Origin of the sequence: Candidatus Marinarcus aquaticus, assembly GCF_004116335.1 — a bacterium.
Classification (GTDB): domain Bacteria; phylum Campylobacterota; class Campylobacteria; order Campylobacterales; family Arcobacteraceae; genus Marinarcus; species Marinarcus aquaticus.
The window spans coordinates 57,672-173,014 of the sequence record NZ_PDKN01000003.1 but is presented as its reverse complement, the minus strand read 5'-3'; the positions used below and the strand labels follow the sequence as shown (position 1 = coordinate 173,014).

The 115,343-nt window shown below is 35.7% G+C and carries 115 protein-coding genes, 2 tRNA genes and 1 pseudogene (2 of these 118 cut by a window edge); 46 read left to right on the top strand and 72 right to left on the bottom strand.

The window, feature by feature from the left end; genetic code table 11:
- Positions 1-382: the final stretch of an asparagine synthase (glutamine-hydrolyzing) gene (gene asnB, locus CRV04_RS05745; RefSeq protein WP_128995870.1), read on the top strand. It extends 1,400 nt beyond the left edge of the window; the window shows 382 of its 1,782 coding nt (coding positions 1,401-1,782); its start codon lies off the left edge, out of view; it ends in the stop codon at positions 380-382.
- A gap of 2 nt (positions 383-384) precedes the next feature.
- Here the strand turns inward: asnB and CRV04_RS12865 are convergent, their stop codons facing one another.
- Positions 385-561: a hypothetical protein gene (locus tag CRV04_RS12865; protein ID WP_164969129.1), complete on the bottom strand. Its 177-nt coding sequence runs from the start codon at positions 559-561 to the stop codon at positions 385-387.
- Between the two features lie 163 nt (positions 562-724).
- Here CRV04_RS12865 and CRV04_RS05740 point away from each other — a divergent pair, with 163 nt between their 5' ends.
- The 9 genes from CRV04_RS05740 to CRV04_RS05700 all read left to right on the top strand — a co-directional run bounded on the left by CRV04_RS05740 (position 725) and on the right by CRV04_RS05700 (position 5,896).
- Positions 725-1,012, top strand: a complete 288-nt coding sequence (locus tag CRV04_RS05740; RefSeq protein WP_128995869.1) for an HvfA family oxazolone/thioamide-modified RiPP metallophore — start codon at positions 725-727, stop codon at positions 1,010-1,012.
- 22 nt (positions 1,013-1,034) lie between these two features.
- A complete protein-coding gene (locus CRV04_RS05735; RefSeq protein WP_128995868.1) occupies positions 1,035-1,850 on the top strand; it encodes an MbnB/TglH/ChrH family RiPP precursor modification enzyme in 816 nt (271 codons plus the stop codon).
- Positions 1,847-2,536: an HvfC/BufC family peptide modification chaperone gene (locus CRV04_RS05730; protein WP_128995867.1), complete on the top strand. Its 690-nt coding sequence runs from the start codon at positions 1,847-1,849 to the stop codon at positions 2,534-2,536. Before CRV04_RS05735 ends, CRV04_RS05730 begins: the two co-directional genes overlap by 4 nt.
- A complete protein-coding gene (locus CRV04_RS05725) occupies positions 2,536-2,964 on the top strand; it encodes an HvfX family Cu-binding RiPP maturation protein (protein ID WP_128995866.1) in 429 nt (142 codons plus the stop codon). The genes CRV04_RS05730 and CRV04_RS05725 overlap by 1 nt, the downstream gene beginning before the upstream one ends.
- A gap of 5 nt (positions 2,965-2,969) precedes the next feature.
- Positions 2,970-3,626, top strand: a complete 657-nt coding sequence (locus tag CRV04_RS05720; protein WP_128995865.1) for a response regulator transcription factor — start codon at positions 2,970-2,972, stop codon at positions 3,624-3,626.
- Positions 3,619-4,809, top strand: a complete 1,191-nt coding sequence (locus CRV04_RS05715; protein ID WP_128995864.1) for a sensor histidine kinase — start codon at positions 3,619-3,621, stop codon at positions 4,807-4,809. The genes CRV04_RS05720 and CRV04_RS05715 overlap by 8 nt, the downstream gene beginning before the upstream one ends.
- A 47-nt stretch (positions 4,810-4,856) precedes the next feature.
- Positions 4,857-5,159 carry a hypothetical protein gene (locus CRV04_RS05710; RefSeq protein ID WP_128995863.1) on the top strand — a complete coding sequence of 101 codons (303 nt, stop codon included), beginning with the start codon at positions 4,857-4,859 and terminating at the stop codon, positions 5,157-5,159.
- Positions 5,160-5,777, top strand: coding sequence for a 5,6-dimethylbenzimidazole synthase (bluB, locus tag CRV04_RS05705; RefSeq protein WP_128995862.1), 618 nt, complete (start codon positions 5,160-5,162; stop codon positions 5,775-5,777).
- Between the two features lie 44 nt (positions 5,778-5,821).
- Positions 5,822-5,896: transfer RNA gene (locus CRV04_RS05700), tRNA-Val, on the top strand.
- Positions 5,897-5,898: 2 nt separating this feature from the next.
- Here the strand turns inward: CRV04_RS05700 and cptA are convergent.
- Together cptA and CRV04_RS05690 are read right to left on the bottom strand one after the other, a co-directional pair.
- Positions 5,899-7,566, bottom strand: coding sequence for a phosphoethanolamine transferase CptA (cptA, locus tag CRV04_RS05695; protein WP_128995861.1), 1,668 nt, complete (start codon positions 7,564-7,566; stop codon positions 5,899-5,901).
- A gap of 100 nt (positions 7,567-7,666) precedes the next feature.
- Entirely contained in the window at positions 7,667-10,228 is a 2,562-nt protein-coding gene (locus tag CRV04_RS05690; RefSeq protein WP_128995860.1) for a methyl-accepting chemotaxis protein, read from the bottom strand.
- Positions 10,229-10,496: 268 nt separating this feature from the next.
- Between CRV04_RS05690 and CRV04_RS05685 the strand changes: the two genes are divergently transcribed.
- Complete coding sequence (locus CRV04_RS05685) at positions 10,497-12,887, top strand: GGDEF and EAL domain-containing protein (RefSeq protein ID WP_164969128.1); 2,391 nt, start codon at positions 10,497-10,499, stop codon at positions 12,885-12,887.
- Between the two features lie 69 nt (positions 12,888-12,956).
- A complete protein-coding gene (locus tag CRV04_RS05680; RefSeq protein ID WP_128995858.1) occupies positions 12,957-14,015 on the top strand; it encodes a TRAP transporter substrate-binding protein in 1,059 nt (352 codons plus the stop codon).
- 16 nt (positions 14,016-14,031) lie between these two features.
- Here the strand turns inward: CRV04_RS05680 and CRV04_RS05675 are convergent, their stop codons facing one another.
- The 11 genes from CRV04_RS05675 to rsmA form a co-directional block, all read right to left on the bottom strand.
- Positions 14,032-14,223, bottom strand: a complete 192-nt coding sequence (locus CRV04_RS05675) for a hypothetical protein (RefSeq protein ID WP_128995857.1) — start codon at positions 14,221-14,223, stop codon at positions 14,032-14,034.
- A gap of 65 nt (positions 14,224-14,288) precedes the next feature.
- A complete protein-coding gene (locus tag CRV04_RS05670; RefSeq protein ID WP_128995856.1) occupies positions 14,289-15,020 on the bottom strand; it encodes a succinate dehydrogenase/fumarate reductase iron-sulfur subunit in 732 nt (243 codons plus the stop codon).
- Positions 15,021-15,023: 3 nt separating this feature from the next.
- Positions 15,024-16,619, bottom strand: coding sequence for an FAD-dependent oxidoreductase (locus CRV04_RS05665; RefSeq protein WP_128995855.1), 1,596 nt, complete (start codon positions 16,617-16,619; stop codon positions 15,024-15,026).
- Positions 16,616-17,551 (bottom strand): D-2-hydroxyacid dehydrogenase, encoded by a 936-nt coding sequence (locus CRV04_RS05660; protein ID WP_128995854.1) that lies wholly within the window; start codon positions 17,549-17,551, stop codon positions 16,616-16,618. The genes CRV04_RS05665 and CRV04_RS05660 overlap by 4 nt, the downstream gene beginning before the upstream one ends.
- A 100-nt stretch (positions 17,552-17,651) precedes the next feature.
- On the bottom strand, positions 17,652-19,061 hold the full coding sequence (locus tag CRV04_RS05655; RefSeq protein ID WP_128995853.1) for a PhoH family protein: 1,410 nt from the start codon (positions 19,059-19,061) through the stop codon (positions 17,652-17,654).
- Entirely contained in the window at positions 19,058-19,570 is a 513-nt protein-coding gene (gene hemJ, locus CRV04_RS05650; protein ID WP_128995852.1) for a protoporphyrinogen oxidase HemJ, read from the bottom strand. The genes CRV04_RS05655 and hemJ overlap by 4 nt, the downstream gene beginning before the upstream one ends.
- A complete protein-coding gene (locus tag CRV04_RS05645; protein ID WP_128995851.1) occupies positions 19,570-20,757 on the bottom strand; it encodes a replication-associated recombination protein A in 1,188 nt (395 codons plus the stop codon). The genes hemJ and CRV04_RS05645 overlap by 1 nt, the downstream gene beginning before the upstream one ends.
- Positions 20,757-21,548 (bottom strand): pseudouridine synthase, encoded by a 792-nt coding sequence (locus CRV04_RS05640; RefSeq protein WP_128995850.1) that lies wholly within the window; start codon positions 21,546-21,548, stop codon positions 20,757-20,759. The genes CRV04_RS05645 and CRV04_RS05640 overlap by 1 nt, the downstream gene beginning before the upstream one ends.
- Positions 21,545-22,507: a KpsF/GutQ family sugar-phosphate isomerase gene (locus CRV04_RS05635; protein WP_128995849.1), complete on the bottom strand. Its 963-nt coding sequence runs from the start codon at positions 22,505-22,507 to the stop codon at positions 21,545-21,547. The genes CRV04_RS05640 and CRV04_RS05635 overlap by 4 nt, the downstream gene beginning before the upstream one ends.
- 11 nt (positions 22,508-22,518) lie before the next feature.
- Entirely contained in the window at positions 22,519-24,522 is a 2,004-nt protein-coding gene (locus CRV04_RS05630; protein ID WP_128995848.1) for a ribonuclease J, read from the bottom strand.
- Positions 24,500-25,306 carry a 16S rRNA (adenine(1518)-N(6)/adenine(1519)-N(6))-dimethyltransferase RsmA gene (rsmA, locus tag CRV04_RS05625; RefSeq protein ID WP_128995847.1) on the bottom strand — a complete coding sequence of 269 codons (807 nt, stop codon included), beginning with the start codon at positions 25,304-25,306 and terminating at the stop codon, positions 24,500-24,502. Before rsmA ends, CRV04_RS05630 begins: the two co-directional genes overlap by 23 nt.
- Positions 25,307-25,382: 76 nt before the next feature.
- Here rsmA and hisF point away from each other — a divergent pair, with 76 nt between their 5' ends.
- The 6 genes from hisF (at position 25,383) to CRV04_RS05595 (ending at position 30,933) form a co-directional block, all read left to right on the top strand.
- Positions 25,383-26,144 carry an imidazole glycerol phosphate synthase subunit HisF gene (gene hisF, locus CRV04_RS05620; protein WP_128995846.1) on the top strand — a complete coding sequence of 254 codons (762 nt, stop codon included), beginning with the start codon at positions 25,383-25,385 and terminating at the stop codon, positions 26,142-26,144.
- Position 26,145: 1 nt separating this feature from the next.
- Entirely contained in the window at positions 26,146-26,814 is a 669-nt protein-coding gene (locus CRV04_RS05615) for an SIMPL domain-containing protein (protein ID WP_128995845.1), read from the top strand.
- A complete protein-coding gene (locus tag CRV04_RS05610) occupies positions 26,814-27,350 on the top strand; it encodes a phosphorylase family protein (protein ID WP_128995844.1) in 537 nt (178 codons plus the stop codon). Before CRV04_RS05615 ends, CRV04_RS05610 begins: the two co-directional genes overlap by 1 nt.
- A 476-nt stretch (positions 27,351-27,826) precedes the next feature.
- Complete coding sequence (gene rlmN, locus CRV04_RS05605; protein ID WP_128995843.1) at positions 27,827-28,894, top strand: dual-specificity RNA methyltransferase RlmN; 1,068 nt, start codon at positions 27,827-27,829, stop codon at positions 28,892-28,894.
- Between the two features lie 83 nt (positions 28,895-28,977).
- Positions 28,978-30,372 carry a glutamate--tRNA ligase gene (gene gltX, locus CRV04_RS05600; protein WP_128995842.1) on the top strand — a complete coding sequence of 465 codons (1,395 nt, stop codon included), beginning with the start codon at positions 28,978-28,980 and terminating at the stop codon, positions 30,370-30,372.
- A 294-nt stretch (positions 30,373-30,666) separates the two neighbouring features.
- Complete coding sequence (locus CRV04_RS05595) at positions 30,667-30,933, top strand: RNA recognition motif domain-containing protein (protein WP_128995841.1); 267 nt, start codon at positions 30,667-30,669, stop codon at positions 30,931-30,933.
- A 33-nt stretch (positions 30,934-30,966) separates the two neighbouring features.
- On the opposite strand, the gene CRV04_RS05590 is transcribed toward CRV04_RS05595, so the two are convergent.
- The 15 genes from CRV04_RS05590 to miaA form a co-directional block, all read right to left on the bottom strand.
- Entirely contained in the window at positions 30,967-32,154 is a 1,188-nt protein-coding gene (locus CRV04_RS05590) for a sensor histidine kinase (RefSeq protein WP_128995840.1), read from the bottom strand.
- Entirely contained in the window at positions 32,099-32,761 is a 663-nt protein-coding gene (locus CRV04_RS05585) for a response regulator transcription factor (RefSeq protein ID WP_128995839.1), read from the bottom strand. Before CRV04_RS05585 ends, CRV04_RS05590 begins: the two co-directional genes overlap by 56 nt.
- A 59-nt stretch (positions 32,762-32,820) precedes the next feature.
- On the bottom strand, positions 32,821-33,318 hold the full coding sequence (locus tag CRV04_RS05580; protein ID WP_128995838.1) for a hypothetical protein: 498 nt from the start codon (positions 33,316-33,318) through the stop codon (positions 32,821-32,823).
- Positions 33,315-34,898, bottom strand: coding sequence for a PepSY-associated TM helix domain-containing protein (locus tag CRV04_RS05575; protein ID WP_128995837.1), 1,584 nt, complete (start codon positions 34,896-34,898; stop codon positions 33,315-33,317). Before CRV04_RS05575 ends, CRV04_RS05580 begins: the two co-directional genes overlap by 4 nt.
- An 11-nt stretch (positions 34,899-34,909) precedes the next feature.
- Complete coding sequence (locus tag CRV04_RS05570; protein WP_128995836.1) at positions 34,910-35,212, bottom strand: hypothetical protein; 303 nt, start codon at positions 35,210-35,212, stop codon at positions 34,910-34,912.
- Between the two features lie 11 nt (positions 35,213-35,223).
- Positions 35,224-37,311, bottom strand: coding sequence for a TonB-dependent siderophore receptor (locus CRV04_RS05565; RefSeq protein ID WP_128995835.1), 2,088 nt, complete (start codon positions 37,309-37,311; stop codon positions 35,224-35,226).
- A 100-nt stretch (positions 37,312-37,411) separates the two neighbouring features.
- Positions 37,412-38,389 (bottom strand): helix-turn-helix transcriptional regulator, encoded by a 978-nt coding sequence (locus tag CRV04_RS05560; RefSeq protein WP_228126486.1) that lies wholly within the window; start codon positions 38,387-38,389, stop codon positions 37,412-37,414.
- Positions 38,390-38,462: 73 nt separating this feature from the next.
- Positions 38,463-39,806, bottom strand: coding sequence for an MATE family efflux transporter (locus tag CRV04_RS05555; protein ID WP_228126485.1), 1,344 nt, complete (start codon positions 39,804-39,806; stop codon positions 38,463-38,465).
- 83 nt (positions 39,807-39,889) lie between these two features.
- Positions 39,890-41,152 carry a homoserine dehydrogenase gene (locus tag CRV04_RS05550; RefSeq protein WP_128995833.1) on the bottom strand — a complete coding sequence of 421 codons (1,263 nt, stop codon included), beginning with the start codon at positions 41,150-41,152 and terminating at the stop codon, positions 39,890-39,892.
- Positions 41,153-41,160: 8 nt separating this feature from the next.
- Positions 41,161-42,369, bottom strand: coding sequence for an LL-diaminopimelate aminotransferase (locus CRV04_RS05545; RefSeq protein ID WP_128995832.1), 1,209 nt, complete (start codon positions 42,367-42,369; stop codon positions 41,161-41,163).
- A gap of 3 nt (positions 42,370-42,372) precedes the next feature.
- Positions 42,373-43,197, bottom strand: coding sequence for a hypothetical protein (locus CRV04_RS05540; protein ID WP_128995831.1), 825 nt, complete (start codon positions 43,195-43,197; stop codon positions 42,373-42,375).
- Between the two features lie 2 nt (positions 43,198-43,199).
- Positions 43,200-43,889: a 23S rRNA (guanosine(2251)-2'-O)-methyltransferase RlmB gene (gene rlmB / locus CRV04_RS05535; protein WP_128995830.1), complete on the bottom strand. Its 690-nt coding sequence runs from the start codon at positions 43,887-43,889 to the stop codon at positions 43,200-43,202.
- On the bottom strand, positions 43,886-44,713 hold the full coding sequence (gene rsmI / locus CRV04_RS05530) for a 16S rRNA (cytidine(1402)-2'-O)-methyltransferase (protein WP_128995829.1): 828 nt from the start codon (positions 44,711-44,713) through the stop codon (positions 43,886-43,888). Before rsmI ends, rlmB begins: the two co-directional genes overlap by 4 nt.
- Before the next feature lie 8 nt (positions 44,714-44,721).
- Positions 44,722-44,925, bottom strand: coding sequence for a 50S ribosomal protein L31 (gene rpmE / locus CRV04_RS05525; protein WP_128995828.1), 204 nt, complete (start codon positions 44,923-44,925; stop codon positions 44,722-44,724).
- A 96-nt stretch (positions 44,926-45,021) separates the two neighbouring features.
- A complete protein-coding gene (gene miaA / locus CRV04_RS05520) occupies positions 45,022-45,900 on the bottom strand; it encodes a tRNA (adenosine(37)-N6)-dimethylallyltransferase MiaA (protein ID WP_128995827.1) in 879 nt (292 codons plus the stop codon).
- A 74-nt stretch (positions 45,901-45,974) separates the two neighbouring features.
- Here miaA and mqnP point away from each other — a divergent pair, with 74 nt between their 5' ends.
- The gene (gene mqnP / locus CRV04_RS05515) at positions 45,975-46,835 is read left to right on the top strand and encodes a menaquinone biosynthesis prenyltransferase MqnP (RefSeq protein WP_128995826.1); all 861 of its coding nucleotides are present in this window, start codon (positions 45,975-45,977) and stop codon (positions 46,833-46,835) included.
- Between the two features lie 83 nt (positions 46,836-46,918).
- A tRNA-Arg gene (locus CRV04_RS05510) sits at positions 46,919-46,995 on the top strand.
- A gap of 55 nt (positions 46,996-47,050) precedes the next feature.
- Here the strand turns inward: CRV04_RS05510 and CRV04_RS05505 are convergent.
- Complete coding sequence (locus CRV04_RS05505; RefSeq protein WP_128995825.1) at positions 47,051-47,551, bottom strand: PAS domain-containing protein; 501 nt, start codon at positions 47,549-47,551, stop codon at positions 47,051-47,053.
- Between the two features lie 131 nt (positions 47,552-47,682).
- On the opposite strand from CRV04_RS05505, the gene CRV04_RS05500 reads away from it, so the two are divergent.
- Positions 47,683-48,243 (top strand): LOG family protein, encoded by a 561-nt coding sequence (locus tag CRV04_RS05500; protein WP_128995824.1) that lies wholly within the window; start codon positions 47,683-47,685, stop codon positions 48,241-48,243.
- Between the two features lie 50 nt (positions 48,244-48,293).
- Here CRV04_RS05500 and CRV04_RS05495 read toward each other — a convergent pair whose 3' ends face one another.
- From CRV04_RS05495 to CRV04_RS05465, 7 genes are all read right to left on the bottom strand, one after another.
- Positions 48,294-48,866 (bottom strand): leucyl/phenylalanyl-tRNA--protein transferase family protein, encoded by a 573-nt coding sequence (locus CRV04_RS05495; RefSeq protein ID WP_228126484.1) that lies wholly within the window; start codon positions 48,864-48,866, stop codon positions 48,294-48,296.
- A 129-nt stretch (positions 48,867-48,995) separates the two neighbouring features.
- Complete coding sequence (locus CRV04_RS05490; RefSeq protein WP_128995823.1) at positions 48,996-50,144, bottom strand: transglycosylase SLT domain-containing protein; 1,149 nt, start codon at positions 50,142-50,144, stop codon at positions 48,996-48,998.
- 42 nt (positions 50,145-50,186) lie between these two features.
- Positions 50,187-50,774, bottom strand: a complete 588-nt coding sequence (locus CRV04_RS05485) for an LPP20 family lipoprotein (protein ID WP_128995822.1) — start codon at positions 50,772-50,774, stop codon at positions 50,187-50,189.
- 68 nt (positions 50,775-50,842) lie between these two features.
- A complete protein-coding gene (purT, locus tag CRV04_RS05480) occupies positions 50,843-52,012 on the bottom strand; it encodes a formate-dependent phosphoribosylglycinamide formyltransferase (protein ID WP_128995821.1) in 1,170 nt (389 codons plus the stop codon).
- A gap of 20 nt (positions 52,013-52,032) precedes the next feature.
- Positions 52,033-52,770 (bottom strand): diaminopimelate epimerase, encoded by a 738-nt coding sequence (dapF, locus tag CRV04_RS05475; RefSeq protein ID WP_128995820.1) that lies wholly within the window; start codon positions 52,768-52,770, stop codon positions 52,033-52,035.
- Positions 52,767-53,357, bottom strand: a complete 591-nt coding sequence (gene coaE, locus CRV04_RS05470; protein ID WP_128995819.1) for a dephospho-CoA kinase — start codon at positions 53,355-53,357, stop codon at positions 52,767-52,769. The genes dapF and coaE overlap by 4 nt, the downstream gene beginning before the upstream one ends.
- A 29-nt stretch (positions 53,358-53,386) precedes the next feature.
- On the bottom strand, positions 53,387-53,941 hold the full coding sequence (locus tag CRV04_RS05465) for a spermine/spermidine synthase domain-containing protein (RefSeq protein WP_128995818.1): 555 nt from the start codon (positions 53,939-53,941) through the stop codon (positions 53,387-53,389).
- Between the two features lie 142 nt (positions 53,942-54,083).
- Between CRV04_RS05465 and purM the strand changes: the two genes are divergently transcribed.
- The 7 genes from purM (at position 54,084) to CRV04_RS05430 (ending at position 62,402) form a co-directional block, all read left to right on the top strand.
- Entirely contained in the window at positions 54,084-55,079 is a 996-nt protein-coding gene (purM, locus tag CRV04_RS05460; RefSeq protein ID WP_128995817.1) for a phosphoribosylformylglycinamidine cyclo-ligase, read from the top strand.
- A gap of 134 nt (positions 55,080-55,213) precedes the next feature.
- Positions 55,214-56,320, top strand: coding sequence for a pyridoxal-phosphate-dependent aminotransferase family protein (locus CRV04_RS05455; protein ID WP_128995816.1), 1,107 nt, complete (start codon positions 55,214-55,216; stop codon positions 56,318-56,320).
- Between the two features lie 2 nt (positions 56,321-56,322).
- Complete coding sequence (locus CRV04_RS05450; protein ID WP_128995815.1) at positions 56,323-57,168, top strand: ATP phosphoribosyltransferase regulatory subunit; 846 nt, start codon at positions 56,323-56,325, stop codon at positions 57,166-57,168.
- A 1-nt stretch (position 57,169) separates the two neighbouring features.
- The gene (locus CRV04_RS05445) at positions 57,170-58,420 is read left to right on the top strand and encodes an adenylosuccinate synthase (protein ID WP_128995814.1); all 1,251 of its coding nucleotides are present in this window, start codon (positions 57,170-57,172) and stop codon (positions 58,418-58,420) included.
- A 4-nt stretch (positions 58,421-58,424) separates the two neighbouring features.
- The gene (locus tag CRV04_RS05440) at positions 58,425-58,976 is read left to right on the top strand and encodes a DUF507 family protein (protein ID WP_128995813.1); all 552 of its coding nucleotides are present in this window, start codon (positions 58,425-58,427) and stop codon (positions 58,974-58,976) included.
- Between the two features lies 1 nt (position 58,977).
- A complete protein-coding gene (gene carA / locus CRV04_RS05435) occupies positions 58,978-60,102 on the top strand; it encodes a glutamine-hydrolyzing carbamoyl-phosphate synthase small subunit (RefSeq protein ID WP_128995812.1) in 1,125 nt (374 codons plus the stop codon).
- Positions 60,103-60,338: 236 nt separating this feature from the next.
- Entirely contained in the window at positions 60,339-62,402 is a 2,064-nt protein-coding gene (locus tag CRV04_RS05430; protein ID WP_128995811.1) for a DUF262 domain-containing protein, read from the top strand.
- 115 nt (positions 62,403-62,517) lie between these two features.
- Here the strand turns inward: CRV04_RS05430 and CRV04_RS05425 are convergent, their stop codons facing one another.
- Genes CRV04_RS05425 through CRV04_RS05415 form a run of 3 tightly spaced genes read right to left on the bottom strand, consistent with a single transcriptional unit; the run spans position 62,518 to position 65,006 of the window.
- Complete coding sequence (locus tag CRV04_RS05425) at positions 62,518-62,988, bottom strand: phosphatidylglycerophosphatase A family protein (protein WP_128995810.1); 471 nt, start codon at positions 62,986-62,988, stop codon at positions 62,518-62,520.
- 9 nt (positions 62,989-62,997) lie between these two features.
- On the bottom strand, positions 62,998-63,885 hold the full coding sequence (locus tag CRV04_RS05420) for a response regulator (RefSeq protein ID WP_128995809.1): 888 nt from the start codon (positions 63,883-63,885) through the stop codon (positions 62,998-63,000).
- Positions 63,882-65,006, bottom strand: a complete 1,125-nt coding sequence (locus CRV04_RS05415; RefSeq protein ID WP_128995808.1) for a bifunctional 2-C-methyl-D-erythritol 4-phosphate cytidylyltransferase/2-C-methyl-D-erythritol 2,4-cyclodiphosphate synthase — start codon at positions 65,004-65,006, stop codon at positions 63,882-63,884. Before CRV04_RS05415 ends, CRV04_RS05420 begins: the two co-directional genes overlap by 4 nt.
- 216 nt (positions 65,007-65,222) lie before the next feature.
- Between CRV04_RS05415 and thiC the strand changes: the two genes are divergently transcribed.
- The 7 genes from thiC to CRV04_RS05380 all read left to right on the top strand — a co-directional run bounded on the left by thiC (position 65,223) and on the right by CRV04_RS05380 (position 73,323).
- On the top strand, positions 65,223-66,569 hold the full coding sequence (gene thiC / locus CRV04_RS05410; protein WP_128995807.1) for a phosphomethylpyrimidine synthase ThiC: 1,347 nt from the start codon (positions 65,223-65,225) through the stop codon (positions 66,567-66,569).
- A 190-nt stretch (positions 66,570-66,759) separates the two neighbouring features.
- Positions 66,760-67,926: an Mrp/NBP35 family ATP-binding protein gene (locus tag CRV04_RS05405; RefSeq protein WP_128995806.1), complete on the top strand. Its 1,167-nt coding sequence runs from the start codon at positions 66,760-66,762 to the stop codon at positions 67,924-67,926.
- Between the two features lie 123 nt (positions 67,927-68,049).
- Positions 68,050-69,201: a trans-sulfuration enzyme family protein gene (locus CRV04_RS05400; RefSeq protein ID WP_128995805.1), complete on the top strand. Its 1,152-nt coding sequence runs from the start codon at positions 68,050-68,052 to the stop codon at positions 69,199-69,201.
- On the top strand, positions 69,202-70,695 hold the full coding sequence (locus tag CRV04_RS05395) for a PLP-dependent transferase (protein WP_128995804.1): 1,494 nt from the start codon (positions 69,202-69,204) through the stop codon (positions 70,693-70,695). It abuts the gene before it with no gap.
- 19 nt (positions 70,696-70,714) lie between these two features.
- Positions 70,715-71,059 carry a nucleotide pyrophosphohydrolase gene (locus CRV04_RS05390; protein ID WP_128995803.1) on the top strand — a complete coding sequence of 115 codons (345 nt, stop codon included), beginning with the start codon at positions 70,715-70,717 and terminating at the stop codon, positions 71,057-71,059.
- Positions 71,060-71,209: 150 nt separating this feature from the next.
- Positions 71,210-72,472 carry a serine hydroxymethyltransferase gene (locus CRV04_RS05385; protein WP_128995802.1) on the top strand — a complete coding sequence of 421 codons (1,263 nt, stop codon included), beginning with the start codon at positions 71,210-71,212 and terminating at the stop codon, positions 72,470-72,472.
- A gap of 17 nt (positions 72,473-72,489) precedes the next feature.
- Complete coding sequence (locus CRV04_RS05380) at positions 72,490-73,323, top strand: bifunctional helix-turn-helix domain-containing protein/methylated-DNA--[protein]-cysteine S-methyltransferase (RefSeq protein WP_128995801.1); 834 nt, start codon at positions 72,490-72,492, stop codon at positions 73,321-73,323.
- A 45-nt stretch (positions 73,324-73,368) separates the two neighbouring features.
- On the opposite strand, the gene CRV04_RS05375 is transcribed toward CRV04_RS05380, so the two are convergent.
- From CRV04_RS05375 to CRV04_RS05330, 10 genes are all read right to left on the bottom strand, one after another.
- Positions 73,369-73,842, bottom strand: coding sequence for a pyridoxamine 5'-phosphate oxidase family protein (locus CRV04_RS05375; protein WP_128995800.1), 474 nt, complete (start codon positions 73,840-73,842; stop codon positions 73,369-73,371).
- A 32-nt stretch (positions 73,843-73,874) separates the two neighbouring features.
- Positions 73,875-74,573 (bottom strand): MOSC domain-containing protein, encoded by a 699-nt coding sequence (locus CRV04_RS05370; RefSeq protein WP_128995799.1) that lies wholly within the window; start codon positions 74,571-74,573, stop codon positions 73,875-73,877.
- A 390-nt stretch (positions 74,574-74,963) separates the two neighbouring features.
- Positions 74,964-75,215, bottom strand: a complete 252-nt coding sequence (locus CRV04_RS05365; protein WP_128995798.1) for a DUF2116 family Zn-ribbon domain-containing protein — start codon at positions 75,213-75,215, stop codon at positions 74,964-74,966.
- Between the two features lie 93 nt (positions 75,216-75,308).
- On the bottom strand, positions 75,309-75,992 hold the full coding sequence (gene hisIE / locus CRV04_RS05360) for a bifunctional phosphoribosyl-AMP cyclohydrolase/phosphoribosyl-ATP diphosphatase HisIE (RefSeq protein ID WP_128995797.1): 684 nt from the start codon (positions 75,990-75,992) through the stop codon (positions 75,309-75,311).
- An 8-nt stretch (positions 75,993-76,000) separates the two neighbouring features.
- On the bottom strand, positions 76,001-76,390 hold the full coding sequence (locus tag CRV04_RS05355) for a hypothetical protein (RefSeq protein ID WP_128995796.1): 390 nt from the start codon (positions 76,388-76,390) through the stop codon (positions 76,001-76,003).
- 39 nt (positions 76,391-76,429) lie between these two features.
- On the bottom strand, positions 76,430-77,512 hold the full coding sequence (locus CRV04_RS05350; RefSeq protein WP_128995795.1) for an SPFH domain-containing protein: 1,083 nt from the start codon (positions 77,510-77,512) through the stop codon (positions 76,430-76,432).
- A gap of 9 nt (positions 77,513-77,521) precedes the next feature.
- Positions 77,522-78,442 (bottom strand): branched-chain amino acid transaminase, encoded by a 921-nt coding sequence (locus tag CRV04_RS05345; protein ID WP_128995794.1) that lies wholly within the window; start codon positions 78,440-78,442, stop codon positions 77,522-77,524.
- Between the two features lie 62 nt (positions 78,443-78,504).
- Positions 78,505-79,497: an LPP20 family lipoprotein gene (locus CRV04_RS05340; protein ID WP_164969127.1), complete on the bottom strand. Its 993-nt coding sequence runs from the start codon at positions 79,495-79,497 to the stop codon at positions 78,505-78,507.
- On the bottom strand, positions 79,478-80,665 hold the full coding sequence (locus tag CRV04_RS05335) for a CsgG/HfaB family protein (RefSeq protein ID WP_128995792.1): 1,188 nt from the start codon (positions 80,663-80,665) through the stop codon (positions 79,478-79,480). The genes CRV04_RS05340 and CRV04_RS05335 overlap by 20 nt, the downstream gene beginning before the upstream one ends.
- Positions 80,666-80,708: 43 nt before the next feature.
- The gene (locus CRV04_RS05330; protein WP_128995791.1) at positions 80,709-81,665 is read right to left on the bottom strand and encodes an alpha/beta hydrolase; all 957 of its coding nucleotides are present in this window, start codon (positions 81,663-81,665) and stop codon (positions 80,709-80,711) included.
- Positions 81,666-81,788: 123 nt separating this feature from the next.
- On the opposite strand from CRV04_RS05330, the gene metH reads away from it, so the two are divergent.
- From metH to CRV04_RS05315, 3 genes are all read left to right on the top strand, one after another.
- On the top strand, positions 81,789-85,265 hold the full coding sequence (gene metH / locus CRV04_RS05325; RefSeq protein WP_128995790.1) for a methionine synthase: 3,477 nt from the start codon (positions 81,789-81,791) through the stop codon (positions 85,263-85,265).
- Positions 85,266-85,385: 120 nt separating this feature from the next.
- Positions 85,386-86,345 carry an NAD(P)-binding domain-containing protein gene (locus CRV04_RS05320; protein ID WP_128995789.1) on the top strand — a complete coding sequence of 320 codons (960 nt, stop codon included), beginning with the start codon at positions 85,386-85,388 and terminating at the stop codon, positions 86,343-86,345.
- 81 nt (positions 86,346-86,426) lie between these two features.
- Complete coding sequence (locus CRV04_RS05315) at positions 86,427-86,906, top strand: hypothetical protein (RefSeq protein WP_128995788.1); 480 nt, start codon at positions 86,427-86,429, stop codon at positions 86,904-86,906.
- Here CRV04_RS05315 and CRV04_RS05310 read toward each other — a convergent pair whose 3' ends face one another.
- Genes CRV04_RS05310 through CRV04_RS05290 form a run of 5 tightly spaced genes read right to left on the bottom strand, consistent with a single transcriptional unit; the run spans position 86,907 to position 89,482 of the window.
- Complete coding sequence (locus CRV04_RS05310; RefSeq protein ID WP_128995787.1) at positions 86,907-87,347, bottom strand: methyltransferase family protein; 441 nt, start codon at positions 87,345-87,347, stop codon at positions 86,907-86,909. It lies immediately after the preceding gene.
- A 24-nt stretch (positions 87,348-87,371) separates the two neighbouring features.
- The gene (locus CRV04_RS05305) at positions 87,372-88,094 is read right to left on the bottom strand and encodes a tRNA (5-methylaminomethyl-2-thiouridine)(34)-methyltransferase MnmD (RefSeq protein ID WP_128995786.1); all 723 of its coding nucleotides are present in this window, start codon (positions 88,092-88,094) and stop codon (positions 87,372-87,374) included.
- Positions 88,094-88,540 carry a hypothetical protein gene (locus CRV04_RS05300; RefSeq protein WP_128995785.1) on the bottom strand — a complete coding sequence of 149 codons (447 nt, stop codon included), beginning with the start codon at positions 88,538-88,540 and terminating at the stop codon, positions 88,094-88,096. The genes CRV04_RS05305 and CRV04_RS05300 overlap by 1 nt, the downstream gene beginning before the upstream one ends.
- Positions 88,540-89,055: an S-ribosylhomocysteine lyase gene (luxS, locus tag CRV04_RS05295; protein WP_128995784.1), complete on the bottom strand. Its 516-nt coding sequence runs from the start codon at positions 89,053-89,055 to the stop codon at positions 88,540-88,542. The genes CRV04_RS05300 and luxS overlap by 1 nt, the downstream gene beginning before the upstream one ends.
- 43 nt (positions 89,056-89,098) lie before the next feature.
- A complete protein-coding gene (locus tag CRV04_RS05290; RefSeq protein ID WP_128995783.1) occupies positions 89,099-89,482 on the bottom strand; it encodes a hypothetical protein in 384 nt (127 codons plus the stop codon).
- Between the two features lie 166 nt (positions 89,483-89,648).
- On the opposite strand from CRV04_RS05290, the gene CRV04_RS05285 reads away from it, so the two are divergent.
- From CRV04_RS05285 to CRV04_RS05255, 7 genes are all read left to right on the top strand, one after another.
- Complete coding sequence (locus CRV04_RS05285; protein WP_128995782.1) at positions 89,649-90,338, top strand: type 2 periplasmic-binding domain-containing protein; 690 nt, start codon at positions 89,649-89,651, stop codon at positions 90,336-90,338.
- Between the two features lie 3 nt (positions 90,339-90,341).
- The gene (locus tag CRV04_RS05280; protein WP_128995781.1) at positions 90,342-93,509 is read left to right on the top strand and encodes a transporter substrate-binding domain-containing protein; all 3,168 of its coding nucleotides are present in this window, start codon (positions 90,342-90,344) and stop codon (positions 93,507-93,509) included.
- Positions 93,506-94,453: a sensor histidine kinase gene (locus CRV04_RS05275; RefSeq protein ID WP_128995780.1), complete on the top strand. Its 948-nt coding sequence runs from the start codon at positions 93,506-93,508 to the stop codon at positions 94,451-94,453. Before CRV04_RS05280 ends, CRV04_RS05275 begins: the two co-directional genes overlap by 4 nt.
- Positions 94,454-94,456: 3 nt before the next feature.
- On the top strand, positions 94,457-94,810 hold the full coding sequence (locus CRV04_RS05270; RefSeq protein WP_128995779.1) for a response regulator: 354 nt from the start codon (positions 94,457-94,459) through the stop codon (positions 94,808-94,810).
- 9 nt (positions 94,811-94,819) lie between these two features.
- Entirely contained in the window at positions 94,820-95,368 is a 549-nt protein-coding gene (locus tag CRV04_RS05265) for a SiaB family protein kinase (protein WP_228126483.1), read from the top strand.
- An 11-nt stretch (positions 95,369-95,379) separates the two neighbouring features.
- Positions 95,380-95,754, top strand: coding sequence for a DUF1987 domain-containing protein (locus CRV04_RS05260; protein ID WP_128995778.1), 375 nt, complete (start codon positions 95,380-95,382; stop codon positions 95,752-95,754).
- A 91-nt stretch (positions 95,755-95,845) separates the two neighbouring features.
- Positions 95,846-96,646: an HD-GYP domain-containing protein gene (locus CRV04_RS05255; RefSeq protein WP_228126500.1), complete on the top strand. Its 801-nt coding sequence runs from the start codon at positions 95,846-95,848 to the stop codon at positions 96,644-96,646.
- Positions 96,647-96,929: 283 nt separating this feature from the next.
- Here CRV04_RS05255 and nifJ read toward each other — a convergent pair whose 3' ends face one another.
- The 17 genes and pseudogenes from nifJ to rpsT form a co-directional block, all read right to left on the bottom strand.
- The gene (gene nifJ / locus CRV04_RS05250) at positions 96,930-100,508 is read right to left on the bottom strand and encodes a pyruvate:ferredoxin (flavodoxin) oxidoreductase (RefSeq protein WP_128995777.1); all 3,579 of its coding nucleotides are present in this window, start codon (positions 100,506-100,508) and stop codon (positions 96,930-96,932) included.
- A gap of 304 nt (positions 100,509-100,812) precedes the next feature.
- Positions 100,813-101,466 carry an HAD family hydrolase gene (locus CRV04_RS05245; protein ID WP_128995776.1) on the bottom strand — a complete coding sequence of 218 codons (654 nt, stop codon included), beginning with the start codon at positions 101,464-101,466 and terminating at the stop codon, positions 100,813-100,815.
- Positions 101,463-102,968 carry a peptide-binding protein gene (locus tag CRV04_RS05240; protein WP_128995775.1) on the bottom strand — a complete coding sequence of 502 codons (1,506 nt, stop codon included), beginning with the start codon at positions 102,966-102,968 and terminating at the stop codon, positions 101,463-101,465. Before CRV04_RS05240 ends, CRV04_RS05245 begins: the two co-directional genes overlap by 4 nt.
- 209 nt (positions 102,969-103,177) lie before the next feature.
- Positions 103,178-103,567 (bottom strand): 30S ribosomal protein S9, encoded by a 390-nt coding sequence (rpsI, locus tag CRV04_RS05235; protein WP_128995774.1) that lies wholly within the window; start codon positions 103,565-103,567, stop codon positions 103,178-103,180.
- Between the two features lie 5 nt (positions 103,568-103,572).
- Positions 103,573-103,992 carry a 50S ribosomal protein L13 gene (gene rplM, locus CRV04_RS05230; protein WP_128995773.1) on the bottom strand — a complete coding sequence of 140 codons (420 nt, stop codon included), beginning with the start codon at positions 103,990-103,992 and terminating at the stop codon, positions 103,573-103,575.
- A 76-nt stretch (positions 103,993-104,068) separates the two neighbouring features.
- Positions 104,069-105,463, bottom strand: coding sequence for a sensor histidine kinase (locus CRV04_RS05225; RefSeq protein WP_128995772.1), 1,395 nt, complete (start codon positions 105,461-105,463; stop codon positions 104,069-104,071).
- Positions 105,457-106,149 carry a response regulator transcription factor gene (locus CRV04_RS05220; protein WP_128995771.1) on the bottom strand — a complete coding sequence of 231 codons (693 nt, stop codon included), beginning with the start codon at positions 106,147-106,149 and terminating at the stop codon, positions 105,457-105,459. The genes CRV04_RS05225 and CRV04_RS05220 overlap by 7 nt, the downstream gene beginning before the upstream one ends.
- A complete protein-coding gene (locus CRV04_RS05215; RefSeq protein ID WP_128995770.1) occupies positions 106,103-106,573 on the bottom strand; it encodes a phosphate-starvation-inducible PsiE family protein in 471 nt (156 codons plus the stop codon). The genes CRV04_RS05220 and CRV04_RS05215 overlap by 47 nt, the downstream gene beginning before the upstream one ends.
- Before the next feature lie 24 nt (positions 106,574-106,597).
- Positions 106,598-107,266 carry a phosphate signaling complex PhoU family protein gene (locus tag CRV04_RS05210; RefSeq protein WP_128995769.1) on the bottom strand — a complete coding sequence of 223 codons (669 nt, stop codon included), beginning with the start codon at positions 107,264-107,266 and terminating at the stop codon, positions 106,598-106,600.
- Positions 107,266-108,033, bottom strand: a complete 768-nt coding sequence (gene pstB / locus CRV04_RS05205) for a phosphate ABC transporter ATP-binding protein PstB (protein ID WP_128995768.1) — start codon at positions 108,031-108,033, stop codon at positions 107,266-107,268. The genes CRV04_RS05210 and pstB overlap by 1 nt, the downstream gene beginning before the upstream one ends.
- 177 nt (positions 108,034-108,210) lie before the next feature.
- Positions 108,211-109,377 (bottom strand): phosphate ABC transporter permease PstA, encoded by a 1,167-nt coding sequence (pstA, locus tag CRV04_RS05200; protein WP_128995767.1) that lies wholly within the window; start codon positions 109,375-109,377, stop codon positions 108,211-108,213.
- 9 nt (positions 109,378-109,386) lie between these two features.
- Positions 109,387-110,316, bottom strand: coding sequence for a phosphate ABC transporter permease subunit PstC (gene pstC / locus CRV04_RS05195; RefSeq protein ID WP_228126499.1), 930 nt, complete (start codon positions 110,314-110,316; stop codon positions 109,387-109,389).
- Positions 110,317-110,511: 195 nt separating this feature from the next.
- Positions 110,512-110,577 (bottom strand): annotated as a pseudogene (locus CRV04_RS13035) (hypothetical protein); the annotation flags it as partial.
- A 150-nt stretch (positions 110,578-110,727) separates the two neighbouring features.
- Positions 110,728-111,765 carry a PstS family phosphate ABC transporter substrate-binding protein gene (locus CRV04_RS05190; protein WP_128995765.1) on the bottom strand — a complete coding sequence of 346 codons (1,038 nt, stop codon included), beginning with the start codon at positions 111,763-111,765 and terminating at the stop codon, positions 110,728-110,730.
- Between the two features lie 60 nt (positions 111,766-111,825).
- Positions 111,826-113,562 carry a GGDEF domain-containing protein gene (locus CRV04_RS05185; RefSeq protein ID WP_128995764.1) on the bottom strand — a complete coding sequence of 579 codons (1,737 nt, stop codon included), beginning with the start codon at positions 113,560-113,562 and terminating at the stop codon, positions 111,826-111,828.
- 186 nt (positions 113,563-113,748) lie between these two features.
- The gene (gene prfA, locus CRV04_RS05180) at positions 113,749-114,816 is read right to left on the bottom strand and encodes a peptide chain release factor 1 (RefSeq protein ID WP_128995763.1); all 1,068 of its coding nucleotides are present in this window, start codon (positions 114,814-114,816) and stop codon (positions 113,749-113,751) included.
- Positions 114,817-114,837: 21 nt separating this feature from the next.
- Positions 114,838-115,098, bottom strand: a complete 261-nt coding sequence (gene rpsT, locus CRV04_RS05175) for a 30S ribosomal protein S20 (RefSeq protein ID WP_128995762.1) — start codon at positions 115,096-115,098, stop codon at positions 114,838-114,840.
- Positions 115,099-115,184: 86 nt separating this feature from the next.
- Between rpsT and glmM the strand changes: the two genes are divergently transcribed.
- Positions 115,185-115,343 carry the 5' portion of a phosphoglucosamine mutase gene (glmM, locus tag CRV04_RS05170; RefSeq protein WP_128995761.1) on the top strand. 1,176 nt of this gene lie beyond the right edge of the window, so 159 of the gene's 1,335 nt are visible here — the first part of the coding sequence; its start codon is at positions 115,185-115,187; the stop codon falls past the right edge of the window.

The window sequence follows — 115,343 nt, the reverse complement described above, 5'->3', positions numbered from 1 at the left end:
TAAAATGAGTATGGCAAACTCTTTAGAGGTTCGAACGCCATTTTTAGACTATCGGTTAGTGGATTATATGTTTGGGGTGGATTCTTGCCTTAAAATAGGCAATACCAACAAATATCTGCTCAAACAAATTGCACAAAAGTATATTCCACAAGAGATAATTCAAAGAACCAAAAAAGGGTTTAACTCCCCTTTTAATGAGTGGATTTTTGGTCATTTTGGCAATAAAATCTTGGAGTTGATTTTAGAAGTGAATGAGCAAACAGGCTTTTTTAATGCACAGTACGTCACACATCTGTTTGAGTTAGCTAAAAATCGTAAGTTCAAACAGCATTTGTGGAGCTTGTTTGTCTTTAGTTGGTGGTTTAAGAAAAACTATATGTAGTTTTACTCTTTTCCTTCCTCTTCCTCTTTGAGTGCTAAAATCGCTTCAATAAACAATGCACGCTCTTCATCACTCATACCAGGAATGTTGTTGATATTTTCCATGATTTCCTCTTTTGGAAGTGCTGCAAGCATTGGTTTAACCATCTCTAAAAATTCATTGATCTCTTTTTCATTCATTAGCTGTCCTTTTTTTAACAGATAAATTGTAACATAGTGCTTTTAATGAGTGATTAAATGGTTGATATTTATAGAAAAAAAAGTAAAATGTTTCTCAATCCAACAATTATCCAACAAAAAGTTATTACCATAACATATTGATAAATCAACAAAAGGATTCAAGATGAGTAAAAAAGCAGTTAAATTAGCAGGTGTTTTATTAGGAACAACCTTGATGAGTTCAACAGGAGCATTGGCTTCAGATGCACGTTGTGGTGCAGGGAAGTGTGGTTCTTCTATGGACAAAGGAAAAAAAGTAGAAGATAAAATGGGAGATGGGAAATGTGGATCTTCTAAAGCACAAGAGAAACTCGATAAAAAAATGTCTGATGCAAAATGTGGTGGAAACAAAGCAGTAGAAAAACAAGCAGACAGCAAATGTGGTGCAGGTAAATGTGGAGGAAGTAAGTAATTACTTCATAAAAGGAGAATCTATGAGCAAGTTACAAGGGTGTGGGTTAGGACTTCGACGAGAGTTTATTCAAGAGGTGATACCTCAAGGCTTTAAGCCTGATTTTTGGGAGATTACACCTGAAAATTGGATTCATATGCCGTATCATCATAAAGAGGCTTTTGAAGAGATTGTATCCTCATCTAAAACGATTGCTCATGGGGTTTCTCTGTCCATTGGGTCCGATAAGAAACCATCCAAAAAGTTTTTAAAACAGATGAAAGACTTTTTAGATTGTTACCATATCAAAGAGTACTCTGAACACATCAGTTTTTCAAATATGCAAAATGCACACAGTTATGAGCTTTTACCGCTTCCTCTAACAAAAAGCATGATAGAGAGGCTGTGTGATAGAATCAAATATGTTCAAGATGCCTTACAGCGTGAATTGATTTTAGAGAATGCAACCTACTATTATGTGCCTCATGCAACCATGAGTGAGATTGATTTTTTAAATGAATTGATACACAAAAGCGGGGTAAAATTTTTGCTGGACGTGAACAATGTTTATGTGAACAGTGTCAATCACAACTATGATGCCAAAGCTTTTATTGATGAATTTGATATGTCCACCGTGAGTTATATTCACATTGCAGGGCATTATGATGATAAAGAGTCAGGGTTTTTAGTCGATACGCATGGAAAAGCAGTCAAAGATGAGGTGTGGGATCTGCTTGAACACACACTCAAAAAAAGAAAAGTGCCTACGATGATTGAACGAGACAACCATATTCCTTCCTTGAAAGCAATGAAACGAGAGTATGAGAAGTTATCATCTTTGTATGGGAGCATTTCATGAAAGATAAAAAGGTACAACAAGGTTTTTTTGATACGGTTGTTCAAAAAAAAGCCTCTTCACAAAATGCTTTAAAACTCTATCAGGCATTGGTTTTTCACCGTTTTAATGAAGTATTGAGCAACGCCAATCCCATCTTAACTTCGCTTGTTAAGAAAAAGCGTTTTGAAAAAATGGTCAAGGCTTTTATGAAAAGTGGTGCTCATACTGATTTAATTTGGCAGTTGCCAAAAGAGTTCAGAAAGTTTGTGAAAAAGAACCCCAAAGCATTTTCAGATGTACCGTATATCAGAGATTTACTCTGGTTTGAATATATTGAAGTAGAACTTATCATGCAAGATTATTCACAGCATGAAGCCTCCCCGTTTGACTGGAACCATTCGTATGAACTCTCTACCTTGGCACGGATTAAAAAACTCAAATACAAAGTCTATGCCAAAGAGTTCACACAAAAAGGGAAGTATCCTGTGTTGGTCTATTATGATGTGGTTTTAAAACAGGTGATTTACAGAGAGATATCGGCATTTATGTATGAGTATCTTAAGCTGTTAAAAGAGTATAATATAAAAACAGCACTCAAAACCATCTCGAACAAATATAAGCTAAAAAATAAAGAGGTCAAAGAACTTCTTGAAAAACCTCTCAAAGAGTTATGTGCTTTAGGGGTATTGACAATAAAGGATAAGTAATGTTCCGATTAAAAGAGTCCACTCAATGTGTATTTGAAAATTTTCAAAGTGTATCGTTGTTAATTGCACGTTTATTGATTGCGTATGGGTTTTATGAGCCTGCAATGAATAAATGGAAAGATATCCAAAGTGTGGGATACTGGTTTGAAAGCTTGAATATCCCTTTTCCTTTACTCAATGCGTACTTAGCAGCAACAACTGAAATGGCAGGGGTCGTACTTTTAAGTTTGGGATTATTGACACGGTACATATCCATTCCTTTAATTGTGGTGATGATTGTAGCAATTCTTACTGTACACTTGCCAAATGGTTTTTCTGCAGGTGATAATGGTTTTGAGATTCCATTGTACTATATGGTCTTTTTAATGATATTTGTCAGCTTTGGTGCAGGAAAAATCAGTGTGGACCAGATGTTTAAAAAACGGTAAGTTGTATGAAGATATTGCTTTTAGAAGATGATGCCATTTTAAGTGATTTAACCTTTGCTCATTTGAATGAACAAGGGTTTATTACGACTTTAGCTGAAGATGGTGAAGAGGCTTTAGCATATATTGAGAATGAGAAGTTTGACCTTTTTATTTTTGATATCAATGTGCCTAAACTCTCTGGATTAAAACTTTTAAAACAAGTCAGAGAGTATGCCATTACCACGCCTATTATTATGATAACGGCGTATCAAGATACCGAACATCTGAAAAAAGGGTTTGATTTTGGCTGTGATGATTACATCAAAAAGCCATTTGATTTAGAGGAGTTGACGCAACGCATTAAAAACTTAGCCAAACGGTTTAATATTGAAGACAGAAATGTATTACAGTTAAAGGGTGGTTTTTACTTAGATATGAATAAGCATCTCATTGGTTCAAGCAGGGTTACATATGAGATTTCTTATAAAGAGAGTCAAATTTTAAAGTATCTTTTTTTGCAAAAAGGGCGCGTGGTTGGCTTTGATGAACTGGTGCAAAATATTTGGTATTTTGATGATATCCCCAGTGAGACTACCATACGAGTCTATATTAAAAACATACGAAAAATATTGGGGAAAGACTCCATTCGAACCATACGAGGAGTAGGGTACTGTTATGAATAAAAAAGAGAAGAATGCACTGATCAGCTTTCTGTCTATTTATATTATCTCTTCAACGATTTTCATGGCCATTATTGCCGTGATGTATTTTGAACGTGAAAAATCGATGCTTGAAGCTCATTGCAGTATGCGAACCAGTCAAGCCGCATGGAGAGTCAAATCTGAAATTTTAGAGATGCACATGGATAAAAAACCGTATGTGTTTAAAGAACGAAAAGATGACTTACACTATGCGGTGTTAAATAAAGATGGTTCCATTTTCTTCTCAACACTGTTATATCCATTGGATGTCGATTTGCGAAAGCAAGCACATCATCAAGAGAATCGAAGTTTGCATGTGCTTAAACTGGCGGATAACACTCTTCCTTTTGGTTATATTGTCATTGAAGATACCAGTGGCGTGAATGATATTTTGCATCTGAAATATTTTGTACTCTTTTTATTTGTGATGGGGTTTGTTATCATGTCCGTCATTGGTTATATCCTCAGTCGAATTTTACTTAAACCCGTTAAAGAAAAAGCAGAACAACTCAACCGTTTTGTTAAAGACAGTTCACATGAGCTTAATACCCCAATAACTGCCATGATGATGATAATTCCTCGACTTAAAAAACTCTATTTTGTTGATGAAAAGACCATCAATCAACTCACTGCCAGTGCAAAAAATGTCAAACACACTTATGATAAACTCCTGTTTAATATTAACTCAGATGTTCTAAAAAAGTACGATGAGGTGTTTGATTTAAAACTTTTAATTGAGGAGAACATACTCTTTTTTGATGAGATTGCCAAAAGTAAGTCCATTACACTGCATGCCAACTTAAGCAGTTGCGAAGTCTTTATGGACCGACAAAGTGCCAATATGATTGTCAATAACCTGCTTTCCAATGCCATAAAATATACACGAAAACGAAAAAACATCTTTATTGAACTCCAAGGATGCACTTTGAGTGTTAAAGATGAGGGTATTGGTATTGAGCCATCAAAAAAAGAGACTATATTTAAACGCTATAACAGAGCCACAAACGAAGAAGGAGGCTTTGGCTTAGGCTTGGATATCGTAGCCTCTGTTTGCCGTGAATATGGCATTAAAATTGATTTAGAGACGCAACTCAATCAAGGCAGTGAGTTTAAATTGGATTTTAGCGAGGCAAAAAATGTACTTTACAAGCAAAGTGAAGAGTAATTTTTGATACAATACTCTTTTACATCTGTGTAATATAAAGGACAGTAATGCTTATTTTAATACCTATGAATTCTAACAAACGCCATGAAGCGTTAATCACCACACTGGATCAAACCAAAGATTGGGCATTGATTGAGTTAGATGAAGGGGAAATCAAAGATATTCGTTTTTTTAAACGACGTGATGAGATTGATGAATGGATTGATTGCGTGGTTGTAGAGAATGAACAAGAGTATGTTTGGCCATTTATGGAAGAGAACATTACAGTGTTAGTGGCACCCACACAAAAAAGCATAGATGAGATTGTAGAAGCATTTCTTTTTAAAGAGTTGCACGACTTAAACGTTTAGATGAAATTTAGAAAAAAAGAGGCGAAGACACTTCGTAAAATCATATTTTCACGACGAGATGTTCGTGGAAATCACTTTACTGACAAAACCATTTCTCAAAAAAAACTTTTTAAGATATTAGATGCAGCCAACCATGCCCCCTCTGTAGGCTACTCACAGCCTTGGCGTTTTATAATTATAAAAGACAATAAACGAAAAGAGAAAATCTTTGATTGCTTTTCAAAAAGTTATGAGAAGAGTAAAGAAAAATTCAAAGATCGACCTACTTATAACCGCTTGAAACTTGAAGGGATTAAAGAGGCTCCATTAAATATCGCCGTGCTTTACAAAAAGCCTAAAAAAGAAGTCTTAGGACAAACTTTTATGAAACGAAGCGGAGAGTACTCTGTGGTGTGTGCGATAACCAATATGTGGTTGATGGCTCGAAGTATGAACATTGGCTTGGGATGGGTCAGTATTTTAAAGCCTAAAAAAGTGAAAAAAGTACTCAACATATCCAAGGAGTATAAACTCGTTGGATATTTGTGTTTGGGATATACGGATATGTTTTTAGAAAACCCAGAGTTAGAAACATTGGGATGGGATAAACGAAAAAAACTCAAAAAATGCATCTTATAAAGGCTATTTTTAAGCATTGATATACTATTATTCTATATCAATTTGACCGCGTAACTCAGTGGTAGAGTGCCACCTTGACATGGTGGTGGTCACTGGTTCAAATCCAGTCGTGGTCACCATACTACCCTAACGGTTTCTCCCTTAAATCCCTTAACGTTGCTTTTTTCATTGGATCCCCAATAAATACAGGTTGCGTTTCATACGCCGTATTAAAAATACTCTTTTTTTGTTCAAAACCATCAAAACGAATACCCGCTAAATCACAATAACTGTAAAGCAGATTGGATGATGAGTACAGACGGTGCGTGTAGATATTCATATGTTCATATGAGTGCATGGCTTTCCAAGATGCATTGCCATAAACAATAAAAGGTACTGTATACATGGCAAGTGTAGGGTCTGCTTCATTTCGTCCCATCTTAATTTTGCTCATATCATCATACACCTCTTCTCCATGATCTGAAAAATAAAGAAGAGAAGAGGCTCTTTTTTGTTTTTTCACCTCATTAATCAGCGTGGAAACCACATAATCGTTATATAAAATCGCATTATCATAGTAGTTATAATAAGCCTGTTGTTTTGCATCTAAAACTCTTTGTACAGGCTCATTATTAAATTGTGAAAATGTTTCAGGGTATCGGTAGTCGTATCGGGAATGTGCACCTAAAAGATGCACGACAATAAACTTTTTCTTAATTTCATTGTGTGAAAGCACCTCCTTAAAAGGCTCAAACACTACTTCATCATAAGAAGAGCTGTTTTGTCGACGATTGTTATTTAAATAGACTTGATGGTCTGCCATTTGCGAAAAAGTGGTGAGCATTGTGTTTCGTTTGGTTTGTGTTTGTTGGTTGGTTATCCAATAGGTCTCATATCCTGCTTGTTTCATGATGTTCATCAGATTGGGTTTGTCTAAGTACCAATCAGGATTTTTTTCATCTGCAAATGTCAATGCTTGTTGTAATACTTCAATCGTATACGGACGAGGAGAAAAGACATTATCAAACACCAGTAATTCATCTTTCATCTTTTTAAGATGAGGACTCGTTTCTCTTTTATAACCATAAAGGCTCATTCGATTTCTGTTAGTGGATTCTCCAATGACCAATACCATGGTATTAGGTTGGTTGTATTGAGTTGTAAAATGTGTAAGTTTTGGCAAGTTTTGATTGTTTTTTAAGAGACTTTGCATCTGTTGAAGTTGTAATGTATACTTTTGATACCCTACAATTAAATTCCACGGAGCAGCCGCTTGCATTCGAGAGAGTTGTTTGTCGTAAGCTTTTTCAAATCCTTTATTGTCAATAAAATAAAGACTTGTGAACGTTTTTGTTACCAGTAACAGAGCAAAAACAATGGCAAACGGTTTATAGGCCATTTTCAGTTTAATGGGTTCTAATTTTTTCCATAAAAAAAGACTCATTGATGTATAGAATAAGAGTGCTGGTACCATCCACCATGCAAAATAAGTGTGAAGAAACTCACTGCTCTCTTTCATATTGGATTCAAAAATGATAAACAAAACGCTTTGAGAAAACTCTTGTCCGTACATCATAAAATAACCTAAGCTTGCTAATGAAGTACTCCAAAGAAGAAGACCAATCACACCTGTAATGATTTTATGGTAAGAAGGTAACAGTAAAAGTGGTATAAACCATAAAAAACTTAAAAAAAAGGACTCTCTTAATCCTACAAAGCCAGAGACATTAAAAGTAAAGCACAGAGCTTGATAGACAGCTGAAAAATAGAAAAAAAACAAGAAATGGTATAAAAGATTGCGTATGTGCATGATAAATCCTCAAACAAATGGTTTGAGGGATTATAAAAAGTACAGATGAATTGAAAATGAATATCAGATGAAAGAGGTGTTCATATAATGAGCAGAAAGCTTAGAAGCTTTCCCACTCATCATCAGCAGCACTTTTTTTGCTTTGGAATTTTTCTACAGGTTTGGTGAGTGTTTTTTTCTCTGGTTGTTTTTTTTCAACCTCTTTTTTAGGTTCAGTTTTTTTCTCTTTTTTCTCAGAAGAAGACTCTTTTTTCACTGGTTTTTTAGGGGTGCTATCTGTCACAATGCTTTTGGCTTTTACAGAATCTTTTCCTATAAACTCTTTTTCATTGGCTGAAGAGACAACCAGTTTTGCAATTTCATCAGTTTGAACGGCAACAGAGTGAGTTGTATTAGAAATAGCAACGTTTTGTTGTGTTTGTTGATCGAGTTGATTCACTGCATCATTGATTTGTTCGATACCAATTCGTTGCTCTTTAGAAGCCTCTGCAATGGAGTTGATGGTTGCTGTTGTTTTTTGAATATTTGAATTGAGGGTTTCATATCCTTGAATCATTTTATCAGCACCATCTTTACCGGCATTGGTTTTAAGTGTGGCATTTTCAACCAGTGCTTTGATTTCTTTTGCGGCTTCTGCACTTCTGGCTGCAAGGTTACGTACCTCTTGAGCAACCACAGCAAACCCTTTACCCGCTTCACCTGCTGTTGCTGCTTCAACTGCAGCATTCAGTGAAAGAATATTGGTTTGGAATGCAATTTGGTCAATGACCGTAATGGCGTCTGCAATTGCTTCAGTTTGGTCGTTAATTTCATCCATTGCTTTCACTGTTGAAGCAGCTAAACCTTGTCCTACTTTAATAGATTCAGAGAGTTCATTTGAGTACTCTGCCATGGTTGCAATGTTGTTGGTGTTATTGACAATGGTACTTGTGATCTCTTCGAGTGCCGCAGCTGTCTCTTCAAGTGCCGCTGCTGTTTCTGTAGAGTTACGGTTGAGTGTATCTACGTTGGTTAATAAGATGTTTGAGCTCGCATCCAGTGTCAGACCATTTTCTTTATTCTCAGCCAACATTTGGTTGATGATTTTTGCTAAGTTATTGATGGCAATCTCTACTTTACCTTGTGCCTCTTTAATGTTATCTCTGAAGTCCAGTTGACCATACTGTGCCAGTACATTAAGAATGATATTGGTATCTCGTCCAATATTAGTTTCAAGGTTATCTAACATCTCATTGAGTTTATTTTGAAGTTGTTGTAACGATTCATTTTCAGTCTCTTTTTCAACTCTGTTGTGTAAATACCCTTTTCGAATCTCATCAACTACTCGTGTTACATCTGCAATCAAAGCTGCATCTTGTTCAATAAGAGATTTCGTTTTACCTAAATTTTGGTTGATGATTTTAGCCATAGTTCCAATCTCATCATGGGCACTGTCATCTAAGAAATCCACGTCAGGTTGCTCTTTATTTAAATATTTAAAGAATCCAAGTAGACCATTTTCAAACTTATTCAATGGTTTAAAAATAGCATTATTTGAAATCATGGCCATTAAAAAGGCAAGCACAATCATAATGAAAAAGATAATGATACAGTTTCTAATAATAACACGCTCAATTTGAGATTGTGTTTCAGCTCTCATCTCTGCAATTTTTGCTTCAATGTTATCTACATATGCCCCCGTACCAATAATCCAATCCCACGGTTCAAACTTCTGGACGTATGAGAATTTTTCAATGGATTCACCTTTTTTACCTGGTTTTTCCCACCAATATCGCACCAAACCACCTTCGGCATTCGCATTGGCAACTTTGACCATTTCAACAAAGTGTTGTTTCCCTTTGGCATCAGTGTTTTGTGTTAAATCACTTCCATTTAAAGAGGGTTTGATTGGGTGCATGACCATTTTAGGATGAGAGTCATTAATCCAATAATACCCATCTTTCCCATACTTCATATTACTGATAGCTTCTAAAGCCTCTTTTTTAAGGTGTTCACTGACATTATCAACATATTCACCTGTTCCAATAACCCAGTTATAGGGTTTAAAGAGTTTTACGTATGATACTTTAAGTTGGGGTTTATCAAAGCCAGGTTTTGGCCATACGTAATCTACAAAACCTTCACCTTTCTCTTTGGCAATTTTTGCGAACTCAAAAAAGATTCGTTTCCCTGCTTGGTCTTTGTATTCAGACATATTTTTCCCATTAAGGGCAGGTTTGATGGGGTGCATGATGATGTTTGCATCTAAGTCATTGATCCAAAAATATCCTGTTTCCCCATATCGTGAGTGTTCAACAGAAGATTTGATCATATCTTTGAGTTGATTATCTGGAATTTTCCCTTTGTATTTTTTATATTTACCTTCGATGATGGACAAGATAAAGTTTGTTTGGTTCTCTAAAGTGGTTTCCACCTCTTTTTTAACCTTATCGGGTGCCGTTCTCGCATAATACGATTGGATGGTTTTCATTGCCAAAGAGACGTAGTTTTGAAGTTCAGTCTCTTTGGTCTCATAGGCATCTTTTTGGAATTTTTCAATGACCATGTCCGATGTCTCTTCTAATGAAAGTACTGATTGAATCAGCATTGCTACAGAGACTATGACAATGGAACTGATAACAATAAGCAATAATTTTGCTTTAATTGAAAGTGATTTTAACACGTGTTTCTCCTACTTTAGGGTTATATGTGACATTCTACCCTAAGTTTTTTAATAAATTCTTAAGTTTTACACTTTAATATGAATTATAAATAAATTAAATAACAAAAAATAGATAATTTTAGTTATTATTTTTTGTTGTTTTAAAGCATGCTTTTTTTACACACTTTCATAAATAATTGACTTTATAAGAATTATTTTTTTTGTTATTTTTTTAATCTTCTGATTTTTTTGATACAATAATTAAAAATTGAAGAAAAGGAATATTTACGTGCAAAGATATATCACCCCTTATAGTTTCAGTATCGATGATTTATCTTTAAACGTCGTCATATATGAACACATCAATGATGATTTTAAACTTATTGATATTAATAAAAACGCACTGCGCGATGAAGGTTTGGAAAAAGAGAGCATCATTGGTCATTATATTACAGAAATTTTCCCTAACATTAAAGAGTTTGGTCTGTTTGATGCTCTTTTTGAAGTCTATCAATCAGGAGAAAAAAAGTATTTCAGTTTTGGTTATTACAACAATCATTTTATCTCAAGTTGGCGAGAGATTGAAATTATAAAACTCAATGATGATTTTATCATGGTGATGTATAAAAACATCTCTGCACGTAAATCTATGGAGCATAAACTGACCTCACTGGGGATTATTGTAGATAACAGTTTCAATGAGATTTATATCATCAATGCAAAAAACTATACCATCACATATTGCAATAAACAAGCCCAACAAAATATTCAATACAGTTATGAAGAGATACTCAATCTTCATCCTTGGCAAATAGCCACACAAGTGAGGCAAGAAGATTTCAAAAAAAGATTGAAAATTAATAAAAAGTTTATCATTTTTGAAACCCAACACCAACGAAAAGATGGCTCTTATTATGACGTAGAAATACGTATTCAAAAAATTAAAATTGACAAAGAAGCCCAATATATAGCGATTGTTTTAGACACTTCTCATAAAAAAGCGATGGAAGAACAACTCTCTTTATCCAAAGAGATCATTGAAAACGTTTCTGAAGCCATTGTCGTGACGACCATAGATGCCAGAATTATTGACATTAACCCTGCGTATACCCGTATCACGGGTTTTAAAAAAGAGCAGATGGTAGGGAAAAATCCCAGTGTATTAAAATCAGGACGGCACAGCAAAGAGTTTTATAAAGAGATGTGGGAGAGTCTTCATACTAAAGGGTCTTGGAGCGGTGAAATTTGGGATCGAAAAAAGACGGGTGAAATTTTCCCAAAAATGTTGTATATCAATACGATTTATGATCGTTATAAACAACCAAAGTATTATGTGGGGATTTTTCAGGACATCACACATATTAAAGAGAATGAAGAGACTCTTAGGCGTCTGGCATTTTATGATCCATTAACGGGTTTAGCTAATCGTACCAACTTTGAATCACGATTGGAACATGCGATTAATCTCAATATTCGAAATAATACTTCGGGTGCACTGCTTTTATTAGACTTGGATAACTTTAAAATGATTAATGACAGCTTGGGTCACCTAGTAGGCGATGAACTGTTAGTGCAAGTAGCAAAAAGACTGGAACAAATTGCCAGAAAGAGTGATTCTTTATGTAGAATAGGGGGCGATGAATTTACGATTATTCTCTCTGGTCCCATTGAACTTGAACGCATTCATCTTATTGCCAAACGAATACTCAAAAATGTAAAAGAGCCTTACCATATTATGGGGCAAGAAATTTTTATTACAACGAGCATGGGAATCACACTCTTTCCCGATGAAGGCACACATAAACTTGATGTGATTAAAAATGCAGACTTGGCAATGTACCAAGCAAAAAATGATAAAAAAGACAGTTATAAATTTTTTAAATATGAGATGAATGACCGAACTTTGAACTTTTTAAGAGTAGAGAGTGATTTAAGAAAAGCACTTAATAATGATGAAATTCTTCTGCACTATCAGCCAAAAATTGACCCTTACAGAAAAAAAGTGGTCAGTGTTGAAGCACTTGTACGATGGAATCATCCTAAAAAAGGATTGGTTTATCCTGATGAGTTTCTCAGCATTGCTGAAAGCAGTGGTTTAATCAATCCTATGGGCGAAATTATTTTACATAAAGCCATGAGTGAAATCAAGCAACTCAATGAGGAGCTTAAGAGTCAAATCACTGTGGCGATTAACCTCTCAACAAAACAATTTACAGACAGAAACCTTAAAAAATATATTTTTGGATTAATTAAATCCCTTCCTTTTGATGTGAATCTTTTAGAGTTAGAGATTACAGAGAGTTTGATTATGGACAATGTCGAACATGCCATTGAACTCATGCATCAATTTGTTAAAAAAGGGATTTCTATTTCAATTGATGATTTTGGTACGGGGTATTCATCTTTGAATTACCTTAAAAAGTTTCCAATTAAGTACTTAAAAATTGACCGTTCATTTGTAAAAGACATCACAAATGATGAAGATGATAAGGCCATTGTAAGTGCAGTGATTTCAATGGCAAAAAATTTAGGTATTGAAGTGATTGCTGAAGGAGTTGAAACCAAAGAGCATGAAGCGTTTCTTATGCAACATGAGTGTAATTTGTGCCAAGGGTACTACTACAGTAAACCCGTTGATTTGAAAAGATTAAAGGCTTTTATTTTAGAATATAATCAGTAATTCCTTTTTATATAAAAAAAGTAACATCAAAAATCCGTTATAATGCGCCAACTTATAAAAAGGAATGAGATGAAACGTACTTGGATGATACTTTTTATGGTTTGTATTACTGTCAGCTCTTTGTTTGCTGCACCACGTGTATACAAACTCAAAATGGCAACAACATGGGGACCAACACTCTCTCCACTGATTGATGCTGCACAGAACATGGCACAACTAGCTGAAGAGCTCTCGCAAGGCCAACTTAAAATACAAATAGATACGGCCAATAAACATAAAGCCCCTTTGGGTATTTTAGATATGGTTAAAGGTGGACAGTATGACTTAGGTCACACTGCTTCATATTATTGGAAAGGTAAAGATATTAATACCTTGCCATTTACCTCTATGCCCTTTGGATTAACAGCACCGGAGCAGTATGCATGGTTTTATCACGGGGGTGGTTTAGAGTTGATGCAAAAAGTTTATGCACGGCATAATGTTCTTTCGTTTCCTGGGGGAAGTACGGGCGTGCAAATGGGCGGATGGTTTCGAAAAGAGATTAACAGCTTAGATGATTTACAAGGTCTTAAAATGCGAATCCCTGGGTTTGCAGGTGAAATTATGGCACGCCTGGGTGTTCAAGTAACGAACATTGCTCCGGGTGAATTGTATATGGCTTTAGAGACCAATGCCATTGATGCATTGGAGTGGGTGGGCCCAAGTATGGATATCAAAATGGGATTTCATAAAATTGCCCCATTTTATTATACAGGATGGCATGAACCAGCCAGTGAAATGCAGTTTTTGATTAATCAACGAGTCTATAAGAAATTACCAGAACATTTGCAAAAAGTCTTAATCGCCGCTATTCGATTGGCTGCTTATGATATGTATATTCAAAATTATGATATGAATGCTGAGGCGTGGCAAGAGATGAAAAAAGAGTATCCAAATATCAAAGTGGAAACCTTTTCAAAACCTATTATGGATGCCATGAAAAAAGCCAATCAAGATTTGGTTCGTGAGATGACCTCTAAAAACCCATTGTTAAAAGAGGTATTGGATTCTCAAAAAGCCTATATAAAAAAGGTACGTGAGTGGTCAATGATGTCGGACTATCTCTATTTAAAAGATAATTTGCAGTAAATAGACTTATGTCTATTTACGCAGAGTATTCATCACTTTTTAATTCTGCTTGACTTTGGTTGATGAAGTCGTGTAAATCTTTCATTTTCTGTGAAGTTGTACCATAAAACTGAGAATTCAATGTTTCAATGGCTTTTTCTTTTTGCTCAACAGATGCATCAGAGAGCTTATATGCGGTCAGTTTTCTCTCATATGTTGATTTGTCCATGTGCTTGCCTTTAAAAAAATTTAGAGCATTATAAAAGGCGAGAGACACATTTTGGTTACAATGCTTTAAAATCCATTGGGGTTAAATCCAAAATCGGTATTAAAACCGCTGTCAAAATCCATGTTGTTCATATTGGGGTCACTGTAACCTGCTTGGACACTCTTTGAGCGCAGATTCATGATATCGGTTTTAGGGTCAATGAATTGAGGACACACCATCGTGCAATTCCCACACAAAGTACAGTCCCATACCCCATTGCTTTGAATGGCATCAATTTTAGACCTGCTTTGATGCTCTTTTTTATCATTGACATATCTTAATACTCGAGTTAAGGCATAAGGCCCCAGAAAGTCAGGGTTGACTTCATACACGGGACATGAGCTGTAGCAACTTTGACACAAAATACAGTTGCTTTGTACATCAATAAGCTTTTCATCTTGTGGGGTAATGGTTTCTTCTTGATACGCTTCCAAATAAGCATGAGAGGTTTTAAGTACTTTCTCTTGATGTTCAAGGTTAACTACTAAGTCTCGTATCACTTCACTTCGTTTGATGGCAGAGACGACATCGCCTTCATTGATGTAGGTTTTACATGAAAGCCTCTCTACACCATTGACTTGTACGGCACAACTTCCACACACGCCACTTCCACAGCCGCAACGATAGGTTAGGGTGTTGTCTTGAGTGGTTTTGATTTCATTCAAAGCATCTAAAAGTCGTTGCGATGAGACTTCATACTCTTGTTTAAATTGCTGAGGGTTTTTTTGTGTATTCAATCGTTCAATTTTTATTTTCATTGTTTATCCTTTAAACTCTACAGCTAGCGTGTTGTCGTATCGATAAGCAATCGAATTCTTAGCATACGATTCCACTTCCATGGGGTGGTCTTCTCTGTAGTGTGCCCCTCTGCTTTCACAACGACTGATGGCACTGATAACAACCACTTCAGAGAGTTCGAGCATGTTTCCAAACTCAATAAACTCGACTAAATTACGGTTATAGATAGTGCACTTATCCGTAATTCCCATAAACATAAACTCTTTTTGCCATTGACGTACCTGTGAAAGTACTGCTTTCATGTTGATGTCATTTCGGTACAGACCAACATTTCTGAAAAATATTTTTCCCATAAATGCTTTTTTATCATAAAAATCAATTTGATTGGGCAGATGAAACACTTGTGCAATAAAGTTTTTATCGCTTTGATACTGTTGAGTATCCTCTTTTGTAAGATATTGCGTATTACGAGCTTTTAATGCAGCTTCAGTTCCTGCTTTTTTACCAAAAGAGAGAATCTCTAAAAGAGAGTTTCCTCCTAAACGGTTTGCTCCATGTACATTGCTTTGTGCACACTCTCCACAAGCATAGAGGTTTTCACGTGTGGTTTCACTTCTGTCATTGATAAATACCCCACCCATACAGTAGTGAGCTGCTGGGTTAATAGGAAGCAACTCCTCTTCAATTTTTACATGCGCAAACTGCATGGCCAAACGTCTCTCTTGTGGCATGACCTCATTGATTTTATCCAATCCTAAATGTCGTAAGTCCAAATAAACAGTTTTGTCTTGATGCATTTTGTCATAAATAGCGCGTGCGACCACATCTCGTGGCTTTAATTCATCCACAAAACGCTCACCCTTGTCATCAACCAAATAACCGCCTTCTCCTCGTGCACTCTCACTGATAAGCACATTCGCCCCTTTTATAGCGGTTGGGTGAAATTGTATAAACTCCATATTTGAAAGTTTTGCACCCGCTCGTAACGCTGCAGCAACGCCATCACCCGTTGTGGCATTGGAGTTGGTATTAAACCCATTATAAATAGATATATAGCCTCCTGTTGCCAAGATAACCGTTTTAGCAAGGATCTCTTTAACTTGTGAGGTTTTTAAATCCATGGCTGTGATTCCCACGGCTTGTTCATTTTCTACAATGATGTTTAGAATCATGTGTTCATTCAGGAACTCAATGTTCTCTTTAAGTGCTGTATCATAAAGCGTATGTAGAATTTTAAGCCCTGTATAGTCCGCACTGTAACATGAACGACTGTGACTGGCTCCGCCCATTTTTCTTTGTGCAATTTTCCCCTCACTGGTTCGTGTAAAAGGCACACCCAGTTCATCTAACCATTCAATAATGGGTTTGGCATCTTCACACATGCTTTGAATGGTGGCTTCTTCCCCTAAGCCATGAGAAGACTTCAACGTATCGTGTACATGGTTTTCAACTCTGTCTTGCTCAGTGATAACAGCATTCATACCGCCTTGTGCCTGACATGTTTGTGAGTGAGTAGGGTAGGTTTTAGATACAACAAGGACATTGGCTCCCTCTTTTTTTGCATGTAACGCTGCAGAAAGTCCCGCACCTCCTGAACCTACAACCAGAACATCGATCATACATGCGCCTTTTTAAACTCTGCAATATTGTTATAAACCATTTTTACTAATGCCTCTCTTGCTTCAATCGATGACCATGCAACATGTGGTGTGATGGTCAATCTCTCTTTATGTTGAATGGTTAATAATGGATTGTTTGCTTCAATTGGTTCACGTGAAACAACGTCCAATCCAAAGTAGACCTCTTTTGTATCGATAAACTGTGCCAAATCCTCTTCATTGATGATGCCACCACGTCCTACATTGATTACTATGCTTTTCTCTTTTAAAAAAGGCAGATTTTCTTTATTGAGTAAGTTCAGTGTTGCATCATTTAAAGGCGCATGTATGGTGATAATATCGCAACTGCTTAAGAGCTCTTCTAAACTGCAAGAGGGAATCTCTTTGTTATGATTGGTTCCAGATGTGGAGTAGTAACACACTTTTGCACCCATTGCTTGAGCTATCGTTGCAACTTGTGTACCAATGGTACCCAAACCAATGATTCCCCACTTCTTATTGTTGATTTCATGAAAGGGTTGACCAATGTGCGTAAATATAGGTGAGATTTGCCATTGTTGGTTGTTGACATACTTTTTATAATAATTCAAGTGTTGAACAAAATCTAAAACCAATGAGAGGGTGACTTGAGCCACTGAGTGTGTGGAATACCCTGCCACATTTTTAACCATAATTCCTTTATCTTGGGCATATTGCATGTCAATGTTGTTTGTACCCGTTGCACTGACACAGATGAGTTTAAGAGAGGTTTTATCCATTACTTCTTTGTTGATTACTACTTTATTTGTTACAACAACATCGGCATCTTGTAGACGATTAATGGTTTGTTCAGGCTGAGTGATGTCATAACTTACCACTTCTCCCAAATCATTAAAAAATGATAAAGGGATATCCTCTCCTAGTGTAGAACGGTCTAAGAATACAATCTTCATTTGATACCTTTGGATTTTTTTATAAAGGTATCAAAATCTGATTTAAAGTTGGGTTTATATTAGAAGGAAGCTCAAAAAATTAATTTTCAAAGATTCTCTACTATTTATTTTCTGTAGAAAAGATTGACTCTGCCCACTCTGTAATTGGGCCTCGAAGTACTTTTTTAAGTTTAACGGCAAAGAGTTTAACCAAATCACTTTCTTGTTGAGTCGATTTAAGCAGAGTGGTTAAAGCATTGGTGTATTTATTGACGTAAAAGTTGTCAATTTGCATGTTACTTCCAAGCACAATCACTTTACAACTGGAATCAATTCTTGAAAGTACCATTTGCATGGTTTTATTTGACATGTTTTGCGCTTCATCAATGATGACAAAAGCATTTGAAAGCGTACGTCCTCTCATTTCACCCACCCACATGGTTTCAATGTTATAGTTGGCAATGAGTTGTTCAATACGCGTGGTCACTTCAGCATCTTCTAAAGGTTCATAGGTACTCTCTTTTTTATTACTGTGTCTTTTTTTATGGTCACTTCGAATGATATAATCCAAACTGTCCATCAAAGGGTGGTTATAAATCTTGAATTTTTCCTCATAACCAGGAAGATATCCAATGTCCTCTCCTTTATCCAAAGACTCAATGGAGTTACGGATATAGATGATACGTTGAAACTCTTTACGTCTGATGAGTTTTAAAGCACCACTAAGGGCCAAAAGGGTTTTTCCTGACCCAGCCTTGGCTTCAACGATTAAAACGTTGTAGTAGTGCTGTAAGATGGCATTACAGAAGAAAAGTTGTTCCATGTTGAGTGGTGTGATGATTTGATCTCGTATTTCACCCTCATCAAGCAGACGAACTTTTCCATTTTGAACCCCAGCTAAAATGATTTGATCTGAGCTTTTAACTTTAAAACTGTAGGTGAAGTTATAGCATTGGTAATCGGGGTCATACTGTGTGATATCACTGTTTTCTAAAAACTCAATCTCTTCAAAAGGCACCACCACCTCTTTATGAAACTCAAAATTAAAATCACTTTTTGTTCCAAAGAGAGCATCGGTTTGAATGTCCATTGAAAGTGCTCGTGTACGAGCCATAATGTCAAGTGATAAAAAAACGACTGGTTTTTCATAGTAGACATTTGCAAAAGAGGCGATTTCTAATATTTTTCGGTCATTAAAAATATTAATGGCCACATTTTTAGAGTTGGCAACATATTCATCTTTTGAGATGATATCAATCATAGCACCTGTTTTATCTAATACCTTAAGGCGTACAATTTTATGCTCTTCAATACTGATAGAACTCTCTATGGTTGCATTCTCTAACGTTCGAGCAAACTCTCTTGCTTGAAAGTTGATTTCATCAAATCCACTTTTTTTGCTGTCAATCTCATCTAAAACGGTTTCAGGAAGTATAAGAAGATTGTTATTGTTATCAGAGAGCTTGAAGATATTGGTTGCATCTTCAAGCAGAATATTGGTATCTAAAACATAATACTTTTCAAACGTCATGCTTTCTCTTTTTTAGTTAAAATTTTGTATCCAATAAATGCAAAAATGGCAACGGCAATAAGTGTGAATAGAAATGAAAAAGTTTTAGTAATTACATAACCTACAATGAGCAATGCAAAGAGTGTTGGTACTTCATTATACGCTCTAAAGAATTTTCCATCTTTGGTACAACGATTTGCTTTAAGCTCTTTTCTAAAATAGTTTAATGAGAGTGAATACATGATTAAAAAAGTCACGACAAATATTTTGGCATGCATCCATCCGCCACCTTGTAAAACAGAGGGATTCAGATAAAGCATCCATGCCCCACTTAAAAACGTAGCCCACATCGCTGGGTGTCCAATGTAGTTATAGATTTTTTCTTCTTGAATCTCTACAACTTCTACAAACTCTTTTTTGTCTTTATATTCAACATGGTAAACAAAAAGACGCGGCAGATAAAACAGCATGGCCATCCATGACATAAACGACATAACGTGAAATGTTAATATCCAAGTGTAATACTCCATTACTTTTCCTTTTTCTTTATTTTGTCTAACCAATCATTTAGAGTCTTTTCAAAACCAATGTTTTGACTCTCGTAATAGGTAATATCCTCTTTGAGATATTGTTGTTCGACCCATCCACCATACGCATGAGGATATTTATAGTTATGCGCGCTGTCTTTGATATGATTTGGTATTTCTAATATTCTACCATTTTTTATGTCTTGTAATGCTTTATTGATTCCCTCATACGCGCTATTTGATTTAGGTGAAGAGGCCAAATAGACTACACATTGAGCTAAAATGATACGACACTCTGGGTATCCAATGGTTGAACATGCTTGCATGGTGCTTACTGCTAGGTTAAGTGCATTGGGATTGGCATTGCCAATATCTTCGCTGGCAAATATGACCAATCTACGCGTGATAAACTCCACACGTTCTCCTCCAGCAACCAAACGTGCCACATAATACAAAGCGGCATCTACGTCGCTTCCTCTTAAAGATTTTATCATTGCACTGGCAAGGTCATAGTGAGAGTCGCTGGAACTCACCCCATCTGCAATAGCATTCTCTCTTAATTGTTGCAGTGTCTCTAAAGTAATATTTGAAGTCACTTTAGAGGAAAAATCAAGCAGATTAAGCATTGCTCTGGCGTCACCACTGCTTGAATCGATTAAAAAGTCTTCGGCACTCTTTTCAAGTGTAATAGCAAGTTGGCTCAATGCTTTATCAAGAAGATGTGCCAGTTCACTTCGATTGAGTGCTTTAAACTCATAAGCAAATGCTCGTGAACGTATGGCATTGGTCAAAGTAAAAAATGGATTTTCTGTACTGGCACCTATGATAATCGCATCATAGTTTTCCATGATGGGCAGAAGGACCTCTTGTTGATTTTTTGAGAGACGATGTACTTCATCAATAAATACAGTAGGTTTAATCAGTGAGTTTTCATACTGCTTAAAAACTTTTCGTAAATCTTCAACTTTTATGGTCGTGGCATTAAAGTAATAGTAATCACTGTCAATGCTTTTTGCTATGATTTTAGCAAGTGTTGTTTTCCCTGTTCCTGGTTTTCCATAAAAAAAGAGATGTGGTATCTCTTTCTTTTCTATGAGTTTGTACAGAGCTTTATTGGAACCAATAATGTGTGTTTGACCAACAAAATCTTTTAACGTTTGTGGACGAAGTATATTGGCTAAGTTATTCATTATCTTGTTTGATCTTCAATAAAATGGCGTAAGTTTTTATACTCCTCTTTTGAAAGGAAACGTTTTTTCCCAGTTGGGAGGTTGTTTAATGTAACTCCTCCAAAGTCTAATCGTTTTAGGTCTAAAACTTCCAAATCAAAGTGTGCAAAAAAACGTCGAAGTTCTCTGTTTTTTCCTTCTGAAATAGAAACTTTCAGTTTAGAGAAGTTGTTATTATTGGTTTGAATTTGATAGGCGTTAAAGGGTGCAAAAGTCATGGAGTCAATTTCACTCTTATCATGGGCCCCTTTACTTGCATCTTCTAACTCTAAACCGTGTTGCATTGCATCTTCAATGGCTTTGGTTATGGGTCCGTTTACTTTTATTTTATAAACTCTTTCTAAATTGGAGTGTACCAATGAATTATAGACATCCACTGAATCCGTTAAAAGAAGAACCCCTTCACTTGAGTAGTCAAGTCGACCAATCGGCAGAAAATGTTTGTATTTTTTTCCAATGGTATCAAAGATAACTTTTCGTCCTTGGGGGTCATTTTTTGTTACGAGTTCCCCTTTAGGTTTATTATAAACAATAACCGTATACATTTTGTTTTTATCAATCTTGATTGGTTTGCCTTTGATGGTAACTGTATCATTTTCATCCACTTTCATACCCATATCAAGGACGGGTTTTTTGTTTACGGTAACTTCTCCCTCTTCAATCAATTTATCTGCTTCTCGTCGAGAGTAGTTTGTATTGTGAGAGATGTATTTGTTCAATCTTTGTTGAGTATTCTCTTCTTCTTTTTTCATTTGATTCCTGCTTCAATTAAATCATGTATATGTAAAGTTCCGATGAGTTTGTCTTCTTCATCCAGAACCAACAGAAGTTGAATCTTATAGTTTTCTATAATCTCTAGCGCTTCACTTGCAAGCATCTTTCTATCTTTTAATACTTTAGGGTTTAAAGTGGCAATGCTTTGTACTGAACACTCCAATGTGAAGTTCTCTTCCATGAGTGCTCGTCTTAAATCTCCATCACTTAAAAGTCCAATAACTTTTTCATTTTCATCAATAATGACAACATTTCCAAGTCGTCCTTCACTCATGACTACAATAGCATCTTTGAGTTTTGTTTCACGTGAAACAATTGGTAAATTATCTTTTCTTAAAAGATCATCGACTTTCACAAAAAGCTTTTTTCCTAAACTTCCACCTGGGTGGAAAGAGGCAAAGTCTTCTTTTTTAAAGTTGCGCTTATTCATTAATGCCACAGCCAATGCATCTCCCATGGCCATGGTTAATGTAGTAGAAGAAGTAGGGGCTGTATCTAAAGGACAAGCCTCTTTATTGACATTGATATTAAAGAAAATATCTGCATAGTTTCCTAAAGTTGAATTCTCTTTTCTTGCCATGGCAATCAAAGGAATATCAAAACGTTTTAAGTGCGGTAGGATTTGAATAAGTTCTTCACTCTCTCCACTGTATGAAATAGCAAGTACGGCATCTTTCTTTCCAATCATACCTAAGTCACCATGCATGGCTTCAGTAGGGTGAAGAAAAAAAGAGCTCGTTCCTGTACTGGCCAAAGTAGCTGCAATTTTACTTCCAACTAAACCTGATTTTCCCACACCAGTGATGATAAGTTTACCCTCAATTTGAGTTATGAGTTCTACTGCTTTTTCAAACTCATCACCAATGTTTTGTGCAGCAAACTCTAACTCTTTTGCTTCTGTTAATAAAACCTCTCGTGCGATGCTTTTGTAATCCACAGTATGACTCCTTATTGTACAAATAGTGTTGGTATGATCATTGGGTACTTTTTGTATTTTCTAAAGCAGTGTTTTCGTACCACTTTTCTTAACTCATCTTCTAGTACTTTGTTGTTTTTCATAATACCTGGTTTACTGTTTTGTAAGAAAGTTGCCAATAACTCTTCAATCTCTGTTGAGAAGTTTTTATCTTGTCTGTCTGGAACCAAACCAAATGATTTTACTCGTGGAAGTTGAGATACTTTTCTTTCGTCTTCACTGATTTGAGCCACAATCATAACCACCCCTTCATTGGCCATAGTTTGTCTGTCAATGACAACATCATCTGCAATTTTGTGGTTAAGTTGGTTATCAATATAGACTTTACCTGTTTTAACCGATTTTACTTTTTTCAAGTATTTTGGTGTTACTTCGATTTGTTCACCATCCGTCATTACATAGATGTTTCTCTCTAAGACACCACAGTCAATCCCCGTTTTAGAGTGTCGTAATGCGTGGTTATACTCACCATGAACAGGTAAGAAGAATTTTGGTTTTACCAATCTTAACATCAATTTTTGCTCTTCTTGCGCGGCATGTCCAGATACATGAATTTCACTGAAGTCTTGATATGCTACTTGAGCACCTGCTTTTAATAAGTGGTTGATAATCGCAGATACACTTCCTTCATTTCCAGGGATAGCTCGAGCAGAAAGGATGATTTGATCTTCCTCTTTAATCTTGATATGTCTGTGCTCATGAATTGCCATTCTGTATAGGGCACTCATTGCTTCACCTTGGCTTCCGGTGGTTACAATAAGGACCTCTTTGTCATTGTATTTGTTCACTTCATGTGCATCAATAAATTGATCTTTTGGAAATTTGAGGTAACCCAATTTCAATGCTAAATCTAAGTTTTTCTCCATTGATCGACCAATCACACACACTTTTCTTCCATACTTTAATCCATGTTCAATGGCTTGCGCAACTCGGTGGATGTTTGATGAGAAAGTTGACATGATTACCCGTCCTTTTGAACGTGCAAAAAGGCTATCAAATGTAGGGCCAACTGTTTTTTCTGATTTTGTAAATCCAGGAGAGTGAGAGTTTGTTGAATCACTTAATAGAAGTAAAACACCCTCTTCACCATAGTGTGCTAATCGATGTAAATCGGTTGGATATCCATCAATAGGGGTGTGGTCAATTTTGAAGTCACCTGTGTGAATAATCGTACCCGCATCGGTTTTAATTGCTAATGCTGATGAGTCCACAATTGAGTGTGTAATATGAATCCACTCCACTTCAAAATCACCAATCTTAATTGGAACTCTCTTTTCAATTGCACGGAAGTGTTTTCGGTGCTCTCTCATTTTATGTTCATCAAATTTTGCACCAATCATCTCTAGAGGTAATGATGTTCCATAAACAGGAAATTGTAACTCTTTAAACAGGTATGGCATTGCACCAATATGGTCTTCGTGGCCGTGTGTGATTACAATACCTTTGATTTTACTCTTGATTTCTCGAATATATGAGAAATCCGGAATTAATATATCCACACCATGCATATCTTCATCAGGGAAACTCATACCAACATCTACAATGATTGCGGAAGTATCGGTTTCAATTACCATCATGTTTCCACCAATTTCACCTAATCCACCCAGTGGAGTAATTCGAATTTTACTGTTGGTATTTAAATTGAGTTTATAGTGTGGGTTCAGTCTATCTTTATGAGATTTCTCATTGATAGCATGTGCCTTTTTAAGATCTGTAACCCAACCTTTTTGTGAAGTTTTGCCATTTTCTCTAGGTGCATTACCATTTGGTTTTGGTTTTCTTCTATTTTGTGGTCGTCGTTTATTTGGTTGACCCTCTGTGTTACTCTCTTCGGAGTTTGTATTCTCTTTAGGAGCGTTGTTTCGAGGACGTCTGGTACTTCTGTTTTGAGGTTTTGTCTCTTTAGATTCTACAGGGGTTGCAGACGTTTCGGTTGGTTTTACAGTTTCTTGATTAGTTTCGTTTTCGTTTGTCATTTAATATCACCTTTTCGTACATTTGGTGATACAAAGACGCACTGAGTTCATGAGGTCTAATATTCTCATCTATATTAAGTGCAAGATAAATCTCTTTTAACAGAGTTTTATCTATTTTTGATGACAAATTTTTAGAGAGTTTTTTTCGTGGTTGCGTAAATGCAGCCTTCAAAAAACTTTTAAATTCATCATCTAAAGAATTATTCAAATCCTTTTTAATATATAAAATAGAAGAGGTTACTTTAGGAGGTGGTTCAAATGCAGTTGGAGGAACATCAAAGAGTATTTTTGCTTCTTTTGAAGTCAATTTAGTCATGACTCCCAAAGAAGAGAACTCTTTTTCTCCTTCATTGGCTGCAAATTTTTGTGCCACTTCCTTCTGAATCATCACAATTATGTGTTCACAATTGCTGTCTTCTATCGCACTTAATATAATGTTGGTTGCAATATAGTATGGTAAGTTTGCAATTAAATCATACTTACCATCATACAAAGTATTTTTACTTTTCCAAATCTGTAGAACATCAGTGTGGATGAGCTCTAACTTTCTACTTTGTATTTCATTTGCAAATTTAGACTGTAAGACAGTTAATAAATCACTGTCTATCTCATACGCAGTCACGTCTTTGTATTTGAGCATATGTTGCGTCAAATCACCTAAGCCAGGTCCAATCTCCACTGTGTGGTTCTCATTGTTGGGCATCGCTTCGATGATCTTGTGTAGGATAGAATCGTCTTTTAAGAAATTCTGTCCATACTTCTTTTTTGCTTTGATATTTTCCATAAGAAAAAGAGTATATCTGATATTAACTTACAATTAGATAATATTCAACATATTTAAATGTAAAAGGATTATTATTTTGAGTACTTTTGCCAAAAGAATCATTCCCTGTTTAGACGTGGATCAAGGACGTGTTGTAAAAGGGGTAAACTTTGTTGGGTTAAGAGATGCAGGTGACCCCGTTGAAGTTGCTAAAAGATACAACGCAGAAGGGGCAGATGAAATCACTTTTTTAGACATTGGTGCAAGCCATGAAGGTCGTGATACGATTGTTGATATCGTTAAAGATGTTGCAAAAGAAGTTTTTATTCCATTGACCGTTGGTGGTGGGATTAGAAAGCTTGATGATATTTATAAACTACTTAATGTAGGGTGTGATAAAGTCTCTATAAATTCAAGTGCTGTTGTGAATCCTGACTTCATCAATGAAGGTGCAAAACGTTTTGGTAGTCAATGCATTGTTGTGGCAATTGATGTTAAAAAAATTGCCGATGGATCATACCATGTTTTTGTAAAAGGTGGTCGAGAAGATACAGGACTAGATGCAGTTCAATGGGCCAAAGAAGTGTACAACAGAGGTGCAGGTGAAATACTTTTAACTTCAATGGATACAGATGGTGCTAAAACAGGTTTTGAACTGAATATTACTGAACAGATTTCAAATGCCGTTGATATTCCTGTGATTGCTTCAGGTGGAGCAGGAACCATGGAGCATATGAAAGAGGCATTTGAACATGGCGCAAGTGCAGCATTGGCTGCATCAATTTTCCATTTTAAAGAGATTGATATCATGGAACTCAAACACTATCTTTCTAAGAATGGAATCCCAGTAAGGATATAAGATGAAAAAGCTTTTACTTTTAGGTCTGCCGTTTTTGGTGTATGGATTTGAAGTTCAATTCAACAAAACATTTTCACATGAAATGCTTCCAGATGAACTCTCAACCTCATTAAATATTTCATCTGAAAAGAAAAATGAAAAGGATGTCTTATCAAGTCTTGATGTATATACAAGATTCATTCAAAAGAGCAAGATAATCGAGAAGAGCTCAAACTCTATAACACTCTTTCCTCAATACAAATATAAAGATGGTGAGTCAACTTTTTTAGGTTATAAAGGGAGTGTGAATTATAAAATCACTACACCAAAAAGTAAAAACATGAAAGAGTTTCTAGAGGAGTTTTATGAAATTAAACACGACAGCAATTTAACCATTTCTCTGTCAGCTTTAAAATGGAACTTTTCAAAAGAGAGCATGGAAAAGAGTGAAGAGCTTTTACGATTAGAAGCTATTAAGTGGAGTCAAAATTATGCAAAAACACTTTCCAAAGATTTAAAAACAGAATGTACCACTAAGCAAATTATGATTAATCAAAACAATGTTCGCCCAAGAGTTTATGCGAATGAAATGAGCATGTCTAAAGCAAGCAGTGATTTCTCTATGCCATTGCCAGAATTATTAAACGAAGAGCAAACACTGAATGCACATATTATCTTGGAGTGTAAATAATGATTATTTGTGCAGGAAGAAATGAGACGTTTAAATTTGCAACTCCAATGGGAGTAGGTCTGATTGAATCAGCCATTAATTTAACACGTCAATGCCTTTTTGATAAACCCGAATTTTTACTTTTTATTGGCACAGCTGGAAGTTATGGAAAATATAAACCATTTGATATTGTTGAGTCAACAAGTGCAGCCAATATAGAGTTGAGCTTTTTAAACAGTGATTGTTATACCCCGCTTGATAATGTATTGAACTCTGAGAATCGTTTGGTTCAAAATCAAACCATCGTCAATTCTTCAAACTATATCAGTACCAATTTTGAGTTGAGTAAAAAATTTAATGACTATAATATTGGGATAGAAAACATGGAGTTCTACTCTTTGCTCAGTGTGGCAAAAGAGTTTGATATTAACATTGCAGGTATATTTATTATTACCAATTATACCAATGAAAATGCTCATGAAGAGTTCTTAAAAAACCACAGTGATGCAATGGAAAAATTGACTCAATATTTATTGGATAAAAAGATAATTCAATAATGTTTCACGTGAAACACGTTTAGAAAATGTGAACTGCTTCACATTTTTAGTGTTGAACCCGAGAGTGATGTACGTAGTACCACACGAGGGAGTTCAGTCCGACTTAGAATGATTTTAGAGTGATATGCGAAAGCATCACTCTAAAGAATTCGGTTTGGTTTTTTACAGAACTTCGAGTGATGTACGCAGTACCACACGAGGGAATTTAGTCCGACTTTAAATGGTTTTAGAGTTATATGTATAATCATTGTTCGGTTGAGAACGAAGTGATATGCGAAAGCATTACTCTAAGGAGTTCAAAAGTACTTCTATAAGATTAGAGTCAAGGAGATTAAAACTTAAATAATATTGTTCATACTGATTTTAGTATTTGAAGTTTGAAATACTTAAAATAAAAACAGAAAAGCAAAGTGGTGTATAGAAAATTGTAAGCAGTTTTTTATAGACTATTTTTTTAAAAAAGAGAAAGGATTCATTTGCAATCAATTTATGATTATCAACTGGATGAATTAAAAGAGAAAGTAAAACCAGCATTCAGAGCCAAACAGATTTATAATTGGATATATAAAAAGTATGTCACTTCGTATGAGGAAATGAAAAATATTCCTAAAGATTTAAAAGAGCAACTGAATGAAAACTTTTCACTTGATATTTTAAAGATCATCAAAAAAGAACAAAGCAGTGATGGCAGTATCAAATATCTTTTTGAACTTCAAGATGGGCACACTATTGAGACTGTTTTATTACTGATGAGAAATAAAAAAATTTCAGAAGATGGAAATATTGAACGAAGTGAACAATATACCGTTTGTATCTCAACACAAGTGGGATGTAAAGTAGGGTGTACTTTTTGTTTGACAGCCAAAGGAGGGTTTGTCCGTAATTTAACTGCAGGTGAAATTGTGGCACAAATTGTTCAACTCAAAAGAGACAATGAGATTGCAGAGAATAAATCCTTGAATATTGTGTATATGGGTATGGGGGAACCGTTGGATAATTATGATAATTTAATTCAAGCCATTAAAATCTTCTCAAATGAAGAGGGATTATGCATTGCCACTAAACGACAAACCATTTCAACCAGTGGTATCAGTACAAAGATTAAAAAATTGGGAGATGAAGATTTAGGAATTCAATTGGCCATTTCATTACACGCTGTGGATGATCAACTTCGAACAGAATTGATTCCAATGAATAAAGCATACAACATTGCCTCAATTATTGAAGCTGTGAAAAATTTTCCTGTGGATGTACGAAAAAAAGTAATGTTTGAATACCTTGTGATTAAAGATAAAAATGATGACCTTAAATCTGCAGAAAAATTGGTTAAAATGCTCAGTGGTATTAAGGCCAAAGTGAATTTAATCTACTTTAATCCGTATCCTGGCACATCATATCAAAGACCAACAAGGGAAAATATGGTAAGATTCCAGCAATATTTAATAAGCAAAGGTTTAATGTGTACGATTCGAGAATCTAAAGGGTTAGATATCTCAGCTGCATGTGGACAGCTTAAAGAAAAGGAAGCCAATGGAAATAGTTGATATTGTGCTGATTGTTTTTATTGCAGGTGTTGCAATAATTACGGCAATTGGTTTTTTTAAGAATTTTAGATAAGGTAAACGTTATGGCAATTACACGATTTGCACCTTCACCAACAGGGTATTTACATATTGGTGGATTACGAACTGCTCTGTACAGTTTTTTATGGGCAAGAAGAACACAAGGTGAATTCAGACTAAGAATTGAAGATACAGATACACAACGAAACAATGAAGAGGCAATGAAAGCAATCATTGAAGCTTTTGAGTGGGTGGGTCTAAATTATGATAATGAAGTAGAGTATCAATCACAACGTCTGGAGATTTATAAAAAGTATATTCAACAACTTCTTGATGAAGGAAATGCATACTACTGTTATATGTCAAAAGAGGAGTTGGATGCTTTACGAGAAGAGCAAATGGCCAATAAGCAAACACCAAGATACGATGGACGATACAGAGACTTCACTGGCACTCCTCCTGAAGGTGTTGAACCCGTTGTAAGAATCAAAGCACCCAAAGAAGGAGTCATCTCTTTTGTAGATGGTGTTAAAGGCGCAATGAATTTTAATGCAACTGAAGTAGATGATTTTGTCATTGCACGAAGCAATGGAATGCCAACGTATAACTTTGTTGTTGCCATTGATGATGCATTGATGAAGATGACAGATGTGATTCGTGGAGATGACCACTTAACCAATACACCAAAACAGATTGTAATTTATAAGGCTTTAGGTTTTGATGTACCTAAGTTTTACCATGTACCAATGATCAATAACCCACAAGGTAAGAAACTCTCAAAACGAGATGGTGCAATGGATGTGATGGAGTATAAACGACAAGGGTATTTAGCTGAAGCACTGTTGAACTTTTTAGTTCGTTTGGGTTGGTCAAATGGAGATCAAGAGATTTTCTCTATGGATGAGATGTTAGAACTCTTTGATCCAAACAATATCAATAAATCAGCTTCTGCATATAATGAAGAGAAACTGTTATGGCTCAATGCACATTATATTAAAAATGTATCTAATGAGCGTTTAGCAAATGAGTTAGAGTTCTTTGATTGCCACTTAAGTGGACATGACAAAAAAGAGATGATTTTAGATCTATGTAAAGAGCGTGCTCAAACACTGCTTGAGCTCAAAGCCTCAATTGATAATATCTTGAGTACTCCTACTTCATATGAAAATAAAGGAGTGAAAAAGTTTGTTAAAGAGGAAACTGCTTCAATGTTGGAGTCATATGTGGCACTTTTAGAAGCGAACAAAACCTCTTTACATTTGGCTTGTGATTATGAAGCGATTACCAAACCATTTATTGAAGAAAAGGGATTAAAATTCCCGCAACTCTTTCAACCTATTCGAATTGCATTAACTGGTGGAACACAAGCACCTTCAGTTTATGACATCTTAGCCGTGCTTGGATGTGATGAATCTGTACAAAGAATTCACGCAGCACTTGCACAAAATTTCGGAAAATAGAAGAAAACAGAGGCTATTTTTATTAAAGTCTGTATTTGTAACACCCAAATACAGATTTTATATCAAATCTACACAAAAATTATTAATATCTAGTAAATCCCTAAAAATAGACCGTAGCACTATTATTTAGATATTATTTGAGTATAAAATGTAATTAAAATGTAATCTAGCTAAAAAAAAAATTAAATTTTTAAAGAAAAGTTCATACTTTATGATATAATAAATCACTAGGCCCACGTAAAAGTAGACTAGAGAATTTTTAGTTCGGTAGAACATGTCAAAGGAAACAGGAAGATGAATATCTATGTAGGTAATCTTTCATATAGAATGAATAACGAAGATTTAGAGGAATTATTCGCTAAATTCGGTGCTGTAAAAAGTTGTAAAATTATCAATGACAGAGACACAGGAAGATCGAAAGGTTTTGCATTTGTTGAGATGGATGTAGATTCTGAAGGTCAATCTGCGATTGATGAATTAAATGGAAAAGAGATTGAGGGAAGAACACTTAAAGTGAACGAAGCTCGACCAAGACCTCCAAGAGAAAGAAGAACATACTAATCAGTATTGCTTTTAGGGGCTGAGTAATCGGCCCTATTTTAAAGTGAGCCTGAACTCACTGCCTTCATTTACTTTTGAATCCACTTCTATTTTTATATTGTACGTATCACATACTGTTTTTACTATACTTAAACCAATTCCAAAACCACCATTTATAGCATCTGCACGATAAAATCGTTGAAATATTTTATCAATATCTTTTTTCTTAATTCCATTACCACTGTCTTTTATGGTTAAAATACCCTTATTTAACGTTACAAAAATTTTTCCAGACATGGGTGTGTATTTAATTGCATTTGAAAGAAGATTATTAAATAAACGAATAAAACTCTCCTTGTCGATGTTGTAAATAAAAGGTTCCGTTTGAACAAACAGATCAATCTGTTTTTTTTGAGCAAAGAGTTTAAAATAGTCTGTTTGTTCTTTAATGATGGTTTCTAAATTCAAAGCTTCAATGTTTTTCCTCTTTTCACTGTTTAAAAACAGATAGGTCAAATCATCATAGATCTCAGAGATGCGCTTGGCACTGATTAAAATACGTTCATGCGATTTTTGAGTCATGGGTTGTTTGTCATTAATAGACATCACAATCGCAGAAATAGGAGTATTCAGTTCATGTGTGGTCTCTTTAATAAAGTTATTGAGTTTGATGCGTTGTTGTACAATGGGTTTAATAAATTGTTTGGTTAAATAAAAACCAAAAACAACCACAAAAATATAGAGCAGTACATACGAGATAATAATCTTGTTTTGAAGCTCACTAAGGGTGTTAAAAAGCACGTTCTCCTCAATGGCAATATAAGAGATGCCCAAATGGCCTCCAACGCTGTTATCAATAAGTATGAGGTTATTTCCATTTTGAGAAAATTTATGATTTAAAATCACTTTTTGGCCAATATAGGTTAAAACAGCATTGCCACTGTTGTCATACAAGCCAAATTTATAACCATTCTCAACAACAAGTTCACTTTTTCGTAAAGGGGTATTTTGCATGTGGGCATAAACAATTTTAGAAGCGAGCTTGGAAGCATAGATTTGCATTTTAGAGATAGTGATATCTCTGTAAAAATCAGCTTTTGTTTGGTAAAAAAGAAAAAATATAATGCCTAAAAGAATAAAAGTTGAACCTAAAAAGAGGGCATAAAAACTTCTGAATGTTCTTTTTTCATTTTGTGTTAAAACGATAACCAACTCCTTTGAGTGTTGTGATATAACCATCATCAAGCAATCGACGAAGATTCTTTATATAGGTACGTATAGTAGCACTGCTTGGATACTCTTCATAACTCCATACATTCACACTGAGTTCATCTATAGAGATGGTTTTATCTTGATTTTTTAAAAAGTACTCTAAAATTTTGGCCTCTTTTTTGGGCAATATGGTTTTCATACCCTCATTATTTAATTCATAATTGTTGGTATCGTAAGTGATATTTAAAGCAATGGTAAATATATGAGTTGAATCAAGGTTAAAAAGTCGTTTGATATTATTAATACGAAGGCTGAGTTCTTGCAGTTCAAACGGTTTTTTGATGTAATCATCACAACCACTCTCAAAACCTTGTTTTAAATCACTACTGCTATTGAGTGAGGTGATAAATATAGCAGGGGTTTTTATGTTGTGTGAACGTAACTCTTTTAAAAATTCAAAACCATTGATATTGGGTACATTTACATCCAAAATTAATAGGTCAAAAGTCTGTTCATAGACCAAAGATTGAGCTTGTGCTCCATCAAAGGTTGAAATAACAGTGTAACCCTCATTGACTAAGAACTCTTCAAGAATTTCATTGAGTATGATATCGTCTTCTAGCAGCAGTATTTTCATACTGCAAGTATACCACAGATTAAAACGATATCACTACACAATAAATACACGAAAAAGGGTCAGTACCCTTTTTTTAATTCACGCATTAAACGATTGGTATTAAAAATGCTGATAACGATGGTTGCAATAAGAAGAGTAAAGGCAATGACAATTGAAATTGTTACTGCAGGACTGTTTGATATTTGCATATTTGCACGATTGGGTGCTTTTTGTTTTTTTGTCTCTTTTTTTTCTTCGACTTTAAATCCTCCAATAGGTTCAATTCCCTCTTTGATGACCGTGTGACCAGGTCCGCCATCTAAAACGACATGATAGGCAACTTTAGGCATAGGAACAATAAGCTCACTGCTGCTTGGAAGACGTTTTTTAAACAAGACTTCTTGATTGTCAAGTGATTCAACGATGACCAATGCACCTTCGGCACTCTCTCCCGTATTAAACATCCCTTGTATGAACAGCGTTCCATCTTCATTGTCATCAAGATTAAGTACCAATGTGTGCGCATAAAGAGTCAAACTCATTATGAATGTACAAAACAAATAAAACAATTTTTTCATTTTTTCTCCTTTTTAGCTTGTAAGGGCCAAAAAACTTTGGCCTCTTTTCGATTGGTTGGCAGTTTTAAAGCCAGCCAAATCAATATAATGCCGGTTAGACAAAGAGTGAAATCTACGGCAAAAATGTGCCCCATGTTATTTGTTAATAGTTCCATGGGATTGAATCCTGAAAAATAGATGTGGCATAGTGCGGCAATAATAAACAAAATTCCCCCACTTAAAAAGAACTCTTTGGCTGCTTGATAGGAGTTGAGTCGGTAAAAAGACCAAAACAGAGTAAAGAGCCAAACATTATAAAAGATTCCTTGTTGCCATACAACACGATCTTGTAGATCAAAAGGAAGCGTCCATTGAAGAACAAAAAGTATTGCTGTTGCTGGAATAACACCCAACATGGTTGCAAGTGACAGTTTCCCCATCCAGTGATAAAACGTGATTTTATCAGCATACTTTTTGGCTTTTTTCTCAAGCCATAACATCACACCAAATCCCAAAGCAATCCCACACAATGCCATCATAAGAGCAATGATAATACGAGAGAAAATATCAATTCCAAATAAAAAGTGTAAGAAAAAAAGTCCCTCTGCAACAAACACAGGCCATACTTTATCCATGACGGTTTGATTGTTGATTACTTCTGCGGTGTGGGCATTTAAAACAACACGGGGTTGATTAAAAATCCCACCATTTAAAAAGGGTTTATAAGGGTTATAACCAATAATTTCAACTTGTGCAGTTGTATCATTCCAATTGCTCAGTTTAATCTGTTTGAAGATTAAATCAGGATTCACCTCTTGTGCTTTTTGTATTAATGTGCTTAAGGGCTTCATTTGTGCTGCTTCATTCTTTTTAGCAATGGGATCGCTTTGTTGAAATAGTACTTTTCCTACAACGCCATCAATGGCTTGGGCTTTACCTTTGGTCAGAATTTTAGACATAGGCCCTGAACTGATTAAGCCCACATTCATCACTGCACCACTGAGTGTGATGAGAAAAAAAGGTAAAAAGAGCCAAGTAAAGACTTTAACATGAATTTTTGAAAAAATGGCTTGTTGATTTTTGCCTTGATTTTTAAATTTAAACAGCATAATCAAAATAAGACCCGTGATGATTAAAACCATCGTACCTACGGCAACAAAACCAAAAGAGAGTCGACCAATCAATGAAAGAGGTGCACCATAGTGCAGTTCATTTAAAAATGCAGCCAAATGAGAGACTCTTTTATCTTCATTATTCAAACGTTCATTGGTATTTGGATTAAAGGCAATGGGTTTTGCAAATCGATGAGTGACAACAACCGCTGGGTCACCTAATCTTCCTGGTAGATTTATCATCAAACCATCTTTAGGAAAATCCGGTTCATTAAGAACTTCTTCAATCATTGTATTATAATCAATATTGGTAATAGGAACCGAAGTAATGTGTCGAGAGGGTTTTTCCCATGTTTGAATATAAGGCAATAATATCGCAAACACACCAAAAAATATTGCCAAATACATTACCAAAGAGAAGGTGATTCCTGCTGCAATATGAATACGAAACAGACGTTGCTTAAAGAGTTGTGATTTAACAGTTGACATCTATAAACCCTTTAAACAAACACGTAAAGTAAAACAGCAAACACCATCAAAGGGACTAAAAAGCGAAGCAGTGTTTGCATCTTTGTAAATGAAAGAGCAATCCACGTAGTAGCAACTGCCCAAGCAAAGGTATTAAACATAATTGAAATAATTGCCGCTTCTTCAATGCGTAAAGGAAGAACAAAGGCTAATAGCGTCATGCCTAAATAGGCAATCAATAGTCCTCCAATAATAGAAAAAAGTACACGAAAGAGACCAATAGTGCGTCCACTGGTCTCTGGCGTACGTAAATATGTGTAAACTTTATTCAGCATATCAAAAACTTTTAAAAAGAGTAACTGATGGATGCTAAAATAGTTCGAGGAGTTCCCACATAGACTCTTGTCCCTGCAGCATTACTTGCCAAAGCACCCTCCACATACTCTTTGTCGGTTAAATTTTGCATACTGATACTTGCACGCCAGTTTCCTTTTTTATACCCCATTGTGGCATTGTAGATGATTTCAGAATCAAATTTAATGTCATTGTTATCATCCGCATAACGTGCGCCTAAATAGCGTACACCACCACCGATGTAGAGATGAGGTAAGTTAAATGATGAGAGATAATAGGTTGTAAAAAGGTTTGCTGTGTGTTTGGGTATATTTCTTAAATCTAAATTGTCCACGTCGACATTCTCTGTATGGGTATAACCATATGATGCTACGATAGACCAGTTTGGTGTAATCTCACCACTCATATCAATTTCAAACCCTTTACTTTTTTGTTTTCCACTGGCAACATAGTCTGTTGTAAGTGGGGTTGAGTCATCTGAAAGAGCAATATTGTTCTTCTCAATTTTAAATACCGCAGCTGTTAACATGAAGCGGTCATCAAAAAGTTTTTGTTTCACTCCCAGTTCAAATCCTTCACCTGTTTCAGGATCAAGCACATTGCCACTGCTGTCACTTACAGTATTAGGTGTGAATGATTCAGAATAGTTAGCATATAAAGAGGTTTGAGGTGTCACTTTATAGATAAATCCCAGTGATGGTGTCCAGTCGTCTGATTTTTGTCCATCTTTGGGTTTGGATTCACTGTATCTCACACCCACATTCATTAGGAAATCATCCGTGAAGTTGATGCTGTCTTGAAAAAACGTTCCCCATGATTTGGTGTAGGTTTTATCCCCTGTCATATCCGTGGCATTGGGATGGTCTGAAAGTGACGTTAAATTCTCATAATTAGGGTGGGAAAGGTTGATATTATATGGATTCATTGGATCGTAAAACATGGTCGTTTTAGTGTAAGCTTTGTTAAAATCTCCACCCACACTGATGCGGTTTCTAAAATCAAAGATATCAAACTCTTTATTGAGTGTGTATTGAAGAGCATGCTCTTGAAACTCTTGCTTTTGATACGCATAAGCACGAGTTACCGTATCAGTAATTTCATTGTATCGTTGTGGCATGTGTACATCTCCATTATGACCTTCATAATCAATGTAACGGTATCGCAAATTGGAATTCCACGATGTAAAATGACTTTCAAAGTCAAAACCTACTATTTTTTGAGTCTTCTCAAACTCCTCATCAGGGTGTGAAATCATATGGTCAACTGGAGCGACTAAGTGCCCTTTTTTATTCACATAAGTACCAAAAGAAGAGGGGGTTGTCTCATCGGTATACTCTGCAACCAAAGTGAGTGTATGGTTCTCATTAAAATCATATGCCAATGATGGTGCAACAAATACACGAGTGGTGTCCGTGTTACTGTTCGTAAAACCTTCATCATACTCTAAAACAGAGTTGAGTCTGAAGTAGAGAGATTGAGCCTCATTTAAGCTGCCACCCACATCTAACTTGGTGGCATAGGATGGATTGTCATTTACATCAAGCTCTATTTTACCTAAGGCTATTTTGGTTGCTTTTTTATTGACTAAATTAACCAAACCACCAGGACTTGATTCCCCATACTGCAGTGAATCTGGACCTTTTAAAATCTCTACAGAAGAGAGATTAAAAAGTTCTGGATGAGCCATCTTATTGGTGACTCTCATCCCATCAAACAAAATGGGTATACTTGAAAACCCACGCATACTGATTTGATTGGTTCGTCCATGGTTATCCCCTTGGTAGGAGGTATTTGAAGACATTTTAATGATGTCTTCAATGTTTTGTGGTTGAGCATCTTCAATGAAATCTTCATTAAATATTTGAATTGATTTGGCACTCTCATCAATATCAATCATTGTTCGATTGAGATTGATCTCTTTGGTATTGAGATAACTTGAATGGCTGTTTCCAATAACCGTCACTGTGTCAAGTTGTTTTGAGTCACTTTTTGTGGTTTTTGATTCGGCAGAAAAAGCAATCGTTGTTGATAATAGAAGCATACACAAAGGTACAGATAATTTATACGTTGGCATATTCATAAAATTCTCCCTAAATTTTTGTGGCAATAGTATCATTTATGATTGTGATTATCAATATTCTATTATCATAATAGGGAAAATAATATGCAAAAAGAGGAAATTACAAAGCATTGTACTCTTTTTTAAAGTGGCTAGGAGAGTGGCCTACATATTGTGTGAAAAGTTTACTGAAGTGTCCTGCATGTTTGTATCCTACATTGGAAGCCACCTCTTGAACGCTTTGATTTTGTTGTAATAACTTCTTAGCTACTTCTAAACGACGTCTTTGAAGCATTTCTAAAATGGTCATGCCATAATAGGCTTTAAAATCTTTTTTTAAATAACACTCATTTATCGCTGATTTATAGGCAATCTCTTTAATAGAGAGATTTTTTGCATACTCATTAAGAATAAGCTCTTTGGCACGCTCCAGTGAGTGAAGACGATTTTTATCATATTTTGTCTGTTCGTTTGAGTGATTCATAAGAAAAGCAGCCCGATTTAATGAGCAGTGTGTTAAATCCATCGTTTTGGATTCTAAAAAGATATTTTTAAGTAGGTCATGAAAACTTTTTTGGTCTTTAAAACTGGCAAGTATCTCTTTTTGTTGTTGGTTGATAAAACCATCTTGTAAAAGGCGGTAACTGAATTTCTTTGCTTTTTGCATGTGTTCATGGACGTTATTTATGCCGTGTCCTAATTGTAAAAAAAGTTCCTCTTTCATACCAATAGTAAGCGTTCTATAACGTATTTTAGGCAGAAAAGTCGCTTCAAGTTGAAAATCATCAGATCCAAGACCCAATAGAAAATGGTTGGATTTCATGATAAATTCGTGTTGATCTTTAAATACATAAGGAATCGCACCTTCTAAATTAAAGATTATCACAGCACCTGGAACATTGCTTGTTTCAGTGAGAATGGTTTTTTCATAGACAAAGAAGTCCCGAATAGAGACGGCAATACCGTTGCCCATATCATACCAAATGGATTCACCTTGACCATACTCTGGTTTGATACTGCCTATAAATATATGACGTGAAAAAGGGTTATTAATCTCTTTTATTTGGGTTAATAAATCAAGATAGTTGACTCTTTTCATCATAAAAACCTTATGTTAATTTAAAAGGTATTTTAACACAAAAAGCCCTCTTTTTTAATAAAGAGTATCAATATTATAATTTAATGAGCAGAGAACGAGTATAATAGTACGCAAAAACAGCCGCAGAATATATCATCAGTGCCACGCCAATCCACAACGCAACAATCTCTAAGTTGAAGTATTTAACGATTAAAAAGGCCACAATAAATTTGGCAATGATTTGTCGATACAGAGCAATGAAAAGAATCATCTTAGGTTTTTTAATGCCTTGCAGGGTTGAGACACAAATAAAGAGCGTTACATAAGCAAAAAAGACCCAAACTTCAATATAGATGTAACCAGTGGCTATCTCAATGACTTTGGCATCATTGGTAAAAATACCAATAATAAAAGTGGCAGTCAGATATAAAAACAAAATGCCAAAAGCAGAGACAGTGAACCCATATTTAAGCGTGGTGACTAAAATCTCTCTCACACGTTCATACTGCTTTGCCCCGTAGTTATTTGCAACGAGTGTTAACGCTGCTGTGCTTAAACCCAAACTTGGCATAAGCATGATTTGCTCCACACGATAACCAATTCCAAAAGCGGCAACTGCTTCTATTCCATAATGAGAGACAAAGTAGGTCATTAAGATGGAACCAATGGCCATGGTGAGCATATTAAGACTGTTGGGTACGCCTTGAATGATGAACGTTTTATAAATATGTAAATGAGGCAGATAGTATCGAATATTTAAAAAATCTAACACCTCCAGTTGACGGACTTTATAGATTAAATAACACATATTCATGATTTGTATGAGTACGGTTGCTAAAGCAATCCCAGCAACGCCCATAGAGGGAATAAATAAAAAACCGTAAATAAAAAGAGGATTGAGTGCTAAATTGGCAAAGAAACCAAAAATCAAGGTATTTCGATAGCTTTTAGTATCGCCATTGGCAATTAAAATGGCATTGAGTGCAAAATTGGCCATAAAAAAGATGGTACCCATTAGAATCACATCCATATAGGCTAAGGCAAGCTCTAAATAGGCCTCTTTTGCCCCTAAGAGCATAAAGAGATTTTTTTCAAAGGTGAAACCAAAGAGCATCAAAATGGCACCTATAAGCATGATAAATAAAATCCCTTTTTGTCCATAGACTTTGGCTAAGAAGTGTTTGTTTGAACCGTTGGCATTTCCAACCAAAGAGGTAATGGCTGAACTGAAACCATATCCAAAACCAACAATAAGAAAAAAAAGCATAAAACAAATAGAGAGAGCCGCAATGGCTTCTGTTGAAATAAGACCTGCATACCACGTGTCAACTACGTTATACATGGTATTAAAAAAAATCCCTGTAATAGAAGGAATGGCAAGTTGTTTTATCAAAGTGGGAATATTTTCTGTGGTGAGATGTTTGTTTCTTTTTTTCAAGTGATCTCTTTTTAGGTATTGTACTGCGATTGCAATGAGTTTGCAATTAAAATATAGAGGAACTTATTACAAAATAGAAGCGATTAAGCTTCTATTCTGATCATCGCTGGTTTAGAACTGACGTAAGAGAGGGTTTCAAGCTCTTCAAGTGCCTCTTTGATGTCTTTTTCCTTACATACATGTGTTGAAAGAAGTAAAATGGCATTGTCATTTTTATCGGGTTTTTGAAGCATCTTTTCAATGGAGATATTTTTATCACTTAATACCGATGCAATTTGCGCTAAAACACCCGGTTTATCCTCTACGGTCAGTCGTAAGTAGTAGTTGGTTTCAATCGAATCAGAGCTTGCTAATGTAAGGTTTTGTTTAAGTGACCTTTCAAATCCAAGCATGGGTGAACCTTTCCCTTTACGTGCAATATCAATGATATTTGCAATTACAGCACTTGCTGTTGCATCGCCACCTGCGCCTGGTCCATAATACATCGTTTCACCCACTTTATCACCAATTACAGAAACACCATTCATCACGCCATCAACTTTTGCAATCATTTCATTGTTTGAAATAAATACGGGATGTACTCGAAGTTGAATTTCAGAACCCACTTTTTTGGCAATGGTTAACAGTTTAATCGTATAGTTAAACTCTTTGGCAAACTCAATGTCATACGAAGAGATATTTTGAATCCCTTCAATTAAAATGTCTTCAGGTTTGGCATCAATGCCATAGGCAATAGAGGCTAAAATAAGCAGTTTATGTGCTGCATCAAATCCACCCACATCAAAAGTGGGATCCGCTTCAGCGTATCCCAACTCTTGTGCCTCTTTTAAAATCTCATCGTAGTTTACATCTTCATTGATCATTTTTGTCAACATATAGTTGCACGTACCGTTCATGATCCCTTTAATGGACTCAATGTGATTGGCACTTAAACCTTCTCTTAACGCATTGACAATTGGGATACCTCCTGCAACTGAAGCCTCATACTCAAACGGTGTATCCCCCGCTAAGTCTTGAAGCTCATATCGGTGATACGCTAAAAGTGCTTTGTTTGCAGTAACCACGGGAATTTGTTTGGCTAACGCTTTTTTTACAACTTCATACGGTTTTTCAATGCCACCCATGAGTTCCACGATTAAATCAATGGAATCATCGTTTAAAACTGCGTCAATATCGTCTGTTAATTCGATATTGACGTTTCGTTTTTTATTTAAGTTATTGACAACACCAATTGCAGGTACAATTTCACATCCAGCTCGAGCAGTGATAATCTCTTTATTCTCTTGTAAAATATTGATTACGCTCGAACCGACTGTCCCTACACCTAAAATTGCTATTTTTAACATCACTTATCCTATAAAGTTTTTAAATATTTTTTAATATTTTTTGCTGCTTGCCGGATTCTTTTTTCATTCTCAATCAATGCGATTCGAACATAGCCTTCACCGTATGTACCAAATCCAATTCCCGGACTTACAGCAACTTTTGCTTCTCTTAGAAGTTGTTTTGAAAACTCCATACTACCAAGATGTTGCGCTTTTTCAGGGATTTTTGCCCAAATAAACATAGAGGCATTGGGTACATCCATTTCCCAACCTGCATCTTTAAATGCTTCAACCATGATATCTCTTCGGTAGTTGTATTTTGCGATGTGTTGTTCTACACACTCTTGTGGACCATCCAGTGCGATGGTTGCAGCCACTTGAATGGGTGTGAACATCCCATAATCAAGCCAAGATTTGATTCGTTTTAATGCACCTACAAGTTTCTCATTTCCTACGATAAATCCAACACGCCATCCTGCCATGTTGTATGATTTACTTAACGTAAATGACTCAACTGCCACATCCAATGCACCCTCTGCTTGAAAAATAGATGGGGTTTTGTAGCCATCAAAAGTGATGTCTGCATAAGCAATGTCCGAGATAATATAGAATCGCTCTTTTTTGGCTAAATCAACCAATCGTTGGTAAAACTCTGGTCGAACCGTTGCACACGATGGATTGTGTGGAAAGTTAACCAGTACATACTTCACTTTTGGAATGGATTCTTTGAGTGTTTTATTCAATCGTTCAAAGAAAAGCTTTTCATCCACTCTAAAATCTCGTCCAAAGGGCAATTCAAAGTTGTGAATGGCTGCACCACTTAGCATAAATGCATATGAGTGAATAGGGTACGTTGGGTCTGGAACAACGGCAACATCACCTACATTTACAATCGCTTGTACTAAGTGAACATACCCCTCTTTACTTCCCATAGTAGCCACAGCGTGCTTATCTGGGTCTAAATAGTCCACTCCATATTTTCTTTTGTACCAGTTACAAATCGCCACTCTGAGTTTATAAATACCTGCACTTGCACTGTACCCGTGGTTTTTTGGTTTGTCTGCTGTCTCTTTTAATTTGTCAATAATGTGTTGAGGTGCCGGACCATCTGGATTTCCCATAGAAAAGTCAATGATATCTTCCCCGGCGCGTCTTGCTTCCATTTTGATATTATTGACTTCTGCAAACACATAGTTTGGAAGTCGTTTCATACGTTCAAATTCAATTTCTGGAAACACGTTTTACTCCTTAATGATTACGCTTAGTCCACGTTTGATGTTTACTAACGTGTATAAGTCGTTTATTTTGATATATTTGGTTTGATCTGGAATGCGTAAAGAGATACGTTTGAAGATCTTATCCTCTTTGACAATATTTAAGATGTTCAAATGCTCATCATAAAAAACAATATGTGGGTACCAGTAATTCAGTGCTGTACTCATCACTTTGATGACTTTACCACCCTTGATTGAGATAAAATAAGGACGTAAAGGTTTTTGTAATTTTACTATCTCATTTGAGTCTATAAAAATTGATTCTGAAATATTAGCAAAATTTGTATCAATTTTGTATATCCATGTATCATTTTCTTCTCTTTTTATTTCAATTATGCGTGACTCTTTTTTTAAAAGCTCTGAAATAAAGAGTTGAGGGTCAATCATAAATTCTGTTTTTAATTTAATGACCCACTTTAAGCTGCCATCGCCATCATACGATGAATGTTTTGTAAAATAGTAGTAGTATCCTAATGACTTGAGTGTTTCATTTAGAATTTTGAGCGACTTCACAGGGTCTGTAGAGGTATAAAACTCCACTAAAATCTCTTTAGGTTCTGCTAATTGCAGGTTTAAGAGCCCATTTTGTTTTAACTCTTTGATGATGTTTAAATAGTTCAGCTTTTCACCGCTTAAGGTGTATTTGCTTGGATTTTGCGAAAAAAGAAATTGTATGAGGTTTTTATGTTCTTTGTAGTTTTGCTCACCGATAAGGTTTTCAATTTTATCAAACAGTACACTTGCTTGAAGTGTCAAGCTTAAAAAAAGGGCAGTGAAAATCAATTTAAACATTGTTATCCTTTCAGATTGTACATTAAAATAGCCGCAGCGACAGAGACATTGAGTGAGTCGAAGTCGTTGTGCATTTTGATTGAAACCTTTAAGTCAAGTTTTTTTCGTATCTTACCGCTTAAGCCTTCACCTTCGCTTCCTAAAAACAGAGCAACTTTATCTTCTTGGGTGATTTTTCCATATTTCTTTAAATCTGTACCATCCATGGTTGCACCAATAAGCGCATAACCACTCTGTTTAAGCTCATTGGCCAAATCTAAAGAGTTGGGATACAGAGCAAATGGCATGTCCAACATGGCTCCCGCACTGGTACGAATGATTCCAGAGTTATTGAGTGTTTTAACTCCTGAAGCTATCACTCCATCAATACCCAGTGAGTATGCTGATCGTGTAATGGCTCCGATATTTCCTACATCGGTTAATCCATCTAACACCACAATAAAGTTTTTCTGTTTCAGTTCATCCATGGTTTGATACTCAAACTCTTTGAGTCGTAAGAAAAAGCCTTGGTGATTACCACCATGTGCCAATGATTGAGCCTTTTTGTTATCAAGCTTGATGATTTTTTTCCCAAGTTTTAAAAACTTAGCAAATACTTTTTTATCAATCTCTTTTGAAAAAAGAACCTCTTCAATGAGTTCGGGATGTTTTTGTAGTATGTATAGAACTACTTGTTTACCATATATTATCATGACTGGATTCTATCTAAAAGTTCTTGATAAATCTCTTTGACTGCACGTCCTGTCATCTTAGCAAGCAGTTTGGCTTTTTGTTTGGGTGGAAGTGAAAGCTCTTCAATGTCTGAAACCGTGAGTATTTCACCTTTTGAAACAGTTACAGGTTTTATGATGACAACCCATTCTCCTTTGATGTTTTCACTTTTAAACTGCTTGAAAAGTTCACCGGCAGTTTGTTTATAAACGGTTTGATATTTTTTAGTGAGCTCTTTGGCTAAAAAGATGGTTCTATTTTCATCATAGGCAGCTAACTCTTCTAAGAGTTTCAGAAGTCGATGAGGGGATTCATATAAAATAGGGGTAATTTGACTTTGCATCACTTCTAAAAAGTGCGATTGCCGCTCTTTGCCTTTGTGAGGCAAAAATCCAAAAAAGGTAAATGTCGTAGCATCAAAGCCGCTCATGGCAAACGCAGTTAACACAGCATTCGCACCAGGAATGACATCATAGGGTATACCATTTTGAATACACCATTGTACCAAAGTGGCACCTGGATCACTGATGCAAGGCATCCCAGCATCGCTTACGTAGACAATATTTTTTTCTTTAAAAGTGGTTACATCAAAAGTAGCCAGTTGTTTCTTTTCATTATGATGATGAAATGATTCAAATTGATTGCAAGGAAAAGTTAAATTATATTTTTCACTGAATAGTTGTAGAAGTTTTTTAGTAACGCGAGTATCTTCGCATAAAAAAAGTTCCGCACTCTCCAGGGCTTTCAGTGCTCTTGATGAGATATCATCAAGGTTGCCTATGGGAGTGGGAACTAAAGTAAGCACAAATCTGCTTATTTGTTCATGTTATACTTAGCTTTAAATTTCTCTACTCGACCAGCAGCATCAACGATTTTTTGCTCTCCAGTAAAGAAAGGGTGGCAAGCAGAACAAATGTCAATTCTCATTGTTTCAACGTTTGACTTTGTTACGAACTCATTACCACAAGCACAAGATACAGTACACTCTTTGTAATCTGGGTGAATATCTTTTCTCACGTTTTTTCCTTCTTTTATTCGTTTCTAACAAAAGGTCAAGTCTCTGTGTTGCCCTTTATTAAAAATCTTTTAGGTTACGATTTTTTGGAATACGGATTATATCGAAAAAAACTTAAGTATGTCTGAATTTAAGCTTTCTAAAACATTCTTGGTTTGCAGGTTGTTAAATTGTGAGCGATTAAAGGTGCGTTGCCGTTTTGCAAGTTGGGCTGTGTTGGTCGCAATCTTCTCTTCAAGTTGTGCTTTTGAGAGTTTTCCATCAAGGTATTGCAAGGTTTCAATGATACCAATAGAACTCATGCAGTTAGGTTCTCGTGTATATTTTTGTTCTAGGAAAATGACTTCATCAATCAAACCCTCATTTAACATCTGTTTGGTTCGAAGCGCTATTCGTTGTCGTAACTCTTCAGGTTCCCACATGATTTCAAAGATAGGCAAGTTGGGTGCAAACGGTTTTTTAGGGTTTTTTAGAAAATACTCTGTGGGTGAGAGTTTGGTTTGCCGATAAATATTATAGGTCTTTTCAATTCGGTATTTATCATTAGATTTAATCTTTTGCATATAAACAGGGTCAAGCTTCACAAGCAGTTCATACGCCTCTTGAATCGAAATATCCATGGGTTCATGCGTACTGATACCCAATGATATACCATCAATCAGTGTTTTTAAATAAAACCCCGTTCCTCCCACAATGACTAAGTTATGGTCATACTCTTTGGCATACATCTTGGCTTTTTTATAACAAGCAATAAACTCCAACACATCAAAGGTTTGATTGGGAAAAACTTCATCAATCCCAAAGTGAACGATACCTGCTCGCTCTTGTTTGGTGGGTTTTGCTGAAGCAATATCAATCTCTTTATAAACAGACAATGAGTCCAGTGATAAAATAACAGAGTTGGTTTTTAAAGCAATATCAATTGCTAAAGATGTTTTGCCAGATGCCGTAGGGCCAATGATTGCGATTTCTTTCATAAGGGTATTTTAGCCAAAAAACAATGTGGAACATATAAAAGAAAATATCTATAAACATTTTGATACAATGGCGCATGGAAAAATTTAAGCAACTACTCAATGATTTTAATGAACTCGTGATGTTCAAACATTCAATATTTTCACTGCCATTTATTTTTATTGCAATGATTGTGGCAGCCAATGGCTGGTTTGGTTTTAAACTCTTAATCTTAGGTGTGCTCGCAGCACTCACTGCTCGTAACTTTGCCATGGGGTTTAACCGATTTTTAGACCGAGATATTGATGCTTTGAATCCTCGAACGATAAATCGTCCCAATGTGGATGGGCGTATTTCGCCGGTACAGATGTTTCTGTTTACGTTTGCCAATGCGTTGGGATTTATTTTAGTTGCTTATTTTGTCAATGATTTGGCACTGTATTTAGCGGTACCTATTTTAATTGTTATTGGAAGCTATTCATATTTTAAACGTTTTTCATATTTAGCACACCTTATTTTAGGACTCTCTTTAGGATTGGCTCCCATTGCTGGAGTGGTTGCTGTGAGTGAAACAATAACATTTTGGTCAGTGTTATTGAGTATTGGGGTAATGTTTTGGGTGGCAGGATTTGACTTGTTGTACTCTTTACAAGACATTGAAGTGGATAAAAAATTGGGATTGCACTCTATTCCTTCAACCTTTGGTGTTGAAAGAACCATGCGCATTTCACAAATCTTTCATGCCCTGACCGTACTTTTTTGGTTACTGTTTGCTTTTGTGTCAGAGAGTGGTTTTTTTGTATATATTGCCGTGGTGGTGAGTGCTGTGATGTTAAGTGTGGAACACTATATTGTGAATAAAGACTTCTCAAAAATAGATCGAGCCTTCTTTACGATTAATGGTTATTTGGGCATTGTCTTTTTTGTATTGGTCGTATGCGATCAAATTTTTGCCTAAAAAACAAAATTTTTACACGCTAATGTAAAAATTTTAGGAAATTTTTAGAATTTATTCAGTAATATTTCACCTACTTAAAAAATGCGTCTGTGGCTCAACTGGATAGAGCACTGGGTTTCGGCCCCGGGGGTTGAGGGTTCGAATCCTTCCAGGCGTACCATTAAGAAGCTCGATATAAAGGTTAGTTTATAGCTTTTATGTCGAGCTTTTTTTATTTAAAAAAGATTTCCTTCTACACTCATTAAACCACCTAAAATATCATGTAACTCTTTTTTATGGGTGATGTCAATACGAATGGATTTATATCCTTCAATATTACCATTTGCATCCAAAAGTGGAAAAACAATACTGTCCACCCAATAGTGTCCGCCATTTTTTTTGCGGTTTTTTACTTCTCCCCGCCAAATTTGTTTGTTTTTGATGGTTTCCCAAAGCTCTTTAAAGGTCTCTTTGGGCATGTCTTCATGACGAACAATATTATGAGGTTGTCCTATGAGTTCTTCTCTTGTGTAACCAGAAATCTCAATAAATGGTTCACTGGCATAAGTAATGATACCATCAAGGTTGGTTTCTGAAGTGATGGTGTATTTATTAAAGAGTTCATTCATCGCATCTACTTTCGTACACTCTTGAAGCAGTTTTTCATTTTTTCGTTTCTGCTCTTCTAACGCTTTTTTAAGCTGTTCTATCTCTTCTTTTTCATTTGCGCAATCCATTATAAAGCCTCTTTTTAAATATCTTATTTTATTATAGCATGTTTCAATACAGATGATAAAACTCTTGATTTAATACATCTCAAAACAAGTTGAAATATGCTATATTGCTCACATCACTACAGGAGGTTTAAATGAATATTGCTATTTATTGTGGTTCATCTTTAGGAGATCATGAAAATTTTTCAAATGCCACAAAACAACTGGCCAACGAGATTGCTCAACGTTCAATGAGCATCGTTTATGGCGGTTCATCACAAGGTCTTATGGGCATTATTTCAAATGAAGCCCTACGTTTAGGTGTGAGTGTAACTGGGGTGATACCTTACAGTTTGATTGAAAAAGAGATTGAAAACAGAGCCATCACACATACCCATCGTGTACAAAGCATGAGTGAACGAAAAAATAAGATGGAAGAACTTGCAGATGCTTTTATCGCTTTGCCAGGAGGATACGGTACTTTTGATGAGATTTTTGAAGTGTTAAGTGAACTACAACTGGGAAAACACAACAAACCGTGTGCTTTTTATAATATCAATGGCTATTACGATAAACTCATGGAGTTTTTATATGCATGCGTGGATAACGGTTTTATGAAAAAACGTTTTGTGGATATGATTATTGTCAGTGAGAATCCCAAAATATTAATTGATGGTCTTCAAGCATTTCAACCTATAAAAAGCAAATGGGAGTAACCACTCCTATTTGTTTCATTTCCAATAACTCTTTTATTGTGCCTTTATGTTTAAATAATTGCCTTAAACCAACGTTTTAAAAAAGCCTCTCTTTGATACACTTTTGCCCCTAAATCGATCTTATATGACATACAGGCATGTCCTAAATTCCATAAATCAAAATCGTGTTGTTCTAAATAGTGTGCAAGCATCACCAATTGCAATTTCCCACAGTTGTTGTATTGGGCTTCTTTTTTAAAAAAACCGGTCAAACTGGTATACGTTTTTCCGATACAATAGCCCAACTCCCCGGCAATGAGTTGATTGCTTTTTTTCTCAATCAGTTCAAAAGAACACAGTTCAAAGTCGCGTGAAGGTGTTTTAAAAAGGGTTTTTAATATTTGTGTGTATTGAGGCAGAAGCCATGAGTCTTTGTGGTAACCATTTATTTGCTGTATGACCTCTTCAAAACGCTCATTTTTGACAAGAGTAAAGGTGTGTTTATCAAGTAAACTTTGCACCTTTTTTGAGACGTGTAACTCCTTAAAATCAAGCAAAGCATACTCAAACTGCATTTCAGGGAGCAGCACCTCTTTGTTCTGTGAGTCAACTGCAGCCGTACAAACAAAACCTGCACGTGCCAATTCTACATAAAAAGAAGCAGAACAGTCATAAGCAACGTAGTAATTCTCATACTTATTTGGGTAGATAAACTCATGAAGTATGGCTTTATCGTGCAGTGCTTTTTCATCAATTAAATAGATGTCAACTCCTTACAGTTGCTCTTCATTGAGCAGTTTTAAGTAGACATATCGTCGCTCATTGACTCTTTGCAGATATTTACGTGTCTCATTATAAGGCAGGTTTCTCATAAGGTGTTTATACACCTCTTGAGCACTCATTTGATTGATTTTCTTACTTGCTTCTTTGATATTGATCGTACCAATAAAACTGCGTGCCACATTTCCTGCACCCGTGTTATATGCTGCAATAGAGCAGTAAAGCCTGCTGGTCTCATCTTTGATGTGTCGAAGATAGTTAAAATAGAGCATGTGCAAATAGGTGGAACCTATTTTAATGTTATTGCTGGGATCATATAAATACGTAGAGCTGAGTATCTTTTTCTCTTTATATAAAAAGTTATAGACATCCAGACCTGCACTTTTAGGCACAATTTGCATTAAACCATACGCAGGTATATGAGAACGCGCCATGGGATTAAAGGAGCTCTCAGAGTGAATAACCGCAAAAATCAGCTCTTCGTTGACGCTGTTTTTTTGTGCATACTCTTTTACATCATGGGTATAAAGGCGTGCTTTTTTAAGTAAAGCGGTACTTGGAAGTTTTAAATTAGCAGTATAGATGGTGTTCTCTTTATAGATTTTTTTAACTAAAGGCTCTTTTTTGATTACTTCCACATACGCTTCTTGCTCTTTTTTCTCAATGACATCTGCCACGATTTTTTGTTTGGTTTTTATTGTAGGAGTCAAAACAGTTTTTGGCAGTTTTGCTTGAACTTTTTGTTCCAATTGGTCATTGCTATAAGCACGTTGTACATCATCTTTTAATAAATCATTGAAACTCTCAACAAGTTTTTCACGAGCCTCTTGTTCATTGTTGGCAATGACTTCAAGTTTGATGGTCTTATTTTGAAAATCAACGCTCTTTTTAGTTGCATAATTTTTATCATACTGTACCCATTTGTGTGCGGTGGAGAGCTCTGCTTGGGGCCATTGTTGTAAGATATCGTTTTTATACTCTTTTAAACCCTCTTCATAGGCTTTTTTATAAGTTTCAAAATCAGTTGTTTGCGTCTGTTTATAACGTTCAAACGAGCTTTTTTGTTGTTGTATAAATTGTTGAAAATCATTGGATTGTAAAAATATCAGAGGCAGAAGTAAAAGGAAGTACGATTTTTTCATAGTGGACACCTATGAGAAAAGCAGTCCAAAGACTGCTTTAATTTATTGATTGAGTTTTTCTAACTCAGTTGCAAGTTCACCTTGCGCTTTTTCGGCAAGAAATTTTTGATATAAAGCATTGTCGTTTTTAAACGAGGTTTTGATTTTATTCTCAGCTGAATCAATCACAGCAGTTGTATCAATCGCCATTAGAACATATAAGTTTCCTGTTCTGCTGATCCATGTATCTTTTACAACCGTACCTTTAAGTGTCTCAGAGGCTACTTGTTTAGAGACACTCTCAGTTGCTTTATCAAAAGTAGCATCTGCACCTGAACCCGTTGATGCCTTAAACGATTTGAACATGTTTCCTACTTTTGTAGAGATTTGACGAGCCAAGTTATCTCGTGCATCTGCCATCGCTTCTGCTCTTTGGAAGCTTTTATCATTAGCAGCATTATTTGGTGCACTTCCTACTTCTGCAATGAACCCACTGACTTGAGGTACCATCACCCATTTGGGTGCACCTTGAAATTCTGGGTCAACATAGGTCATATCTTCTTGGATGGTTTCTGTTTTAGAAGAACAACCTGTAAATAAAATCGAAGCTGCTACCATTGCTGCAGATGCAGTCAGTAAAACTTTTTTCATCAAAAACTCCTCGTATTCATTAAATGTCACACATTATATGACAAATAAAGTTAATCTATCTTTAGTATTTATTTATCACTGATATTTTTAATAATGGCTTTTGCTTTCTCTAAAGCAGCCTCACTGCTTTGTTTATCAAACGTTAAAGCCACAGCCATTCTTCGTCCCACATGACTTTGTGGTTTTCCAAATACTCGCACATACGACTCTTTTGTAAAAGCAGCATCTTCTACACATACCACTGGATTAAAGGTGTCCTCTTTTGCTTTATATGCAGCACTTGCTCCCGCACCATAATCAAAGAAGTCTAAAGGCAATCCAAGTACGGCTCGAACATGCAGTGCAAACTCACTTTGAGATTGTGTCATCATGGTAACCATTCCAGTGTCGTGTGGTCGTGGACTTACTTCACTGAAGAATACTTCATCCCCTTGAACAAACATTTCAACACCAAAAATACCTCGACCACCTAAACCATCAGTAACAGTCTTTGCAATATCTTGTGCTTTTTTCTTTGCACTTTCACTCATATTCATTGGTTGCCATGAGAAGATATAGTCACCATCTTGTTGGATGTGACCAATGGGTTCACAAAATACGGTTTGTTTTTCGTTTCTTACAGTTAACATCGTGATTTCATAATCAAACTTGATGAACTCTTCAACGATTAACTCGCTTGCATCGCCACGTGCCTCTTTTGCCATCTCCCAAGAAAAAGGTAAATCTTCCGCTTTTTTAGCCACACTTTGACCATGACCAGAAGAGCTCATCACAGGTTTAATCACACAAGGGAATCCCATGTTTGCTGCTGCTTTTTCTAAGCCTTCAAACGTAGAAACAAACTCATATCGTCCCGTTTTTACCTTTAACTCTTCAGCTGCAAACTGTCGAATGTTTTTTCGGTTCATTGTTTTGTTCACGGCATCCGCATTTGGAATGACATGAAAGCCTTCGTTTTCAGCTTCAAAAAGTGCTTCAATATTAATCGCTTCTACTTCAGGCAGGATGTAATCTGGTTTCTCTCTTCGAATCACATCTAAAATCTCATTTTTGTTTTTCATATTAATTGTGTAGGCTCTGTTGGCAACCAATTGAGCTGGTGCATTGTTGTAGCTGTCTACGGCGATGGTTTCTATACCCAAACGTTGAGCTTCGATGATCACTTCTTTTCCTAACTCTCCGCTTCCTAGAAGCATGATTTTAATTGAATCAGATTTTAACGGTGCGCTAAATTCCATTGTTTCCCTTTGTTGTAATTTTATAGTGTTGTTGTGAACAGATTCTTAACCGCCCCTTTAAATAAAAGGGTCTCTCCATCTTTTGTGAGTGTCAACTCTTCTTGGCTTTTTGGATAGACTTTGGCGACAGATTCAACCAAGTTTAATTGTAAAGCTCTTAAAAAGCATGCCACCATTCCTGTACCGCATGCCAGCGTCTCGTCTTCTACGCCACGCTCATAGGTTCGTACATAGACTTTTCCGTTTTCTACTTTGGCGTAGTTCACGTTGGCATTGTGTTTCTCTCTCATTCTTCGTGAAAGCATTTTGTCGTATACATTTAAATCTTCTACGAGGGTGACCAAGTGTGGAACGCCCGTATCAATAAGATACCACGTTAAGCCTTCTTCTTCAAAAGGCTCTTTAATCACTTTTGGTTTTGTCATTTGTGTCTCAACAATATTTCCATTGATTTGGCATGAGATGGCTCCAGCCCCTGTTAAAAAAGTCAGGTTTTCACTGGCCAATCCATTCGTAACTGCATAGTGCGCACACGCTCGTGTACCATTTCCACACATTGAAGCGGTGCTTCCATCGCTGTTGTAAAAGAGCCATTCAAAATCATATGTTGTATTGGGAACAAGTACAATCAATCCATCTGCTCCAATACCTTCAGTACGGTTACAAAGACGGATAGCCTCTTGTGAATAATCTTGGTTTTTAAATGTATGGAAAATCACAAAGTCATTTCCACTGGCACTGTATTTGGTATAGGTCATACCAACTCTCCTTTTATTCGTTCAACTTCATCTTGCAGATGCACCAATGAGCTTGAATTGTCAATGACCAAATCGGCCAACTCTTTTTTCTTTTCGATGTCCATTTGGTTACTGATTTTAAGTAAAGCTTCCTCTTGTGAGATGTTATCTCGTTTCATCAGTCGCTTTACTTGTAAATCTTTAGGGGTATAAACCACCACACTTTTAGGAATAGGGTAATGCATCTTTTCAAAAAACAGAGGAATATCTACAAAGTAAGGTTTCCCCGCTTTTTCAAAAACAACCGCCTCTTTTTCAATCTCTTCTTTAATCAAAGGGTGAATAAAGGCTTCCAGCTTGAGTTTCTCTTCTTCATTGGAGAAGATGATTTTTCCTAACTCTTTTCGTAATACTTTTCCATTTTCAACATACTGCTCTCCAAACATTGAAGCAATGGTAGAACTGTGTTGATCCAGCAATTTATGGGCAATTTTATCGGCATCGATGGTTAAAAAACCGTGCAGTTTCAGGAGGCTGCATACGGTGCTTTTTCCCGTAGCAATTCCTCCTGTGAGTGCAATTGCGTGTTTAAATGTTTCGTTATTCATACGCAATTATACTACAGTTAAGATATAAATTATCTTTTTGCAATTCCCGTAAGTTTTCTGTGGATAAATGCAGGGAAGACAAATGAAGCGTGGTGTACTTCAGTTGAGTAGTAGTTCACGTCTGTTAACAAATCAGATTTTTGTAAAATAATATCTGCTGTTGGGTGATATTTTTTTGAAGCAAGTACCGCTGTATCGTGACCAAATCTGTATGGCATTGCAATCCAGAAGTGCTCAGCTACAAGTTGAATGTCTGCTTTTAATTTTGCTTCGTCTTTGTGAAAACTGGTTGTTTTAAATGCAATCAGACCATCGTCTTTTAAAATTCTTTGAATATTTGCTAATAGTGTGGCATCCATTTCATCTGAAGCGATGATAATGACATCAATATTTTTTTCATCTTTTGAAGTAATGATTGACGCATCCCCAAACTCTGGTTGAACGGTGTGTTTTGAAATCTCTTTTTTGAACTCTTCATCTACGTTCCCTACAATCAACACGTTTTGTGGGTCAGCATGCGTACACAGTGGAACATGTACCATCATTTCATTAAAATCGAAATTTTTATTTTCAATGCTTGACATCTTAAGCGTCCTTATATTTTATAAATTTTTCGTTATAATACCGAAAAAATTTTAAAGTAGATAAAAATATTCAAGTAGGATAAAAATTTATAAGTAAATTTAATCTGCGTATGAATATTTGCAACACAATAAAAGGTAAGAGATGGCAACAGTAAGCTATAAAGACGCGGGCGTAGATATTGATGCAGGAAATCAGTTTGTAGAGAACATTAAACCTCACGTAAAATCAACGATGATACCAGGCGTACTTGGTGGAATTGGTTCATTTGCAGGTGCATTTGAACTGCCAAAAGGGTACAAAGAACCTGTTATTTTATCAGGAACAGACGGAGTAGGAACAAAGCTTAAATTGGCCATTGATTCAAAAAAATATGACACCGTTGGGATTGACTTAGTGGCAATGTGTACCAACGACTTGTTATGTAACTTTGGAGAGCCACTGTTCTTCTTAGACTACTATGCAACAGCGAAATTGGAAGTGGATGAAGCAACCGATGTGGTAAAAGGAATTGCCCAAGGTTGTATTCAAAGTGAGTGCGCACTTGTTGGGGGAGAAACTGCAGAGATGCCAGGAATGTACAAAGAGGGTGATTTTGACTTAGCAGGTTTTTGTGTAGGAATTGCAGAAAAATCAGAGCTGAACAGAATTGAAAGAATTGCTGCTGGTGATCAACTCATTGCCTTACCAAGTTCAGGAATTCACTCAAATGGATTCAGTTTGGTACGAAAACTTCTTTTAGAGAAATTGGGAATGTCTTTAGAAGATGATTTCCAAGGTAAACCTTTAAAAGATGTGTTACTGGAACCAACACGAATCTATGTAAAAGAGTTCAAAGCCAACAAAGAGAACATCAACGCTTTAGCACACATCACTGGTGGAGGTATTACTGAGAATTTACCACGAGTTTTACCGGATGATTTAAAAGCAGTGATTAAGCGAGATGCCATCCGAGTATTACCAATTTTTGAGTTCATGGGACAACACGTTGAACTTGAAGAGATGTATCGAACATTTAACATGGGAGTAGGGATGATTTTAGTCGTCAATCCTTCAAATGTAGATGCAGTTTTAGCCAACACAGATGGGTATGTGATTGGTGAAATTGCAACAGGTACAAAAGGTGTAGAATACATCTAAAAACAGAGGCGTCTTGGCCTCTGTTCTCTTTCTTCTTTTTTCTAAATTTTCTTTTCAATTTTTACTTAACCTTTTCATAATCTACATTTAGATAAAATATCCCGTTTTACTAAAATAGAATAAGGAAAAAATATATGTTATTAACTCCAGGACCAACGCCTGTACCAGAATTTGTACGAACAGCTATGGCGGATATAACTATACACCACAGAACTCCTGAATTTGAAGATATTTTTGCACAAACTAGAGAGTTACTTTTAGAGATTTTTGATATGCCAGAAGCAGTCATGTTGGCTTCAAGTGGAACAGGGGCAATGGAAGCATGTGTTACGAACCTTTGTCATAAAAAAGCACTGACGATAAACTCTGGAAAATTTGGTGAGCGATTTGGAAAAATTGCCCAAGCATTTAACATTGATTTTACGGAAATTAAAAACGAGTGGAATACACCAGTGAGTGTTGAAGCTGTTGTTGAAGCCGTTAAAAATGACAGTGATATTGATGCGATTTTTATTCAGCTTTGCGAAAGTGCTGGAGGATTACGACACCCAGTTGAGCAAATTGCAGCTGAGGTTAAGAAAATCAACCCAAGCATCTCAATCATTGCAGATGGGATTACTGCTATTGGGGTTGAGAAAATTGACACCACAAACTTAGATGCAGTCATTACTGGAAGTCAAAAAGCATTGATGCTTCCTCCCGGTTTAGCAATGATTGGTTTAAGCAACGCTGCGGTTGAAAAGATCAATAAAAAACCTGCAGGGTATTACTTGAACCTTGCAAGTGAGATTAAAAAACAACGAGAAAATACTACGGCCTATACAGCAACAACAACGTTGATTATTGGTCTTAAAGCAATTTTAAAACACATCAAAGAGAATGGTGGGTTTGATGCCCTTTATGCAAAAACAGCACAAAGAGCGCAAGCAACCAGAGAGGCTTTAAAAGCAATTGGTATGGATATCTATCCAACAGTACCAGCAGATGCAATGACCACTGTGTACACAGAAGCGTCAAACGACATTCGAAAGCTTTTAAAAACAAAGTACAACGTGAACATCGCGGGTGGTCAAGACCACTTAAAAGGGAAGATTTTTAGAATCAACCACATGGGATTGGTGGAAGATTATGAGGCTTCATGGGCAGTGAATGCCGTGGAACTTGTACTTGATGAATTGAACATTCGACCATTTGATGGTACAGCAAACAAAGTATTTGCACAAACAATGTTCAAAGGATAAGAATGATTTTTGAACACGAGATACCTAAAGGAAGCCGACTCTACTTTGGTAAGACTGCAAAAAAAAAGCGAGCCTTAGAGAACAAAGTAAGTGACGTACTTTATAAGCAAGGGTTTGAAGAGGTGATTACACCCAACTTCTCATACTCTCAACACCAAAGTATAGAAAACGACCGAAAGCTTATTACATTTTCAGATGAACAAAATGAGCAAGTCGCACTACGAGCGGATTCAACGTTGGATGTGGTACGAATCATCACCAAACGTTTAGGGCGAACCACTTCACACAAAAAATGGTTCTATATTCAACCGGTATTTTCATACCCTTCAACAGAAGATTACCAAATAGGGTGTGAGTGGATTGACCACGATGATATTTCAGACATCATTGCATTAACCGCAACGATTTTAAAAGAGTTGAAGATTGCACCTATTTTGCAAATTTCTAATATCAATATTCCAAAGCTTGTTGCCCAAGAGTTGGATTTGGATATGGAGCTATTTAAAAACGGTGAGATTGCAAAACTGTTTGAACTGAATATTCCTTGGTTGGAAGCACTGATTAAAGTAAAAAGCAGTACAGACTTAGAAGAAGCAATCAAGTTAGCACCAAGCAGTATCAAAGAAGAACTGGTTAAATTGCTCAACGTAGCTTTAGGTATAAAATATTCCAATATTGTGATTGCACCGCTGTATTACGGGTGCATGAAATATTATGATGATATTTATTACAGAGTGATAGATAAAAATTTAACACTGTGTAACGGTGGAAGTTATAAGAGTGAAGGGATGAACTCTTTAGGGTTTGCACTATATTCAGATAATTTATTAAAAGTTTTAGAGGATTAAGATGAAAGCAGATGTAATTGTAGGTATTCAATGGGGAGATGAAGGAAAAGGTAAGATGGTGGACATGCTTGCCCAAAAGTATGATGTGGTGTGTCGAAGTCAAGGTGGACACAACGCAGGACATACGATTTGGGTAGATGGTGTACGATACGCTTTACACTTGATTCCATCAGGAGTTTTAAATCCAAAGGCCATTAACATCATTGGAAATGGAGTGGTTGTCTCTCCGGAAGCCATTATCAAAGAGATGGAGCAGTTCAATGATTTACAAGGGCGACTCTTTATCTCTGATAAAGCGCACTTAAATTTACCATACCATGCGTTAATAGACCAAGCAAAAGAGAAGCTTAAAGGGGATAAAGCTATTGGTACAACAGGTAAAGGTATCGGACCTGCATACTCTGAGAAGATCAGTCGAACAGGTTTTAGAGTAGGTGAGTTGTTAAACCCAACAAAATTAGCTGATGGTATTGTAGAGTACTTTGAGCAAAACAAAGCAATTTTTGATGTATTAGAGATTGATACACCAAACAAAGCTGAGTTGGTTGAACTGTTAAGTTCATACAAAGCAAAACTGGAGCCATATATTGCCAACACAACAAACATGATTTGGGAAGCAATTGACCAAAACAAAAAGATATTGTTAGAGGGTGCTCAAGGTACACTGCTTGATATCGACCATGGGACATACCCATACGTTACCTCTTCATCTTGTGTGAGTGCAGGTGCGTGTACAGGGTTAGGAATTTCGCCAAAAGATATTGGCGTGGTTACAGGTATTGTTAAAGCCTATACAACTCGAGTAGGAAATGGACCGTTTCCATCTGAAGACTTCACTGAGCAAGGGCAAAAGATTGCCAGCATCGGTAAAGAAGTGGGCGTTACAACAGGACGAGGGCGACGATGTGGTTGGTTTGATGCGATTGCTGTTAAACATGCTGCACGACTCAATGGTTGTGACCAGCTTTCATTAATGAAACTGGATGTTTTAGATGGATTCCCTAAAATCAAAATTTGTGTTGCCTATGATTTAAACGGTGAGCGAATTGATTATATGCCATCCGATTTAGAGAGTGTAAAACCTATCTATGAAGAGTTTGATGGTTGGGAGAGTGTTGTTGGATGCAGAGAGTTTGATGCACTTCCAGAGAATGCAAAAAAATATATTAAAAAAATTGAAGAATTGACGAATGTAAAAGTGGGTATAGTTTCTACCTCACCAGAAAGAGACGATACAATTATAAGAGGATAAGCCTATGAAAATGAAGTTACATCACACGCCTTATATATCAAGAAGAATTGCTAAAGACTTAGTGAACTGTCCTTTTGTTGAAATCAGAAAAGAGAAAGACAGCATTGCACGAGAAGTGGAAAGAATTCTGGATACCGATATTGAAAGAGAGTTGGATCTAGACGAAAAAGTAGATGAAGTACTGCAACAACAAGAGGATAATATAGAGTTTTATAACGCAGATTACCGACAACTTTTTTGGATGGCTAAAAAAAGAATGGCCAATGAAGCCGGTGTTATTTTAAACAGTGAAGATCGATTTTCTGATATTGCACACCAAATTTTAGACTATTTATGGGAAGAGGACTTTATTCACTATACGGTTTCAGATAACCAAGTTAAAAATGTGATTTTCGCTTCAATTGATGAGTTTATCAAAGGGTTTGAATTAGCAGATGATGCCGTGTTTAAAAAGATTAAAAACTATAAACGAAAATTGATACCAGGAACAGAAGAGTACGACTTAATCTATCAAAGATTATACGAAGAAGAATTGATTAAAAGAGGATTGATGTAACATGCAAAAAGTGTGGATATATTTAGAAAATGGAACGTTTTTAGAAGCAGATTCATTTGGTGCTACTGGTACAACAGTGGGTGAAATTGTATTTAATACTTCACTGACAGGATACCAAGAGATTATCACTGACCCAAGTTATGCAGGACAGTTTGTAACGTTTACAATGCCTGAAATTGGTAACGTTGGGGTCAATGAAGATGATATGGAGAGTGCTCAAGCACACTGTAAAGGTGTATTGGTACGAAACTATCATCATGAACACTCAAATTTCCGTTCACAAGGGGATTTGGATACACTACTGAAAAAATACAATGTGGTGGGTATTTGCAACATTGATACACGTTTTTTGACAAAAATGTTAAGAGATGAAGGGGCAATGATGATGATTGCTTCAACTGAAATCTTTTCAAAAGAGGAGTTGGCAAAAGAGCTTGCGAACAGCCCTAGAATTGAAGAGATTAACTACATCAAACAAGTCTCTACAAAAGAGTCTTACATTCATAAATATGGTGCTTGGAACCATGAAAAAATGGCGTATAATAAAGCGGTGATGAGTGATAAAAAAGTTGTGGTACTTGACTTTGGTGTGAAAAGAAACATTTTAAATGAGCTTGTTGAATCAGGACTTGAAGTAGAAGTGGTACCTTCAACATTCAAAGCTGAAGAGTTAATTGAACGATTTAACGCAGGTGAAATTGGCGGAATCTTCTTGTCAAATGGTCCTGGAGATCCATTGACATTGGTTGAAGAGAAAAAAGAAGTTCAAAAACTTCTTGATAAAAATATCCCAATCTTTGCTATTTGCTTGGGACACCAAATGTTATCGATTGCACATGGATATGACACATATAAGTTGAAATTTGGTCAACACGGTGGTAACCACCCCGTGGCAAATCCTGAGACAATGGTGGTTGAGATTACGGCTCAAAACCACAACTATAATGTGCCTGATAACATCACTGAGATTGCCGAAGTTACGCATCAAAACTTATTTGATAATACGATTGAGGGTGTGAGATATAAAGGGAAACCGATTTTCTCAGTACAGCATCACCCGGAGGCTTCACCAGGACCTCATGAGTCGAAGTATATCTTCGCTGAGTTTGCAAAAATAGTAAAATAATTCACTAAAACAGCTATTTATATTCATCTTCGGCGTTCGAAGATGAATTGTAGCTCAGTCACTTACTTCAGTAAGCTCCTTCACTAAAATTCCCTTCTGCCTTGAATCTAAACATAACTAGCTATTTATGTAGTTAAGTTACAGTTATAAAATTAAAAACTAAAATGACGCAAATTTATGACTATTAAGTTATTTAAATAATATACTTATTTTATAAAACAATATGGTGGTATATTATGAAAGCAAAAGAAAGAAGATTTTTACACTTTTTAGAAGGTTCTGATAAACATTTTGTTATACCTGTTTATCAACGTAATTATGATTGGAAACAAGAACACTGTAAGCAATTGTTTAATGATTTAATTGATGTGTCTGAAAATAGCCGTACACACTTTTTAGGCTCACTAGTATCAATATATAATGATAATGGAGAAGATAGAGAATATTTAATTATTGATGGACAACAAAGAGTAACAACTTTATCACTATGTTTATTAGCAATGTATAAAATAATTGAAAAAGAATTATTGGATACTACAATTAAAAAAGAACAAATAAAAGATGAGTATTTAATAAATAAATATTCAAATGATGAAAAAAAAATACGTTTAAAACCAGTTAAAAATGACAAAGAAGCCTTTTCTGCACTTTTTAAAGATGAAGAAGACTTTATTGAAAATTCAAATATTACAATTAATTATAAATATTTTTATAATAGAATTTTAGAGGAAGAAATATCATTAGAGCAACTATTTGCAGCTATAAGACAATTAGTAATTGTAGAAATAGAATTAAAAAATGGTGAAGACGACCCCCAATTAATATTTGAAAGTCTTAATTCAACAGGTTTAGATTTAACAGAAGCAGACAAAGTAAGAAATTTTATTTTAATGAAAGAAACACCAAGTAAACAAGAGGAATTTTACAATGACTATTGGAATAGAATAGAAAAAAATACTAACTATAATGTTAGTGATTTCATAAGAGACTATTTAACAATAAAAGAACGAGCAATCCCTAATAAGAATAAAGTATATTTTCATTTTAAAAAATATGTAAATGAGAATTTTTTTACAATAGAAGATATAGATAATGTTGAACCATTACTGAAAGACTTATTACAATTTTCAAAATATTATAAAGCAATAATCAATAGTAGTAGTAATTCAAATACTATAAGCAAAATTATATATAAAATCAATAAATTAGAAAGTATAGTAACATATCCATTTATAATGGAAGTAATGCATGATAAAGAAGAAAAAATCATTAATGAACAAGATGTGGAGTCAATATTAAATATAATAGTAAATTATGTTTTTAGAAGGCTAATTTGTGAAGTACCTACTAATGCTTTAAATAAAATATTTATGGTATTGGGAAGAGAAATCAAAAGATATAATAATTATGAGAATAACTATGTTGATATATTCAAATATGTATTGGTTAAAAAAAGACTCTCTCAAAGATTCCCAGAAAATGATGAATTTAGTGAAAAAATTATGTTAAAAGATATTTATAATTTTAAGAATAAGAACAAATTATTTTTATTAGAACAATTAGAAAACTATAATAACAAAGAAAGAGTTGAACTTGAACATCTTATTAATAATAATGAGTTAACAATAGAGCATATTATGCCTAGAAAGCTAAATAATAAGTGGAGGAATATGCTAGGTGAAAAGCATGATGAAATTTATCATAAATATCTACATACGATAGGGAATATTACGTTAACAGGATATAACTCAGAAATGAGCAATAGACCATTTCAAGAGAAAAGGGATATGGAGAAAGGCTTTAAACATAGTAGACTATATTTAAATGAATATATAAAAGAATGTGAAATATGGAATGAGAATACAATTATTCAGCGAGCAAATATATTAAAAGACAGAGCTCTTAAAATCTGGGAGTATCCAAGTACAAACTTTATACCAGAAGAAGATAATGAAAAATTTAAACTTTACACTTTAAGTGATGAAGATGTAAGTTTTGCTGGAGAAAAAATAATTACATATAGATTTATGGATGAAAAAGAAAAAAGTGTAAAAAGTTGGAAAGAGTTTTTTATTGATGTTAATCTTGAATTATCAGAATTAGATCAAGTAAAGTTTAAACAAATAGTATTTGAACATCATTATGATTATGATGGTGTATCGAAAGATAAAGATAGTTTTGCTATTGATGGATTTCATATGTATACAAATCTAAGTGCAGACTCAATACTTACTAGACTAAGAATATTAGTTGACAAGATAGGGTTCGATTTGGATGATATAAGTTTTACAATAAAGTAGGAAGATAAATATAAAATTCATATTGTAATGAAGTTCAAGGAAGAGGAGTTAATTTGTGAGTGAGCTTAGTTGTCTAAGTGAGCGAATAAATTCGCTCATTTGACGCTGAAATTCGTTATAAGATGAATTTTACCAAGAGTTGGTAGGTACCTGCAGTGGCAACACCTGCCGCAATCCCTGCAATAATATCATCACCCATGACACCCCAACCACCTTCAATCTTCTCATCAATCTTACCAATAATAGATGGTTTCCAAATATCAAAGAGTCGGAAGTAAATAAATGCCAACGGCGCCATATAAAGCATATTATCCATGGTGATATTACATACAGAAAGGGCAATCCACATTCCTACAAGTTCATCAATGACGATCTCTTTACTGTCGTGCTCTCCGACCTCTTTTTCATACGCATCAATCTGTTTAACTGCAATAACAGTAATTAACACAGAGAGCATAAAAAGGTTGGATACAGACATAAATGTAAGCAGTGCCAGTCCCAAGATTAAAGCCAAAAGGCTTCCAACGGTTCCGGGTGCTTTTGGGCTAAGCCCAGTGTAAAAAACAGTTAAAAATAGTTTTCGCAAAAGGTGTCCTTACTTTTTCTTCTCAATACCCAGTTTTTTTCTCTTTTCCCAAAGAGATTTTCGTGAAATCCCCAGTTTTTTAGAGAGTTCCGTATCAGGGTATTTGCTTTGAAACGATACAACCATGAGTTTCACATAATCGTTAATGGTCATGATATTATCATTAATCACTACCATGTCAGGTCTTTTCAATTTCGTTTTTTCATACGGAAAGTCATCTTCAGATTCCAGTGAACATAAAATACACTGTTTGTCTTCAATGATGGCATTTAAGTTATCTTTGGCTGATTTTTTAAGCGTATGATAATCGGTTAAATAAAGAAGTTCTTTAGGCTTAGAGTTTTGAATATCACGTTGCCAGTTATCTTTAGATAAAGAGATAAAGCTGATAGGCGTATTGAGTTTATAAGAGAATTCAAAAGCAATTTTGTCCACACACTTTTGTGAGTTGGTTTCAATCAGCAGTGGGAAGTGTGAGTGCAGTGGCGTATCTTCTAAATCAATATCTCGGAAAATAAACTCTAGGTATTGACGCATATTGTTGAGCTCTTGTTTGAGCTGTCTACAGTCTTTAAAGTGGTAGATTTTTCGAAGCAATTCATCCATGATGAATGGCTTCATGATATAATCTTTGGCTCCAGATTTAATTGGGTCTGTTACCGTTTCATCACTGATGTAAGAAACCAATAAAATCACAATAGAGTCTTCAAATTTTTTGATGATTTCACTGCAGTTGATGTTGGGCATGGATGTGGATAAAAGAACAATATCAAAATCTGTTTCATCCGGAATGGCATTTGCTGTTTCAGCATAGACACACTGGTGACCGTCATCAAGTAACCTTGAGACAACTTTTTGGGCTAAGTAGACCTCATTTTCAATGATTAATATATTCATAAACACTTCCAATCATAATATTTCAACGCTGCACTGCTTTGTACAGCAACTCCCTCTTTTCTCCCTACAAAACCAAGCTTTTCTGCTGTGGTCGCTTTGATATTCACACATTGTTTTGGTATGTTTAACAGTTCTGAGATGGTCGTTTTTATGTTGTGTTTATAAGGGTTTATTTTAGGTTGTTGTGCAACGATGGTCAGATCCACATTGACAATCTCATAACCCACGCTATAAATAAACGCCACAATCTCTGTTAATAATTTTTTTGAATCAATATTTTTATATTGAGCATCCGTATCGGGGAAAAACTCTCCAATATCTCCTGCACCTGCTGCTCCTAAAAGGGCATCAATCAATGAATGAATTAAAACATCACCGTCACTGTGCGCTTTAAATCCATACGGTACGTCGATTTCAACGCCCCCTAAAACCATCTTTTTGCCCTCTTCAAAAGGATGGATATCAAAACCAGTGCCCACAAAGGTTGCATTTGATGGCGCTTTTACACAGCTTAGGTGTTTTAAATCTTCATCAAAGGTCAACTTCATTGAAGCTTTATCTCCCAGAATATACTTAACGGTACCACCAGCATCTTTAATCGCTGAACTGTCGTCTGTAAACTCTTTTGAAGAGTTCAGTGCCTCTTTGAGTTTGGCTGTTTTGGACAGTTGAGGTGTCTGTATGAGTTTAACATTTTCACGATGAATCGTCTCATCCTCATACACCACTGTATCACTGACATTTAAATATGGAACAATGCAATCAGCATTCCCTTTGTTTGAAACCAACGCATCAATCACATGCGATGGCACACAGCTTCGTGCAACATCTGAAATCATCACGTATTCGCTCGTAACCTTTTGAAGCGCATTTTTCATCGACTCTTGACGTGTTTGACCACCTGCTACATAATGAAATTGGTCATCAAAGTTTTGCATATAGTTCAGTTCATGGTGGGAAGATACGACAATAATTTTGTCAAAATCATAATAAGAAGATAATTTGTTTGTAACAAATAACCACAAAGGATTGTGTTCAGTCCTTAACCATTGCTTCTTGGCAGACAGACCAAATCTACTAGAAGACCCAGCACACAGCATTACAAGTGTAATGTTACCCAACTCTACTCCTTTGTGTAAAAAAGTTACATAGTATATTGAAACAAAACTTAAGCCCTCATCGATAAAAAAATTAATTATCTCACTTAATCTTTACATAAAGTAGACATAATACAAAATGAAACGTCGCAGATAATATCTTTAATTTAGTTTTGTAAATTAAGGTTTTCTAATCTTAATCTGCTATAATTTTTGAAAATTTAGATTAGGATTTATATTATGAGAGATTGGCTAGACAATCATAAAAATGATGAAGTAAGAACGCAAATGTATTATGCCAAACAAGGCATTATTACGCCAGACATGGAGTATGTAGCAAAAGTAGAAAATCTAGACGTCGAACTTGTACGAAGTGAAGTTGCCCGAGGTCGTTTAATTATACCAGCCAATGTAAATCACAGAAACCTTAACCCTATGGCAATTGGTATGGCCTCTACGTGTAAAATCAATGCAAACATTGGTTCTTCTGCACTGGCTTCGGATATTGACGGAGAGATTGAAAAAGTAGATGTATCACTTAAATATGGTGCAGATACCATTATGGATTTAAGTACGGGTGGCGATTTGGATGCCATTCGTGAAGCAGTTATTGCCCACTCAACTGTGCCTGTAGGTACGGTACCTATTTATCAAATTATTCATGATTGTGGGAATGACATCAACAATTTAACAATTGAAGCGATGCTTAAAACACTTGAAAAACAAGCACAGCAAGGGGTGAGTTATTTCACCATTCATGCAGGTTTTCTTCTGTCAATGATGCCACACGTTGCAAAACGTAAAATGGGTATCGTTTCGCGAGGTGGTTCACTCATGGCTTCTTGGATGATGCACTATCATAAAGAGAATCCATTTTATGAAGCGTATGACGATATTTTAGATATTTGTAAAAAATATGATGTATCACTCTCTTTAGGAGACTCCTTACGACCAGGATGTTTAGCAGATGCAAGTGATGAAGCACAACTAGGTGAGCTTAAAGTCCTAGGTGAATTGACACTGCGAGCATGGGAAAAAGATGTTCAAGTAATGATTGAAGGACCAGGACACGTGCCATTAAATCAAATTGAGCGAAACATGAAATTAGAGCGAGAGTATTGCCATGAAGCACCGTTTTATATTCTAGGACCACTTACAACAGACATCGCAGCAGGTTACGATCACATCTCTTCTGCTATTGGTGCTGCCGTTGGTGGATGGCATGGGGCTTCTATGTTATGTTACGTAACACCAAAAGAGCACTTAGGATTACCCAATGCAAATGACGTACGTGAAGGGATTATTGCGTATAAAATTGCGGCACACTCAGCAGACATTGCACGAGGAAGAAAAGGGGCACGAGACATTGATGATGAGATGTCAGATGCTCGATACTCTTTTGACTGGAACAGACAATTTGAGTTGTGCTTAGACCCTGAGAGAGCAAAAGAGTACCACGATGAAACATTGCCTCAAGATGTATTTAAAGAAGCAGAGTTTTGTTCTATGTGTGGACCAAAATTTTGTTCGTATAAAATCACACAACAAATTGTGGAGAAGCATCCAGCAACAATGGGAAGCAAATAAACACTTTTTAAAAGAGTAAAAATAACGAAGGCTTGGGCTAAAATCCAAGCCTTTTTTATTTTTGAACTAAAGCAAAATTTGACTATAATACCTTTTTAATAGAAAATTTTGGAATTAAACCGTCTAATTAAGATAAAAATTATCCTATTTAACATACAATACGAAAAACTAACGATATAAAGGAACAAATATGGCAACAGTAGCTGATATTAAAAATGAATTACAATCTGTTTTATATCCGGGATTCAACAAATCAATCATGGACTTTGGCTTTGTAAAAGATGTACAAGTCAATGGAAGTGGTGTGGACATAAGTATAGAAATCACTTCAAGTGCGCAAGATGTTGAGCAACAACTTCGTGCAGACATCACAGCATGTATGCAAAAAGTGGGTGTTGATGATCTCAAATTAGAGATTAAAAAACCCGAAGCACCTAAACAACAAAGCAACTCAATGAGTGGCAAAAACGTAGCACCTCAAATTAAAAATTTTGTAATGGTCAGTTCAGGAAAAGGTGGAGTGGGTAAATCAACCACCACTGTAAACTTAGCTGTAGCTGCAGCCATGCAAGGAAAACGAGTAGGAATTTTAGATGCCGATATTTATGGACCAAATATTCCTCGTATGATGGGACTTCAAGGTCAAGATGTAGAAGTCGTTGGAAATAAAGCGAAACCATTTAAAGCGTATGGTGTTGATGTGATGTCTATGGGTTCACTTATGGAAGAGGGACAAGCCCTTATTTGGAGAGGTGCGATGATCATGAAAGCCATCGAACAACTCTTAAGAGATATTTTATGGGAAGAGTTGGATATTCTGTTTATTGATATGCCTCCAGGTACAGGGGATGCTCAATTAACGTTGGCTCAAAGTGTTCCTGTAACAGCAGGAGTCAATGTAACCACACCACAACACGTTGCACTGGATGACTCACGAAGAAGTTTAGACATGTTTAAAAAACTGCATATTCCTATTGCCGGTATTGTTGAAAATATGAGCGGCTTTGTATGTCCAAGCTGTGAAACAGAATCAGACATTTTTGGACAAGGAACATGTGAAGAGTTAGCAAAACAGTATGATACACAAGTTCTTGGAAACATTCCTATTGAACCATCCATCAGAGTAGGCGGGGATGAGGGTAAACCAATTGTTTATCACTATCCAGAGAGCCTTTCAGGAAAACGATATATGAAAGCAGCAGAAACATTGATTGCACAAATTGATGCTGTGAATGCAGGTGGTGGGGCAGACAATGCAGCCATTCAACCAAACACACCTCCAGGGGTAAGTGCATGCTCAACAGCAGGTGCTACACAAGCTCAGAAAAACGATGGAGGATGTGGTTGTAGCCACTAATCTATAGCCATTTTACAGAGGAATCTCCTCTGTACGGTTGCATTATTATAAGCACCTCTAATCTTTCTTATATCTAAACATTATAAATCATTGGCTATAATGCCAAAAAATGTTAGGACAACCATGCAAAAAAAGATAGAGACACAGCTTGCACACTTACAAGAATTTTCAAAGATTAAGGACCCTTTTGGTGCTTCCCACTTTCCTATTTATAACACAGGTACATTTGATTTAAAGAAACAAAAGGGTGATAAAATTTATGACTACACTCGAAGTGATAACCCAACCAGAGAAGTCTTAGAGAACCTCTTTACTGAAGTTGAAGGTGGAGCAGGATGCGTTTGTACGCATACAGGTATTGCCTCTGTGGCACTGCTGTTTGAAACGGTGTTAAAAGCCAACTCTCATATCTTAGTGGAAGCCGATTGTTATGGTGGAACCTTTAGACTGCTTAAAGTATTTAAAGAAAAATACAATATTACCGTACACTTTGCTGATTTTTTAGAATTAGATACCTTAGAGAGTATTTTGAAAAACAATCCAATCGAGTTGGTATTGTGTGAATCTCCAACCAACCCAGGGCTTAAAATCATTGATTTAAAAGCCGTTGCAAAAGTGTGTAAAGCAAACAGTGCTTTATTTGCAGTGGATAATTCATTGGCAACGTTTATGTCTCAACGTCCACTTGAATTGGGTGCCGACTTCTCTTTATTTTCAACCACAAAATATGTCAGTGGTCATGGAAGTGTAGTTGCAGGGGCGATTGTAGCAAAAACGCAAGAGTTAGCAGAGCAAATACATTACTATGCCAATGCACATGGTCGAAGCCAAAATCCAATGGATGTTTTTTTGATTTCATTGGGAATTCCAACATTAAAAATCAGAATGAAAGCGCACCAAGAAGCGGCTTTAGAGATTGTGAAGTTTTTACAAGAGCAACCGTACATTAAATCAGTGAATTTTCCCGCACTTGAATCGCATGCACAGCATGCATTGGCAAAAGAACAAATGGAGTATATCCCAGGTGTATTCACCGTTGATTTCGTAAGCGTAGAATTAGCAGAGCAGTTCATTGAAAAGACTAAAATATTTGGTGAGAAGTGCTCATTTGGAAGCCCTGATTCAAGAGTGGAAATCCCTGCTAAAATATCTCATGCTTCATTTTCTAAAGAGGAACTTGCTGCCATTGGTATTACAGGCAGTACGGTGCGCTTCTCTATAGGTTTAGAAAACATTGAAGATCTCATTGATGATATCATACAAGCAGTAAAATAGATGAGTAAGACCACTTTTAAACCCATTGCATGTGGTGCCACTTTACCTGTAAATAATATACATGCAGTATCTGTAAGTATCCCTACATTAAGGGAAGTTATAGATTATGAAGAGGGTTTAAATGGTATCCATGATAAGATTAAAAGTGGATACCCAAGATTTATGCTTCATCCCTATTTAAAACTCATGGCACAATACCTTAAAACAAAGTACAATGTTCCTTCTTGTTATGAGGTGGTGTTGCTTTCTTCTAAGAAAGCGGTTAAACTTGTAAGTGATACCTATTTTATACACAATCCTTTTAAAATTGATGAACCTTTTGGGGTTATTTTGGTTTTAAATGAGACTTCTCAGCTTCAAAAAGTGCTCAGTTTTATTCAACACGTGGGCTGTAACCTTTCTTCTCGTTTTGCACAAAAGTATTTGTATGAGCATGGGGTTATTGATAGATTGCATCAAGAAGAGTTGCTGGATACAAACATTGCTAAAACCACGCTTCTTAATATATTGGGTAAAGCGTACAAACAACCAGTAGAAAATATTGCATTGGCACCTTCGGGTATGAATGCAGTCTATGGCGTATTAAAAGGGCTTAAATCGATTCAAAATGCCAACAGCAGAAATATTCTTGTACAGTTTGGATGGCTCTATTTGGATACCATGAATGTGGTGAAACACTACTTTAAACGCAATCGTGTCTTTTATGATATTCACAATAAAAAAGCACTTGAAAAGTATCTCAAGTCATATGGGAAACAGGTCTCCGCTATTGTTACGGAAGTTCCTACCAATCCTTTGGTTCAAACAGTGGATATTAAATGGCTCAAAAACCTGTGCGATGCGTATAATATTCCTTTGGTGATTGACTCTACGTTGGCCACGCCTTATAATGTGGATTTAAAACCGTATGCCGATATCTTTATAGAATCTCTGACAAAGTTTGCATGTGGCAATGCTGATGTACTTATGGGAGCCATTATTCTTAATGAAAACTCGCGTTTTTCCTGTATGCAAAGTGAGTTTTTTAAACATTGTGATGAACCCTATATTCAAGATATACAACGTATTTCATATGAAATTCGTGGTTATGAAGCACGTATGAAAAAAATCAACCATAACACCAAACTGTTAGTTGAGTATTTAGAAAAACAGCCTTATGTTAAAACCATCTATCATACTCATCAAGAGAAGTGTAAAGCCAATTATCAAGCCATACAACGAGATGATTCTGCCTTTGGTGGTCTGATTTCAGTGGTGTTTCATAAACCATTTGATGAAGTCTATGACCAACTTAATTTTGCTAAAGGCCCAAGCTTGGGAACAGAATTTACACTTTTGATGCCCTATGTTTACTTGGCACATTATGATATGATTCAAAGCAAAGAGGGGCAAGCTGTACTTAAAGCATTTGATATGGACATCAATTTGCTTCGTATCTCTGTGGGGTGTGAAGATATAGAAGAGATTAAAAAAGAGTTTGATAAACTGTTGTAACGTTACAAAAGGTTGTACAATGGACATGCAAAAAATTCAAAACATCATCAAAACATTCTCTCGTGAACGTGATTGGGACAGACATCACAATCCTAAAAATCTTGCTATGGCACTCAGCGTTGAAACGGCTGAGCTTGTAGAGATTTTTCAATGGCTCACTCCTGAACAGTGCGACAATTTAACGTCTGAAAAACATGAACATCTCAAAGAAGAAGTAGCCGATGTGGCCGTTTATTTGCTTCGTATTTGTATGGCATATGATATTGATTTAGAAGAAGCGATCATTGAAAAGATGAAAAAGAATGAAAAAAAATATCCACTGTATGATACAAATGGCGAAAAAATAATCTATCAAAAAAAGTAACCTAAGAGGCAAATGGTCAGTTTTATAGTCGTTCTTTTTAGGCTCATTTTATACAAAATAAAAACAGATTTAAATCTTTAAAAAGAGCAATTTTCAGATTGTTTAATTTTTTTAAAACGGTTATAGTTATAAAAAAATGGAGACAAAACAATGCATTTTATATCTCAAGCAAACTTGCAAGAAGCCGACAACGAAGTGTTTCAAACCATCGAGAATGAGTTAAAACGACAAACATATCATCTGGAGATGATTGCCAGTGAAAATTTCACAAGCCCAGCAGTGATGCAAGCAATGGGTTCGGTTTTTACCAATAAATATGCAGAAGGGTATCCGTATAAAAGATATTACGGAGGGTGTGAACAAGCCGATGCAGTTGAACAACTTGCTATTAATAGGGCGTGTGAAATCTTTGGATGTACATATGCTAATGTTCAGCCTCATTCGGGGAGTCAAGCCAATGCAGCAGTTTATGCAGCACTTTTAAATGCAGGTGATAAAATTTTAGGTATGGATTTATCTCATGGAGGACATTTAACTCATGGTTCTAAGCCCTCTTTTTCAGGTCAAAACTATCAATCGTTTTATTATGGAGTTGAATTGGATGGACGAATTGACTATGATAAGGTTTTAGATATTGCTAAAATAACACAACCTAAAATTATTGTGTGTGGTGCAAGTGCATATGCTCGAGAGATTGACTTTAAAAAGTTTAAAGAGATTGCACAGTGTGTTGGAGCTATTTTGTTTGCAGATATTGCTCATATTGCAGGTCTTGTCGCAGCAGGAGAGCATTCTTCGCCTTTCCCTTATGCAGATGTGGTCACCACTACAACACACAAAACATTAAGAGGACCAAGAGGTGGTATCATTTTGACCAATGATGAACAGATCAGTAAAAAAATTAATTCAGCCATTTTCCCAGGAACACAAGGGGGACCACTTATGCATGTGATTGCTGCAAAGGCAGTTGCCTTTAAAGAGGTATTGAATCCATCATGGAAAGAGTATGCAAAACAAGTAAAGAGCAATGCCAAAGTCATTGCAGAAGTTTTACTGAAAAGAGGATATGATTTGGTATCAGGTGGAACAGACAATCATTTGGTTTTGGTGTCATTTTTGAAACAACCTTTTTCGGGGAAAGATGCCGATCTTGCTTTAGGTAATGCAGGGATTACGGTGAATAAAAACACAGTACCTGGTGAGAGAAGAAGTCCTTTTATAACTTCAGGGGTACGAATTGGTTCGGCTGCTTTAACTTCACGAGGAATGAAAGAGAAAGAGTTTGAATTTATTGCTCATAAAATATGTGATATTTTGGATGATATACATAACATCAAGCTTCAAGAGAAGATCAATAAAGAGTTAGAAGAGTTGGCTTCTGAATTTGTGGTGTATACAAAATCCACGTACTAAATATGTAAAGAGTTACCATGAATGATAATATCCCTTTAAATAATCATTATAAACAAATAGAAAAAGCGATTCAATATATTGATACCAATTTTAAAGAGCATCCCAGTATTGAAGAAGTTGCACATAATGTGGGTATGAGTAAATACCATTTTATAAGGGTTTTTAAAGAGTATGTGGGAGTCACACCCATGCAGTTTCTGCACAGTGTAACACTTAATTATGCGAAAGAGCATATCAAAGAGTCCAAATCAATACTTGACAGCAGTTTGGATATCGGACTTTCCAGTTCAAGCCGTCTTCATGAACTCTTTGTCAATTTAATCGGTGTGACACCCAAAGAGTGGAAAGAAAAAGGGAAAGATGTTCAAATTACGTATGGATTTGGTCAGACACCTTTTGGAAAAGCTTTGATTGGATTTACTCTTAAAGGGATTTGTTATTTAGGGTTTTATGATCATAATAAAGAGGAGGTGTTTCAGCGGTTTAATGAGCTTTGGGAAAATGCAAATTTGATCTTTGATGAGAAATTGGCCAATGAATATTTGGAAAATATTTTTATAAAAAATAAAAAGTATCCTCTGTTAGTAAAAGGTACAAACTTACAAATCAATGTTTGGAAAGCGTTGATTAATATTCCCGATGGTCAGATTATTACTTACAGTGATGTGGCCAATCGTTTAAATAAACCCAAATCTGTTCGTGCCGTTGCCAATGCCATTGGGAAAAATCATATAGGTTATCTTATTCCTTGCCACAGAGTCATTGCAAAAAGCGGTGCTATGAGTGGTTATAGATGGGGCATTGAAAGAAAAAAACTTTTAATCGAATATGAAAAAAATAGAAAAGAGTAAACATGGACAACAACTTTTTAAAAGTTGTTGTCATTTATATGTTGTTTATTTATAATAACGTCCAACACACTTAATAATATCAATTTTGATTACGGCCGTTCCTTTTATCATCTTTTCAGGCATCTCTTTATGCAGTAAATGCGGTGTGAATTTATTAACAATTTGTCTTAAGGCAAGATTTTTTTCACTGATATCATCTACCAATGAAGCCATTCCTTCTATAATAACACTGTTAAACTCTGTATTGACATCACAAGGGTCTTCAATATTTTCATACAATAAACCCAACATTTCATCCACTTCAAAACAGACTTGTGTTTGCCGTTTTATGTTGTCAATTTTTTTACCTTTTGGCAGACCATGCATATAAATTGTTTGATTATAATATACAAAATGCATGGGTAAAATATAAGGAAATCCATCTTGGCTGATTGTCCCTAATCTTCCCACTTGTGCTTTTAAAAGCAGTTGTTCAATTTGTGCATTTGTCAATAAATGTGTTTTTGTTCGATGTCTCATTGTTTCTCCATTTTAAATGATATGAGTTATTTTTATGTGTGATAAGTTAAAAATTGCGTATCGTCATTTTTAAATTGGTCTCTTTTTTGTAAAGAGTTTTTAAATTGATAACCTAACTCTTCACAATGTAATGCCTCTTGCATAACCTTTTGATCCTTTAAGGGATTGAGTATAAGCTCATTGAGTTTTTCGATGGTTAAATTGGGATGTATACGATGTTCTAAAATAACCGAATCGTTTTGAAAAATTTGTCCCTCTTTTAATACCTTGGCATAAAAGCCCGTCAAACCACTTTCAAAAATAAACTTGGTCATATCTTTTTGATGCGTATTTGCACTTAATTTCCAACAAGGTTGTCGAGGTTGTGTTATTTGCACAGTGGTTTCACCTATTTTTAAAACATCACCAACGCAAATATCTTTTTCACACACATTGTCAAGTATGATATTTTCTCCAAAATAAGACACATCCGTCATATCAAAGCTGTCATTATAGTGTGCATTGATTTTTTCATATGTCAATTTTGAGAATAAAAAGAGTGCTTTATTCTCGCCTCCGTGGTGAAGTAAATCTGCTTGAGCATCATTTACAAACCCCGTTTTAGATAAATATGCTTGTGTAACAGGATATTTTTTAATACCAGAAACCAGTTGTTCTCTCTTTTGGTTTTCGAGTTTTGTCACCGTTACACCACCAACTTTGATGTATAAAACTTTTGATATTGTTGGCATCTTTTTCTCCTTTATGAAATGAAATTCACAGAAAGTATAGAATAATATAAAATCAGTTGCAATCTGGAAATTGCTTATTTAATATTTTAATCATTATATGGTTTTATATGAGATTTGATGGGTATATTTAAAAGCATTTATAATGAAGATAATAAAGAATTAGAAACAAAAATACTCACATTATTACTATAAGAATAAAAAAGTATGTATAATAAAAAATAATACAACGAGTTTCTAAATTCTGTGTTATAATATTTATAATTAAAGATTCAACTATAAGGATTTATTATGTACTTAGAAAAAATCGCCCTCTTTGTATTTGTTGGATTGCTCATATTTATGGGCTTAAGTTATATTGTGAAATATTTTAGAAGAAATAAAGAGTAGTCATTATCGAAAGTACTCACTGTTGAGTTGCTGTATTTTTTCGCGCACGAGTGGTTCACTCCATTGATGACGCTCCGCAAATTGTTTAATCTCTTCTTCTCTCTCTTGATCATTGCAAAAGAAATAGAGTCGTTTTAAAAATGGTTTAGGCAGATTGATTGCTATCATTTGAAAAAAGCTCTCTTTACACTCTTTTGAGCAGAAAACTTTATTTATTGGTATTTTTTTAGAGCAATATTGACAAACATTCGCCATAGATAATTTCCTTGGTTATATTCGATTTTTTTCCAAGTATATCACGTTAAGTTTAAATGCAACTTAGTCGCAGCTAAACTTACGTTCTGATGGCTACTCTTGAGGTCTTGAATTTTTCTCTTCGATTCCTGAAAGTCCAAATCGACGAGCCAACTCTTGTTTGATTTGATCGGGTGAGATATTTTTGCTTGCAAGTGCAACCAAACAGTGATAAACCAAGTCTGCCCCTTCATAAATCATCTCTTCTTTATCATCGTCTTTGACTGCAAACGTGAACTCACCTGCCTCTTCAACAATCTTTTTAAGCATGGAGTTTTGTTTCCCTGTAAGCAGTTTGGCGGTGTATGATTTTTGAGGGTCATCATGTTTTCTTTCACAAATGGTGTGATACAACGTATCAATGACTCCGTATGCCAAAGTCGTATCCACTTCAACTTTGTGTACCTCTTGATTATTTTCTAAGTCAGTGAAAAAACAGCTTTTTCTTCCCGTATGACATGCTACACCCGTTTGCTCTACTTTTAAAAGTAAGGTATCATTATCGCAATCTATGAGAATGTCTTTTACTGTTTGAATATGACCTGAACTTTCACCTTTTTTCCAAAGTCGTTGTTTACTACGGCTAAAATAGTGTGCTTGTTTACTTGAAAGTGTCAACTCCAGAGCCTCTTTATTCATATAAGCCAACATGAGTACTTCATTTGTAGTTGCATCTTGCGTAATCACAGGAAGCAAACCTTCTATTTTTTTCCAATCAATCTTATTGACATTATTCATTTTTTTCCTTAAAAGACTGTTTTCATCTGTAATCTGATGGATAAGTCATCGTTTTGTTTATCGTAGGTTACTTCAGGTAAGATATTCAGCTCATTGTAAAAATCAATCCAACTGTTCATATCGGGTTCTTTATAATTCTCAATGTGTTGATACTCATTTTGAAGATACCATTGATATTTATAGGGCAAAGCACTGTAAAACTGTGTTTGCATATACAATGGTGAGAAATATTTAAGCTCCGCTTGTTCTTTAGTCTCTAATGTCAAATGACGAAGTTGTACTCGCAGTTGTTGATTCTCTTTTTCAATGTTTTTTGAATACGAGGAGAGTTCGCTGTTTTGGTCGTACAAAATTACGGTGACAATAGCAAGAATGGCGATTAAAATATTTCTGACCATGGCATATATCCTAAAGAGTAGGTTTCCCTACTCTTGAGTTTATTTGTTGATTGAAGAGTCTCGTGTTTTATCTTTTGTATCAACCCAAATGTTTGGAGTTGAACCACCTGGTGTGAGGAAAATCTTTGCATCTTTGTTTTCTCTAAGTGCGTCGTTGAATTTTCCTTGAACTTGAATCTGTTGCATTTCAAGTAGGTTTCTGGTTAACGATTGAGCAATCTCTTTATTCGCAGCTGCTTGCGCTTTTGCTTCAATGGTCACTGCATCTGCTCGACCTTGTGCTTCAATTCTGTTTTTGTCTGCCTCACCTTTGGCTAAAGCAGCTTTTTTCTCAGCCTCTTGACGTGCTCTTTGAACTTCATATCGAACTCGTTCTGCTTCTTGATTTGCAATTTGAACTCGTTCAATTTGCTCTTTGATTTTTGGAGGAAGTACGATCTCTCTTAGTTGAACGGATTCAACAGAAACAGGTCGACCTTCTAAAGACTCTATTTGCGTTCGAATACCATTTTCAATCATGGTTGCAATCTCATTTCGTCGTGTAGGCAACTCTTCAGCGTTAAATCCACCCACCACGTTTCTTACAATGTTTCTTACAACAGGGTTAACAATTTTGTCTTCCCATGCTGGTCCCCATGTTGCAATAGTTGCAGGAGCACCCACAGCAGTTAGTCTGTATTGAACGGTTAATTCAATTGAAACAGGAAGACCTCTTGCATCAAGAATGTTAATGGCTGGATTGCTTCTTATACTTTGATCAAACCCTGTTGACGTTTCAACAGAAGCATAGTTCATCAATCGAACTTTTGTATCCACTACAATTACTTTTTGAATGATAGGAATATAGAGGTGAAAACCTGGGTTTAATGGTTTTTCATCATATTTACCTGCGGTGACTTGAATCCCCACTTGTCCTGATTCAATGATCACAAATGGTTTGGCAAGTACTAAAACAGCCACAACAATTACAATGGCATAAATAAAACCTGCTTTTTTCCCTAAATTTTTAAAAAATTCAGGCGGTTCAAATGGAGGTTGATAGCCACCGCCACCATTTCCACTGTTTTGATTGTTGTTACTATTTTGTTGTCTATTTTTAAAATAGTCATTATCTATAGGCATTACACTTCCTTAGTTTATATAAGTTAAATATTTCAAATACTTTTCATTTTTACCAGCTACGGCGTCGAAGTAAGCTGTTTGCAGTTTTTCAGTCACAGGACCTCTTTCCCCTGCACCTATGATTCGACAATCAACTTCTCGAATAGGTGTTACTTCCACGGCAGTTCCAGTAAAAAATGCTTCATCCGCAATATAGATCTCTTCTCGAGTAATTCGTCGTCGTACAACTTCGTACCCTAAATCTTTTGCTAAATCAATCACGGTTGCTTGAGTGATTGACTCTAAAGAGTTATCGTTTGGTGGTGTGATTACTACACCGTCTCGTACGATAAAGAAACACGCACCAGATGCTTCAGCGATGTACCCTTGGTCATCTCTGAGTAAAGCTTCATCATAACCAGCTTCTACTGCTTCAAATTTTGCCATTTGAGAGTTTAGGTAGTTCGCAACCGCTTTTGCTTTACCCATACCTGAAGTGTTAGGCGTTCGTGTCATAGAAGCAATCTTAACACGTACTCCTTTTTTCATTCCCTCTTCACCTAAGTATGCTCCCCACTCCCAAGCAGCAACCGATACGTTTACAGGTGCATCTTTGTGATACAATCCCATAACACCGTAACCTAAGTATACCAATGGTCGGATATAAGCACCTTCAAAAAGCTCATTTTTTTGTAAAAGTTCTACTTGAACTTTGTTAAGCTCTTCCAATGAATAAGGCACCTCTATAAGAGTCATTTTTGCTGAGTTTATTAATCGTTTTGTATGTTCATTGAGTTTAAATATTGCACATCTACCATCCACAGTTTTATATGCTTTTGTACCTTCAATAGCACCATTACCGTAATGAAGCGTATGGCTTAACACGTGTGTTGTAGCATCATGCCAATTTTTAAATTCACCATCCATCCAGATGTATTTTGCTTCGGTCATTGTTTTTCCTACATAGTTAATTTTTTAACTAATAGTCTAGCTAAGTTTTTATTAAAGAAACGTTATTGGTTGAGTAAAATCGCCTCTATTGTTCTGTCCTGAAGCTTTTGAGCAAATTCACGTGAAGCAGAAATAAGTGCATTGTTTTGGCTTGAAGTGGAACGTCCCACACTGTGAATGGTGTGACTTGAAAGCACTTTTCCTTGTGCTATTACATGAAGCGATGTTGTCACTTTAGCAATCTGCCAGCCCATAGCAACGGAGTAATTCACACTGGAGTTTAAAGCAATTTTTACATCCTCATTTTTGGAGACCACTTTATATGAAGAGTGGTTAAGAGATTCTATTACTTTTGAATTAAAATAGGGCTCATCTAAATTGTCAGAAACAGTTATCTTTAGGCTACTTTTCAGTGTTGAGGCTTGATTTTTTATGGAACTAAAATAGTTTAAGTAGTGGTTATCATCAAAGGTGCCATTTATTGCATTTAGAAGTTGGGCTTGAGCGGAGGCTTTTTGTATATCATCTGACAAATTTTGAAGCAGATGTATCTGTTCAAGCTTTGATTGTGTTTGACTTTTTTTGTATTGGGTATCAATGTGCTTATACAGACGTAAAAAAGCACTGTGTTGTTGTCGATAGAGCTCTTCACGATTTACTTCGACTAAGACAAAAAATTGTTGAGCGATAAAAGCATTTTGAATGACTTTAGGATTTTGAAACTCAATGTTTTTAACCAACACTTCAATGTTTTGTTGTGTGGAGTTGTTGTATGTTGAAGCTCCATCTTGATTGCTGTATCGATATGTGCTTTGTTCAATTTTTGAATTGACTTGCACACTCAATCGTGAAGCCAAATCATTTAAGGCTCTGTTTTTAGCCTCTTGCAAGGTTGTTGCTTGACCACTTCCATAGAGTGTTGTATTGCTGTTTTGAGGGGTATTTAAAAACCACTGTGGAAGCGTTTGAGCACTTTGTGTGGAAGAAAAGGAACACGCTGTAAAAAAAAGTACTACAAAAGTAAGTAACAGATGTTTAGAATAGTGGTAAATCAAAGAGACTCTCCTTGCTGATATCTTTTTCTACATAGTATAAGAGTTTCAAAGGCGCTTTTTGTTGTGTTGCATGCAACCAACTTGTAAATGAATTCACCATTGAACTTGCTTCAAGTTTGATGGGTAATAAAATATTATCGCATGTTTTTTGGTTGGTCAAGGGGTCAATGCTCTCTTCAAACATATAGACATTGAATCTGTCTTGCGGTTTGATTTTGTGTTTGCTTCCTAAATTGACTTGCACAATGGCATCATTACCATTGGTTTTGATTTTTGTAATGTATCCCGTGACACTGAAATTGTTTGAAAATTCATAGTTGAAACTCTCTAACGAGTTGATGATGGCTGCTTTGATTCCACCAATATAGACATCATACGTTGGGTTTGAAAACTTTCCGATATTAATATCTTTTTGTATGGTTTGAGCATGAAGTATTTCTCCTGTTTGAACATCTAATATTTTTATGCTCACCGTGGTTTTCAGCAAAATACCATCCGTAAAAGAGGTTAAAACACGTCCCAAAAGTCCTGCAACTTGCGCACCCACATGCTCGGTGCGTGAAGTGACACTATTCACAGCAATGGCTACACTTTCATGATTTCGTTGATTGATTTCCACGTTGTCTATGGAACCTGTAACGATATATTTAGCACCCAAAAGTTTTCCTGCTTGAACGGTGGTGGATTCATCTAAAAGTCCACTGTCTTGTAGTTGCAACTCTTTATTGATTTTTTCGATGTCATTTCGAGCAACTAAGGTAATACCACTTAAGCGAGATATTTTTGTTTCCAATAAAGGGGTCAATGTTTCTGAGAGTTTGGCATCCACTTCTCGTTTTACATTGACACTGCTTTGTTCAGCTTTGGCTGTGCCGCCTAATCCAATGCCATCAGAGTTGATAATAATGCCTCCTAAAACCCCTACTCGTTTACTTGTGCTCGTGTGCTCAACTTTGGCTTTTCCAAACGTAGAGTTATTGGTAAAATCCATAACCGCAATGGTAGGAAGTTGGTTTTTATAAAAAGGTTGACAGATTTCTGGAATGGCTTGTTTCTCATTGACAGAAAGAGGGTATTGAGTCATATTTAACTGGTTTTGTGAACAACCTGCAAAAAGAAGTAATAGTACAAAAAACAGAGTTGGAGTTAATAGCACGCGTGTGTTCATTGAAACCCTTGAAAAATAGTGAATAATGGTAACAAAAAAATCATTAGTTTTGTGTTTGAAGCCAGTTGAAAATAACTCTATAAGCCTCTTGTCTTACCTTTGGTTTGGAAAAAGTAACACCATGCATACCATCTTTTATGGGTGTAAGTGTGGTCAGTGAAGCATCTTGATTGAGTTTTTTGGAGTAGGTCTCTATGTCGTTTACATCCAGCACCAAATCACTGATGTGATGATATTTTACATCAGACTGTTCGTTATAGGATTTATCAGAATAGAGACTTAATACAGGGATTTGTAAATCCAAACCTGCATGCAGTTGTTGTTGTGCAGAATAAATGGCATGAATCCACTCAAAATAAATGGGTGCATTGGTTGTCGTATATTTTAAGTTCATATCAAAATCCCACTCCCCATTAAAGTCTTTATGCAAGGTTTGCCCAAATACATTGGGAGCACTTGAAGGCAAGAAAAGATTAGGAAAATATTTACCCACTTTTGCAACTAAAGGCAAAACATAGGACTCTAAAAAAGGAGAAAAAGCAAAATCAAAAAAAGCACTGTCAAGTATGAGTTGGTCTATATTGCGATACTTATTGGCATACAAAGTTGCTATCAAGCCACCTTGAGAGTAACCATACAAGGTGATGTTTGTGTGTCCTTGGTTTTTTATAAATGTGATGGCTTGAGTTATTTCATCATCGAACTCTTGAATATCTTTAAACGAGAAGACGCGCTCTTTGGATTTCAAATTGCGTCCATATCCATGTAAGTCTAAGGCATAAAAAGCGTAACCTTGGTCAAGAAATTTTTGCGCAAACTGAGTATTAAAAAAGTAGTCATTAAATCCATGAATGTATAAAATCGCTTTTTTTGAACTCTTTACTGTTTGATATGTCAGAGTTGCTTCGTAATTGGAAACATCAATTTTATGCTCTTGAAATTGTGCATTTGAAAAGAGTAGAGTGCTTGTAAAAAGTAAAAAAAAGAGTATGTCTTTCATGTCAAAATCCTTATAAACACTGATTATAGCGTAGTTGATGTTATTAAAACTTTTTTTGACCCAAAAAAAGGTATAATCAATACTTTAAAGATAAATAAAATGAAGAAAAGTTGATTAAATTAGATGAGAAACAGACTATCAGAGATTATTAAAAAACGAGCACTTGTCATAGATGGTGCCATGGGAACACAACTGCAACTGGCTGAAATAAAGCCTGAAGAGTGGTTGGGTGAAAATGGTGAAGATTTAGAAGGGTGTAATGAATTGCTGAATGCAACAGCGCCTCATGTGTTAGAAAAAATTTATGGGGCCTATGCCAAAGCCGATGCAGATTTTATTACGACGAATACCTTTGGTTCAATGCCGTGGGTATTGGATGAGTATGGAATTGGTGAGCGTTCATATGAGTTATCAAAAAAAGGGGTTGAAATTGCAAAAGAGGTATGTAATGTTTACAGCACACCTGCTAAACCTCGATTTGTTTTAGGATCCGTAGGCCCTGGAACAAAACTGCCCAGCTTAGGACACATTGATTATGATGAAATGTACGAAGGGTATAAAATCATGGCGCAAGGGATGATTGATGGTGGTGTGGATGTATTTTTACTTGAAACATGCCAAGATCCACTTCAAATCAAAGCTGCACTGCATGCCATCAGTGATTTAACCACTGAGATTCCCATCATGGTATCTGTGACCATTGAGTTAAGTGGTACGATGCTTATAGGAACAGATGCATTAACCATTGCAACCATTTTAGAGCCATTTAACATTCTCTCACTTGGGTTTAACTGTGGTACGGGACCACAACAAGTCGCTAAACATGTAAAAACACTCAGTGAAGTGTGTAAATTTCCAATTTCAGTGCATGCCAATGCAGGGTTACCACAAAACAGAGGTGGATATACCTATTATCCAATGGGGCCTGAAGAGTTTACTGCTTTACAAAAAGAGTTTTTAGAGATTAATGGAGTGAGTTTCTTAGGTGGATGTTGTGGTACAACGCCTCAACACATCAAAGCCTTAGCCGATGGAATTGCAGGCATTATTCCTAAACCTCCAAAAGGGGTGATGGAACCCTCATTGGCTTCACTGTTTGTAACGGTACCTTTAAAACAAGAACCCGCACCTCTTTTAATTGGTGAACGAAGTAATGCCACAGGAAGTAAGGCATTCAGAGAACTCTTAAAAGAGAATGATTATGAGGGAACACTTTCTGTTGCTCAACAACAAGTACGAGCTGGGGCTCATGTGATTGATGTGAGTGTAGGATTTGCAGGACGAGATGAAACCCATGATATGAATGAAGTAGTCTCACTCTATTCTCAAAAAATTCAACTGCCATTGATGCCTGACTCAACCCAAATCAAAGCGTTAGAAACCGCACTTAAAAAGATTGGTGGACGACCGATAATCAATTCTGTGAACTTAGAAGATGGGGAAGAGAAGTTTGATGAGGTGTGTGCCTTAGCAAAAAAATTTGGTGCCAGCCTTGTTTGTTTGGTGATTGATGAAATAGGAATGGCAAAAACCACGGAGCGAAAACTTGAAATCGCTGAACGAATTTATGACCGAGCAGTAAACCTGCATGGTTTCAGAGCCACAGATTTGGTCTTTGATATGCTTGTTTTTACTGTGGGAAGTGGAGATGATGAGTACCGAACGGCTGCTATTGAAACCATTGAAGCTATTCGAGAGTTCCAAAAGCGACACCCAGATGTGGGTACCACTTTAGGACTTTCAAACATCTCATTTGGTTTGGACATCAATGCACGTATTTACTTAAACTCTATGTTCTTACATCATTGTGTGGAAGCTGGATTAACCAGTGCAATTGTCAATGTAAAACACATCTTGCCTATGAATAAAATCAGTGAAGAGGACAAAAAGTGTTGTGATGACTTGTTGTTTAACAATCAAAAAGCAGGGGATCCACTTTTTAAGTTCATCGAACACTTCTCTTCAAAAGAGGCCGTAGAAGAGCAAAGTGATGAAGAGTACAATGCGTTAAGCAGTGAAGAGAAAGTCAAAAAACTACTTTTAGATGGAGATAAAGAGCGACTCATTCCTTTAGTTGAAGACATAAGAACCCAAGTAGCACCGGAACTCATTGTAAATGAGTGGTTGATTGATGGCATGAAAGTCATCGGGGAGTTGTTTGGTTCAGGGCAGATGCAATTACCATTTGTACTTCAAAGTGCAGAAACGATGAAAGCCACAGTGGATTACTTAAATCCATACTTGCCTAAAAAAGAGAAAGCCAGTGATACGGTGTTGGTTTTAGGTACGGTAAAAGGGGATGTTCACGATGTGGGTAAAAACTTGGTGGATATCATCCTTTCAAACAATGGATTTAAAGTGATTAATATTGGGATCAAAGCCGATATCAATGAGTTCATTGTGGCCGTTAAAGAGCACAAGGCACAAGCAATTGGTATGAGTGGATTATTGGTTAAAAGTACGGCAGTGATGAAAGACAATCTGGAAGAGTTGAGAAGTCAAGGTATTGATATCCCTGTTCTTTTAGGGGGTGCTGCGTTAACGAAATCATTTATCAATGATTATTGTCGACCCATTTACGATGGACCGATTTTTTATTGTCGAGATGCTTTTGATGGGGTGCTTTCAATGCAGAGAATTGAAAAGGGGGAGATGAATACTTCTTTGCCAGCTGATGAGATTGTCATTGATGAAAGCAAACAGAAGAAAAAAGTGGAAGTAGAAATTCCTCCATTAGAGCAAATTGCGATGCCATCAAGAAGTCTTACACAATTGGTACCCCCATTTTGGGGACGTCAAGTGATGCATGCAAAGAACTTCAATAAAGAGTTGGCATTTGAGTGGATTAACCATCGAGTGCTTTTTAGACAGCGTTGGGGATATAAGCGTGCTGATATGAGTACAGAGAAATTCTTAGAGCAAGAAGAGAATGTGGTACGACCACTCTATGAAAAACTCAAAGGGGAGTTTTTAGATAAAAACTTGCTCAATCCTGTGGTACTGTATGGTTACTATGCGTGTTTGGCTTTGGATAACAAACTCTATATTTTTGATGAAAAACATCTGTATAACAATCAAGATGAGACAAACAACTTGCCAAGCTTAGATGAAGCGGTACAAGTCTTTGAATTCCCTCGGCAAAAACGTTCACCACATCGATGTATTGCGGACTTTTTTACTGCAGACAAACTGGATGTGATTGCGTTTTCGTGTGTGAGTGCAGGGCTTGAAATCAGTGAATATGAACGAACCTTGTATGATGCAGGAAAATTCCAAGAGTACTACCATGTACATGGACTAGGAGTCGAACTTGCTGAAGCCTTAGCTGAAATTGTGCACAAGCAAGTACGATTGGATTTGGATATTGTACAAAAAGAGGGGCATACGCTTAAAGATGTACAGATGAAACAGTACACAGGATGTCGATACTCTCCAGGGTATGCTGCGTGCCCAGATTTAGAGATGAGTCGACAAATTTTTGACCTTTTACGACCTGAGGAGTTTGGTATAGAGCTCTCTGAGACTTTTCAGATTCATCCCGAACAAAGTACATGTGCGATTATTGTACCTCATAAAGAGGCCAACTACTACAATATTTAAAACAGACCAAACGGTCTGTTTTGAAACAACTCCTTTTACTTGATTATTTTTTAACCATTTTCATACACTCAATTGTATAGTTTATGTTATAATTGAAGATATTAGCTGTAAGGATTGATGATGAAAAATATATATGACGTCGCAATAGTAGGAGCTGGACCAGGTGGTATTGCTACATCTTGTGAAGCGGTACTTTTTGGTATTAAAAAAATTATTGTTTTTGAAAAAGGGAACAATCACTCCAATACCATTCGTAAATATTTTAAAGATAACAAGCCTGTGGATAAAGATTGGAAAGGGATTCATGTGGATTTAATTGGGAACATCAATTTTGAAGGTGGCACCAAAGAGAGCACCTTGGATCTGTTTGATGACTCTTTGGAAAAACATCTTATTGAAGCAAAATTTAACACAGAAGTATCACACGTTAAACGCGTCGATGACCATTTTGAAGTTGTTGTCACTTCAGGTGAGAGTTATTTAAGTAAGAATGTGGTCATTGCCATTGGTAAAATGGGAAAGCCCAATATGCCTTCATATAAAATCCCTCTAACACTTAAAAAGCAAATCAATCATACCATTATAGAGTGCAAAGGCAATGAAGATGTCTTGGTTGTAGGTGGAGGTGACAGTGCCTGTGAATATGCATATTTTATCTGTAAAGATAACAACGTGACGTTTAATTATCGTAAAGAGGTCATAACAAGAGCGCATCCCAATAATGTGGATAATCTTATGAAAAGTGCTGAAGAAGGAAAAATTGAGCTTAGAATGGGTGTGGATATTGAAAAAATAGAAGATGAAAATGGGAAAATTAAAGCCTATTTTACTGATGGGAAGATTAAACTTTTTGACCGAGCTATTTATGCTTTGGGTGGCGTGACTCCTAAAGAGTTTCTACTGAATTGTTCGGTACAACTTGATGGTGAAGATAATATTATTTTAGATGAAAAAAATAAAAATGACAAAGGTTTGTATGTTGCAGGCGATATTGCAGGTAGCATTGGTGGTTCAATTGCATTGGCACTGAATCATGGTTATAATATTGTGACAGATTTAAAGGAAAAACTCGCGGTATAGTAGGGCTTTACGCCCGCTATTAACTGATAATTAATAAAAATAGGGTATCATTCTTTATAACAATTATAGTAAGGACTTATTTTGCTGAATAAAATACTTGATTTTTGTTTTGTTACATCAAAACAACCAGTACTTTTAAAAGATTTATTGGTGGCCAACGTACAGCATAATGAGAAGATGCATGTGGATGCAGCAAAATTGGGATTTCGTTTAAAAATTGGACGTGCCTATTTTGTTTATATTCTTATTGTATCCATCATCGCAATTCCATTGGCAGGTTTCTCACATAATATTTTTGCCAATATTGATTCACATGCTTCAATCGTTGCAGCTATTATTTTTACAGCAGTTATTTTTATCTGTTTTAATTTCTTTAGAATTTGGATAAAAGATAAAATGGCCAGTAAAGTGATAGAAGCAGCATGGAAAGTACACTTTCCTTATTTTTCATATGAAGAGTATCGATATAAAATTGAAGAGATTTTTCATAAAGCGATGAAGGCTGAAATTACAAAAAAAGATTTAGAGAAATATATTTTAGACAATCTGATTAAAGAGTAATTAAAACACAAAAGGAACAAACATCTTCGTTTTTTCCTGATACTCTTTATACTCACTGCTTCTTAAATTCCATTGATGTTCCTCTTTTAAGGCTTTATAGTAAAGCACAACAAAGAGTAATATATAAATAAAGTAATCAAACATTTCATGAACAGAAATAGTAACCCCTAACATAATCAGCAACAATGCTAAGTGCATTGGGTGGCGAGAGTATTTATACGGACCATCTTTTATGAGTTGACCATGCTCTTTTTGATTACGAGTGATATTGAAGTTATAAAAGTCGTTATGAATGAGTGCCCAAAGACCAACTGCAGCTCCTAAAACAGAGAAAAATAGAGCTAATGCATTATCAAATATCGTTGCATCATTGAACAAAAGTATGAGGATACAGCAAAACTGTATGACTAAAATGAGTTTTGAATTTAGAGCTATTTTCATACTTTAATCATAGCACAAATTGCATCATTCGTCCAGTAAAGCTTTGGCCTTTTTGTTACGTTGTTGTTTGAGTTCCATGTCAATGTATTCCCCCATAGAAGATGAAGAGGCTTTAAATGCCAGTGTAATTTTTCGTTTTGTTGGGATATATTCATAGATGAAAAAACCTGCTTTATAGAGCGAAAGACGCACAGGTGTCGCAACCGAGTAGGTTGTTAGGATGCAATTTTGACTGCACGCATTGAAAATATCGGTAAAGTATTGCACAGTCCAAAGCTCTTGATTGACCTCTGAACTGAAGGCATCTTGATATACAATGTCAATGTTTTTCAGTGTTTTCACGTAATCTCGTGCATTTCCAATGTACAAATGGATACAAAAACGGTCACTTTTGTATGTTTTGTTTGTAAGCAGTTCTTTGATAATGGGTTGTAAAATTACAAACTCTTTTGGATAAGTGAACTTCTTTAAAGATTCAATTAAATTGGGGTCCAGTTCGGGGGTAAAAATTTCAACGCTGTGTGAAAGATTGTGTTCTAAGATGTAGTAGAGCGTTGAGAAGGTGTTGTAGCCTAACCCAAAACAGATATCCAAAATACGAAGATGTGACTTCCCTTTGTGAAACTTTAAAGCAGGTATGACATGTTTACTCAGAGCTTCATTGATTGCTCCATCATTGACATTATGGTAGTGTTGATTATACTCTTTAGAAAAAAGAGTATTCGAACCATCTATAGTGGTGACCATTAAAGCCCACTTCCCCACATATGAAGTTTTTTGGCTGTAAAGCAGTGATACTCATCAAACAGATCATCAATGTTGTTAATGGCAACAAAGGAGGCGTTGTCTAAAAGTGTACGTATTTCATCTTCATTGTTATGTGATTTTTTCTCTAAGATGATGATATTGGCAGAGTTCTCCAACGCTTTGTACATTAAACCGAGGATTTTTTCTTTATGAGGGCAATGGGTGAGAATATCACTTAAAATAATATACTCATACTCTCTGGCAGAACCTTTTAAACGAGCATCTTTTTCCTGTTTAAAAGGGAGTTGTTTGACTTGGCCATTTAAGTTCTTGGCCACTTTTTCAATGACGGGATTGAGAAAATCCATGTCATTGTTGATATGTAAAATAGCGATATTTTCAAAAGGTTGAAAGAGGTCTTTAAAGAGCTCAAGCGCTTTGTGCATTACAGACCCAGTTTTTTCATCTTCTTTTCACTCAAGAAGAGTTTTTTGTTATTCATAACATCAATACCTCGTCTTAAAATATCTTTGGCAATGCTTTGCGCAGATTTTAAAGAGTGCATTTTATAGGTACCACATTGGTACTCATTAAGTTCGGGAATATCGTTTTGTGATTTAACGGCAAGTACGTCTTTCATAGCATCTTTCCATGCTTTTGCTACTTTTTTCTCACTTGGATTTCCCAAAAGGCTCATGTAAAAACCAGTTCGGCATCCCATTGGAGATACGTCGATGATTTCTACGTTTTTTGAGTTTAAGTGTTCTCGGATGAATCCAGCAAAAAGATGCTCTAACGTGTGAATTCCTTTGGCACTCATTTTCTCTTTATTGGGTACATAAAATCGTAAATCGTATACAGTAATTACATCACCAGATGGTGATTTCATTGTTTTTGCAACTCGAACTGCAGGGGCAGGCATAATGGTATGGTCTACTCTAAAACTGTCTAATAGTGGCATATAAAATCCTTTAATTCATTTAATGGATTGTAGCACAATGATGTTAAAGTGTACTTGATATGTTTTGTAAGGTCAGACCAATATTTTTTCGAACCATTTTTTTATACGCTTTCATATGTACTTTTAACATCTTTTCAATGACTCGAATACGACAATGGTGAATCTCTTGTGCGAACTCGGGTTTTGAAAAAATAGTATTTCTGTCACGTGCTTTTTGAATAAGTTGATTGACGTCATCGTCTAAAACAAGATCACTTCGGTCACACAAAGCATCATATACATTAAAAAAAACTTCACGGTCATGCTCATTCATACGACAGCTGTCATCAAGCATCTTTAAAGCGAGTTTGGAAGCATACTCTATCTCTATGGGTTCAAACTCATGGGTTAGTGCCCAATCGTAAGCTTTTTTAAAAAAATCAGACATATCTTCTCCTTTGTACTCTGTATGCAAAAAACATACCGCATAAGAGGACTCTTTTTAGATTATTGAGTAACCAATTGAGTGATAACAGTTATCAATAGTAAAGAAAAGATGACAATTGCTATTGAAATATGATATTATAGTACAGTTAAACCTAAAAGGCTTCGTGATGAAAATCATATTATTAATGATACCTTTACTTGTTACAACGTTAGGCTCTTTAGAGATTGATTATGAAGAACGAATTCCTTATATCCAAAAAAATAATGGCTCAATAAAAGGATTGGTTGCCACACCTGCACTCAATGCTTTAACACGCTCTGGTATTGAGTATGAATTAAAAGAGAAACCTTCAAAACGACACCTACATGAAATAAAAAGCAATCAAAAACTCATATGTGCTTTGGGTTGGTTTAAAACTTCTCAAAGAGAAACTTTTGCAAAATTTTCAAAAGTGTTGTATCAAGATCAACCCATGGGCATTGTCATACGGCAACAAGAGAAACCTATTTTTGAAAATAAAAAGCTCGAATATATTTTAAAAATACCCAAACGACTTTTAACCAAAGCTTCTTACTCTTATGGGAATTTGGTAGACAATAAAATCAAAGAGTATAAAACACGTACTACGGAAGTGTATACAGATAATCAGAAAATGCTTGAATTGATTATGAAAAAAAGAGCAGATTTTATGTTCATGGCGTATGAAGAGGCATCTGTTTTATTAGAACAATCAAAATATGAAAGTTTAGAGTTTATCCCTGTGCATGATATGCCCCAAGGTAATAAACGTTATATGATGTGCTCTCAAAAAGTAGATGATGAAATACTAAAAATCATAAATCAGTATATCGAGTAGACCATGATACGACTTTTTTTTATCTGTATTGTCCTGTTTCAATTTTTGTTGGGTGTTGAGAAAAGAGAAATTCGAGAACTCTCTGCTGCACTTGCTCATCCTTTGTTTGAGTTGAGTAATAATGAAGCCAATACAATTCTTGAAGCCTTTATGAATGATAACATCGATGTGCAATATATCATTGTTAAAGATACCATTGTGAATGAAGAGTTCGCTGTATATTATCGAGACCAATACAGCACCATTCGACTTCGTCAAAGTACTGATGAAACATTGTCCAATGATTGTCAAAGAAAAAAAGTGTCTAATATTGAACTCAAAGGGGAAGATATTGGGGATATTTATCTGTGTTTAAAAGAGGTTATCCCAGAACTTCAATTTACGAAAGAAGAAGAAGCTTGGATAAAGAGTCATCCGATCATAACCGTACACAATGAAAGAGATTGGGCTCCTTTTAATTTTAATAAAAATGGTGAGCCAATGGGCTTCTCCATAGATTATATACGACTGTTAGCAGAAAAAAGTGGTTTAAAAGTACAGTTTCAAACGGCCAATTGGGATACATTGCTTAACAAAACATATACCAATGAACTTGATGTGATGATGAATATTGCTCGTACATCAGAAAGAGAAAAAAAGCTGCTTTACGTGGGCGTTTATGCACGAAATGTGGCCGGTGTTTTAACGCAAGAAAATCGCACAGATATTTCAAACCTCGAATCTTTGTTTGGAAAAAAAGTTTCAGTAGTGAAGGGCTTTATCTATGAGGAGTTTTTAGAAAAACGATATCCAAAAATTGAAGTGGTGAAATATAACGATGCAATGAGTGCATTAAAGGCAGTTGTTTTTGGTGATGTGGATGCAACCCTTGGAAAAACAGCCGTGTTTAATTATTTGATTTCTGAAAATCTTATCAAAGGTTTAAAATATACAGCGGATGTAAAAGCAGATGATCCAGAGATGGAGAACCTCTATATAGCAGTTCGTAAAGGGGCACCACTTTTACAATCAATTTTGAAAAAAACAATGAACCATGTCTCTATAAAAGAGGTTGATGAACTTCGTCTGAAATGGTTTAAACAAAGAAAACGAGTACAATTTACCAATACAGAGTATGCGTGGTTGGATCGTCGTCCTATTGTGCGTTACAGTGAAGTAAATTGGAAACCACTTTCAATCATAGAGAACAATGCTATGTCTGGTATTATGGGAGATTATCTCAATATGGTTGCAGATCTTACAGGTATAGAGTTTGAGTTTGTGCCTTCAAAATCTTGGCCAGATGTACTGGATAAGTTTAAAAAGGGTGAAATTGATTTGGTTCCTGGAGTGAGTAACACTAAAGAAGAGATGCAATTAGGATTGATCACTCGTTCCTTTGCCCAATATCCCATGGTGGTTGTGACCAATGAAAACATTGAATATGTCAATTCAATGGATTCGATTAAAAATAATATATTTGCTTTACCCAAACATTACAGCAGTTATAATTATGTTAAATCGCTTTATCCCAAAGCGAAGATTTTAGAGGCCAAAAATGTTCCTGAAGCTCTTTTTAATGTCTCGAATGAAAAAGCAGATGTCTTTGTGGGGCATATTGCACCAGCAGTGTATAATATTGCGAAAATAGGAAAAGATAATCTGAAAATTTCAGGTGATGCCGGGCAGGATTTTTCACATCACTTTTTGATTCAACCTTCACTCCCACAGTTGCACTCTATTGTGAATAAGATTTTTGAATCCATCACAGAAAAAGAGAGAGAACGCATCTATAATGGATGGTTGGATATTAAAGTTGAACAAAATACGGGTTTCTCTCTTCAACGCATTATTACCTATATCATTCCGGTAGTTTTGGTTATTGCCATTATTTTGGCATTGATTGTATATTGGAACAGAAAACTTAAATCTTTGGTGGATAAAAAGACACAAAATATTCAAGAACAAAAAGAGGAGTTGCAGACACTTTTAGACTCTTTTGATAGAAATGTAATTTTTGTACAAACGGATTTGCAAGGTGTGATTACCCATCCAAGTAGAGCATTTTGTGAGGTGTGTGGTTACCAAGAAAAAGAGTTGATAGGCAAATCAACAAATATTTTAAGGCATCCTGAAATGCCTAAAGAGGTGTTTGAAAAACTTTGGAATACCATCAAATCAAAAATGCAATGGCGAGGAGAGATAAAAAACAAGGCCAAAGATGGCAGTGATTATTGGGTCTATTCAAGAATTGAACCAGAGTACAATAATGATGGAGAACACATTGGTTATAAGTCAATCAGTCAAGATATTACCAATAAAAAGATTGTTGAGGATTTAAGTATCAATCTTGAAAAAAAAGTTGAAGAGAGAACTTTGGATTTAGAAAATGCAAAAAAGAAGATTGAAGCATTGCATCAAAATACACAAGATTCCATTGAGTATGCCTCCTTGATTCAACATACCCTTATCCCTTCAAGTGAGATCTTTAGAGGTTTCTTCAGTGATTATTTTGCGATTTGGCAACCCAAAGATATTGTAGGTGGTGATGTCTATTTGTTTGAAGAGTTGGATGAAGATACTTCTTTGCTTATGGTCATTGATTGTACAGGACACGGAGTCCCTGGCGCATTTGTAACCATGTTGGTTAAAGCCATAGAACGACAAATTATATCCACCATTATCAATAAAAAAGAAGAGCTAAGCCCTGCTAAAATTCTAAAAATTTTTAACAGAAGCATGAAACATCTGTTAAAACAAGAGGATGAAAATTCGATTTCCAATGCAGGATTTGATGGGGGTGTGTTATGCTACAATAAAAAGAAGGCTATGATTAAATATGCAGGTGCAAATATTCCACTTTTTTATGTAAAAGAGGGCAAACTTAATATCATTAAAGCCGATCGTCACTCGATTGGTTATAAAAAGAGTGATCGAAATTTTGAGTTTAAAGAACATGTGATTGAAACACAAAAAGGGATGAGTTTTTATTTAAGTACTGATGGGTATTTGGATCAAAACGGTGGAGCAAAAGGATTTCCTTTTGGTAAACGAAGATTTGCACAACTTATTGAAGAATTTCATAGCTACTCATGCGCTGATCAGCAAGAGCAGTTTTTGTATACACTGATGGAGTATCAAGGTGACGAAGAGAGAAATGATGATATAGCAGTTGTAGGAGTTAAAATATGAGTGAAAAAAAGAACAGTTCGATGTATATTGGTAAATTCTTAGAAAAAGAGTATCATCAATTTCGTGATGATATGATGGATTTATTGGATGATTATAAACGAAAGAGTCAACGGCTTGATAAAATCATCAAACAAAGTGATAAAATGCAGATGCAACTGCTTAAAGCCAATGAAGAGCTTGATGAGTATAAAAACAATCTTGAAAAAAAAGTGGAAGAGGAGATTGTTAAACGTAAGCAAAAAGAGCAGATGTTATTAGACCAATCAAAGTTTGCCGCCATGGGGGAGATGATCGATGCCATTGCACACCAATGGGCACAACCCTTGAGTATCATCAAGCTGCATACCTCTTCTTTAGAGTTTGATTTCCAAGCAGGTAAAGTCAACGCCGAGTATATTCAACAGCATCAAGAAAAAATATCTCATGTGATTGAACACATGAATACAACGCTCAAAGAGTTCAGAAACTTTTTCAGAGAAGATAAAGAGAAGCAAAGCTTTTATGTCAAAGAGATGATCGCCAAAGTGTTATTGTTTGTCAATGATGAGTTTGTAAAAAATCGCATAAGCTTTTCAACGCAGATTGAAGAGAATTTTGAGATGATAGGCATTGAAAATGAACTCAAACATATCCTTTTAAATATTGTCAATAATGCCAAAGATGCATTTATTCGAAACAGTATCTCTTCTAGAGTCATTCATATTAAAACCTATACCACACCAACGCATCAAGTTATTGAAATTTCTGATAATGCAGGAGGTATTAATAAAGAGATTATTAATGATATTTTTAAAGCCAATGTCACCACATCTAAAGATGGTAAAGGAACCGGCATAGGTCTATATCTGAGTGCACTCATAGCTGAAAAAAACAGCCTTCAACTTGAAGCAAAGAATATTGAAAATGGTGCCATGTTTACACTTAAAAAAATGAGAAAAGGGTGAAAGATGCAATTTTTAGTTGTTGATGATTCAGCTTTGGCTCGAAAGCGTGTTTGTGAATATTTGGCTTCATTGGGATATGAAGTCATAGCTCAAGCGTGTAATGGGGAAGAAGCCATCAAGTGTTATCATGAATATAAACCGTCGTATATTATGATGGATTTTGAGATGCCCGTACTCAATGGTGTTGAAGCATCTAAACAATTGTTGGCGTTGGATGCAAATTTAAAAATTGTATTAATCACCTCTGTTGAAGATAAAAAAGAGTTGATACATGCCATAAAACTGGGTGTTAAAAAGGTGATTAAAAAACCCTATACACAAGAGACATTTAATCGTACAATAGAAGAAATATTATAAGGCAAAACCATGGATATTAAAGTCATACAAGAAATCGTAGAAGAAGATGGAATTGTGTTTTTAACATATGGAGGGTTTTTATCTCAAACGCTTATTGCAGGAATGACTGAAGCTTTAGAAAATGAAGCAGAGATAGGGGATCTTAATAAAGGCATTGCAAACAATATCTTTACTATTTTCATTGAACTGTCGCAAAATATGATGAACTATTCTAAAACAAAATCTCAAGATTGCGTTGATTTAAAATCTCAAGGTTTGATTGTGGTTGGAAGAAACAGTAATGGAAGCTATTATTTACACTCGCAAAATATCATTGATAAACAAGACAGGGACAAAATAGAACCCGTGTTACAAAAAATTAAAAAACTCAATAAAGATGAATTAAAACAAACCTACAGAGAACTCAGACGGAGTGGTAAAAACACTCATGGGAAAGGGGGTGGAATTGGCTTTTATGAGATTGCAAAACGGTGTGATGCAATCGATTTTGAGTTTAAACCCATCAACGATGAAAAATACTACTTCCATTTTCAAGTAGAAGTACTCAACAAACAATAAAGGAGAAATCAATGAATAACTTAATAATAGAAGCGACTAAATATACACCAGCCATTAACTTAAATGCACAAACAGGTCATATCAAAATGGAAGGAAAATCATATCCTGAAAATACATTTGAGTTTTATGAACCCATCATGTCATGGATGAAAGAGTATTTCTCAAGACCGCAAATAAAAACGATAGTAGAATTAGAAATTATTTATTTTAATTCAAGCAGTTCAAAACTCTTTTTTGATTTTTTTGATTTAATTGAAGAAAACAGAGATAAAAGCGATATTGAAATCAGATGGATTTATGATAAAGAGAATGAGAGTGCGTTAGAAGCAGGTGAGGATTTTAAAGAAGATTTTGAAAGCTTAAATTTTAATTTGCTCAGCAAGTAATGAATTCCTTGATGAGCTCATTAAAGAAAGTGAACCGTGCAGTGTTTACTTTTAAGTTCATGAACTGCTTATTATCTATAGGAGACGAGTGATGGATACTATCCAAGAGAATAAACTCATAGGTGAATTAGAAGAGCTTAAAAAGAGTTTTGCACAAACAACCGATAAAATTATAAAAGATATTCGACGACATGATAAAATCATGGCACGAAGTGATAAACGACAACAACAAGAGTATGATGAATTGCAAATACGACTTGATGAGGTAGAAGCTTTAAGTAAAGAGATAGAAGAGACTCAAAGAGAAGTTGTCTTTACCATGGGGGCAATTGGTGAAAGCAGAAGTAAAGAGACCGGTAACCACGTAAAAAGAGTGGCAGAATACTCAAAAGTGTTTGCTTTGTATTTGGGACTTCCTCAAAAAGAGGCAGAGCTTCTTAAACAAGCCAGTCCCATGCATGATATTGGAAAAGTCGCTATTCCCGATGCGATTTTAAATAAGCCTGGCCGTTTTGATGAAGCGGAGCGAGAGATTATGAACACACACGCAGAGTTAGGCTATAACATGTTGCAACACTCTCAACGACCACTTTTAAAAATGGCGGCAACGGTTGCGTATGAGCATCATGAAAAGTGGGATGGTACAGGTTACCCACGAGGACTTAAGGGTGAACAAATACATGTTTATGGAAGAATCACAGCCATGGCGGATGTTTTTGATGCATTAGGCAGTGACCGATGTTATAAAAAAGCATGGGATGATGAGCGCATCTTTAATTTTTTTAAAGAGGAGCGTGGTAAACACTTTGATCCACAATTGGTGGATATATTCTTTGAACATTTAGATGAGTTCTTGCTGATTCGAGAAGAGTTGAAAGATGTGTTTGAATAAAACAAAGAAGCTTCGCGCAGCCTCTTTGTTTTAGGAGAGAAATGAAAAATAGACGTTCGTAATTCGTCTGTAAAAAAATTATAACTTACATGGATAAATCAATCACTAATCAATCGTTAACAAAAAGATAATACCTAAAGAAAATTCTAAAAATATATAGAAAAGTAAGATTTGTTTGTAGATAAGGCGAAGAGTGAATTTAAACCCAAGGAGTTTAGAGTTCCTAAATGAGTGGTTTAAATTCGCTTTTCAACGCCATATAGAAGCAAAGATTGCTTCTATATTATACGTGTTCACCTTCTAATTCATCTGAGTAATCCGCAGCTGCCATTCTCGCTAACTGTCGATATCTGTATTGAGCCTCTCTTTTATTTTGCTCTAACAACTCAGTTGCATGCTCTGGGTTGAGTTTTTTCAATGAGATATATCGGTTTTCCTGCATTAAGAAATCTTCATATTTTTCCCATTTTGGTTTTTTTCCAGAAATTTTGATTGGGTTTTGCCCTTGCTCAATTTTTCTTGGGTCAAATGTATAAATTGGCCAGTAACCACATTCTGTTGCTAATGCACCTTGGTCAACTGATTTCATCAATCCACCTTTAATACCGTGCGCAATACAAGGAGAGTATGCAATCACAAGTGAAGGTCCATTGTACTCTTCAGCCTCTTTCATTGCTTGTGCAACTTGTTTTTGATTTGCTCTTGAATTGACTTGTGCAACATAGATGTTACCGTAAGTCATAGAGATGTAACCTAAATCTTTTTTCGCATTTGGTTTACCATCATTTGTAAAGTCTGCAATAGAACCAGTTCTTGCTGCTTTAGATGATTGTCCACCTGTATTTGAGTAAACTTCTGTATCAACAACAAGTACGTTTACGTTTTCACCAGTTGAAAGTACGTGGTCAAGTCCACCATAACCGATGTCGTATGCCCAACCATCTCCACCGATGATCCATTGAGATTTTCTTACGATGTATTTTCTAAGGCTTAATAAGTCTTTTACACCTGGTAAGTCTTGGTTTTGCTCTAATTGAGGTACCAATTTGTCTCTGATTTCTTGTGTTTTAACACCATCATTTCTGTTTTCTAACCACTCTTTATACAATGCTTTTAATGGATTCGTTGCAGTCTCCATTGTGTCATTCATGATTGTTTGAATTCTGTTTCGAATGGTTTCATTTGCATGGTGCATACCATAACCAAACTCTGCTGTGTCTTCAAACAGTGAGTTTGCCCATGCAGGACCTTCACCTTTTTCATTTTTTGTATATGGTGTTGAAGGAGCTGATGCTGAGTAAATAGAAGTACATCCAGTAGCATTTGCAATCATCATTCTGTCACCAAACATTTGAGTTGCTAACGTGATGTATGGCGTCTCTCCACACCCTGGACAAGCTGAGTGGAACTCAAACAGTGGCTTAGCAAATTGTGAACCTTGAACCGATGATTTATCCACTAAATAATCTTTATAAGTTACATCATTGAATAAGTAGTCTGCATTAACTTGCTCATTATTTTTTTCTTCCACTTCATATGGAACCATTTTAAGAGATTTCTCTTTTGTAGGACAAATATCAACACAAACGTTACATCCCGTACAGTCCATAATAGAGACTTGGATTTTGTATTTTAATCCTTGATCTTTTGTTCCTTTTGCTTTTGCATCAAGTGACGTTGCTTTTACCCCTTCAGGTGCTTTTGCAAATTCATTTTCGTCCATCAAAAATGGTCGAATTACTGCGTGTGGACACTCAAATGCACATTGGTTACATTGAATACATGTATCGGCATTCCATTGCGGTACCATGGTTGCAATTGCTCTTTTTTCATATTTTGTAGAACCATTTTCAAACGTTCCACCCTCCATTCCAAGATTAATGAATGAAGAAACAGGAATTTCATCCCCTTTGGCAGCATTTACTACTTTTGCAAATTGTTCAACATACTCAGAACCTTTATATGTAGAGTTTACCACTAAAGCCCCACCATCTAAGTTTGACCATGCTGGATCAACAGGCACTTCTTCAATTCCTTCTGCACCTACATCAATTGCAGCAAAGTTCATTTTAACAATCTCTTCACCTTTATTTCCATACGCTTTTTCTGCATACTCTTTCATGTATGTTTTTGCTTCTTCGTAAGGAATAACATCTGCAAGTTTAAAGAATGCAGCTTGCATAATGGTATTGGTTCTGGTACCCAAACCGATATCTCTTGCAAGTTTCGTTGCATTGATGATATAGAATTTAACTTTTTTATCTGCTAAGATTTTTTTAACTCGCGCAGGCATTCTCTCTTGAACTTCAGCAACTGAGTGAATTGAGTTTAAAAGGAAAGTACCACCTTCTCTGATTTTATCAATTACTTCGTATTGCTCTAAATAAACCTCTTTAGAACAGGCTACAAACCCTGGAGTTGATACAAGATACGTTGATCGAATTGGTGCTTTTGAGAATCTTAGGTGTGAACGTGTATATCCACCTGATTTCTTTGAGTCATATGCAAAATATGCTTGTGCATATAAATCTGTTTTATCCCCAATAATTTTAACCGAGTTTTTGTTTGCCCCAACCGTACCATCAGCACCAAGTCCATAGAAAAGGCATTCATTTACATCTTCAACAACCGATACATTTTCACCCACTTCAATTGAAGTAAAAGTAACATCATCATTGATACCCACTGTGAAGTTGTCTTTTGATGTTTCACTGGCTAAGTTATTATACAGTGCAATGATTTGTGCAGGTGGAACATCCTTAGAAGATAGACCATATCGTCCACCAATGATTTTTGGTTGTTTTGCTTGACCGTAGAATACTGATTTAATATCTAAGAAGAGAGGCTCACCTAAGCTTCCTGGCTCTTTTGTTCTGTCAATTACACAGATTCTTTCAACTGAGTCTGGAAGTGCATCCATAAAGTATTTAATACTGAATGGTCGATATAAGTGAACGGTTAACAGACCAACTTTTCGTCCTTCTGTTTTTGTTAAGTAATCGATGGTCTCTTTAATGGTCTCTGTAACAGAACCCATAGCAACAATAATATCAGTTGCATTCTCATCACCATAATATGTAAATGGCGCATAGTTTCTTCCTGTTACTTTTGAAATCTCTTTCATGTAATCGTTTACAATATCAGGAACGGCATTATAGTATTGGTTTGAAGCTTCTCTTCCTTGGAAGTAGATGTCATCATTTTGTGCCGTACCTCTGGTAACTGGAGATTCTGGATTAAGTGATGTATCTCTGAATTTTTGAACGGCTTCTTTATCTAAAAGTCTGTCAAATACATCGTAATCCATCACTTCAACTTTGTTGATTTCGTGTGAAGTTCTGAATCCATCGAAGAAGTGTAAAAATGGTACTCTCCCTTTAATAGCAGCAAGGTGAGCTACACCACCTAAATCCATCACTTCTTGTACAGAACCTGTTGCTAACATTGCAAATCCAGTGGCTCTGGCACTCATAACGTCTTGGTGGTCACCAAAAATAGAGAGTGCATGTGCCGCCAATGCTCTTGCAGATACGTGAATAACACCTGGTAAGAGTTGACCTGCAACTTTATACATATTTGGTATTTTTAATAAAAGACCTTGAGATGCTGTATAAGTTGTTGTTAATGCACCTGCTTGAAGTGAACCATGGAATGTACCAGCAGCACCCGCTTCTGATTGCATTTCAATAACTTTTACTGTTGTTCCAAACAGGTTCTTTTTACCTTGAGTTGCCCATTTTTCTGTATTATCACCCATTTGTGAAGATGGAGTAATAGGATAAACCCCAGCTACTTCTGTGAAAGCATATGACACGTATGCAGCAGCTTCGTTACCATCCATTGTAGCAAATTTTTTTGACATGAATTTCCCTTAATTTTTTAATGAACGTATAGCATACTTACTCTTAACTTAATTCATTATAAAATCCTCGACCCTAAAATCTACATTTTTTTTACATTTTTGGCAAAAAATGAGAGAAATTATCAAGAATAGTTAAGTTTAAATTAAAAAATAACACAAAATTAGTCCAAATAAGCTAATTAAATAATTTTTATAGTTATTTATAGCTTTTAATATTAATCTTATCTAAGTTTACTAAGTTAGTTGTGTTTTTTATATTTAAGGTTTAATAAAGCTAATGAATTTGCAAATTTTTTACTGTTTTCTACTTTGTCAGACTTTTTATAAGCTCAACAGCTTCAAAAGAGTTATTCGTAACATGTGGTGTATATTGTTGTAACTCCTCTTTTTTACCATAGCCGCATAACACTGCCACGCTTTTTATTTGGGCTTCATTGGCTGCAAGCAGATCCAGTTTGGTATCTCCTACCATCCAAATATTGTGTTCATTGGTAGTGACGTTCATCAGCTGCATTGTTTTTAAAATGGGTTCGGGGTGTGGTTTTGGATTTTCAACGTGTTCTCGTCCTGTAACATGTTCAAAGAAAGTATCTATTCTCATGTGTTCCAATAATGGAGTAGTGTAGGCTCCGGTTTTGGTTGTTACTACGGATAAACGTGCAAAGGTACTTGCAAGTTGCAGAGCAGCTATTGCATCTTGAAGTAGAATCGTTTGAGCTTTTGATATGAGTCGATACCGTTCTTTATAAGCAGCTACAAAATCCCATGCCAGTTTCTCGTCTACACCCAACTCTTTATACATGATATCAAGTGGGTAACCAATGAGGGCTTTGATGTCCTCATCATTGCCTTTAAAATTAAAGTTCATTTTTGTAAAGGAATGATGAAAGGTTGAAACAATTGCATCGGTTGAATCAATAAGTGTTCCATCTAAGTCAAAGAGTATGATATTTTTCATTCTTTTATCCAATCTTTTTGATTATGCATGATGCCTATAAAGGAAGGCTCAATGTTTTTAATGTTCTTGTTCACCACTGTAATGGAGTTTGGTATATATAAAAACAAATACGGAATATCCTCAGCAATGTGTTTGAAAATCTTTTTATAAATCACAGAGAGTTTTTCTCTATCAATGGTCACCGCTCCTTGCTCAATAAGTGCATCTACCTTGCTATTGTGGTATCCCACTAAATTAAACCCACCCTTTTTATCACTGTTGCTGTGCCACAGCGGATAGGCATCGGGCAATAATGCTAATCTCCATCCCATAAGAACCGTTTCAAAGTTTCGTGGATGCACTTTTGTATTTAAAAAGGCTTGCCACTCCATGACACGAATTTTCATCTTCACGCCAATCTTTTCGAGTTGATACTGCAAAATTTCAGCTGCGGCAATGCGTATTTCGTTACCTGTATTGGTGACCAGTTCAAACTCAAATGGATTTGTCTCATCGTAGCCTGCCTCTTTTAACAGTGCTTTGGCTTTTTTTAAATCGGGTGTAGGCATTTTTACTTGGTCATTAAATGCAAACGTACCTGGTAAAAAAGGTCCCGTGCAGACTTGACCATGTCCAAAATATAAGATATCGACCAACTCTTGTCGATTTATCGCCAGACTGAGTGCTTTTCGCACCCGTATGTCTTGGAACTTCTTGTTACGCAGGTTAAATCCCAAATAATCATAAGCAAAAGCAGGTTGTTCAATGATTTTAAAATCTTTTTTGAATTGTTCATCAATTTGACGATCATACTGTAAGGGTAGCAGACCATCCAAATCCAATAAATTTTCTTTCAGCATTAAAAATGAGGTTGTGGGATCGGGTAAAAAGCTGTAATGTATGGTATCAATTTTAGGACGACCTTCAAAGGAGTCATCATTGGCTTTTAACATAACATCAGATGAGGATTCATACGTATCAAGTTTGTAAGAACCCGTACCAATAGGGTTTTTGTTAAAAGAGCTCGTCATTAAATTTTTTTCATCTTTTAAAATATGCCAAGGCAATAATCCCACCATCCAAATCTCTAATGCTTTAAAATAGGGCTCTTTATAGATGACTTCAATAGTGTGCTCATCCAATGCTTTCACACTTTGCACTTTTTGGAAATTTGAAACAATGGAGTTGAAGACTTTTGGATTAATGATGGATTCATAAGTAAAAATGACATCTTGTGCACGTAATGGTTCACCATCATGCCATCGCACATTTTTTTTGAGTTTGATGATCAGATGTGTTTTGTCTTTAAACTCATATGATGAGGCCAAATCAGGAATGATTTTCCCCTCTTTGTCGTATTTAAACAAGCCATTAAAAAGCCAGTTGGCTATTTCACTGCTGGCTGAATCATTTGCAAGTATAGGATTAATACGACTTGGGTTTGAAGACATAGAGAGGTTTAAAGTACTTGCATAAAGTGTATATAATGAAGTGAATATAAAAAGGGCAATGATTTTTTTCATAGGGTATTGTAATCTTTTTTTATAAAAAACTGCATAAAAAAAGGAGCAACTTGTGTCGCTCCTTTTGAAATACAAAGAAAAATCTTTGTGGAAAAAAAGTACCAATTCCTGTTGATAGAATTGACATCGGTCTTTTCCATGCCTTTGGCATAAAGGAAAAGCCATAATCTTCGACAAAAGAGAAGAAATTCTCTTCTGTAAATCGCAGATTATCTTTTTGAGAATTGACCGCTTTTTCTCGCTTTTTTTCGTCCATATTTTTTTCTTTCAACTGCTCTTGCATCCCGTGTTAATAAACCGTGTGGTTTAAGCACTGCTCTGAATTGCTCATCAAAAGCAACTAAAGCTCTAGAGATACCGTGTCTAACTGCGTCAGCTTGTGCAGAGTAACCACCACCAAGTGTTTTAACAACTACATTTACAGAAGTCTCTTGTTTAGCTACTTCTAATGGTTGCATTACTCTTTTTTTAATTGCTTCATGTCCACCTAACCATGCGTCTAAAGTTTGACCGTTGATTGTAATTTGTCCGTTACCAGCTTCTAACCATACTTTAGCGATAGAAGTTTTTCTTCTTCCCGTTGCGTATACTTTTGCCATGAGTCTTATCCTTTAATTTGCGCAGTGTGAGGGTGTTCAGCACCTGCATATACTTTTAATTTTTTTAACATTGTTTTACCAAGTTTAGTTTTAGGTAACATACCTCTAGTAGCCAATTTGTATAGCTTCTCTGGGTTGTTAACTAACATCTCAGACATTTTGTGAGTTTTTGTACTACCAAAGTACCCTGAGTGTGTATAATAGTTTTTAGACTCTAGTTTAGTACCAGAAAATTTTGCTTTAGAAGCATTGATGATAACTACGTTATCTCCACAATCAACGTGAGGAGTATAAGAAGGTTTGTGTTTCCCTCTTAAAAGTGTAGCTACTTCAGTAATAATTCTACCAAATACTTTATCAGTTGCGTCTACTACTACCCAATCTCTCTCGATTTCGTTAGCTTTTGCCATTTGAGTAAATTTCATTTATTTTCTCCGCTTGTATTAATGAGCACGAATAATAGTGTAGTAATACTTAATATTAACTTAATTTAAGTAAAATTTAAAATTTTATGATAAATTTAGAGCCAAAATTGAATTCACTCTCAATTTGCAGCTCAAAACCATGCAGGTTGATGATTTTAGAAACGATAAACAATCCTAATCCCAAAGAGTTATTCCAGTCATTTTTTGACACTCGGTAGAACTTATTTTGAATCTTCTCTAAATCATTTGCAGTTATACCAATCCCCATATCAATCACCTTGATGTCCTCTTTGGTGATTTCTACGGTGACTTTTTCTTCTGAGTATTTTAAAGCATTCTCTATGAGGTTTGAAATGGCAATGGTCATGAGCGTTTCATCGATATTGAGTCTAATATCATCAATTATATCCAAGACAATCTCTCGGTTTTTATACTTTTGTTTAAGATCACTGATGATTTCAGTGGTAAGCAGTTTCAAAGAGCACTCTTTATAAAAACCGTCTTGTTTTCCCTCTTCAAGTTTGAGTGTCAGACGAAGGCGATCAATGAGTGCGGACATCTTATTGGCATTGCTGTGGATTTTTTTTAAAAAGTTTTCTTGCATGTTTTTAGGCAGTGTTTTATCATGCATAATCGTTTCAGTATATCCTGAGATAATGGCAATGGGGTTTTTAAATTCATGTGAAATCGCAGAGATAATCTCATCTTTTTGTTGATTGGCCAGTTTTAGTCGTGCGGTGTGTTTGGCTTTGAGTTTATTTTTCTTAGAGAGTTTCACGGCCACTTTTCGTAAAAGCCTTGAAATCTCAAAAAACTCTTGTGTATATCGAGAGTTCAGTGCACGTAAGTTTGACTTACTCATCGCATCTTTTTTGGTCAGTTTGGTTAAAAACTGCAGGATTTTATCCGTTTGAATACGAATACGATGACTGATGATATAGGTAATAATAAATACAAAGATAATAAACACAGCAAAAATGCCCATGATTTGAAAGGTTAAGCCGATGAATTGGTTTTGAATCTTTTCAATGGAATCCGCCATTCGTATGTAGATGGTTTCATCATTGATTTTTACTTTTTTTGCAATATATAAAAGGTCTTTGTCAATGGTTTTAGAGTGGCGAATAATCTTTCCCACACCATCTTCTTGCAGGTTCACAATCTCTTTTCGATTGAGGTGATTGTCCATTGAGTGTTTGTCTTCATGGCTTTCTGCAATGACCTTTCCAGAAGCATTGATAATGGTCAGACGAAGATTGGTTTTATCTTTAAACTCTTGTACCATTGCATCTAAATTATCCAGTGAGTTTAAAGATACAATCAATGCATCGATGTTTTGAGACATGTTTTTTTCAATCTCTTCAAGATAGGTGGCTTTAATCCAAAAATAGGTGGTGATACTCACCGAGAGTAAAACCGCAAAAAACACAAGAATAAAAGAGCGTAAAAAGAGCTGGTGAATTTTTAGCAAAAGATGTACCCTTCACCACGAATTGATTTGATGTACTCTTTTTTCCCTTTAGGGTCAATTTTAGCTTTAAGACGTTTCACGGCTACATTGACTGTTTTGAGTTTTTTATCAAATGAGTCTTCCCAAACGGCTTCTAAAAGGTGTTCTCTTGAAAGCAGAATGTCTTTGTTTTTAATGAACTCTAAGAACAGATCATGCTCTAAGTGCGTGAGTTCTATCTCTTTTTCATCGATATAAAATTTTTTATTGGATTTTTTATAGACAATGTCTTTGACTTTTAAAATCTCAACACTTTTTTTAGTACGTTTTAGTATCGCTTTAACGCGTGCACATAACTCTTTTAAGTTAAAAGGTTTTGTGATATAGTCATCTGCATGAGCATCAAAACCATTTAAGATGTCCTCTTCTTTATCTTTGGCAGTGACGTAAATCACTGGCACATTGATGCCTTGTTGTTTGATATTTTTTATAAATGAGGTACCATCAATGCCCGGAAGGTTTCTGTCCATAAGCACCAAGTCGATGCTCTCTTCTTCGAAAATATCTTCCAAAGCTTGATTGACTTTTGTAAAACCGATGGTGTCATACCCCTCTTTTTGAAGGGTATACTCCAACAGTTCTAAAATATCTTCTTCATCTTCAACTATCAGTATCGTATTCTTTTCCAAGTTGCACCTTAGGGTCATTTTTTGAGATTTTTTTTGACTTTCTATCGTCTTCATATTCAATCACTGTGTCTTTAGAGATTTTAATCACTCCCGGAGAGAACTTAATCGCAAAAATTCTAAAGATGAAAAAGACAAAAATGACACCCAATAAAAAGGCAATATCAAAGTAGTCTTTTGTTCTATGTGAAGCTAAAATAATAACATCACGAATCAAGAAAATGATAAAAATATCAATAACAAATCGTAATCTTAACTTCTCTTTTTTAATAAAGTCAGATACCATCTTTACAACTTCCATGATCACGATGAATTCAAGCATCAAGATAATGGCTTTGTAAAACTCCAAACCGACAAATACAATGGTAACAAACAGCAACGCTGCAATGAGTACTTCATAGTTATAACTGAAGTATCGTTTTATTTTTAATACTGCTCTTTTCATGGCAATATTGTACCATATTTCTTATTATGCTTGGAGAATTTCCCCACCTATATGAGCAAACAGAAGTAAGTTTGCAATACTCGCTGCTCGGTCGGCCACTTTCTCTAAACGTCGAAATGAACCCAATAGATCAAAATAGTCTTTTGAAAGATCTCTGTTTTTAGTAATCAGCTTTAATAAATTTTTTTCAATCATCGAGTATAAATCATCAGTTTTACTCTCTTCAACGATGACTTTATGAAAGTAATCTTCAGTGTCGTTGTCATCGGCTAAATTGATCATCACCAAAGCTGTTTTGAGTGAAAGAATTGTTGACTTGTGTAATGGAATAGCATACTCTTTTACTTTTTCTACGTCCACATCATGGTTCATTGCTTTTGAAAACGCTTTGATGAAACTCTTGGTATTTGAACTTGCTCGTACAACTTCATTGGTGATTTTTAAGTATGAAACCAATGAACGTAAATCTTTTGCTTCTGGTGCATGCAGTGCCAATGTGGTTACAATTAAATTATCAATCTTATTGGAAAGATTCTCAATATTATTCAATTCTGATTTTGCATCATTGAAAAGCTCTGCTTTATCTTCAACCAAACCACTTAGTGCCAACTCATTGGCTTTTACTACTTTATCACCAATAAAAATAATCTCATTTTTAATGGTGTCAAGTTTCTCTTTAAATACTTGTAACATTATCCAAACCTTCCTGTAATATAATCTTCTGTTTTTTTCTCTTTTGGGTTTACAAAAATCGTTTCCGTTTCGTCATACTCAATGAGTTGACCTAAATGGAAAAACGCTGTATAGTCTGCAACCCGTGCAGCTTGTTGCATATTGTGTGTCACTGTGATGATGGTATATTTTTTCTTTAGTTCCAACATTAAAGCTTCAATTTTTTCTGTACTGATTGGGTCTAAAGCTGAGGTTGGTTCATCCATTAAAATAACATCGGGTCGCACAGCAATCGTTCGTGCAATACATAACCGTTGTTGTTGACCACCTGAGAGTGATGTTCCAGGAGCATGGAGTTTATCTTTAACTTCATCCCAAATACCTGCTCCATGAAGTGACTCTTCAACTAAAGCATCACACGCTTTCCCTTTTTTAACAATCCCGTGTTTCAATGGGGCATAAGCCACATTTTCATAGATTGATTTAGGAAAAGGGTTGGGTTGTTGAAACACCATACCAATTCGTTTTCGTACACTTACTACGTCCACATCTTTGTCATAAATATTTTTTTTATCAATGACAACGTTTCCTTTTATTTTTGCACTGGCAACCAAATCGTTCATACGGTTCAAGCATCGTAAAAAGGTCGATTTACCACACCCTGATGCACCAATAAGTGCAGTGATTTTGTTTTCATATAAATCAATATTAATATCATGTAAAGCATGATTATTTGCGTACCATAAGTTTAAATCTTTGACATCTACTTTAACGTTTTGTTTACTCATAATTTTTCTCTTTTATCTCTAATTTTATTTATGCTTTTTAGCCTTTGTTGGTGCTCAAAACTTTCGCACAACAACTTCAAAAGAACGCTTCCCCTTCGTTGGTGCTCAACATTTTCGCACAACAACTTCGGTTTCGAAGCTAACAAAGCCAAGCAGTTGGCTTTGCCTTAGCGCTTCTCACCATTTAACTTCAAATTTCTTTCTTAACAACACAGCAATGGTATTTAAAGAAATAAGAACCGTTAACAGTACAATAATACCTGCGGCTGTTTTTTCAATATAGGCGCGCTCTGGCATTCCTGACCATGTGAAAATTTGCGCTGGCATAACCGTTGCAGCTGATGTGATATTGGTCACCGCATCAGGAACAAAAGCAATCATCCCTACAATAATCAAAGGAGCAGTTTCCCCCATGGCTTGTGCTAAAGCGATGATTGAACCCGTTAAAATACCAGGGAATGCTAAAGGTAAAACGTGGTCACGTGTCACTTGCCATTTTGTTAATCCCAATCCATAACCTGCTTGTCGAATACTTGCTGGTACGGATTTAAGAGCTGCTTTTGAACTTACAATGATAATAGGTAAGGACATCAATGCCAGTGTCATACCCCCAACCAGTGGTGAACTTCTTGGAACCCCAAAGAAGTTAATGAAAATAGCCAAGCCCAATAGACCAAACAAAATTGAAGGTATGGCTGCAAGGTTATTGATGTTCACTTCAATGATTTGTGTTACTTTGTTATCGGGAGCAAACTCTTCAAGATAAATGGCGGTCATCACTCCAATAGGTACTGCCAATGACATCGTTACAATCATGGTTAAAACTGAACCAATCATCGCAGCATAAAAACCTGCATTTTCAGGAATCTTTGAATCTCCCGTGAAAAAGAAAATGACGTTAAATCGTTTTTCAATCTCACCTTGCGCTAAGAGTTGATCGATTTTATCTTTTGTTCGTTGTTTCAGTCGTGAATGTTTCCCTTTGACATGTTGGTCTGCTTCTGCATTGGTTAATGCCCAAAATGTTTGAGTGGTTCCCATCCATTCTGGATTTTCTCTGATTTCTTGAGGAAGGCTTCGTAACCAAGCACGGCTGATGATTTGACTCATGTCACGATCAAAAATACCGTAAGGGTTTTCAGCAGCCTCTTCATCGATGGTCACATCAACTTTGATATAAGATTGTTGAAATGCAGGGTAACCATTTTTAACAATATCAAACAAGAAAAAACCTAAAAAAGAGAGTGAAAGAATCACGGCTGCCATTGTAATATACATAAAGCGTTTGGCTTTTCTGTTTCGTTGTGCAATTTGTGGTATGTAAAAGTCGTTTGTTTTTTTCATCATGCTGCCTTACAGATTCGAAATTTTATATTTTTGGTGGAATTTTCTAATGGTTGTAATTGAAATAATATTAATAATAAGAGTTACAACAAATAGAACCAAACCAAGCGCAAAGGCTGAAAGCGTTAATGAACTGTCAAATTCTTGGTCCCCTACAAGAGACTCTACGATTTTAACTGTAACGGTGGTCATATCTTCTAAAGGGTTCATGGTTAAGTTTGGTCGTAAACTTGCTGCCATTACAACAATCATGGTTTCACCCAATGCTCTTGAAATACCCAATAACACAGCAGCAATAATCCCTGGCATGGCTGAAGGAATAACAACAAACATAATCGTTTCTGCTTTGTTCATTCCAAGGGCTAATGAACCGTTTCGAATGTTTTGTGGCACAGAGCTGATAACGTCATCACTTAAACTGGAAATAATAGGAATAATCATGATCCCCATCACCACACCTGCACCCAATGCACTTCGATATGATGCATCAATACCCAAAGCACTGAAAACATTCACAATAAAAGGTGCCACAGTAATGGCCGCAAAGAATCCATACACAACGGTTGGAATACCTGCTAAAATCTCAAGAGTGGGTTTAATCGTATTTCGCACTTTCTTGCTCGCATACTCTGACATAAACACCGCACTTAAAATACCAATAGGTACTGCTACAGCCATCGCAATAAGAGTAATATAAAAGGTACCAGCAAAAATAGGCACTGCACCAAATTGTGCTTGGGCAACACCTTCAGTTGCTCGTCCAGCACCCTCTAAAAAGGCTGTATCAGGATTCCAATCGGTACCAAAAATAAATCCAAAAAAGCTTTCACGTTGGAAAAAATGAATTGATTCGAAAATAATTGAAAAAAGAATACCAAAAGTGGTCAATACTGAAATAAGTGAAGCGAAGATAAGAACAATTCGAATAAAAGACTCAATAGAGTCACGAGCTTTTGTAGTTGGGCTTAAACGTTTAACAACAAAAATAAGTGAAATGGCCCCTAAAGCTAAAGATGAAATAACAATAAGCATGGGTGGAACAGATTTTAGTCCAAACAGATATAAAAACATTACAGTCACTAAAAGCATGATCACAGGAAGCCCTGTATAAAGTGCGGTAAACCATCCATATTGCTCAGGTTGAGAGTTTATATGAATGCCTTTATTTGATATGACTTGAGCTTTATTTTTTCCAATCATATAGGCAATAAAGATGAGTGGAATAAGCCCTCCAAAGAATATCAAATATAAAGAGTCATTTGACATAGAATAACCTTTCTTTTCTAACTAATAAAACCTCTACTTAAATAAGCAGAGGTTTTATAGGATTTTATTTTAATAATGTTCTATTTATTTTACTGGTAGAACTGTTTTGTGTTTAACCATATCAGCAGTTAAAAGTGTTCTTGCTTTTACAGAAGCTTGAACCTCTTTAAGCATTTTGTCTTGCATAGGGATTAAACCAATGTTTCTTAAAACACCTTTTGGTCCAATCATTGCTTTTGTAGCATAAAGATCTAAGAACTCAGCAACACCTTTAACTTTTCCAATGTGCCCATTTTTCATATACATAAACAGACTTCTTGATACTGGGTATTTCCCGTTTGCAATATTTTCAGCAGTTGGCGCAATTCCATTTAAAGTCACACCATTGATTTTGTCATGGTTCTCTTCTAAGAAGCTGTAACCGAAGTAACCTAAAGCGGCTTTATCTTGTGTTAATTGTTGAACGATTAAATTGTCGTTTTCACCACCAGGGATATATGCACCATCCGTTCTGATTTTTTTGTATTTCCCACCATAGATTTTAAAGTTTTTAGAAGCGTGTTCCATCACCATTTCATCAAATGAGTCTCTTGTTCCAGATGTTGTTGGAGCACCAATCATTCTGATTTCTCTGTTTGGTAATGAAGGGTCAATATCACTCCATTTTTTATATGGGTTAGGGATCAATTTTTTACCATCTTTTGAAGGAACTTCTTGTGCTAATGCTAAGAAAATTTGCTCTTTTGTTAAGTTTAATGGAGCATTGTCATTGCTTTGAGCAATTGCAATCCCATCATATCCTACCATGAAACCAGTGATCTCTTTTACACCATTTTTTTGACACGTTGCGAACTCTTTATCTTTCATTGGTCGTGAAGCATTTGTAAAACTTGGAGTATCAACTCCTGCACCTGCACAGAAAATTTTCATACCACCACCTGAACCAGTTGATTCAACGACAGGTGTTTTAAAACCCGTTGTCGCACCAAATTCTTCAGCAACGTAACTTGTAAATGGGTAAACAGTAGATGACCCAACAATTCTAATTTGATCATTTGCTCCTAAAGATGAAGCAACAGTAGCAGCAGCAATTAATGCTAAAGCAGATTTTCTTAAATTCATTTTCAACTCCGTGTGTTAATTTCTATGGTGAAATTGTAAGACACGTCAGTTACACTTTGGTTACAAGCACACTCCGATAGGATTGGTGGCTTTTTTAGAGACTTTTTTGATTTTTCCTAATGTAAAATCGAAGTTCTTTTTAACTGTTTTTGGACCAATTTCTACAATGGCACAAGCCACAGAGAGCAGTTTGAACTCTCGTTGAATATTAAATCGGTCAGTGCACACCATGAATTCTCTTTCACGATCTTCTTTGTTGTAAAGATTGGCAACGGAGGATTCAAACTCTCTTTGAATGGTATGTGCAAATTCATATACGGTTTCATAATCATACTCTTTAAAGCCAATAAAGAAATCATCTCCTCCAATGTGTCCAATAAAGACATCGCTTGGCAGCAGTTTTTGAAGCAGTTCTGAAAAGATTAAAATGGCACGATCTCCTTGTCTGAAACCATACGAATCATTAAAGGGTTTAAAATCATTGAAATCGAAATAGAGCATATGAAAGCCCATCTCATTTCTGAGTTGTTTGAAACTTTTATAGATATACTCTTCAATTTGGTTGTTCCCAGGAAGTTTGGTTAATGGGTTTTGATTTTTTGCAATCTCAATGGTACGTTTATGTGAAAGTGAAAGCAAAGAGTTGACATTGATAAAGCCATGATACTTATTGGCTTTGGTGACAAAAATTCCTCGGGAGTGATCTTGATTCATATTGTATATTTCTAATGTTTTATCAATTCCCCATGTCGCTTCTACACAAAGTGCTGGTTTTAAAAACTTACACAAGTTACTGCTGTACGACACATTTTTGGCCAATGACAAACCATATTGAGAGTAGGATATTTTTTTAATATCCACTTCATAAATGACCCCTTTTAAGTGGTCATAATTATCAACAATGGGTACAAACGTATTATGAGGTTGGTTTTTAAAGTATAAAAAAAGATCATGCAGTGATGTATTGATATTGATGGGTTTGATGTATTCAATGAAACTGGAATCAATATTGTTTTTGTTTTCATCTCGTCGGTCTTGTTTTAAGAGTTTGAGGATGTTTTTATATATGGGTTCAATTTGTTTGACTTTGATGGTGGGTTTTTGTACCAAAAAGCCTTGAATAAAATCCACACCCATATCTTTACACGTATAATACTCCTCTTTTTTCTCAATCCCTTCAGCAACCACTTTCATTCCCATGGTGTGCGCCATGTCAATTATGGAAGTACAAAAAAGCTTTTTCTTTGAGTCATTATGAATATTCGTAATAAAAAAACGATCGAGTTTGATGATATTGGCTTCACTGTAATAAAGAAGTTTTAGACCCGATACTCCAATACCAAAATCATCAATGGCAATGCTGTAACCATCTTTTTTATACTTTTGAATCATAGAGGAAAGAGCACTTTGTTCTATCATGCTTCCCTTTTCACTCAGTTCAAAACAGATGGCATCTTTTTTTAACCCATTCTCTTCAAGCAGTTTGGCTGTTTGTCCTTGTGGACAGTTCTTACTGTAGATGATTCGATTATCTAAGTTATAAAAGAGTTTGACATTTTCAATATCAAGCATTTTGAGTTTTTTAATCGCTTTTTTTCGAAGCTCTAAATCGACTTGATAAAGAAGGTCATCTTCAAAAGCACAATCAAAAAGATTTTGTATGTTGTGGTATTCTGTTGCAATCTCCACATTTCTAAGAAGTGCTTCTACGCCATAAATCTTTCCAGTATAGGTGTGGATAATGGGTTGAAAAGCGAAATCTAACTTATTAAGTATATTAATCCATTTTTCTAACATATAAATCCTTTATAAGTTAGGTATTTTATAATTAGATCTTGGACTATTTTGTTCGCGCTTAAAACAGAGGAAGATCTAATTATAAAATCAGACATCTCTAAATATTAGAAACAGATGTGAAATTGTAGAGTATTATGGTTACAGTATGATTACGTGGAATGGTTTATATAAGAAAAGCCAAGGGACTTATAGTCCACTGGCTTCCATAAGTTGAGCTTGGTGATTGGCAATGAGTGGGTCAATGATTTCATCAAAAACCCCATCTTCCATTATGTTTTCTAAACGATAGAGTGTCAAGTTAATACGATGATCACTCACTCGGTTTTGAGGATAGTTATAGGTACGAATTCGTCCACTTCTATCACCGGTACCCACTTGCTCTTTTCGGTTGGCACCCTCTTTCTCTTGTTGTTCTTGCATCTGAAGGTCATATAGCCTTGCTTTTAAAACCTTCATTGCTTTCTCTTTGTTTTTGTGTTGTGATTTTTGGTCTTGGTTAGTCACCACTATACCTGTTGGTAAGTGAGTGATTCGAACCGCACTGTCTGTTGTATTTACAGACTGACCACCACAACCAGATGAACGCATTACATCTATTTTTAAATCATTTGGGTTAATTTCAATTTCAACATCATCAATTTCTGGCATCACTGCTACTGTGATTGCTGAAGTATGAACTCTTCCTTGTGACTCTGTTGCTGGTACCCTTTGAACTCGGTGTGTTCCACCTTCGAATTTTAATCGACTGTAGACCTGATCACCTTTTACGAGAAAAACCATCTCTTTATAGCCACCAGCTTCACTCTCACTTGAGCTCATGACTTCTACTTTCCAACCCTTAAGTTCTGCATATCGTAAATAGGCTCTAAATAAATCCCCTACGAAAATGGCAGCTTCATCACCACCTGTACCAGCACGAAGTTCCAAATAGATGTTTTTATCATCATTTGGATCTTTGGGTACAAGTAAAATTTTGATCTCAGACTCAAGTTCTATTTTTTTAGGTTCTAACTCTTTAAGTTCCTCTTTTGCCAATTCACCTAATTCGCTGTCTTCTAAAAGTTGTTTGTTCTCTTCGATATCATGAATAACTTGTAAATACTCTTTTGCAGCATTTACAATTGCTTCAAGACTCGATTGCTCTTTTGAAAGCTCCGTCATCTTTTTGATATTTGTTGTGATGTCTGGAGAAACCAATAAATTATTGATCTCTTCATAACGATCAAGAAAGGGTTGAAGTTTATCTTGTAACATATATTTGTACGGTTAAGTCGATTATAGTGCGTTCACTTTTACTTGTAATCTACTTACTTTTCTAGCAGCATTACCTTTTTTTAATACACCTTTTGCAACGCAGTGGTGAAGGTATTTATTCGCTGTTTTCATTGCTTCTAAAGCTTTATCTTTATCAGCAGCCTCTACCGCAGATAAAACATCTTTTGTGATGTTTTTAATTCTTGTTTTGTAGAATCTGTTTCGCTCAGTTCTAACCTTAGTTTGTCGTGCTCTTTTCTCAGCAGATTTGTGATTTGCCATTTTAATTTTAACCTCTTTATAAAATTTTTAAGGGTAGAATACTACAGAAAATATCTTTAAAGAAAGTTTAAACTTAGGAAGTGGTAATGAAACTATTCGGTACCGACGGAGTACGGGGAAAAGCGGGCGAATTCCTAGATGCAATGACCGCTATGAAATTGGCAATGGCAGCAGGAATATTTTTTAGAAAACAGTCATATACGAACAAAATTTTAGTGGGTAAAGATACCAGACGTAGTGGATAC

Coding starts and splice junctions, on each gene's coding strand:
- CRV04_RS12865 (WP_164969129.1), bottom strand. CDS start 561: ATGAATGAAAAAGAGATCAATGAATTTTTAGAGATGGTTAAACCAATG.
- CRV04_RS05740 (WP_128995869.1), top strand. CDS start 725: ATGAGTAAAAAAGCAGTTAAATTAGCAGGTGTTTTATTAGGAACAACC.
- CRV04_RS05735 (WP_128995868.1), top strand. CDS start 1,035: ATGAGCAAGTTACAAGGGTGTGGGTTAGGACTTCGACGAGAGTTTATT.
- CRV04_RS05730 (WP_128995867.1), top strand. CDS start 1,847: ATGAAAGATAAAAAGGTACAACAAGGTTTTTTTGATACGGTTGTTCAA.
- CRV04_RS05725 (WP_128995866.1), top strand. CDS start 2,536: ATGTTCCGATTAAAAGAGTCCACTCAATGTGTATTTGAAAATTTTCAA.
- CRV04_RS05720 (WP_128995865.1), top strand. CDS start 2,970: ATGAAGATATTGCTTTTAGAAGATGATGCCATTTTAAGTGATTTAACC.
- CRV04_RS05715 (WP_128995864.1), top strand. CDS start 3,619: ATGAATAAAAAAGAGAAGAATGCACTGATCAGCTTTCTGTCTATTTAT.
- CRV04_RS05710 (WP_128995863.1), top strand. CDS start 4,857: ATGCTTATTTTAATACCTATGAATTCTAACAAACGCCATGAAGCGTTA.
- bluB (WP_128995862.1), top strand. CDS start 5,160: ATGAAATTTAGAAAAAAAGAGGCGAAGACACTTCGTAAAATCATATTT.
- cptA (WP_128995861.1), bottom strand. CDS start 7,566: ATGCACATACGCAATCTTTTATACCATTTCTTGTTTTTTTTCTATTTT.
- CRV04_RS05680 (WP_128995858.1), top strand. CDS start 12,957: ATGAAACGTACTTGGATGATACTTTTTATGGTTTGTATTACTGTCAGC.
- CRV04_RS05675 (WP_128995857.1), bottom strand. CDS start 14,223: ATGGACAAATCAACATATGAGAGAAAACTGACCGCATATAAGCTCTCT.
- CRV04_RS05670 (WP_128995856.1), bottom strand. CDS start 15,020: ATGAAAATAAAAATTGAACGATTGAATACACAAAAAAACCCTCAGCAA.
- CRV04_RS05665 (WP_128995855.1), bottom strand. CDS start 16,619: ATGATCGATGTTCTGGTTGTAGGTTCAGGAGGTGCGGGACTTTCTGCA.
- CRV04_RS05660 (WP_128995854.1), bottom strand. CDS start 17,551: ATGAAGATTGTATTCTTAGACCGTTCTACACTAGGAGAGGATATCCCT.
- CRV04_RS05655 (WP_128995853.1), bottom strand. CDS start 19,061: ATGACGTTTGAAAAGTATTATGTTTTAGATACCAATATTCTGCTTGAA.
- hemJ (WP_128995852.1), bottom strand. CDS start 19,570: ATGGAGTATTACACTTGGATATTAACATTTCACGTTATGTCGTTTATG.
- CRV04_RS05645 (WP_128995851.1), bottom strand. CDS start 20,757: ATGAATAACTTAGCCAATATACTTCGTCCACAAACGTTAAAAGATTTT.
- CRV04_RS05640 (WP_128995850.1), bottom strand. CDS start 21,548: ATGAAAAAAGAAGAAGAGAATACTCAACAAAGATTGAACAAATACATC.
- CRV04_RS05630 (WP_128995848.1), bottom strand. CDS start 24,522: ATGACAAACGAAAACGAAACTAATCAAGAAACTGTAAAACCAACCGAA.
- rsmA (WP_128995847.1), bottom strand. CDS start 25,306: ATGGAAAATATCAAAGCAAAAAAGAAGTATGGACAGAATTTCTTAAAA.
- CRV04_RS05615 (WP_128995845.1), top strand. CDS start 26,146: ATGAAAAAGCTTTTACTTTTAGGTCTGCCGTTTTTGGTGTATGGATTT.
- CRV04_RS05610 (WP_128995844.1), top strand. CDS start 26,814: ATGATTATTTGTGCAGGAAGAAATGAGACGTTTAAATTTGCAACTCCA.
- gltX (WP_128995842.1), top strand. CDS start 28,978: ATGGCAATTACACGATTTGCACCTTCACCAACAGGGTATTTACATATT.
- CRV04_RS05595 (WP_128995841.1), top strand. CDS start 30,667: ATGAATATCTATGTAGGTAATCTTTCATATAGAATGAATAACGAAGAT.
- CRV04_RS05590 (WP_128995840.1), bottom strand. CDS start 32,154: ATGATGGTTATATCACAACACTCAAAGGAGTTGGTTATCGTTTTAACA.
- CRV04_RS05585 (WP_128995839.1), bottom strand. CDS start 32,761: ATGAAAATACTGCTGCTAGAAGACGATATCATACTCAATGAAATTCTT.
- CRV04_RS05580 (WP_128995838.1), bottom strand. CDS start 33,318: ATGAAAAAATTGTTTTATTTGTTTTGTACATTCATAATGAGTTTGACT.
- CRV04_RS05575 (WP_128995837.1), bottom strand. CDS start 34,898: ATGTCAACTGTTAAATCACAACTCTTTAAGCAACGTCTGTTTCGTATT.
- CRV04_RS05570 (WP_128995836.1), bottom strand. CDS start 35,212: ATGCTGAATAAAGTTTACACATATTTACGTACGCCAGAGACCAGTGGA.
- CRV04_RS05565 (WP_128995835.1), bottom strand. CDS start 37,311: ATGAATATGCCAACGTATAAATTATCTGTACCTTTGTGTATGCTTCTA.
- CRV04_RS05560 (WP_228126486.1), bottom strand. CDS start 38,389: ATGAAAAGAGTCAACTATCTTGATTTATTAACCCAAATAAAAGAGATT.
- CRV04_RS05550 (WP_128995833.1), bottom strand. CDS start 41,152: ATGTTAAAAATAGCAATTTTAGGTGTAGGGACAGTCGGTTCGAGCGTA.
- CRV04_RS05540 (WP_128995831.1), bottom strand. CDS start 43,197: ATGTTTAAATTGATTTTCACTGCCCTTTTTTTAAGCTTGACACTTCAA.
- rlmB (WP_128995830.1), bottom strand. CDS start 43,889: ATGATAATATATGGTAAACAAGTAGTTCTATACATACTACAAAAACAT.
- miaA (WP_128995827.1), bottom strand. CDS start 45,900: ATGAAAGAAATCGCAATCATTGGCCCTACGGCATCTGGCAAAACATCT.
- mqnP (WP_128995826.1), top strand. CDS start 45,975: ATGGAAAAATTTAAGCAACTACTCAATGATTTTAATGAACTCGTGATG.
- CRV04_RS05505 (WP_128995825.1), bottom strand. CDS start 47,551: ATGGATTGCGCAAATGAAAAAGAAGAGATAGAACAGCTTAAAAAAGCG.
- CRV04_RS05500 (WP_128995824.1), top strand. CDS start 47,683: ATGAATATTGCTATTTATTGTGGTTCATCTTTAGGAGATCATGAAAAT.
- CRV04_RS05490 (WP_128995823.1), bottom strand. CDS start 50,144: ATGAAAAAATCGTACTTCCTTTTACTTCTGCCTCTGATATTTTTACAA.
- CRV04_RS05485 (WP_128995822.1), bottom strand. CDS start 50,774: ATGAAAAAAGTTTTACTGACTGCATCTGCAGCAATGGTAGCAGCTTCG.
- purT (WP_128995821.1), bottom strand. CDS start 52,012: ATGGAATTTAGCGCACCGTTAAAATCTGATTCAATTAAAATCATGCTT.
- dapF (WP_128995820.1), bottom strand. CDS start 52,770: ATGACCTATACCAAATACAGTGCCAGTGGAAATGACTTTGTGATTTTC.
- coaE (WP_128995819.1), bottom strand. CDS start 53,357: ATGAATAACGAAACATTTAAACACGCAATTGCACTCACAGGAGGAATT.
- CRV04_RS05465 (WP_128995818.1), bottom strand. CDS start 53,941: ATGTCAAGCATTGAAAATAAAAATTTCGATTTTAATGAAATGATGGTA.
- purM (WP_128995817.1), top strand. CDS start 54,084: ATGGCAACAGTAAGCTATAAAGACGCGGGCGTAGATATTGATGCAGGA.
- CRV04_RS05455 (WP_128995816.1), top strand. CDS start 55,214: ATGTTATTAACTCCAGGACCAACGCCTGTACCAGAATTTGTACGAACA.
- CRV04_RS05450 (WP_128995815.1), top strand. CDS start 56,323: ATGATTTTTGAACACGAGATACCTAAAGGAAGCCGACTCTACTTTGGT.
- CRV04_RS05445 (WP_128995814.1), top strand. CDS start 57,170: ATGAAAGCAGATGTAATTGTAGGTATTCAATGGGGAGATGAAGGAAAA.
- CRV04_RS05440 (WP_128995813.1), top strand. CDS start 58,425: ATGAAAATGAAGTTACATCACACGCCTTATATATCAAGAAGAATTGCT.
- carA (WP_128995812.1), top strand. CDS start 58,978: ATGCAAAAAGTGTGGATATATTTAGAAAATGGAACGTTTTTAGAAGCA.
- CRV04_RS05430 (WP_128995811.1), top strand. CDS start 60,339: ATGAAAGCAAAAGAAAGAAGATTTTTACACTTTTTAGAAGGTTCTGAT.
- CRV04_RS05420 (WP_128995809.1), bottom strand. CDS start 63,885: ATGAATATATTAATCATTGAAAATGAGGTCTACTTAGCCCAAAAAGTT.
- thiC (WP_128995807.1), top strand. CDS start 65,223: ATGAGAGATTGGCTAGACAATCATAAAAATGATGAAGTAAGAACGCAA.
- CRV04_RS05405 (WP_128995806.1), top strand. CDS start 66,760: ATGGCAACAGTAGCTGATATTAAAAATGAATTACAATCTGTTTTATAT.
- CRV04_RS05400 (WP_128995805.1), top strand. CDS start 68,050: ATGCAAAAAAAGATAGAGACACAGCTTGCACACTTACAAGAATTTTCA.
- CRV04_RS05395 (WP_128995804.1), top strand. CDS start 69,202: ATGAGTAAGACCACTTTTAAACCCATTGCATGTGGTGCCACTTTACCT.
- CRV04_RS05390 (WP_128995803.1), top strand. CDS start 70,715: ATGGACATGCAAAAAATTCAAAACATCATCAAAACATTCTCTCGTGAA.
- CRV04_RS05385 (WP_128995802.1), top strand. CDS start 71,210: ATGCATTTTATATCTCAAGCAAACTTGCAAGAAGCCGACAACGAAGTG.
- CRV04_RS05380 (WP_128995801.1), top strand. CDS start 72,490: ATGAATGATAATATCCCTTTAAATAATCATTATAAACAAATAGAAAAA.
- CRV04_RS05375 (WP_128995800.1), bottom strand. CDS start 73,842: ATGAGACATCGAACAAAAACACATTTATTGACAAATGCACAAATTGAA.
- CRV04_RS05370 (WP_128995799.1), bottom strand. CDS start 74,573: ATGCCAACAATATCAAAAGTTTTATACATCAAAGTTGGTGGTGTAACG.
- CRV04_RS05365 (WP_128995798.1), bottom strand. CDS start 75,215: ATGGCGAATGTTTGTCAATATTGCTCTAAAAAAATACCAATAAATAAA.
- hisIE (WP_128995797.1), bottom strand. CDS start 75,992: ATGAATAATGTCAATAAGATTGATTGGAAAAAAATAGAAGGTTTGCTT.
- CRV04_RS05355 (WP_128995796.1), bottom strand. CDS start 76,390: ATGGTCAGAAATATTTTAATCGCCATTCTTGCTATTGTCACCGTAATT.
- CRV04_RS05350 (WP_128995795.1), bottom strand. CDS start 77,512: ATGCCTATAGATAATGACTATTTTAAAAATAGACAACAAAATAGTAAC.
- CRV04_RS05345 (WP_128995794.1), bottom strand. CDS start 78,442: ATGACCGAAGCAAAATACATCTGGATGGATGGTGAATTTAAAAATTGG.
- CRV04_RS05335 (WP_128995792.1), bottom strand. CDS start 80,665: ATGAACACACGCGTGCTATTAACTCCAACTCTGTTTTTTGTACTATTA.
- CRV04_RS05330 (WP_128995791.1), bottom strand. CDS start 81,665: ATGAAAGACATACTCTTTTTTTTACTTTTTACAAGCACTCTACTCTTT.
- metH (WP_128995790.1), top strand. CDS start 81,789: ATGAGAAACAGACTATCAGAGATTATTAAAAAACGAGCACTTGTCATA.
- CRV04_RS05320 (WP_128995789.1), top strand. CDS start 85,386: ATGAAAAATATATATGACGTCGCAATAGTAGGAGCTGGACCAGGTGGT.
- CRV04_RS05310 (WP_128995787.1), bottom strand. CDS start 87,347: ATGAAAATAGCTCTAAATTCAAAACTCATTTTAGTCATACAGTTTTGC.
- CRV04_RS05305 (WP_128995786.1), bottom strand. CDS start 88,094: ATGGTCACCACTATAGATGGTTCGAATACTCTTTTTTCTAAAGAGTAT.
- CRV04_RS05300 (WP_128995785.1), bottom strand. CDS start 88,540: ATGCACAAAGCGCTTGAGCTCTTTAAAGACCTCTTTCAACCTTTTGAA.
- luxS (WP_128995784.1), bottom strand. CDS start 89,055: ATGCCACTATTAGACAGTTTTAGAGTAGACCATACCATTATGCCTGCC.
- CRV04_RS05290 (WP_128995783.1), bottom strand. CDS start 89,482: ATGTCTGATTTTTTTAAAAAAGCTTACGATTGGGCACTAACCCATGAG.
- CRV04_RS05285 (WP_128995782.1), top strand. CDS start 89,649: ATGAAAATCATATTATTAATGATACCTTTACTTGTTACAACGTTAGGC.
- CRV04_RS05280 (WP_128995781.1), top strand. CDS start 90,342: ATGATACGACTTTTTTTTATCTGTATTGTCCTGTTTCAATTTTTGTTG.
- CRV04_RS05275 (WP_128995780.1), top strand. CDS start 93,506: ATGAGTGAAAAAAAGAACAGTTCGATGTATATTGGTAAATTCTTAGAA.
- CRV04_RS05270 (WP_128995779.1), top strand. CDS start 94,457: ATGCAATTTTTAGTTGTTGATGATTCAGCTTTGGCTCGAAAGCGTGTT.
- CRV04_RS05265 (WP_228126483.1), top strand. CDS start 94,820: ATGGATATTAAAGTCATACAAGAAATCGTAGAAGAAGATGGAATTGTG.
- CRV04_RS05260 (WP_128995778.1), top strand. CDS start 95,380: ATGAATAACTTAATAATAGAAGCGACTAAATATACACCAGCCATTAAC.
- CRV04_RS05255 (WP_228126500.1), top strand. CDS start 95,846: ATGGATACTATCCAAGAGAATAAACTCATAGGTGAATTAGAAGAGCTT.
- nifJ (WP_128995777.1), bottom strand. CDS start 100,508: ATGTCAAAAAAATTTGCTACAATGGATGGTAACGAAGCTGCTGCATAC.
- CRV04_RS05245 (WP_128995776.1), bottom strand. CDS start 101,466: ATGAAAAATATCATACTCTTTGACTTAGATGGAACACTTATTGATTCA.
- CRV04_RS05240 (WP_128995775.1), bottom strand. CDS start 102,968: ATGAAAAAAATCATTGCCCTTTTTATATTCACTTCATTATATACACTT.
- rpsI (WP_128995774.1), bottom strand. CDS start 103,567: ATGGCAAAAGTATACGCAACGGGAAGAAGAAAAACTTCTATCGCTAAA.
- rplM (WP_128995773.1), bottom strand. CDS start 103,992: ATGAAATTTACTCAAATGGCAAAAGCTAACGAAATCGAGAGAGATTGG.
- CRV04_RS05220 (WP_128995771.1), bottom strand. CDS start 106,149: ATGACCCTAAGGTGCAACTTGGAAAAGAATACGATACTGATAGTTGAA.
- CRV04_RS05215 (WP_128995770.1), bottom strand. CDS start 106,573: ATGAAAAGAGCAGTATTAAAAATAAAACGATACTTCAGTTATAACTAT.
- CRV04_RS05210 (WP_128995769.1), bottom strand. CDS start 107,266: ATGTTACAAGTATTTAAAGAGAAACTTGACACCATTAAAAATGAGATT.
- pstB (WP_128995768.1), bottom strand. CDS start 108,033: ATGAGTAAACAAAACGTTAAAGTAGATGTCAAAGATTTAAACTTATGG.
- pstA (WP_128995767.1), bottom strand. CDS start 109,377: ATGAAAAAAACAAACGACTTTTACATACCACAAATTGCACAACGAAAC.
- CRV04_RS05190 (WP_128995765.1), bottom strand. CDS start 111,765: ATGAATTTAAGAAAATCTGCTTTAGCATTAATTGCTGCTGCTACTGTT.
- CRV04_RS05185 (WP_128995764.1), bottom strand. CDS start 113,562: ATGTTAGAAAAATGGATTAATATACTTAATAAGTTAGATTTCGCTTTT.
- prfA (WP_128995763.1), bottom strand. CDS start 114,816: ATGTTACAAGATAAACTTCAACCCTTTCTTGATCGTTATGAAGAGATC.
- rpsT (WP_128995762.1), bottom strand. CDS start 115,098: ATGGCAAATCACAAATCTGCTGAGAAAAGAGCACGACAAACTAAGGTT.